Annotated in this window: 72 protein-coding genes and 2 pseudogenes (1 of these 74 cut by a window edge); 24 read left to right on the top strand and 50 right to left on the bottom strand. The window is 62.4% G+C overall.

The genetic code is table 11. The annotated features are described in order from the left end of the window. The first annotated feature begins 242 nt into the window (after positions 1-242). Both styD and P3T25_RS09190 read left to right on the top strand, forming a co-directional pair. Positions 243-1,723, top strand: a pseudogene (gene styD, locus P3T25_RS09195) (phenylacetaldehyde dehydrogenase StyD). A 147-nt stretch (positions 1,724-1,870) separates the two neighbouring features. Continuing rightward, entirely contained in the window at positions 1,871-2,806 is a 936-nt protein-coding gene (locus P3T25_RS09190) for a LysR substrate-binding domain-containing protein (protein ID WP_154559302.1), read from the top strand. Between the two features lie 11 nt (positions 2,807-2,817). On the opposite strand, the gene P3T25_RS09185 is transcribed toward P3T25_RS09190, so the two are convergent. The 4 genes from P3T25_RS09185 to aldA all read right to left on the bottom strand — a co-directional run bounded on the left by P3T25_RS09185 (position 2,818) and on the right by aldA (position 8,708). Continuing rightward, the gene (locus tag P3T25_RS09185; protein WP_429357937.1) at positions 2,818-4,479 is read right to left on the bottom strand and encodes a GMC family oxidoreductase; all 1,662 of its coding nucleotides are present in this window, start codon (positions 4,477-4,479) and stop codon (positions 2,818-2,820) included. Positions 4,480-4,583: 104 nt separating this feature from the next. Next, complete coding sequence (locus tag P3T25_RS09180; RefSeq protein ID WP_429357936.1) at positions 4,584-5,801, bottom strand: mandelate racemase/muconate lactonizing enzyme family protein; 1,218 nt, start codon at positions 5,799-5,801, stop codon at positions 4,584-4,586. After that, positions 5,802-7,124, bottom strand: a complete 1,323-nt coding sequence (locus P3T25_RS09175) for an MFS transporter (RefSeq protein ID WP_429357935.1) — start codon at positions 7,122-7,124, stop codon at positions 5,802-5,804. Between the two features lie 159 nt (positions 7,125-7,283). After that, positions 7,284-8,708: an aldehyde dehydrogenase gene (aldA, locus tag P3T25_RS09170; RefSeq protein WP_429357934.1), complete on the bottom strand. Its 1,425-nt coding sequence runs from the start codon at positions 8,706-8,708 to the stop codon at positions 7,284-7,286. A gap of 283 nt (positions 8,709-8,991) precedes the next feature. On the opposite strand from aldA, the gene P3T25_RS09165 reads away from it, so the two are divergent. Then, positions 8,992-10,149 (top strand): porin, encoded by a 1,158-nt coding sequence (locus P3T25_RS09165; protein ID WP_233468737.1) that lies wholly within the window; start codon positions 8,992-8,994, stop codon positions 10,147-10,149. Positions 10,150-10,275: 126 nt separating this feature from the next. Here P3T25_RS09165 and P3T25_RS09160 read toward each other — a convergent pair whose 3' ends face one another. The 8 genes from P3T25_RS09160 to P3T25_RS09125 all read right to left on the bottom strand — a co-directional run bounded on the left by P3T25_RS09160 (position 10,276) and on the right by P3T25_RS09125 (position 22,431). Beyond that, positions 10,276-10,593: an ArsR/SmtB family transcription factor gene (locus P3T25_RS09160; protein ID WP_429357933.1), complete on the bottom strand. Its 318-nt coding sequence runs from the start codon at positions 10,591-10,593 to the stop codon at positions 10,276-10,278. Positions 10,594-10,627: 34 nt separating this feature from the next. Beyond that, entirely contained in the window at positions 10,628-11,113 is a 486-nt protein-coding gene (locus P3T25_RS09155) for an SRPBCC family protein (protein WP_429357932.1), read from the bottom strand. Positions 11,114-11,240: 127 nt separating this feature from the next. Continuing rightward, positions 11,241-11,915, bottom strand: a complete 675-nt coding sequence (locus tag P3T25_RS09150; RefSeq protein ID WP_429357931.1) for a type IV pili methyl-accepting chemotaxis transducer N-terminal domain-containing protein — start codon at positions 11,913-11,915, stop codon at positions 11,241-11,243. Positions 11,916-12,015: 100 nt separating this feature from the next. After that, positions 12,016-13,383, bottom strand: coding sequence for an MFS transporter (locus tag P3T25_RS09145; protein ID WP_429357930.1), 1,368 nt, complete (start codon positions 13,381-13,383; stop codon positions 12,016-12,018). Positions 13,384-13,587: 204 nt separating this feature from the next. Next, a complete protein-coding gene (locus P3T25_RS09140; protein WP_429357929.1) occupies positions 13,588-17,790 on the bottom strand; it encodes a molybdopterin-dependent oxidoreductase in 4,203 nt (1,400 codons plus the stop codon). A 48-nt stretch (positions 17,791-17,838) separates the two neighbouring features. Next, positions 17,839-18,192, bottom strand: a complete 354-nt coding sequence (gene nirD, locus P3T25_RS09135; protein WP_171925687.1) for a nitrite reductase small subunit NirD — start codon at positions 18,190-18,192, stop codon at positions 17,839-17,841. Positions 18,193-18,227: 35 nt separating this feature from the next. After that, on the bottom strand, positions 18,228-20,768 hold the full coding sequence (nirB, locus tag P3T25_RS09130; RefSeq protein ID WP_154559291.1) for a nitrite reductase large subunit NirB: 2,541 nt from the start codon (positions 20,766-20,768) through the stop codon (positions 18,228-18,230). 787 nt (positions 20,769-21,555) lie between these two features. Continuing rightward, positions 21,556-22,431: an MOSC domain-containing protein gene (locus P3T25_RS09125; RefSeq protein WP_171925689.1), complete on the bottom strand. Its 876-nt coding sequence runs from the start codon at positions 22,429-22,431 to the stop codon at positions 21,556-21,558. 363 nt (positions 22,432-22,794) lie between these two features. Here P3T25_RS09125 and P3T25_RS09120 point away from each other — a divergent pair, with 363 nt between their 5' ends. Together P3T25_RS09120 and P3T25_RS09115 are read left to right on the top strand one after the other, a co-directional pair. Further along, the gene (locus P3T25_RS09120) at positions 22,795-23,199 is read left to right on the top strand and encodes a heme-binding protein (RefSeq protein WP_054037573.1); all 405 of its coding nucleotides are present in this window, start codon (positions 22,795-22,797) and stop codon (positions 23,197-23,199) included. A 102-nt stretch (positions 23,200-23,301) separates the two neighbouring features. Beyond that, positions 23,302-25,476: a malate synthase G gene (locus P3T25_RS09115; protein WP_429357928.1), complete on the top strand. Its 2,175-nt coding sequence runs from the start codon at positions 23,302-23,304 to the stop codon at positions 25,474-25,476. Positions 25,477-25,651: 175 nt separating this feature from the next. On the opposite strand, the gene galU is transcribed toward P3T25_RS09115, so the two are convergent. Together galU and P3T25_RS09105 are read right to left on the bottom strand one after the other, a co-directional pair. After that, complete coding sequence (galU, locus tag P3T25_RS09110) at positions 25,652-26,569, bottom strand: UTP--glucose-1-phosphate uridylyltransferase GalU (RefSeq protein ID WP_154559287.1); 918 nt, start codon at positions 26,567-26,569, stop codon at positions 25,652-25,654. A gap of 306 nt (positions 26,570-26,875) precedes the next feature. Beyond that, positions 26,876-27,019 carry a hypothetical protein gene (locus P3T25_RS09105; RefSeq protein WP_165923841.1) on the bottom strand — a complete coding sequence of 48 codons (144 nt, stop codon included), beginning with the start codon at positions 27,017-27,019 and terminating at the stop codon, positions 26,876-26,878. Positions 27,020-27,262: 243 nt separating this feature from the next. Here P3T25_RS09105 and P3T25_RS09100 point away from each other — a divergent pair, with 243 nt between their 5' ends. Next, entirely contained in the window at positions 27,263-28,465 is a 1,203-nt protein-coding gene (locus tag P3T25_RS09100; RefSeq protein ID WP_154559286.1) for an acyltransferase family protein, read from the top strand. A gap of 262 nt (positions 28,466-28,727) precedes the next feature. Here the strand turns inward: P3T25_RS09100 and P3T25_RS09095 are convergent, their stop codons facing one another. From P3T25_RS09095 to P3T25_RS09085, 3 genes are all read right to left on the bottom strand, one after another. Next, positions 28,728-31,175, bottom strand: coding sequence for a glycosyltransferase family 4 protein (locus P3T25_RS09095; protein ID WP_429357927.1), 2,448 nt, complete (start codon positions 31,173-31,175; stop codon positions 28,728-28,730). After that, positions 31,172-32,638 (bottom strand): flippase, encoded by a 1,467-nt coding sequence (locus P3T25_RS09090; RefSeq protein ID WP_429357926.1) that lies wholly within the window; start codon positions 32,636-32,638, stop codon positions 31,172-31,174. The genes P3T25_RS09095 and P3T25_RS09090 overlap by 4 nt, the downstream gene beginning before the upstream one ends. Positions 32,639-32,704: 66 nt before the next feature. Beyond that, positions 32,705-34,906 (bottom strand): hypothetical protein, encoded by a 2,202-nt coding sequence (locus tag P3T25_RS09085; RefSeq protein ID WP_429357925.1) that lies wholly within the window; start codon positions 34,904-34,906, stop codon positions 32,705-32,707. A 687-nt stretch (positions 34,907-35,593) separates the two neighbouring features. Between P3T25_RS09085 and P3T25_RS09080 the strand changes: the two genes are divergently transcribed. From P3T25_RS09080 to gmd, 3 genes are read left to right on the top strand one after another with little or no spacing between them, the layout of a single operon-like run. Further along, on the top strand, positions 35,594-36,682 hold the full coding sequence (locus P3T25_RS09080; protein ID WP_429357924.1) for an acyltransferase family protein: 1,089 nt from the start codon (positions 35,594-35,596) through the stop codon (positions 36,680-36,682). Then, on the top strand, positions 36,679-37,410 hold the full coding sequence (locus P3T25_RS09075; protein ID WP_429357923.1) for an SGNH/GDSL hydrolase family protein: 732 nt from the start codon (positions 36,679-36,681) through the stop codon (positions 37,408-37,410). The genes P3T25_RS09080 and P3T25_RS09075 overlap by 4 nt, the downstream gene beginning before the upstream one ends. A gap of 55 nt (positions 37,411-37,465) precedes the next feature. After that, positions 37,466-38,509, top strand: a complete 1,044-nt coding sequence (gene gmd, locus P3T25_RS09070) for a GDP-mannose 4,6-dehydratase (protein WP_154559280.1) — start codon at positions 37,466-37,468, stop codon at positions 38,507-38,509. A gap of 99 nt (positions 38,510-38,608) precedes the next feature. On the opposite strand, the gene P3T25_RS09065 is transcribed toward gmd, so the two are convergent. From P3T25_RS09065 to P3T25_RS09020, 10 genes are all read right to left on the bottom strand, one after another. Then, the gene (locus P3T25_RS09065) at positions 38,609-39,775 is read right to left on the bottom strand and encodes a glycosyltransferase family 4 protein (RefSeq protein WP_429357922.1); all 1,167 of its coding nucleotides are present in this window, start codon (positions 39,773-39,775) and stop codon (positions 38,609-38,611) included. Beyond that, positions 39,772-41,031 carry a glycosyltransferase family 4 protein gene (locus P3T25_RS09060; protein WP_154559278.1) on the bottom strand — a complete coding sequence of 420 codons (1,260 nt, stop codon included), beginning with the start codon at positions 41,029-41,031 and terminating at the stop codon, positions 39,772-39,774. The genes P3T25_RS09065 and P3T25_RS09060 overlap by 4 nt, the downstream gene beginning before the upstream one ends. Then, the gene (locus P3T25_RS09055; protein WP_154559277.1) at positions 41,028-42,488 is read right to left on the bottom strand and encodes a glucose-6-phosphate isomerase; all 1,461 of its coding nucleotides are present in this window, start codon (positions 42,486-42,488) and stop codon (positions 41,028-41,030) included. The genes P3T25_RS09060 and P3T25_RS09055 overlap by 4 nt, the downstream gene beginning before the upstream one ends. A 3-nt stretch (positions 42,489-42,491) precedes the next feature. Continuing rightward, positions 42,492-43,742 carry a glycosyltransferase family 4 protein gene (locus P3T25_RS09050; protein ID WP_429357921.1) on the bottom strand — a complete coding sequence of 417 codons (1,251 nt, stop codon included), beginning with the start codon at positions 43,740-43,742 and terminating at the stop codon, positions 42,492-42,494. A gap of 109 nt (positions 43,743-43,851) precedes the next feature. Further along, entirely contained in the window at positions 43,852-44,784 is a 933-nt protein-coding gene (locus P3T25_RS09045; protein WP_154559276.1) for a glycosyltransferase family 2 protein, read from the bottom strand. A gap of 61 nt (positions 44,785-44,845) precedes the next feature. Continuing rightward, positions 44,846-47,044, bottom strand: a complete 2,199-nt coding sequence (locus P3T25_RS09040) for a polysaccharide biosynthesis tyrosine autokinase (RefSeq protein ID WP_429357941.1) — start codon at positions 47,042-47,044, stop codon at positions 44,846-44,848. A 158-nt stretch (positions 47,045-47,202) separates the two neighbouring features. Then, positions 47,203-48,423 carry a polysaccharide biosynthesis/export family protein gene (locus P3T25_RS09035; protein WP_154559275.1) on the bottom strand — a complete coding sequence of 407 codons (1,221 nt, stop codon included), beginning with the start codon at positions 48,421-48,423 and terminating at the stop codon, positions 47,203-47,205. Further along, positions 48,417-48,872 carry a low molecular weight phosphotyrosine protein phosphatase gene (locus tag P3T25_RS09030; protein ID WP_154559274.1) on the bottom strand — a complete coding sequence of 152 codons (456 nt, stop codon included), beginning with the start codon at positions 48,870-48,872 and terminating at the stop codon, positions 48,417-48,419. Before P3T25_RS09030 ends, P3T25_RS09035 begins: the two co-directional genes overlap by 7 nt. A gap of 49 nt (positions 48,873-48,921) precedes the next feature. Beyond that, on the bottom strand, positions 48,922-50,367 hold the full coding sequence (locus P3T25_RS09025; protein ID WP_154559273.1) for a UDP-glucose dehydrogenase family protein: 1,446 nt from the start codon (positions 50,365-50,367) through the stop codon (positions 48,922-48,924). Positions 50,368-50,429: 62 nt separating this feature from the next. Further along, on the bottom strand, positions 50,430-51,827 hold the full coding sequence (locus tag P3T25_RS09020; protein ID WP_154559272.1) for an undecaprenyl-phosphate glucose phosphotransferase: 1,398 nt from the start codon (positions 51,825-51,827) through the stop codon (positions 50,430-50,432). A 212-nt stretch (positions 51,828-52,039) separates the two neighbouring features. On the opposite strand from P3T25_RS09020, the gene P3T25_RS09015 reads away from it, so the two are divergent. Next, positions 52,040-52,336, top strand: coding sequence for a hypothetical protein (locus P3T25_RS09015; RefSeq protein WP_266257889.1), 297 nt, complete (start codon positions 52,040-52,042; stop codon positions 52,334-52,336). A 138-nt stretch (positions 52,337-52,474) separates the two neighbouring features. Beyond that, positions 52,475-54,028 carry a mannose-1-phosphate guanylyltransferase/mannose-6-phosphate isomerase gene (locus P3T25_RS09010; RefSeq protein ID WP_154559270.1) on the top strand — a complete coding sequence of 518 codons (1,554 nt, stop codon included), beginning with the start codon at positions 52,475-52,477 and terminating at the stop codon, positions 54,026-54,028. Positions 54,029-54,107: 79 nt separating this feature from the next. Here the strand turns inward: P3T25_RS09010 and P3T25_RS09005 are convergent, their stop codons facing one another. Beyond that, positions 54,108-55,292 (bottom strand): transposase, encoded by a 1,185-nt coding sequence (locus P3T25_RS09005; RefSeq protein WP_171925699.1) that lies wholly within the window; start codon positions 55,290-55,292, stop codon positions 54,108-54,110. Between the two features lie 584 nt (positions 55,293-55,876). After that, positions 55,877-56,173, bottom strand: coding sequence for a YciI-like protein (locus tag P3T25_RS09000; protein WP_429357920.1), 297 nt, complete (start codon positions 56,171-56,173; stop codon positions 55,877-55,879). Positions 56,174-56,620: 447 nt separating this feature from the next. Between P3T25_RS09000 and P3T25_RS08995 the strand changes: the two genes are divergently transcribed. The 3 genes from P3T25_RS08995 (at position 56,621) to P3T25_RS08985 (ending at position 58,605) form a co-directional block, all read left to right on the top strand. Then, positions 56,621-56,917, top strand: a complete 297-nt coding sequence (locus P3T25_RS08995; RefSeq protein WP_115783158.1) for a PsiF family protein — start codon at positions 56,621-56,623, stop codon at positions 56,915-56,917. Between the two features lie 292 nt (positions 56,918-57,209). Next, positions 57,210-57,656 (top strand): hypothetical protein, encoded by a 447-nt coding sequence (locus tag P3T25_RS08990; protein WP_154559267.1) that lies wholly within the window; start codon positions 57,210-57,212, stop codon positions 57,654-57,656. 361 nt (positions 57,657-58,017) lie between these two features. Continuing rightward, positions 58,018-58,605 (top strand): BPSL1445 family SYLF domain-containing lipoprotein, encoded by a 588-nt coding sequence (locus P3T25_RS08985; protein WP_171925700.1) that lies wholly within the window; start codon positions 58,018-58,020, stop codon positions 58,603-58,605. Between the two features lie 139 nt (positions 58,606-58,744). Here the strand turns inward: P3T25_RS08985 and P3T25_RS08980 are convergent, their stop codons facing one another. From P3T25_RS08980 to mltG, 11 genes and pseudogenes are all read right to left on the bottom strand, one after another. Beyond that, positions 58,745-59,812 carry a glycosyltransferase family 4 protein gene (locus P3T25_RS08980; RefSeq protein WP_154559265.1) on the bottom strand — a complete coding sequence of 356 codons (1,068 nt, stop codon included), beginning with the start codon at positions 59,810-59,812 and terminating at the stop codon, positions 58,745-58,747. Between the two features lie 301 nt (positions 59,813-60,113). Then, on the bottom strand, positions 60,114-61,280 hold the full coding sequence (locus tag P3T25_RS08975; RefSeq protein ID WP_429357919.1) for an AAA family ATPase: 1,167 nt from the start codon (positions 61,278-61,280) through the stop codon (positions 60,114-60,116). Between the two features lie 67 nt (positions 61,281-61,347). Beyond that, positions 61,348-62,760 carry an alpha,alpha-trehalose-phosphate synthase (UDP-forming) gene (gene otsA / locus P3T25_RS08970; protein ID WP_171925702.1) on the bottom strand — a complete coding sequence of 471 codons (1,413 nt, stop codon included), beginning with the start codon at positions 62,758-62,760 and terminating at the stop codon, positions 61,348-61,350. Positions 62,761-62,953: 193 nt separating this feature from the next. Next, positions 62,954-63,145, bottom strand: a pseudogene (locus P3T25_RS08965) (mechanosensitive ion channel family protein); the annotation flags it as partial. A gap of 357 nt (positions 63,146-63,502) precedes the next feature. After that, positions 63,503-63,859, bottom strand: a complete 357-nt coding sequence (locus P3T25_RS08960; RefSeq protein ID WP_054042704.1) for a Rap1a/Tai family immunity protein — start codon at positions 63,857-63,859, stop codon at positions 63,503-63,505. 214 nt (positions 63,860-64,073) lie between these two features. Beyond that, positions 64,074-64,814 carry an ankyrin repeat domain-containing protein gene (locus tag P3T25_RS08955; RefSeq protein ID WP_429357918.1) on the bottom strand — a complete coding sequence of 247 codons (741 nt, stop codon included), beginning with the start codon at positions 64,812-64,814 and terminating at the stop codon, positions 64,074-64,076. Between the two features lie 52 nt (positions 64,815-64,866). Beyond that, complete coding sequence (locus tag P3T25_RS08950) at positions 64,867-65,658, bottom strand: TatD family hydrolase (protein WP_266238948.1); 792 nt, start codon at positions 65,656-65,658, stop codon at positions 64,867-64,869. A 46-nt stretch (positions 65,659-65,704) separates the two neighbouring features. Next, complete coding sequence (locus tag P3T25_RS08945; RefSeq protein WP_429357917.1) at positions 65,705-66,223, bottom strand: N-acetyltransferase family protein; 519 nt, start codon at positions 66,221-66,223, stop codon at positions 65,705-65,707. A 107-nt stretch (positions 66,224-66,330) separates the two neighbouring features. Beyond that, the gene (locus P3T25_RS08940) at positions 66,331-67,365 is read right to left on the bottom strand and encodes a DNA polymerase III subunit delta' (RefSeq protein WP_408273586.1); all 1,035 of its coding nucleotides are present in this window, start codon (positions 67,363-67,365) and stop codon (positions 66,331-66,333) included. Positions 67,366-67,459: 94 nt separating this feature from the next. Then, the gene (gene tmk, locus P3T25_RS08935) at positions 67,460-68,080 is read right to left on the bottom strand and encodes a dTMP kinase (protein WP_408304771.1); all 621 of its coding nucleotides are present in this window, start codon (positions 68,078-68,080) and stop codon (positions 67,460-67,462) included. Next, a complete protein-coding gene (mltG, locus tag P3T25_RS08930) occupies positions 68,080-69,090 on the bottom strand; it encodes an endolytic transglycosylase MltG (protein WP_429357916.1) in 1,011 nt (336 codons plus the stop codon). Before mltG ends, tmk begins: the two co-directional genes overlap by 1 nt. Positions 69,091-69,168: 78 nt before the next feature. On the opposite strand from mltG, the gene P3T25_RS08925 reads away from it, so the two are divergent. Genes P3T25_RS08925 through P3T25_RS08915 form a run of 3 tightly spaced genes read left to right on the top strand, consistent with a single transcriptional unit; the run spans position 69,169 to position 71,412 of the window. Further along, positions 69,169-70,266, top strand: coding sequence for a YgfZ/GcvT domain-containing protein (locus P3T25_RS08925; protein ID WP_429357915.1), 1,098 nt, complete (start codon positions 69,169-69,171; stop codon positions 70,264-70,266). 45 nt (positions 70,267-70,311) lie between these two features. Further along, positions 70,312-70,524 carry an AbrB/MazE/SpoVT family DNA-binding domain-containing protein gene (locus tag P3T25_RS08920; RefSeq protein WP_171925708.1) on the top strand — a complete coding sequence of 71 codons (213 nt, stop codon included), beginning with the start codon at positions 70,312-70,314 and terminating at the stop codon, positions 70,522-70,524. Between the two features lie 24 nt (positions 70,525-70,548). Next, positions 70,549-71,412 carry an NRDE family protein gene (locus P3T25_RS08915; RefSeq protein WP_171925709.1) on the top strand — a complete coding sequence of 288 codons (864 nt, stop codon included), beginning with the start codon at positions 70,549-70,551 and terminating at the stop codon, positions 71,410-71,412. A 102-nt stretch (positions 71,413-71,514) separates the two neighbouring features. On the opposite strand, the gene P3T25_RS08910 is transcribed toward P3T25_RS08915, so the two are convergent. From P3T25_RS08910 to P3T25_RS08885, 6 genes are all read right to left on the bottom strand, one after another. Next, complete coding sequence (locus P3T25_RS08910; RefSeq protein WP_171925710.1) at positions 71,515-72,474, bottom strand: alpha/beta hydrolase; 960 nt, start codon at positions 72,472-72,474, stop codon at positions 71,515-71,517. A gap of 60 nt (positions 72,475-72,534) precedes the next feature. Beyond that, a complete protein-coding gene (locus P3T25_RS08905; RefSeq protein WP_154559254.1) occupies positions 72,535-73,422 on the bottom strand; it encodes an SDR family oxidoreductase in 888 nt (295 codons plus the stop codon). Positions 73,423-73,540: 118 nt separating this feature from the next. Beyond that, the gene (locus tag P3T25_RS08900) at positions 73,541-74,539 is read right to left on the bottom strand and encodes an NADP-dependent oxidoreductase (protein ID WP_429357914.1); all 999 of its coding nucleotides are present in this window, start codon (positions 74,537-74,539) and stop codon (positions 73,541-73,543) included. A 114-nt stretch (positions 74,540-74,653) separates the two neighbouring features. Then, positions 74,654-75,139, bottom strand: a complete 486-nt coding sequence (locus P3T25_RS08895; protein WP_154559252.1) for a PaaI family thioesterase — start codon at positions 75,137-75,139, stop codon at positions 74,654-74,656. 8 nt (positions 75,140-75,147) lie between these two features. Beyond that, complete coding sequence (locus P3T25_RS08890; protein WP_171925713.1) at positions 75,148-75,450, bottom strand: Dabb family protein; 303 nt, start codon at positions 75,448-75,450, stop codon at positions 75,148-75,150. Positions 75,451-75,513: 63 nt separating this feature from the next. Beyond that, a complete protein-coding gene (locus tag P3T25_RS08885) occupies positions 75,514-77,043 on the bottom strand; it encodes a PLP-dependent aminotransferase family protein (RefSeq protein WP_429357913.1) in 1,530 nt (509 codons plus the stop codon). A gap of 178 nt (positions 77,044-77,221) precedes the next feature. Between P3T25_RS08885 and P3T25_RS08880 the strand changes: the two genes are divergently transcribed. Both P3T25_RS08880 and P3T25_RS08875 read left to right on the top strand, forming a co-directional pair. Next, entirely contained in the window at positions 77,222-77,599 is a 378-nt protein-coding gene (locus P3T25_RS08880; RefSeq protein ID WP_429357912.1) for a hypothetical protein, read from the top strand. A gap of 70 nt (positions 77,600-77,669) precedes the next feature. Further along, a complete protein-coding gene (locus tag P3T25_RS08875) occupies positions 77,670-78,188 on the top strand; it encodes an LEA type 2 family protein (protein ID WP_154559328.1) in 519 nt (172 codons plus the stop codon). A gap of 168 nt (positions 78,189-78,356) precedes the next feature. Here the strand turns inward: P3T25_RS08875 and P3T25_RS08870 are convergent, their stop codons facing one another. The 3 genes from P3T25_RS08870 to P3T25_RS08860 all read right to left on the bottom strand — a co-directional run bounded on the left by P3T25_RS08870 (position 78,357) and on the right by P3T25_RS08860 (position 83,690). Next, on the bottom strand, positions 78,357-79,535 hold the full coding sequence (locus tag P3T25_RS08870) for an acetyl-CoA C-acyltransferase (protein ID WP_429357911.1): 1,179 nt from the start codon (positions 79,533-79,535) through the stop codon (positions 78,357-78,359). A 242-nt stretch (positions 79,536-79,777) separates the two neighbouring features. Continuing rightward, positions 79,778-81,862 (bottom strand): 3-hydroxyacyl-CoA dehydrogenase NAD-binding domain-containing protein, encoded by a 2,085-nt coding sequence (locus tag P3T25_RS08865; RefSeq protein WP_429357910.1) that lies wholly within the window; start codon positions 81,860-81,862, stop codon positions 79,778-79,780. Between the two features lie 142 nt (positions 81,863-82,004). Further along, positions 82,005-83,690 (bottom strand): 3-(methylthio)propionyl-CoA ligase, encoded by a 1,686-nt coding sequence (locus P3T25_RS08860; protein WP_429357909.1) that lies wholly within the window; start codon positions 83,688-83,690, stop codon positions 82,005-82,007. Positions 83,691-83,955: 265 nt separating this feature from the next. Here P3T25_RS08860 and P3T25_RS08855 point away from each other — a divergent pair, with 265 nt between their 5' ends. The 5 genes from P3T25_RS08855 (at position 83,956) to P3T25_RS08835 (ending at position 87,875) form a co-directional block, all read left to right on the top strand. Then, a complete protein-coding gene (locus tag P3T25_RS08855; protein WP_429357908.1) occupies positions 83,956-85,512 on the top strand; it encodes a protein adenylyltransferase SelO in 1,557 nt (518 codons plus the stop codon). A 38-nt stretch (positions 85,513-85,550) separates the two neighbouring features. Beyond that, complete coding sequence (gene msrB / locus P3T25_RS08850) at positions 85,551-85,973, top strand: peptide-methionine (R)-S-oxide reductase MsrB (protein ID WP_054042679.1); 423 nt, start codon at positions 85,551-85,553, stop codon at positions 85,971-85,973. Between the two features lie 264 nt (positions 85,974-86,237). Continuing rightward, a complete protein-coding gene (locus P3T25_RS08845; RefSeq protein WP_154559244.1) occupies positions 86,238-86,768 on the top strand; it encodes a septation protein A in 531 nt (176 codons plus the stop codon). A 1-nt stretch (position 86,769) separates the two neighbouring features. Next, positions 86,770-87,084 carry a BolA family protein gene (locus P3T25_RS08840; protein WP_054042675.1) on the top strand — a complete coding sequence of 105 codons (315 nt, stop codon included), beginning with the start codon at positions 86,770-86,772 and terminating at the stop codon, positions 87,082-87,084. Positions 87,085-87,095: 11 nt separating this feature from the next. Next, on the top strand, positions 87,096-87,875 hold the full coding sequence (locus P3T25_RS08835) for a peptidylprolyl isomerase (RefSeq protein ID WP_429357907.1): 780 nt from the start codon (positions 87,096-87,098) through the stop codon (positions 87,873-87,875). Positions 87,876-87,945: 70 nt separating this feature from the next. Here the strand turns inward: P3T25_RS08835 and purL are convergent, their stop codons facing one another. Next, positions 87,946-89,269 carry the end of a phosphoribosylformylglycinamidine synthase gene (purL, locus tag P3T25_RS08830; RefSeq protein ID WP_429357906.1) on the bottom strand. Its footprint extends 2,756 nt past the window's final position, so the window shows 1,324 of its 4,080 coding nt (coding positions 2,757-4,080); the start codon falls outside the window, past its right edge; it ends in the stop codon at positions 87,946-87,948.

Genomic DNA, 89,269 nt, shown 5'->3' with positions numbered 1-89,269 from the left:
TTCTGTTCGTGCGTCAGGTCCTTGAAATCGGGCATCTTCGTCATGTCCTTCACTATGCACAGCCTGGTGGCAGTTTACAAGCGCTGAATAGTTACGCGGCATGCAAAGAAAAGTAGGTGCCGCCCCGCACAGGGGCAACGCTAATAGACCACTAGCAATTCAAGGAAAGGCCAAAGCCCCAGGCAAGCAAACAAAGCGACAACCGAATAGCACCACCACCATCGCCCCGTCGGAGACAAATGATGCCCGAACAGAAAACCCCAGCAAAGCTGCCAACCACAATGTTCATCAACGGCGAAAAAACCCCAAGCGCCGCAGGCAAAACCTTCCCCATCTACAACCCATCGACAGGCGAAGAACTAGCCCACCTCCCAGACGCATCAGAAACCGACATCGACCACGCGGTCAAAACCTCAAAAGCAGCCTTCGAGTCAGACACCTGGCGCAGAATGCCGCCAGCCGCTCGTGAACGTCTGATGCTAAAACTAGCCGACCTGGTAGAACAACACACTGACGAACTAGCCACATTAGAAACCCTAAACCAGGGAAAACTAATAGCCTTCTCCAAGATGCTGGAAGTCTCAGGCAGCGTCCAATGGCTCCGCTACATGGCCGGCTGGGCCACCAAAATCGAGGGCACCACCTTCGACGTGTCGATCCCCTTCCCACCCGGCACCCGCTACAACGCCTCAACAAAACGCGTCCCAGCAGGCGTAGTCGCCGCAATCGTGCCGTGGAATTTCCCGCTCCTGATGGCGGTCTGGAAGATCGCCCCAGCCCTCGCATGCGGTTGCACCGTCGTGCTGAAACCAGCGGAAGAAACGCCTTTAACAGCAATCCGCCTGGCCGAACTGGCCTATGAAGCCGGCTTCCCTCCGGGCGTATTCAACGTCGTCACAGGCCGCGGCGAAACCGCCGGCGCAGCGCTAGTCAAGCATCCGCTCGTGAACAAAGTCACCTTCACGGGATCAACAGAAGTGGGCCGCATCATCGGCCGCCAATGCGCAGGCGATCTGAAACGCGCATCGCTGGAACTGGGCGGCAAGAGCCCCGTGATCGTACTGGACGACTGCGACCCGAAGAAAGCGATCGAAGGCGCCGCCGGCGCGATTTTCTTCAACCACGGGCAGGTCTGTACCGCGGGTTCCCGCCTGTACGTTGCGCGCTCGATTTACGACGAAGTGGTGGAAGGTATCGCCGCCGTGGCCGATGGAATCGCATTAGGTTCCGGTTTCGATGCGGCTACGCAGATGGGCCCGATGGTTTCCGCACGGCACCGCGACAAGGTCATGGGAATGATCGCGCAAGGCCGCCAGGAAGGCGGCGAGATCCTGTCACGTGACGCGGCCGTTGATGCGGATGGCTTCTTTGTCCGCCCGCCGGTCATTGCCAATCGCGCATGCAAGCCGCTTTCCGTGGTCAGGGAGGAGGTTTTCGGACCGGTGCTGGTGGCGATGCCTTATGACGATATCGATGAGGTCCTGATTCAGGCCAACGCATCGGAATATGGTCTTGGCGCGAGTGTGTGGACGAATCAGCTCGACAAGGCGCTGCGGCTGGTTGACGGCATCGAAGCGGGGACCGTTTGGGTCAACACGCACAACATGGTCGATCCCGCCATGCCGTTCGGCGGGTTCAAGGCGTCGGGGATCGGACGTGAGCACGGCAAGGCCATTGTGGATGCTTATATACGGAAAGCAAGTCGGTCTGCATCGCGTATTGACCGGTCGCTGCACGTCTTGCGGCACGAACACATCGTCGCCGCAAGACGTGCAGACCTGTAACACCTCGAGGGCAACACAGTAAAATACCAGGCACCCGCGCCGCTGCGCGTCAGCCTACCCTTGGGTGCCCAATCTTGAAACGCAAAATGCCCGCGCTGAACGCGCTGAAAGCCTTCGAAGTCGCCGGCCGCACGGGCAGCTTCACGCGCGCAGCGGAACTGCTGAACGTGACGCAAAGCGCGGTCAGCCGGCAAGTCCGGCAACTGGAAGCCCAACTCGGCGAGACCTTGCTCCAGCGTCACCATCACCACCTCGAACTCTCGGCCGCCGGCCGCATTCTCCTGCAAGCACTGCAACAATCATTCGACCGGATCGAGCTCACGGTTCGCAGCTTGCAGGAGAAAACCCATCGCAACCGTCTGCGTATCAACGCGCCACCCACCTTCACGAGCCGCTGGCTGATGCCGCGTCTCGGACGTCTGCGCGACGCGCATCCGCATCTCGAACTCAGCCTGTCGACCCGCATCGACGACAATCTCGCCGAATCGGGCGTGCTCGACTGCGCCATCCGCTTCGGCAACGGCGAGTGGGAAGGCGTGGACAACCGCTTGCTGATGAACGAACGGCACATCGCCGTCTGCGCCCCCGCGTTGCTCGCGCGCGAGGCAGGCCGCGCGGCCATCGATCTGAATCAGTTCACGCTGCTGCACGTGCTCGCGAGCGCCGATCAGCGCTATCTGACCTGGCAGCATTGGTTGAAGGCCGCCGGCATCGAGAACGTCGACACCCGCGGCGGCTACGAATTCGATCTGCTCGATCACGCGATCCAGGCCGCTATCGACGGGCTCGGCGTGACCATCGCCGATCGTCACATGATCGGGCGCGAACTCGCGGAAGGCCAACTCGTACAGGTGCTGAACGTGCACGTCGACGGACATCAGTCGTATTGGCTCGTCACGCGTGCGGAACAGGACGAGCTGCCGCACGTCGCGCTGTTCCGCGACTGGCTGCAGCAGGAGATCTGGTTGACCGAGCGCGCGCTCGATTCGTCGGAGTCGGCGCAGTTGGGCGAAGCGGATTGAGCCGGGCGAAGTCAGGCGGCCGCAGCGAGCTCCGCCGCTTCGGGTTTAAAGGCAGCTTCGACGGCAGCGTCCATGAGGATCATCTCGGCGCCCTTCTCCGCGACCATCATCGTCGGCGCATTGATGTTGCCCGATGTGATGTTCGGGAAGATCGACGCATCGACCACGCGCAAGCCGGTAATGCCGTGCACCCGCAACCGCGCATCGACCACCGAGGTGCGCGGGTCGTCGCCCATCGCGCACGAGCCGCACAGGTGATAGATCGAACCCGATTGCTCGCGGAAATACTGCAGGAAGCCTTCGCGCGTATTCACCTGCGGTCCCGGCGAGATTTCCTCTACCGTGATCTCCTTCAACGCCGGCGAAGCCATCACTTTGCGCACCAGTTCGCAACCCTGGATCACTTCGTCGATGTCTTTCTCCGTGGTCAACGCGTTGATGCGGATTTTCGCGGCGTCTTCGGCACGGTTCGACGCGATCTCGATCGAACCACGGCTCGTCGGCCGGCACGGGTTGAATGCCAGCAGGAAGCCCGAATACGGCTCGGGTTCGAGATTCGCCTTGTTGCTCTTCGGAATCCGGTACGACAGCGGATTGAAGTACAACTGCAGATTCGGCTGCACTTCCTGATCGTTGCCCTTGAAGAACCCGCCCGACTGGTTCACGCTCATCGCGAGCGGCCCCTTGCGCGTCAGCAGATACTGCAGGCCGAGCTTGAGCTTGCCGAGCAACGGGCGCATTTCGTCATTCAACGTCTTCACGTTCGCGCGATAGTAGAAGCTCACGCACAGATGGTCCTGCAGATTCTGCCCCACAGCGGGCAGTTCCTTGACCATCACGATGCGATGCTTCGCCAGCAATGCGCTGTCGCCTACGCCTGAGAGTTGCAGCAGCTTGGGCGAATCGACCGCGCCCGCCGACAGGATCACCTCGCGGTTCGCCATGAACTGCCGCGTGGCACCATTCTGCGTCACGCTCACACCAATTGCCCGCTGGTTGCCGTCGAATAGCACGCGGCTCGCGAGCACGTCTCGCTCGACCGTCAGGTTCTTGCGCGTCAGCACCGGATGCAGATATTCGAAGCTGCTCGACGAACGCTGCCCGTTGCGCGTATTCACGTCGTAGATGCCCGCGCCTTCGAATCGTTCACCGTTGAAGTCGTCGCTGCGCTTGTAGCCGGCCTGGTCGCAGCCTTTCAGGAACACGTGGCAGATCGGATGAACTGCATCTTTCATCGGCGAGATACGGATCGGGCCGTCCGCGCCGTGATACTCCGTGTTGCCGAGCGGATGCGATTCGAGCTTGCGGAAATACGGCAGCACGTCGCGAAACGCCCAGCCCTGATTGCCCGCCGCAGCCCAGTCGTCGAAATCATGCGGCTGGCCGCGCACGTAGATCATCGCGTTGATCGAGCCGGAACCGCCCTGCACCTTGCCGCGCGGGCAATAGATCGGCCGGTTGTCGAGTTCCTTTTCGGGCTCGCTGTAGTACATCCAGTTATAGGTTTCGTTGTAGTACGTCTTGGTGAAACCCACCGGGATCTTGAACCAGAACGAGCTGTCCTTGCCGCCCGCTTCGAGCAGCAGCACCGAATATTGGCCCGACGCCGAAAGGCGATTGGCGAGAATGCAGCCCGCCGAACCCGCGCCGACGATGATGTAATCGTAGTTCATGCTCTATGTCGCCAAGCGGCGCCCAATCCATTGAATGCGTAAAACAGCTTGAAACCCGGCAGCCTGAAACCCACGGCTTGAAACCCGGCAGCTTCAGCCCGGCCTCAACCCTTGGCCGGCGCGAGATCCTTCACGTCGGCAGGTTGTGCTGCCATCTGCAGATGCAGACGCTCCCCGGTGTACGGCGTGTGCTGCCGAACGACGTCCATGTTCAACTCCACGCCCAAGCCCGGTTCCTGCGACGGAATGATGTAGCCGTCTTCCCATTGAATCGGCTTCTTCAATACGGCCGCATGGAAACCATCCCACGTGCCGATGCTTTCCTGAATCAGGAAGTTCGGCGTGCAGGCTGCGAGCTGAATGCTGGCGGCCGCGCCGATCGGACCGTTGTATAGATGTGGCGCGATCTGCGCGTAATACACCTCGGCGATCGCCGCGACTTTCTTCGCTTCGAGCAGGCCGCCCACACGCGCCACGTTCAGTTGCAGAATCGACGCCGCGCCCGCTTCGAGCAGCTTGAAGAATTCATACTTGGTGGTCAGGCGCTCGCCCGCCGCAATCGGAATGCTCGTGTGCTGCGCGACCTGCGCCATCGCGCCTTCCTGTCCCGGCGGCACCGGTTCTTCGAACCACAACGGATCGTATTTCTCGAAGCGCTTGGCGAGCCGGATTGCCGACGACGGCACCATCTGCCCATGCGTGCCGAACAGCAGATCGGCCTTGCTGCCGACGGCTTCACGCACGCGGCGGCAGAAGGTCTCGCAGCGGTCGAGCACTTCCATCGACAACTGGTGACCCGAATACGCCGTGTACGGACCTGCCGGATCGAACTTCACCGCGGTGAAACCACGCTTGACGTTTTCAACCGCACATTCGGCAGCGAGATCGGGATCGTCGTAGTCGTATTCGCCGCGGCTGTTCTTCGGATACAGATAGGTGTACGAGCGCAGACGCTGGTTCACCATGCCGCCGAGCAGTTCATACACCGGCTTGTTCGCCGCCTTGCCGATAATGTCCCAGCACGCCATTTCCAGCCCGCTCACCACGCCCATCATCGTGAGATCGGGGCGTTGCGTGAAGCCGCTCGAATACGCTTCGCGCCAGAGCCGTTCGATATGGTGCGGATCCTTATCGAGCAGATAGCGGCCGAATACATCGTCGATGATGTGGGTCATCGCTTTCGGATGGAACGTCGCCGAATAGATTTCGCCGACGCCTTCAATACCGCAATCGGTCTTGAGCTTGACGAAGATCCAGTACATGCCGCCCACGTGCGGCGGCGGTACGGCGACGATATGCGTTTCGAGCGAGACGACTTTCATTTACGCAACCCCTTTTTTGTTAAGCATGTTTCTCAGCGCCAGGCCGGCGAAGCCGCCGAGCGCCGCCATTCCTGCCACATAGCCGAAGTAAAGCTGGTAACCGAAGACGCCCGGGAAGTTCTGCGTCAGATAGCCGTTGATCAACGGCAGGAACACGTCGGGCGAATAACCGAGTACGGAGATCAGGCCGATGGCGAGGCCCATCGTTTCGACCGGGATATTGCAGCGATCCAGGAGCGACCAGTACAGCCCGCGAATCGCGTAAGTCAGGATACCGATGAACAACACGAGGAACACCAGCAGCACATGGCTCGAGATACGCGGCGCCGCCATCAGACCCAGCAGCGACAATGCAGCGAGGAAGAGCGCGATCACCAGCACTGAGACCTTCGAATAACGGTCGCCGAGAAAACCGCCGCCGATGCCGCCGATCGGACGCATCCACAGCTTGAGCGTAGTGATCGTGCCGGCCATCACCACCGTCAAGCCGATCTCGCCTTCATGCAGATACGCGGAGAAGCTGTAAGTAGCCCAGAACACCTGGTAACCGCAGAACACGATAGCCGCGACCAGCCACAACTCAGGAATCGACGCGAGCGTTTTCAGATCGACCAGCACGTTGCTGCGTTTCTTCGTGGCACGGTTGGCGGCGGCGTCTTTAGCGCCTTGCTTATCTTTAACAAGCGCAAGCACCACGCCAAGTGCGATGCACAGAAACGCGTACATGTAGACGACCAGCTTGAAACCAGCCGCAACCGGCTCACCCCTGGTCTGCGTGAACCACGCGAACAGCGTGATCGCGATGGTCGCGAGCATCGCTTCGATCAGGCCGCGTCCGCCGTCGAGCAAACCGAAGAAACGGCCCTGCTCGTGCGTGCCGGCGATCATCGTCACGCGTTTGATGACGGCGGCCCAGAAGGTCAATCCAGTCGTCAAACCCCAACCGCCGAAGATCAGCATCAACATCTGGAACGACGGTGCGGTCGAATACCACAGGCCGAGCACGCCGGTTGCGATCAGCGAGAAGCAGATCAGGAGGCGCGGCGCGATCCGGTCGGCGAGCCAGCCGCTCGGCAAGTAACTCAGCAGAAAGATCGTGCCGAGCGACGAATACAGATAGCCGAGTTGACTATCGGTGATGTGGAACACTTCGAGCATCGTCGGCTGATAGACCTGCCGCAGATACAGAATCGGGTAAATCGCGCCGGCCGCCAAGACCAGCAACATGAGCTGGATGTAGCGTTGAGCCTTGTTGGCTTGCAATGCGGTTTCCGCGGCGCTTGAGGCGAGCGCAGCGGTGGTTTGAACGGGCTGAGATGACACGTGAGCGCTCCTGGAAGACACAGCGCCGGTTCACCGGGCCGCCGGGTCTTCAAATATTTTTATAAGTGCAGCGGACTTGCTGCGTTTCTGCGGGTTTCAAGGCGACGCGTGCCGTCTACTCCGAATCGCACGGCACGCGCCGGTTTCAGCTTTTCAGCTTTAGTACTTCATGACTACGAGACGGGTCTGCGTGAATTCGAGCATGCCGTGCTTGCCGTCGTCGCCGCCGAGACCCGAGCGTTTCCAGCCCGCATGGAAACCTTGATACGGATCGGCCGGCGTACGGTTCACATACAACTCGCCTGCCTCGATGCCGTTGGCGACCTTCATCGCACTGCGGTAGTTCTCGGTATAGAGCACCGACGACAAACCAAACTGATGGTCGTTGGCCATTTCCAGCGCTTCGTCGAGCGTGCGGTATTTGACGACCGGCATGATCGGACCGAAGGTTTCTTCCTGGATGATTTCCATGTTCTGACGGCAGTTCGACAGCAACGTGGCCGGATAGAAGAAGCCCTTGCCTTGCGGCAGCCTGCCGCCGGTTTCGAGCGTGGCGCCCGCGGCGAGCGCGCGTTCGACCATGCCGTGAATCGACTGGCGCGACGCGTCGTTGACAAGCGGCCCCATCAGCGACGGCTGTTCGCTGCGATCGCCGCTTTCCACCGCGCTCATGTGCTTCTTCAGCAGCGCGACGAAACGGTCATGCACGGTTTCCTGCACGTAGACGCGTTCGATCGCCGTGCAAAGCTGCCCGCAGTGAGTGGTTTTGGATGCGACCAGATCGCGCGCGGCCTTCTCCAGATCGGCATCTGCCTCGATGATCGCGGGCGTCTTGCCGCCCAGTTCGAGCGACGGCTTGGCGATGTTCGTCTTGCAGTATTCGAGCACCTTGCGGCCCGCGCCGACGCTGCCGGTCAGCGTGATCATGCCGACCTTCGGATGCGTGCAAAGCGCTTCGGCGGTTGCGTGATTCATCGCGAGAATGTTCACGACGCCGGCCGGCAACCCTGCCTTCTCAACCGCTCTTGCGATCTCGAACGCCGATGTCGGCGTGTTGTTGCTCGGGCGCACCACCACGGTATTGCCGGCGATCAGCGCGGGCGCCACCTTGCGCATGAACGTATAGACCGGGTAATTGAATGGGATCAGACACGCGACCACGCCGATCGGCTCGCGATGCAGCACGAGGTTTTCGTCGGGCGTGTCGCTCGGAATCACCTCGCCTTCGATGCGGCGCGCCCATTCGGCGTGGTAGCGGGTGATCTGGCCGGCGTAGATCGCTTCGCTGGTGGCGTCGGCGACGCTCTTGCCCGACTCCAGCGCGAGCGCCGCGCCAATGGCAGGCGCGCATTCGGTGAGCGCGTCGGCGAGCTTGTGCAGATAGACCGCGCGCTCGGCCGAAGGCAGCTTGCGCCAGCCCTTCTGGGCGGCGGCTGCGGCGTCGACTGCGGCGATAGCCTCGGCTTCGGTGGCGCCCGTGACGTGGGCAATCACGGCTTCGGTGGCGGGGTTGGTGACGGCGATGAGCTCGTCGCTTGCCGCGTCGATAAAGCAGCCGTTAGCAAAATTCCGACCGAGTCGCATGTCGTCTCCTGAAAACCTGGTGCGGTGGTGCATTGCCTTCGGCTATCGCCTTCATGCCAAAGGTGCGTGAACGGAATTTTTCTCTCCGGCACGGCGCGCCACAAGCGAATAATTCGCGGGACAAACATTCGAAAAAATCACGTTTATCCAGGGATGTGCCTCATACGCGAATCCCATCCCGAATAGCAGAATCCGGGCTTTGCCAAAAGCAGCGGCCTTTGCAAGCGGTCGAACCCCGTTTCGAACCACTGGGGTCACTCATTACCAACGTCTGGAGTTCACAATGAAAAAGAATGTCATCGCCACCGCCGCCTTCACGGCACTCACCTCGCTGGCGGCCCCGTCCGCCTTCGCGCAAAGCAGCGTGACCCTGTACGGCGTGCTCGATGAAGGCATTGATTACACCAACAACGCCGGGCGCGGCGCGGTCTGGGAAATGGCGAGCGGCTATGCGCAAGGCAGCCGCTGGGGCATGAAGGGTTCGGAAGATCTGGGCGGCGGCATGAAGGCCGTGTTTCAACTGGAAAACGGCTTCGACGTAAGCTCGGGGCGGCTTAACCAGGGCGGCCGCATGTTCGGCCGCCAGGCCTATGTGGGCTTGAGCGACAACCGGTTCGGCACGGTCACGCTCGGGCGCCAGTACGACTCGGTGGTCGACTACCTCGCGCAAACCACCGCCAACGGCAACTGGGCCGGCTACCTGTTTGCGCATCCGTACGACAACGACAATACGGACAACTCGTTCCGTCTCGGCAACAGCGTGAAGTACGCGAGCCCGGAAATCGCGGGCTTCCAGTTCGGCGGCGTGTACAGCTTCAGCAACGACACGAACTTCGCGAACAACCGCGCCTATAGCTTCGGTGGCCAGTACGCGAACGGCGGCCTGCTGATTGCAGCCGCGTACCTGCAGGCGAACAATCCGGGCGCAGGCTCGACCGGCGCGATCACCGCGAACGACGCGAGCTTCATCGCCGGACGCATGCGGGTGTTCGGCGCCGGCATCAACTACACGTTCGGTTCGGCGACCGCCGGTTTTGCTTACACCAACTCCAACTATAAGGACCCGACCGGCAACGGCTATATCGGCATCCCGTTGGCGGCATCGGGTGTCAGCCTGAATACGCTGAAGTACCAGAACTTCGAAGTGAACGGCAAATACCAGTTCACGCCGGCCTTCTTTATCGGCGCGCAGTATGTGTACACGATGGAGAACTACGATGCGTCGACTGGCAACGTGAAGCCGAAGATTCACTCGGTCGGTGTGATGGCGGATTACAACCTGTCCAAACGCACGGACGTTTATGTGCAGGGTGAGTATCAGAAGGTCGCTGGCGACTCGACCAATTCGATTCTCGACAACGCGTTCATTCCGGGTGTGCAGGCGCCGTCGTCGACGGGGAATCAGGTGGCTGTGCGGCTCGCGCTGCGGCACAAGTTCTGAGGGTTAGGGGATTGCTGCGCTGGAGCCGCGCTGTGAGCGGCTCCAGGCCACAGGTGTTCAATTTTTGGCGATGTTCACGTTCCGTATACATTCTGATTTTCTGAACGCGGGCGACCGCCAACGGCATCAATCCCCCTCCACCGCCGCCTTCAACCTCAGCAACGCGTGATCCCACTGCTGCGAGATCGCTTCGAGCGCTCGCCGCGCTTCTTCGAGGTGCGCCGGCTCGAACGCCCACAAGCGTTCACGGCCCACCTTGACGTCGCGCACGAGGCCCGCATTGGCAAGCACCTGCAAATGCTGCGTGACCGACTGCCGCGTAATCTCCGTGCCGGCGGTCAACTGCGCGATCGACATCGCACTGCCCGCGCACAACACGGCGATCAGACGCAGTCGCGTTTCGTCGCCGAGCGCCGCAAAAATCTGCGCAGAACTTCGCAGCATAGCCGCCTTCACTCGCGCATTGCCCACAGGCGGCTTATCCCTTGGCTACATGCTTTTCGATGTTGATCAACTGCTCTTCCCACCCGCCGCTATTCATGCGGAACGCTTCCTCGCGACGTGCGGCGGGAATTTGATCGAAACCCGATTCGACCACCCGCAGCAACGTGCCCGAATCGACCTCGCTCAACTCGAATACGACCAGCGTGGTGGGCTCGGGCGAGTAGTCGACCGACACATCGACCGCGGCCGGATGCCAGCGAAACGACAGATGATGTTCCGGCTCGATGCGCTCAACCAGCGCGTCCATGACCAGATGCTCATAACCCGGATAGGTGATGTTGCCTTGCACGGATTGTCCGGCGACAAACTGTTTGCCGCTGAAATCTACGCAAAACCATTTGCCGAATTCCTCAGCGTTGGACACCGCGCGCCACACTCGCGAGCGCGGCGCCTTCAGCAGGATCTGTTTTTCGATGCGGTCAGTCGACGCGTTGTTGGGTGTGTCAGATGAGATTGTCATATATGCAGCCTCCTGACTGCATATTAGGCTCGCAACCGACGACATGCAAGTATCTGCCTGCATATTCTCAGGTGGCACCCTGCTTTTCCACTGAGGGACAGCCAAACAGGTCGCCACAGGCGTTTGCTTATCCCGCCGAAGTCTTCTGCACAAACGCGGTCACCACAGCCTCAAGTTCCTTGGTGATGGAAGTCATCACGCCCGCTATCACGGCGAACTCCCGGCCAGTCACATTCGAGCGGCTCGCCACGATCTGGCCGTTGAACGAGACAATATGTGCTTCCTTTGCGATCGCTTTGATCCGCTCGATGAGATCCTGCTGGCCCTTCTTCTGCGCCCGCGCAATGCGCCGGCTTTCCTGCTCGTAGACAGCGGTCACGGTGTGCAGATGCGTCAGCAACGGATCGACGGAACCGATCAACGCGTTCAGTGCTTCATTGGCGCGCGGCGAGCCGCGTTCGATCGCTTCCAACGCCACCGAGGCCAGCGCGATAAAGTCCGTGATCTTCTTCGCAACGTTCCCGCTGCCGTGAAAAGCTTCGCGCAACGCCGGCGAGAACAGTCCGGGCAAGCCGTCGCGGCCTTGCACCAGCGCCGTGTGGCTGTCTGAAAACGTACGCAAGGTCTCCCGCGCGATCACCATCGCACCGTCGAACTGTTGAAACGCCAACATCGACTGCAACGCGATGCGCTGCGACAGCATCCGTTGACGGCCCGCCATGTTGATCAACGAGCTCAATACCTCGCTGGAGACGTCCGCTTCGGACGGCGGTGCTTGAACCCGATCTTTCGTGATGCTCATGTCATCTGCTTATGATTCGATTGACCTCTTCTCGCCAGCCGGCATCCGCGCCGCATGACCGCCATCGGCAGACAAGCCTCGGCGCGGATGCCGAATTGCATTACTCCGTTGCGTGCGCGTGCATCACGTTGCTGTGCATCGACCACGCCATCCACGGACGGCGCAGCGCGACGATCGCGAGGAACGCGCAAGCCGCCAGCGTACCGAAGGTCGCGAAGCCCATCTGATAGCTGCCCGTGCTTTCCTTCGCGATGCCCATCACGACCGGCAGATAGAATCCACCGATGCCGCCCGCAGCGCCGACGATGCCCGACATCAAACCGGTGCGGCCGGCCCAGCGATGCGGCACCAACTGGAAGGTCGCGCCATTACCCAGACCGAAGGCCACATACAGGCACAGCAGCAGCACAATCCCGCCCAGCATCGACGGCATTGCGGCAGCAAAAACGAAGTCGCACAGAGAAATGACCGCGAGCAGGAAGGTCAGCGCGCGCACGCCCGACACCTTGTCGGCGATCAGGCCACCGAGCGGCCGCACGATCGCGCCGGTTGCGGCAAGCAGCGCCATGAACAGGCCCGCGTCGATCTTCGACAGCTGATACAGGTTGGTCAGCAGCAGCGAAACATACGACGACATGCCGACAAAACCTCCGAACGTGATGCTGTACACCAGCATGATCGCCCACGTATCACGCTCGGACAGTACCGAGCGATAGCGCTTGGGCAGCACCGCGATCGCCAGCAGCGCACCGATCACCGGCAACAGCAGCACACCGGTCTTGCCGGAGCCGAACACGCCCGCTTCGACCAGCAACACGAGCACGATCAAACCGACGAGCGTCACCGCGAAGCTGCCGAATGCGCGCAGCACACTGCCGGATTTGATACCGGAATCGTTGGCCCAGAAGTACAGCGTGATCGCGGCGATCGCCAGCAACGGCAGTGCGCCGGCGGTCGCCATTTGCCAGCCGTAGTGCGTCGCCAGTTGCGGGAACAGGAAGCCGTCGAGCACCGCGCCGATGTTGCCGGCTGCGGCCAGACCCAGCACCAGGCCCTGCACCTTCGGCGGATAGTTGCTGCCGGCCATCGGCAGCGCCACCGCGAAGCTCGCCCCACCCACGCCGAGGAACACGCCGAGCACCAGCAGCAAGGTGTACGACGGCACGAACGGCAACAAGGGCAGCACGATCGTCGGCACTGCCGACAGCAATACGCCCATCAGCGCGATGCGCTTGCCATGCGCGGATTGATAGAGATTACCGAGCGTCACGCGCAGGATCGCTGCCGACAGCACCGGCACGGCGACCAGCAAACCTTGCTGCGCGGGCGTCATTGCAACGCTCTTGCTGATGAACGGCGCGAGCGGCCCGTACAACACCCAAACGGTGAAGCCGGTGTCGAAATAGAGAAAACACGCCACTAGCGCGCGCCAGTCCCCAATCTTTAGGGAGCTCATCACGTTTTTCATTCGGCATCCTCAAATATACTGATTGTTTGCTAACCTGGTGCGCGGCGCTGGTACTTTGCGCTGAATCACTGCGCACCGGAATGGTCACGATGTTGAATACCGGTCTGAACATGCAACCTTCATGCCATCCGGACTCTGCTTCTGAAGCTTGACTGCGTACTCTTTGAAACTGTGATGCCGCGACCGTGCCGGCCGCTTCAAAAATCAATAAACGTCGCGTGCATAGCGCTTTTCTTGCGCTAAACGCCCCACATACTCGGCGGCTTTTTCTTCGCTCATGCCACCGTGCTGAACAACCACATGCCTGAGCGTCGCGTCGACGTCTCTGGCCATCCGGTTTGCGTCGCCGCAAACGTAGAAATGCGCACCTTCTTCGAGCCATGCCCACACTTGCGCACCCTGCTCGCGCATGCGGTCCTGCACATAGATCTTTTCCGTTTGATCGCGCGAGAAAGCGACGTCGAGCCGGGTCAGCACACCGCTGTCACGCATCGCTTCCAGTTCGTCGCGATAGTAGAAATCGGTGGCCGCATGTTGCTCGCCGAAGAACAGCCAATTGCGCCCCTTGTCACCGCGTGCACGCCGCTCGTGCAGAAAGCCGCGAAACGGTGCAACGCCGGTTCCCGGACCGACCATGATGATCGGTGTGTCAGAACTATGAGGAGGCCGAAAGTGTGCGGATTTCTGCACGAATACCGGCACATTCACGTCGCCGGCGCGATCGGCGAGGAACGTCGACGACACGCCCTTGCGATGGCGGCGGCCATTGCTATAGCGAACCGCGGCAACCGTCAGATGAACTTCGCCAGGATGTGCTTTCGGACTCGACGCAATCGAATACAAACGCGGCTGCAGGCGCTTGAGCATGCCGGTCAATTCGGTGGCCGTCAGGTCCACGGGAAATTCGTGGAGTACGTCGGCGAGTTGTTGGCCCCACAACCATTGTTTGAGATCGGATTTGCGTGCCGGCGTCAACAGATCGCGCAATGCGCCGTTGCTGCTTCGGGCAGCGATGAATGCCATTGAGTCAGGGCTGGGGCGAGCGATTTCGTAGTGCTTGCCGAGCGCGTCGGCGAGGCGCATGTCGCCCACACCGGACACATTGACCGCGGCGTCGGCGCTCAGGCCGCTCAGGCTGATCAATTCGTCTACCAGTTCAGGACAATTGCTCGGCCATACGCCCAGCGCATCGCCGGCTTCGTATTCGAGGCCCGAGTCGCCCGTGCTCAAGGAGAAGTAGCGCGTATCCTTGGCTGCGCCCTGCTTGTTCAGTTGCAGGTTCCTGACGAGCCGCGAGGCGGCCGGACGCGTTTTGGTCGGCACGGCGCCGGGCACCACGGCATTGATCATGCCGCCCGGCGGCACTGCGTGCAGCGCGGCATCTTCTTCCTTGATGCGCAGGATGATGCTTTCGAGCCACGCGTCGGCATTCTCCTGATACTCGCTGTCGCAGTCGACGCGATCCATCAGACGCACCGCGCCTTGCGCAGCGAGACGTTCATCCAGACGGCGGCCGTGACCGCAAAATTGATCGTAGTTGCGATCGCCCAGCGCGAGCACCGCGTAGCGCAGACCTTCGAGACGAGGCGCCGCGTCGCTGGCCAGTTGGGACCAGAAACCTTGCGCGTTATCGGGCGAATCGCCGTCGCCGAAGGTGCTCGACATCAGCAGCACGTATTGCGCTTTCGCGAGCGCCGACACCTGATAGTCCGCCATACACGACGTGCGGATTTCGAAGCCCGACTCCATCAGACGCGTGGCATAACGCTCGGTCAGCGATTCCGTGTTGCCGGTTTGCGAGGCCCACAGCAAGGTCACTTTGGGCCGCACGCGCAAGATGCGCACGCTGGACGCATGCGCCGCTTCAGAATGCGGTGCGGCAAGCGCACCTGCCGGCGCGGCCGCATGGGTTCCGCTGCGGCTATAGAGTCCGGCCAGCAAACCGTCCACATACAAGCGGTTCACCGGATCGAACGGCGCGCCTGCCGGAAGGACCGGCACGCTGTCGATGCCCTGTCGTTCAGCCGAACGCAGGCCACTGACGAAACCGGCAAGATACGCCCGCTCGGTTTCCGTGAACGAAGGCGCGGGTGTCTGCGGAAGCTGCAACAGGCTAGTCAATGCATTGATGCGGGGCATTTCCAGTTCCTCGGTGTTCGCCGATATAGCACTTGCTGTCGCCGGGTCGACTGCAGCGGCAGGCGCATCGATGAGCGTCTCGTCATCCGCATTCGAAACCGGCTCGATGACGTCGAGCGCAACCGGGCTCAGCGCGACCGCACAGAACTTGAGTTCGGGTTGCTGCGAGATCGGATCGATTGCATCGCTGGTGACGGCGTTGATGCACAGGTCGTCGCCGAAGACGTCGTTCCAGTGCATCGGCGCGAAGCAGTTGCCTGCTTGCACGCGCTCCGTGACGACCGCCGGCAATACAGCACGCCCACGGCGCGAACGGATCTCAACCGGATCTTTTGCCTTGATGCCAAGCGTGGCAGCGTCTTCGGGATGAATCTCGACGAACGGGCCCGGGTTCAGCTTGTTGAGCATCGCGACCTTGCCGGTCTTGGTCATGGTGTGCCATTGATGCTGCAAGCGGCCCGTGTTTAACACGATCGGAAATTCCCGATCGGGCAATTCGGCCGGGGCTGCAAAGGCGCGGGCAAAGAACACCGCTTTGCCGCTTGCGGTCGGGAACACGAGCCGCGGAAGGCTGCCGTCGGGCCGTTCCTTCAGCGTCTGGCTGACGCCGTCGTTGATGTAGCGAATGGGATTGCGGTCTGCTGCGCCGTCGGAAGCAAGCGGCCATTGCAGCGGTGTTTCCATCAGACGGCGATAGCTCGCGCCGCGCAGGTCGTAACCCGTTTTCGGATTCGATGCACGGGTGATCTCTGCGAACACTTCCTCGGCGCTCGCATAGGCAAACGCATCGGCGAAACCCATTTCACACGCGACACGCGCGATGATCTGCCAATCCGCCAACGCAGCGCCCGGCGGTTCGATGCCCTTTTGCATCAGCGTCAGGTTGCGCTCGGAGTTGATCATCACACCTTCAGCTTCGGCCCACAATGCGCCGGGCAACAGCACATCGGCGTAACGGTTGGTCTCGGTGTCGAGGAAGGCATCCTGTGAAATCACGAGCTCGGCCGCGCGCAAACCAGCGATCGCGTTCTGACGGTTCGCAACGCTCGCCACCGGATTCGTGCAGATGATCCAGCACGCCTTGATCTCGCCCGCAGCCATGCGAGTGAACATATCGATCGTGCCATTGCCCACTTCATTCTTCAGCGTACCCTTCGGAATGCCCCACAGATCTTCGATAAACACGCGGTCTTCTTCGACCAGCACCGAACGCTGCCCCGGCAAACCGGGCCCCATGTAGCCCATTTCTCGGCCGCCCATCGCATTGGGCTGGCCGGTCAACGAGAACGGTCCACTGCCACGGCGACAGATCTTGCCCGTCGCCAGATGCAGATTGCAGATCGCATTCGTGTGCCATGTGCCATGCGTGCTTTGATTCAGGCCCATGGTCCAACAACTGATCCACTCCGGCGCGGCGCCGATCATTTGCGCGGCCTGGCGGATGTTTTCTACAGAAAGGCCCGTAATCGCCGACACATTTTCCGGCGTGTAGTCCGCGAGGAAAGCGGGCATTCCGTCCCAGCCTTCGGTGAAGTCCGCAATAAAAGCCGCATCCGTGTGGCCGTTTTCATGCAGCAAATGCAGCAAGCCGTTCAGCAACGCCAGATCGGTGCCCGGCTTGATCTGCAGAAAGAGATCGGCCTTGTCCGCCGTCGTATTGCGGCGCGGATCGATCACAATCAGTTTCGCACCCGCCTTCACGCGATCCATCATCCGCAGGAACAGAATCGGGTGACAGTCGGCCATATTCGCGCCGATCACGAAGAACAGGTCGGCATGATCGATGTCTTCGTACGATCCCGGCGGGCCGTCCGCGCCGAGCGAAAGCTTGTAGCCGCTGCCCGCGCTCGCCATGCAAAGACGCGAATTCGATTCGATATTGTTGGTGCCGACAAAGCCCTTGGCGAGCTTGTTGACGAGGTACTGCGCCTCGATCGACATTTGCCCCGACACATAGAACGACAGTGCGTCCGGTCCATGTGCGTCGAGCAGGCCGCGCAAGCGTGCCGCCGTGGTGCTGATCGCCTGCGCCATCGGCAGCGGCGTCGGATCCTGGTCGCGTGCATGACGCACGAACGCGCCTTCCAGACGGCCCGACTTGCGCAACGCGACGTGCGCCGACTGGCCCTTCGTGCAGAGCCGTCCGAAATTGGCCGGATGCTCTTTATCGCCGGAGATCTTGACGACCTGCCCGTCCTCGACGTGCAGCACCATTCCGCAGCCAACGCCGCAGTAGGGGCACACGGTTTTTACGCTAGTGGAGGACATGGCAAGCGACGTCGTTCGAGAAGAGAAGGTTGACAAAAAATCAGTGACTCACACCGCGACCCACACCTGCCCGTTTTCCACCCGTGCGTTGAACGCGCTGACGGAATACGCCGGTGTTTCGAGGCACTCGCCGGTGCGCAGATCGAAGTGATGCTTGTAGATCGGCGAAGCGACGACGAGGCGCTCGCCGAGATTGCCGATCAGCCCACGCGAGAGCACAGCCGCCTGCGAGCCCGGATCGTAGTTTTCGATCGCATACACGACGGCGTCCGCGTCGCCGTTGCTCACATGAAACACCGCCACCTGTTCGCCGTTGACGAGCGCGCACACGCCCGTGTTGGGGACGATCTCGTCGAGCGGGCAAATCGGCGTCCAGGCAAGCGGAAGGCGGTCAAGGTTCATGGCGGAAGTCCTCGGTGAATAACGCGAAAAAAGAATCAAACGGTTTCGGCAACCACAGGAATCGAAGCGAGCTTCGATCGGCGCTCGACCACCGTCGCGGGCCGGATCTGACCGCGCTCCTCGACGAAGGCGACATTGCTGTCCGGCTCGCCGCTGTTGACGAAGTGACGGAAGCGCTTGCGCGTTTCAGGATCGGTGACGGCCTTCTTCCATTCGCATTCGTAGGTGTCGACCACGTGCTGCATTTCCGCTTCGAGTTCCGCGGCCACACCCAGGTGATCGTTCACGACCACATCGATCAGATAGTCGAGCCCGCCTTCGAGGTTGTCGCGCCATACGCTGGTGCGTTGCAGACGGTCCGCGGTGCGCACGTAGAACATCAGGAAGCGGTCGATGTAGCGCACCAGCGTTTCCTTATCGAGGTCCGAGGCAAGCAGTTCGGCATGGCGGGGCTTCATCCCGCCGTTGCCGCACACGTAGAGGTTCCAGCCCTTCTCGGTGGCGATGATGCCGACGTCCTTGCCCTGTGCCTCCGCGCATTCGCGAGTGCAGCCGGATACGCCGAACTTGATCTTGTGCGGTGTGCGCAGGCCTTTGTAGCGATTCTCGAGTTCAACCGCGAGGCCCACCGAATCGCCGACACCGTAACGGCACCACGTCGAGCCGACGCACGACTTAACGGTGCGCAGCGATTTGCCGTACGCATGGCCCGATTCGAAACCGGCCGCAATCAATTCTTCCCAGATGAACGGCAGTTGTTCGACGCGAGCACCGAACAGATCGACTCGCTGACCGCCGGTGATCTTGGTGTAGAGGCCGTACTTCTTCGCCACCTGGCCGACGGCGATCAATCCGTCCGGCGTCACTTCGCCGCCGGCCATACGCGGCACGACCGAATAGGTGCCGTCGCGCTGGATGTTGGCGAGGTAGTAATCGTTAGTGTCCTGCAGCGCCGCGTGCTCCTTCTTCAGCACGAATTCGTTCCAGCACGACGCAAGAATGCTTGCCACCGCCGGTTTGCAGATATCGCAGCCGAGGCCGTGGCCATGCTTCGACAGCAACTCGCCGAAGCTGCGCACGCCCTCCACGCGCACGAGGTGATACAACTCCTGGCGCGAATACGGGAAGTGCTCGCACACGTGGTTGTTGACCGCGAGGCCCTGCTTTTTCATCTCGGCCTTCATCACCTGCGTGACGAGCGGCACGCAGCCGCCGCACGACGTGCCGGCCTGGGTCGCGCACTTCAAGGCGCCGATGTCGGTCGCGCCCGCGCACACGGCGGCACAGAGGTCACCCTTCGAGACGTTGTTGCACGAACAGATTTGCGCGCCGGCGGGCAATGCCTCGACGCCGAGCGCCGGTTTCGCCTGACCGTCGGACGACGGCAGGATCAGGAATTCGGGCGACGCCGGCAACTCGATCCGGTTCAGCATCATCTGCAGCAGCGTGCCGTATTCGCTCGCATCGCCGACCATCACGCCGCCGAGCAGATACTTGCCGCATTCGGACACGACCAGCTTCTTGTAGACCTGCTTGCGTTCGTCGCTGAACTGATAGGCGCGGCTGCCTGGCGTGCTGCCATGCGCGTCGCCGATGCTCGCGACGTCCACGCCCATCAGCTTCAACTTGGTGCTCATGTCGGCACCGGCGAATTCCGCCGAGTCGCCGTGCAGTTGCTTCGCCACCGCGCGTGCCATCTCGTAGCCGGGCGCGACGAGGCCGAACAGCTTGCCCTCCCACAGCGCGCACTCGCCGATCGCGTAGATGTGCGAGTCGCTGGTGCGGCACGCGTTGTCGATCACGATGCCGCCGCGTTCGCCGAGCGCAAGGCCGCTTTGACGCGCGAGGTCGTCACGCGGACGAATGCCCGCAGAGAACACGATCATGTCGGTGTCGAGGTGACTGCCGTCCGCGAATTGCATGCGATGCGTGCCCGTCTCGCCATCGACAATCGCCGAGGTGTTCTTCTGCGTGTGCACCGTCACACCCAGCTCTTCGATCTTGGCGCGCAGCACGCGGCCGCCGCCTTCGTCGACTTGCACCGCCATCAGGCGCGGTGCGAACTCGACCACGTGCGTTTCGAGCCCCATGTCGCGCAACGCCTTCGCGCATTCGAGACCGAGCAGGCCGCCGCCGACCACCGTACCGGTCTTCGAACGGGCACCGCATTCCTGCATCGCTTCGAGGTCGTCAATGGTGCGGTAGACAAAGCAGTCCGCGCGTTCGCGGCCTTGCACGGGCGGCACGAATGGATAGGAACCCGTAGCGAACACCAGCTTGTCGTACGGCAAGGTTTCACCGGTCGATACCGTTACGGTGCGCGCGTCGCGATCGATCGCCACGGCTTTTGCATTGAGCTTCAGCAAGACGTTCTGGCGCTCGAAGAAACCCGGCTCGACGAGCGACAGATCGTCCGCCGTCTTACCCGCGAAGAATTCGGACAGGTGCACGCGGTCGTACGCCGGGCGTGATTCCTCGCACAGCACGGTGATGTCGAGCCCATGCGCCGCGTCTTGCGCCAGGCATTCGACCAGTTTGTGGCCGACCATCCCGTGACCGATAACGATGATTTTCATGACCGCGGCTTCCTCAATGTGCTGGGCTCGAATCGCTGCCGGCTGGCTGCTGCGCGAAGGCGATTCCGGAAATAAAAACGGCGTCCCGCGAACCCAGTCGATGACTGAGTTCGGGGGACGCCGTTGTCCTGACCTGTGCTGCGGCGAGTACTTTGTTGTTGCACTCGCGACGGATCCACGTTGATCCGCTGGCAAGGCTTAACGCAAAGGTTGTGCCAATTGAGTGAGATTCCCGCTGCAGCGCCGTGGAACGGGGCTTTGCGGCATATGACACGGGTCTGCTGTCAGCAGGATGTGGGGCACGTCTTGATGCAGCGAGGCACAGGGATGGTGCGACGCAGCACCGTACGCGTGCGGGCAGTGTTTCGCGGCACTTAGCGACACTCACCGCGCACGATCTGACCGATCGGTATGGAAATATACCTACACAGGTTGTAGATCCGCTCTGTGTGCCGGCCGTTATGGAGCGATGGTGGCGAAGCCCAACCCGATGTTCTTGCAGATCAGTCGCAGGATCGAGGACACGGCGTAGATGCGGCTGCCCGCTTCGCTATCCCGTGCGATTCGCGCTACCTCGTCCTCCCGAGCGGCAATTTGTTCGTAAGAAAGCCGTGCCAGATACCTTGCCGGAATGACCGAAGAAAACAGAATAGTGAGCTTCGATTCTGTCGGGACTTCAAATTGCTCAATACAGGCGCGAGTCGTTACGCTCCGGATTCAATCATCATTTCGTCAAGCCCGTGCCGATGCCGGTGATCCTCGCGGCGCTGACCGGGCGTGGCCGGCGTTAATCGCCAAAGCCCAATTCAGCGTCGACCGTTTGCCCGACGCGCAGCCACGCTCCGGCCCCGCGCGCGACGAGCGCGTTGTTGCCGAATGTCACCGCACCATCCCGCTGCGGATTCGCCCGGTAGACGCTCATCGTGTCGGTCGGCTCGTTCGGCCAATCGGGATCGGGCGCGCCCTTCGCCTGATCGATAGTCGGCATCGGACAGCGCGAGCATGGCTTGACCAGTTGCAGTTGCACGGCCTCCTCCTCTGCGCCGTCGACACTCAGACTCTCGACATAATCCTCTTCGTACGCATCGAGTCCCGTCAGCACGACGTTGGGGCGAAACCGGTCCATCGGAATCGACGGCGCGCCTTTACTGTTCAGGCGCACGTTCAGATCGTCGAGTGAGGCCTGGCCGATCACCAGCAGCGGAAAACCATCGGCGAAATACGTGGTGGCCCCGGGGACGCTAGCGGTGTAGTCCGGATCGACTTGCCGTTCGCGTTCGGGATCGAAGCGCAGAAGCCGCGACGGCACGCCGAGAAACGCTGAAAACCACGCTGCGCTCTCTTCTCCGGTGTCGAGTCCATAGGCCGCGTCGCCCCAGACCACGGTTTGCACCTTCTGCGGAGCGCTCAGCCCGGCGGCGTCGAGCGGCGTGCGCAGCTCGCTCATGCCCGGCGCGCGGATCACGAGTTCATGTTCGCCGAGCTCGACCCTGATCAGCGCCATGCGCGGATACGCGCGCTGTGTGAGCATTGCGCCGCTCGGGTCGGTGACCATCCAGCATCGATCGTATTCGAGGCCGGTGGCGAGCAGGCGTGCTTCGTTCAACGCAATGCCGGCGCAGGATTTGATCGGATAGACGAAAAGCTCGCTGATGGTAGGCATAGTGTGAGTGGTGTGGGAAACACGCGCTTTTTGTGTTGAACTCCGATTGTAAAGCGCCGGCGCGTGTTGCCGGATATCGGTTGCGCCGAACTTGAGCGGCGTATTGAGCTTCGTATTGAGCGGCCCGCCCCGGAACGCCTGCTGCGCAAGAGTTTGCGCCGCGCGAGCGCGAATCCGGCGGGATTCGACGCGCTGCCTGAAACCGGCCGGGCGATGCGGCCGTTTCTTCCGACAGCGCTTGGACGTAAAATCCACAATCGAACCGCTCGGGCAAAGACAGAGCCGGCGCCGGGCACACTCCGGCGCGTCACTGGATTCAACGTGTAGAAGCATCCCTACCATAAACGAAACAGGAAATTCATTATGCTGAGCAAACCCGTGTTGACCGTTGCCGAAACGACCCGAATCCTCGAAGCCGCTCGCGCGGAGGCCGAGAAGAACCAGTGGGCCGTTGCCATCGTGGTGGTCGACGACGGCGGCCATCAACTCGGCATGCTGCGTCTGGACGGCAGCGCGCCGGCCAGCGCGTACATCGCGACGGAAAAAGCCCGCACTTCGGCGATCGGCCGCCGCGAAACCAAGGTATATGAAGACATGATCAACAATGGCCGCACGGCATTCCTGAGCGCACCGCTGCAAGGCACGCTGGAAGGCGGCGTGCCGGTGATCGTCGACGGCCAGGTGGTCGGCGCGGTCGGCGTGTCGGGCGTCAAGTCGGATCAGGACGCACAAATCGCCAAGGCGGGTATTCAGGCAATCGCCGCTTAAGTCCGGAGCCATTCGGAATCCGTTCAAAGCGGCGGCAATAAAAACGAAGCACAACACGGACCGATGCCCCCTCATCGGTCCCATTCAAGGATGGAGCAGTCGATGACTCAGATGAAGACGCGCGGTGGACTGCAAGTCGCCGCCAACCTCGACCAGTTCGTCGAAACCGAAGCCCTGCCCGGCACCGGAATCGACAGCGCCGCATTCTGGTCAAGTTTCGACGCCCTCGTGCATGAGCTGGCGCCGAAAAACCGTGCGCTGCTGGCCGAGCGCGACCGCCTGCAAACCGAACTCGATACATGGAATCGCGCCAATCCGGGTCCGGTGCGCGATCTGCGCGCGTACCGTGCCTTCCTCGAAGGCATCGGCTACATCGTGCCGTCGCCGGCAAGCGTCAAAGCCACGACCGACCACGTGGACACCGAAATCGCCGAACAGGCCGGCCCGCAGCTCGTCGTGCCGCTGTCGAATCAGCGCTATGCGCTGAACGCGGCCAACGCACGCTGGGGCAGCCTGTACGACGCGCTGTACGGCACCGATGCGATCCCCGAGACCAACGGCGCAGAAAAGCAGAAGGCCTTCAACCCGGTGCGTGGCGCCGCGGTGATCGCTTATGCCCGCAAGTTTCTCGACCAGGCCGCCCCGCTCGCGAACGGCTCGCACGTCGACGCCACGCTGTATAGCGTCGAAGGCGGCAAGCTCGTCGTCACGCTGAAAAGCGGCAAGACCGAACTGAAAACGCCGGCGCAGTTCATCGGCTATCAGGGCGACGCGAGCGCACCGTCCGCCGTGCTGTTGAAGCACAACGGCCTGCACTTCGAAATCCAGATCGACGCGAACGATTCGATCGGCAAGACCGATTCGGCGCACGTGAAGGATGTGCTGGTCGAAGCCGCGGTCAGCACGATCATCGACTGCGAAGACTCCGTTGCAGCAGTGGATGCGGACGACAAGGTCCAGCTCTATCGCAACTGGCTCGGCCTGATGAACGGCACCCTGACGGAAGAAGTCACGAAGGGCGGCAAGACCTTCACGCGCAGTCTGAACACCGATCGCGTGTACACCGCCGCGAACGGCACGGCGCCGATCGTGCTGCATGGCCGCTCGCTGCTGTTTATCCGCAACGTCGGTCATTTGATGACGAATCCGGCCGTGCTGACGAAAGACGGCAAGGAGATTCCGGAAGGCATTCTCGATGGTGTCATCACCACGCTGTGCGCGCTGCACGACCGCAAGCACAAGCTGAATTCGCGCACCGGTTCGATCTATATCGTGAAGCCGAAAATGCACGGCCCGGCCGAAGTCGCGTTCGCGAGCGAACTGTTCGCGCGCGTCGAAGACCTGTTCAAGCTGCCGCGCAACACGATCAAGATGGGCATCATGGACGAGGAGCGCCGCACCAGCGTCAACCTGCTCGCCTGTATCGGCGAAGCGTCCGAGCGTGTCGCGTTCATCAACACGGGCTTCCTCGACCGCACCGGCGACGAAATGCACACGGCGATGGAAGCCGGCCCGATGATGCGCAAGGGCGACATGAAGTCGAGCGCATGGATTGCCGCGTACGAGCGTAGCAACGTGCTGGTCGGTTTGAGCGCGGGCCTGCGTGGCCGCTCGCAGATCGGCAAGGGCATGTGGGCCATGCCGGACCTGATGCACGCCATGCTCGAACAGAAGATCGCGCATCCAAAGGCCGGTGCGAACACCGCATGGGTGCCCTCGCCGACCGCCGCGACGCTGCATGCGCTGCACTATCACCAGGTCGACGTGCAGGCGGTTCAGCAGGAACTCGAACGCACGGACTACGCGAAGGTTCGCGACGAACTGCTCGACGGCCTGCTGACGATCCCGGTCGTCGCCGAAGCGAAGTGGAACGCGGACGAGATCCGCAGCGAAGTCGAGAACAACGTGCAAGGCATTCTCGGCTACGTGGTGCGCTGGGTCGATCAGGGCGTGGGCTGCTCGAAGGTGCCGGACATTCACAACGTCGGTCTGATGGAAGACCGCGCCACGCTGCGCATCTCCAGCCAGCACATTGCGAACTGGCTGCATCACGGTGTGGTCACGCGCGAGCTGGTCGAAGAGACCTTCAAGCGCATGGCGAAGGTGGTCGACGAGCAGAACGCGGGCGATCCGCACTACCAGCCGATGGCGCCGGGCTTCGACACGCTGGCGTTCAAGGCCGCGCAGGCACTGGTGTTCGAAGGACGTGAACAGCCGAGCGGCTACACGGAACCGTTGCTGCATAAGTTCCGGCTGGAAGTGAAGAAGGCGCAGTAAAGGCTTTTTTGGGCAGTGGCCCAGGCATAAGGCTCGATCTTTCGGGCCCGCCTGAGTCTTGAATCTCAGCCCCAAACCAGGCCGGATAGAAAGACGGGCGCCGCATCATGCGGCGCCCGTTTTAACTTGCGCGGTAGCGCTGCGCGTTGCTTCTGCGTGAAAACTCTCCTACACCTTAAGCTGCCTCAGCCGTGTACTGTGCCGGCACGCTGGCCTGCATATTCGCCTGCATATAGGTTTGCAAATACGCTTCGAATTCCGCCTTCACTTCCGGATGACGCAGCGCGAATTCCACCGTCGCCTTCAGATAGCCCAACTTGCTGCCGCAATCGAAGCGTGTGCCGAAGTAGCGGTACGCGAGCACCTGCTCTTCGGTCAGCAGCGATTGCACCGCGTCGGTCAATTGCAGCTCACCGCCCGCGCCCGGCTTGAGCGCACGGATATGCTTGAAGATGGTCGGCATCAACACGTAGCGGCCCACCACGCCGAGGTTCGACGGGGCCTTGTCCGGCGCCGGCTTTTCGACGATGCCTGACAGCTTGATCACATTGTCTTCCCACTCGCGGCCATCCACGACGCCGTACGAACGGCTGTCTTCGCGCGCAATGGTTTCGACGCCGATCACCGAGCTGTGATAGTGGTTGAAGGTGTCGACGAGCTGGCTCATCACCGGCTTCGAGCTGTGCAGCAAGTCGTCCGCCAGAATCACGGCGAACGGGCTGTCGCCCACCAGTTTCTCGGCGCACAGCACCGCATGACCCAGACCGAGGGCTTCGGCCTGACGCACATAGAAGCAGTCGACGTTAGCCGGCTTGATGCTGCGCACGAGGTCGAGCAGCTTCTGCTTGTTGCGTGCCTCGAGTTCCGCTTCGATCTCGTAGGACTTGTCGAAATGATCTTCGATAGCGCGCTTGCTGCGGCCCGTCACGAAGATCATCTCGGTGATGCCGGCGGCAATCGCTTCTTCAACCGCGTATTGAATCAGCGGCTTGTCGACGATCGGCAGCATTTCCTTGGGGCTTGCTTTGGTAGCCGGCAAAAAGCGTGTCCCGAGGCCCGCTACGGGAAACACGGCTTTGGTGACTTTCAGCATGGTTGGCATTCCCACATCGGTTAGAAATTAGTGTGTTCGCGGGCCTCGCGGCCACTCGATGTCGCCGAAAAGACTAACAAAAAAATTAATCCATTTCGTGCGTTAATTTTTCTCGATTCGAATAAATAATTCGATTGGCTTTCGATATTCCGGATCGTGACATGCATCAGGAAACAATTACGTACGGGCAGCGAATTATTTTCTGGAATTCCGAAAATTTTACTTATCCGGCGAAGCGGATCGCAGGTCACCTCGCGCGCGTCCGGGGGCGCATGGTGGATGCACGACGGCGCTCCCGGACACAGCTCATTCGTTCTCGTCGAGCTGGGGCAGCTTGCCCGGGTTCATCCGAAAACGGCGGATCGGTTCGTTGCGCAGCGCCTCCCGGTAGGCGGAGGCGGCGACAAGGATCAGCAGCACGGCAATGCCGGCGAGTAAATGCAGGTTCATGACTTCACCTCTGGTCAAGAGAATCCGTGCCTTAAATTAGCACAACAAAACCGGCAAATAATTCGATGTAGCAAGTACTTATACGGAATTACACTTCGTCACAAAATCGCCATTTAATTCGATTTCCCGCACAATTTTTTATCGATTTTTTACCTCCGTGGTGCACTAGCATGTGATGCACCGCGGGCGCGCACGGCGTGCCCGGGGAATAAGCTTTTTCTTCCTTCAGATTAAGGACCGCGCATGAGCGACTCAGCACTGGATGCCGCCGGCTCATCCCTGCCCCTTTCCCCGTCACGAAAGGCCGCCGCGCCGCGCGCGCAGAGCGAAGCGCGCGCCGAGAGCGCCGGCAAGGAACATGTAATCGACGCCATGCGGGGTTTCGCCGCGCTTCTGGTCGCCTATTTTCATTGCCGCCAGGTCGAATGGGTGGGCATGCAGACCTTTCACCAGAGCGTCGGCCATTCATTCAGTCTGAGTACGATCGCCGCTTACCTGACCTTCCCGATTGCGTGGGGTTCGGCCGGCGTGCCGATTTTCTTCGTGATCAGCGGCTACTGCATTCATCGCGGCGGCGCGCTACGTCTGGCAAAAAATCCCGACTACCGGCTCGACACCGGCAATTTCTGGATCCGCCGTTTTGCGCGCATTTATCCGGTATTGCTGGCGGCGCTCGTGCTGACTTTTGCGCTCGACTGGGCCAGCTTGCAGTTGCCGCCGGTCAACCACAAGATCCGCGAGATCGGCCTGCAGGCATTCCTCGTCAACCTGTTTTCGCTGCAAGGCGTGGCCGGCAAGACGTTTGGGTCGAACGGCGCGCTCTGGACGCTATCGCTCGAAGTGCAGTTCTACGCGATCTATCCGCTGCTGTTCGCGCTGCGCCGGCGTCTGGGCATGACTTCCGTGCTGGCGATCGTCGCGGTCATTAATGTGGTGTCCGCCTATGTGCTCGAACGCCACGACATGCAGTTCTTCACGTCCTATTGGTTTTCGTGGACGCTCGGCGCGTGGATCGCCGACGCGAAGGCCCGTAGCGCGCCGGATGCGCGTTCGTCGGTCTGGCTCTACGCACTCGCCGCGGCGTTCATTGCGCTCGGCTGCGCGGCGTTTCATTTCGGCCAGTACGGCGCGTTCCAGCTCTGGGCCGTCGGTTTCGCGTTCTACCTGTACAAGGCACTGGAACGCCGCAATGCCGATACGCCTGGCGTGCGCCTCCTGTCGCGCTTCGGCGATTTCAGCTTCTCGCTGTATCTGATCCATCTGCCCATCTTCGTGCTGCTGTCGTCGATCCTGTTCCGCTCGTCGCTGCAGATGTCGATCTGGCCGTCGTTCGGCTACATGCTGGTGGCCGTGCCGGTGGCCTACGTGTTCTACCGGCTGGTCGAACTGCCGGCGATGAAGTGGTCCGCGAGTTTCAAACCGAAGAATGTAGTGAAGCCAGCCTGAGAGCGATGCAGTAGAAAGATCGGAGAAACACAATGTTCACTTCAGAAACAGGTTTCTCCTTCGACAATGTGAGCAAGCCTTGCCGCCGGGATCATGTTGTACAACCCAGTTGCATAGGTGGTGTGTAGCTCGAAAAAAACGGAGCGGAAGTCCTCAGGACTTTCGCTCCGCTGCGCTAACGACAGAAACCGGCCGAGTCCCTGCCTACCCCCGCGTTAAATCACTTCGCACGTTCATCCGCTTAAGCGCCCGCGCAAGCCCCTCAACGCCCCGCCACGCGCTTCAGAATCCGTTCGACACCTTCCACATACGTTGCCGTCCCGAACCGGCTCAACGCCGTCTGATAGCCATTTCTGACCAGCCTGTTACGCAGGTCGTCGTTCGAGCGCAACTCGGCGAGCGTATCGGCGAGACCATGCGCGTCGCCGGGGGTGCATAGCACGCCGTTCTCGTAATCGTCGATGATCTCCAGCACGCCGCCCGCGCGTGCCGCCACCACCGGCCGCTGCGCCAGCATCCCCTCGACGATCACGCGACCGAACGGCTCCGGCGTAATCGACGTATGGACGACCGCATCGACCGCGCACATGCAAGCCGGAATGTCGTGCTGGAAGCCGAGGAAATGCACCCGGCCACCCAGGTTGTGCGCGGCGACGAACGCATGCAACTCGATCTCGTACGCGTCCTCGCCGAACAGCGGCGCACCCACCAGCACGGCATGCATCTGCGGATTGAGGACCATCGCTTCGAGCAACACGTGTTGGCCCTTCCAGCGCGCGAGGCGGCTGAACGAGCCGACCAGAAACGCATCCTGCGGCAGGTTCAGGCACTGGCGCAGCGTTGCTTGCGGGACCGTACGCAACGCGTCGAACGGCGCCGCGGAAATACCGTTGAACACCACGTCGATACGTTTTTTGTCGAAGTGCGTGAGTTCCGCGAAGGCGCGAGCGGAAGCCGCCGAATTGGCGATCACGTGTGTGAGGCCGAGGCGCGCGCACCACTTGATAATCGCCAGTTGCTTGCCGCCGAAATGTTCGGGACTCACGATATCGCGCAGATGCCAGACCACCGGCCGCCTGGCGAGCTTGCCGGCAATCGCGCCGATCACCATCGCGCGCTGCGTGTTCGCATAGATCACCTCGGCGTCGCGCGCACGTTTCGCGGTGGCACGCACGAGCGACATCAGGCCCTTGAGCGCCTGACCCTTCGGCAACGAACCGCCCTGCTTGCGCACATTGCGCAATGCGCCGGCATCCAGCACGTTGACGGTCACGCCGGCTTTGGCCAAAGCAGTGCGGAACGGACCGTCGTCGAACAGCACGACTTCGATGCGCGAGCGCAAAGCTTTAACGATTTCCAGCAGCGATAACTCGGCGCCGCCGAGCACGCCGCTCTGATCGACCGCGAGGATGCGCGGTGCGTTGGCACCCGGCTCTGCTTTATACGGAACGTACGGCGGCAGCGTCGCCGAGCGCAATGCCGGCACCGAAGCCCGCACGTGGGCGAAGAAACGTTCGCGGAAATTCGCGGCCGAGAACTGCTCGGCGTTCGCGCGGCAATCCACCGGCGAAAAACGCTTCACGTGGCCGTCGAAACGCTCGACCGCCGCAATGATCGACTCGACGTTCTGCTCGTCGAAGAACATGCCGGTGGGCCGCGACTCGGACAGATCGCGCACGGTTTCAAGCGCCCCGCCCTTGCCGTAGGCGATCACCGGCGTGCCGCAGGCCTGCGCTTCGACCACCGAAATACCGAAGTCTTCTTCCGCGGCGAACACGAAAGCTTTCGCGCGGCTCATCTTTTCCTTGAGCACCTTGAACGGCTGGTAGCCCATGATCTCGACATTCGGGCCGGCCTTTGCACGGATCTTCTGCATGTCGGGGCCGTCGCCAATCACCACCAGCTTGCGCTCCGGCATCTGCGCGAACGCTTCGACGATCAGATCGATCTTCTTGTACGGCACCATCCGCGAGGCGGTCAGATAGAAATCATCCTTGTCGGTGCATAGCGCAAACGCTTCGACATCGACGGGCGGAAAGATCACCTGCGCTTCGCGCTGATAAACCTTCCTGATCCGCCGCGCGATGAAATCGGAGTTTGCAACAAAGCCGTCCACCGAGTTCGACGTGCGGATATCCCAGTTGCGGATGTAGTGCAGAATCAGCCGCGCCATCGCGGACTTCGGCCCGGCGGTCAGCTTCGACTGCTGCAGGTACTGATGCTGCAGATCCCATGCGTAGCGAATCGGCGAATGCACGTAGCTGATATGCACCTGATCGGGGCCGGTCAGAACGCCCTTCGCGACCGCGTGACTGCTGGAAATCACCACGTCGTAGGCCGACACGTCGAGCTGCTCGATCGCGAGCGGCATCAAGGGCAGATACGTGCGGTATTTGGTCCGTGCAAGCGGCAGTTTCTGGATGAACGAGGTGGTGACCGGCTTGCCACGCAGAAAGCTGCGGTCGTCGAGAAAATCGACGAGGCTGAACAGGTCCGCGTCCGGAAAGCACGCGACAATCTGTTCGAGCACCTTCTCGGCGCCCGCATAGGTGACGAGCCAGTCGTGCACGATCGCGACACGCACCGTCTTGTCGCTACGCAACGCCGAGCGGCGCGACGGCGCCTGAACACCGGGAACGGTGGTGAGTTCAGCCAGTGCGCTGCGCGTCGCAGGTTGCAGCACGGCTTCTTCAAGGACTTCGTGGTTCATGCGCTTTTCCTCGGATTCAGTCGCAACAGCAGTGAACGCGCAAGATCGCGCAAAGCGGGTGTCATCGTGATCGACCAGGCGACGTTCGCGCCAACCATCAACAGGCCGGCGACGATCGCCAAGGCGAGACTCGGCAGGAAGCTGGCGAGCCACAGGCTGGCCAGCAGAAAAGCGAGGTGGGCGAGCATGTCGAGCGCGATCTGGCGGGCGCGAATCGCCGACAGGCGCAGCAGCACGGCGTAATCGAACAGCGCCCGGCCGGCCACGGCCATGGCCGCGCCGGTCAAACCGAAATGGGTAATGCCGAGCCACAACGCCCCTGCAAACAGAGGCAATTCAAACAGGCCGACGCGCGCGGCGGTGGCGGGGTTGACTTGCGACTGAATCAGAATCCGCGTGACGTTCGCCTGGCCGACGAGCCACACGGCAACGATCATGATCCGGCCCACCGGCGCGGCCACGGCGGCGATCTCATTGCCGACCCACAGATGCAGGAACGGTTCGAGCACCAGCATCGCGACCAACGCGACCGGCGTGAACACGCCGTTAAGGAATTCGAGCGATTGCTGCGTGATGGTGTCCGCATCCGCGCGGCCCACGGCTGAGAGGCGTGGAAACAACGTGCGCACCAGCGCGGTCGGCACGATATTCAGACGCGTCACGAGGTTCTGCGGCACCGTGTAGTAGGTGACGAAACGCGCGCCGAGACTCGTGCCGAGCATCACGCGGTCGAGCGATTCAGCGATCATGTTGGTGACGCTCGCAATCAGCATCCAGCCGCCAAAGTTGAAGAGTCCCTTCGCCACGCCGAGTTGCGGCGGCAGAACACTGCGGATGTCCAACACCTTCAGCGCGGAGCGGCCCAGCAGAATCGCTGCGAGAATCCGTGCGAACACCGCCGCGGCGAGTACGTTCTGCAAGGTCGCCCCCAGCCACAAAGCAGCGCCGAGCGGCAGCAACTGGAACAGAAAGGTACCGATCGTCTGATTGGTGTTGTAGACACCAAAGCGTTCCGCGCCGTTGATCGCACCGGCGAACACCCACGACACGTTGGCAATCGGAATCGCCACCGCGAGCCACGGCAGCGCCATATAGACCTCATGCTGCAACTCGGGCGACACCTTGGTGAAGTACGCGGTGTACAGAAACGCGCCGAAATAGATGATCAGCCCGCCGATCACGCCGGTCGCGAGATTGAGCCACGTCGCGCTCCAGAACACGCGCGCGCTCTCGCCCTTGTCGCCCGAGGCGCGCGCCTTCGAGATGTGATTCTGCGCGGCCATGCTCATGCCGAGATCGAGAATCCCGAAGTAGCCGATCAGGGTCCAAACGAGACTGATCACGCCGTAGCGCTCGACGCCGAGCAGCTTGATATACGACGGCACGGTCACGAGCGAGACGAAAGTCGGCAGCACCAACCCGAAGAAGTTGATCGCTACGTTCTTGAGAATGCCTTTGTCCATCGGATGCCTTGGGTTTGACTACATTTGCCTGGTATTGCGAAGAAAGCGGTCATGCCATGCGTTGTGTCATGGTTTCCAGCGATACATCATCACTTTCCCGCGCGCGTCTTCTTCGACGAACACGAGGTACTCGCCATTGCTGCGCTTCGCGGCGCTGATGCCGTTGGGCACATCGACCCAACCCGACGCGCTGCCCACTTCCGGGCCTGGACGGATCACGCCGATCTCCTTGCCGCTGTCCTTGTCCCACACGTGCACTGCGCCGACCGGCTCGACGCCGAATAGGTATTGCCCTTCAACGGTGAGGCCGATGATCGTGGCGATAGGCTTGGTTTGCGTCGTCCACGGCAGCGTGATCGAATAGCGCTGCACCGGATTGCCGCTCGACCATTTGTCGTAGCGCACCAGCACGCGGCCCACTTCTTTCCAGAAGCCGCGATCCACCGGCGTATCGGGCGTATAGCCGGTCACATACATCGTGTCGGTGTCGGGCTCGTAGATCGCGCGATGCAGTTCGGTGAACGGTTGCGGCACCGGGTACTGCGTCAGGTTCGAATACGAGTAGATCGGGTTGCCCTTCGCATCGAGTCCGCCGAAACGGAAGCGATAAATGCCCTTGTTATCGCGGGTGCGCCAGATGTCGCCTGCACTATCGACCCACCAGCCCCAGCCGCCCGCGAGCTTCGTGCCGCTCGTGTTGAGCGTGAATTCGTCCGTGTTGAACTTGCCGTCGCCGTTCACGTCGCGCCAGATCCAGTCGCCCCCCGGCGGCGCGTTCGGCACCTTGGAGACCGCGCGCTCACGCCCGGCGATGAAGCCCGAAGGAATCGCAGTCTCGCCGTCGTGCTGCGGATCGAAGCGATAGATCTTCAGGTGGTCCGCGTACATGTCGGTCAAGTACAGAAACGTGCGGCCCTTGAGCTTGCGAGCGATCGGCAAGCCGGGATATTGATCGGTGTGAAAGACCGGGTCGTCGGGATACTTGAAGCGGTTCGACAGAAAGCCCGCGTATTTCCAGTCCTGCCCCGCAGGCTTCGAGAGATCGAGTTCGAAGCGCTTGTTGCCGGTATAGACGCTGTCCGGACGCGACGGATCGATCCACGCGCCGTCGACGAACAACAAGCCTTGCACCTGCCAGTTCTGTTTGCCGTCCGGCGCGTAACTCTCGAGCGTGGCACCGAGGCCCGCGCCGATCGGTTCGTAGCGTGGTCCGATGCCGTTGGTCGACACATAGACGTTGCCGCGTGCATCCACGCCAACGCCGGTCAAACCGTTGAAGCGCTGCGGGCCTGGCTTGCCGGGCGTACCGCTGAAAATGCCACCGCGTTCACCGAGCGAGCCCGACTCCGCATAACGGCCGTTGCCCTTGCTGAAAAACAGCACCTGTTGGCGCGGACCGTTGTCCGCGATCAGAACGCGGCCCTGTGCATCCAAAGCGATATCGACCGCGACCGTATCGGCGGGCAACGTGAATGTTTCGTCGATGCGCTTGCCCGCGGCGGTGTAGTGCTCCACTTGCGGCGCCTTATCGTTGCGCGTGCCGCTCAACACCCAGAGCGTGCCGTCGGGGGCTAGCGCGATACGGCCCGGCTCGTGCACAGTCCAGGTTGTTTTCTGCTGCATCGATTCCGTGTCATACACTTCGATGCGATCGCGCGCGGTGTTCGCCGCGTATAGCGTGGTGTCGTTCGCCGCCATGCCGCCGATTTCGGCACTCGTGCCGGTCGGCACTTCGTTCATCATCAGAAAGCCCGCTGCGAGTTGCGCATGCGGGTCAGCGCTTTTCGCGGCCGGCTGGAACGGCGCGGCGCGCTTCGGATCGGCGATCTGCCGACGCGAAATGCCGAACCACTGTTTGCCCTTTTCCGGCCACACGCCCTGCTCGACCAGACGTCCTTTCTCGTTGCCGACTTCGATCGCCACGAAGGCGTACTTGCGATTCACCGCGATCGCGCTGCCGCCGCCGTTGCCCCAACCATGCGTGCCGCCCGCGAAGCCGAGCATCTTGCCGTTCTGGTAGACGCTCGCTTCGGCGCCGCTTTCGTCCCACGGCGCGTTCGTATAGACCTTGCCGTCGGGCGCGACCGCGATGGCGGTGATGTTGATCTGCGTCCACGTGCCATCGCCGAAACCGAAGGTGTTACCGATCCAGGAATTTTTCGCGTTCAACACGGTTTCCGCGGATGCCGTGAAGCTGACCGACGCCGCCGTCATTCCGGCCGCATAGGCAAACACAGCAATCCAGGTTTTGAACGTGAAACGGGCCAAAGTTATTCCTCCAATCAGGACCGTGCCGCGATCAGGCAACGGGCCCGCGCGGATGCAAAATCCAATGAGATGACGGCTGAGGCCGCTAGCAGCGACGCAAGAACACGAGACTGATTCCCGCAAGACACGACGTATAAGAAGGGGCTTAGTAATCAGGCTCATCACAGCGCCCACGGTCCAACGCGAACCCGATCGAATACGAGCAGTCGGCGCGTGACGCACGCGCCATCCCCGGCCACCCGTCCACACGGCTCACATTACGCGGAAAGAATGCCGCGACGAAAATCGAAAATAATTCAAAAATATTCGGCGCTTTAAGCATCGTGAAAGAAAATGATTTAAAAATCGATTAAATGAAAATGGACGTGAACGCCCGCGTCCCGCAGTGCCCTTGCGCCCCATCCTTACCGATGTAGCCTGATTCCGGCTGCACTTCTTACGGATTGCGACAGCCACAAGGCACAAGCATAAAAATCTATTGCGAATGGATAACGAAACACCCTGTTGCAATCTGATTCATTTATCTATTTCATTCCCGTTTTTTCATCAATTTATTTTCCCTAGAATCGAATGCACTTCCGTTGCGACGCGAAGCGAGCGCGCCCTTGCCCTCAAGCCCTGTTCCTGACTTGAGAAGACTTGCGCGTTCCTTCGCCCGGCCCATCCGCTTCACACCATGGACGGTTCATGACTGCTAGCGCACTGCCCTTAGCGCCTTCTCACTCTCGCCGCATCGTGCAGCTCGACGGTTTGCGCGCCATCGCTGTGCTCGCGGTATTCGCCCAGCACGCCTTGAAAGCGCCGCTGTGGATGGGCGTCGATCTGTTTTTTGTTTTGAGCGGTTTCCTGATTACCGGCATCCTGCTCGAACGAAAGGCGCGTCAGCAGTCGTATTTCGGCTATTTCTATGCACGCCGGGCGCGGCGCATCCTGCCGCCTTATCTGCTGCTGATGGCGGTGTCGTCGATTCTGTTCGGCTTCGGCTGGGCGCAGCACTGGCAGTGGTATGCGTTCTTCGCGACCAATATCGGCGACGCGCTCAATCAAAGCGGTCACGACAGCCTGAATGTGCTGTGGTCACTGGCGGTCGAAGAGCAGTTCTATATCTTCTGGCCGTTCGTGATCCTGCTGCTGCCCGAGCGCGTGCTCGGCTACGCGGCGGCCGCGTTGATCGTGCTGGTGCCGGTGCTGCGCGCGGTCGCCACGCCCTGGTTCGATTCGTTCTGGCCGATCTATTACCTGACGCCGTTCCGCATGGACCTGTTGGCGGCCGGCGCGTTGCTCGCCGTCGCCGTACGGCGCGATCGCAATGCACTCGAACCGTTCAAGGGTCTCGCCGTGCTCGGCTTTTTTGCCGCGCTCGCGGTGCTGGCGTGGCTGCATCTGCACTATCCGCGGTTCCGGGCGGCCAATACGCCGCTGTCGAACGCCGCGCTCTACAGCGTTTCGTTGGTGCTTTGTACTTCGGTCGTGGTCATCGCCCTGCAAAGCAAGGGCATCGTCAAGCGGCTGCTGTGCAACCCCGTGCTGGTCTATATCGGCACGATCAGCTACACGATCTATCTGATTCACCTGAGCGTGCTGTACACGCTGTGGCCGCTGCATCTGAACCGCTATCTGACCGCGGCGCTCGCACTCGCGATCACCCTCGCCTACGCCAGCATCACGTGGTTCGCGTTCGAAAAACGCTTGATCTTCGGCTCGGCGGGCATTGCCCATGCGTCCGCCGGCAGCGTGTCGGGGGGCGCATCGCAAGCGCCGCAAAGCCGCGCATGAGGCGCCGCGCGTGGTTCGCTGCGGGCGTGTCGGCCGCTGCGTCAGTGCTGGTTTCGCTGACACTGGATGCGCACGCCAGCGGACCGGCATCGCAGGTGCTGGTGGACGCCTACGGCGATTCGACCACGCTCGGCATTACGTGCAGCGAAGGCCACTGCGGACCGCAGGCGCAAAACGCCGTGTCGTATCTGCAGGACGAATTGCAGGCCAGGTACGGTCAACGGGTGCGCGTCACGAACTACGGCGCGGGCGGCACGATGGCCAGCCAACTGCGCGACGGCACCGGCAACCGCCGCGCCGGCCCGACCGCCGGCCTGCCGTGGCAGGAACGGCTCGCCGCTTCGTCCGCGCAGATCGTGTTGATCAACTACGGCATTAACGAAGTGATGCGGAACCAGACGCCCGAGCAGTTTTACGCGGCCGAAACGACGCTCGTGAAAACGGCCCGCGCGCTCGGCAAAGAGCCGGTTCTACAGACCTCGAACCCGATGCCCGACAACCGCCTGAACGCGCGGCTCGCCGCGATGGTCGCGATGACGCGACGGGTGGCCGCCGAACAGCAGGTGCCGCTCGTCGATCAGTTCGCGTACGTCAGCAATCTGCCGGACTGGAAGACGCTGATGTCCGACGGCGCGCATCCCAAGCCGGGTTTGTACCGGCTCAAGGCGGAACAGGATTTTCAGGTCGTCGATCCGCTGGTGCGGCGACTGCTGGACGGCACGCTTTGAAGCTCCTTTTTCAAGTGCACTTCTCTTTCTCTTTTACCAATATCGAAGGCAAGCTATGAGCCAACCACGCAAAGCGATCATCACCGGCGTATCCGGACAGGACGGCGCCTATCTGACCAAACTGCTGCTCGACAAGGGCTATCACGTGACCGGCACGTACCGGCGCACGAGTTCGGTCAATTTCTGGCGCATTCGTGAGCTCGGCGTGCTCGATCATCCGAATCTGCGTCTGGTCGAACACGACCTGACCGATCTGGGCTCGACGCTGCGCCTGCTCGAAGGCGCGCAGGCCGACGAGCTGTATAACCTCGCCGCGCAGAGCTTCGTCGGTGTCTCGTTCGACCAGCCAGTGACGACCGCCGAAGTGACCGGCATCGGCGCGTTGAATCTGCTCGAAGGCATCCGCATTCTGAATCCGAAGACCCGTTTTTATCAGGCGTCGACTTCGGAAATGTTCGGTCTCGTGCAGGCCGTGCCGCAACGCGAGGACACGCCTTTCTATCCGCGCAGCCCGTATGGTGTGGCCAAGCTGTTCGCGCACTGGTCGACCATCAACTATCGCGAGTCGTACAACCTGTTTGCGAGCAGCGGGATTCTGTTCAATCACGAATCGCCGCTACGTGGCCGTGAATTCGTCACCCGCAAGATCACGGACACCGTCGCGAAGATCAAGCTCGGCAAACAGGATGCGCTGGAGCTCGGCAACCTGAGCGCCAAGCGCGACTGGGGCTTCGCGCTCGAATACGTGGAAGGCATGTGGCGCATGCTGCAAGCGGACGAACCCGATACCTTCGTGCTCGCCACCGGCCGCACCGAGACGGTTCGCGACTTCGTGCGCATGGCGTTCGCCGCCGCGGGTTACCAGATCGAATGGTCGGGCAAGGAAGAGCGTGAGACCGGTATCGACGTGGCAACCGGCAAGACGCTGGTGCGCGTGAATCCGAAGTTCTATCGCCCGGCGGAAGTGGATCTGCTGATCGGTTGCGCGGACAAGGCGCACGAGAAGCTCGGCTGGAAGCCGGAAACCACGCTTGAACAGTTGTGCCACATGATGGTTCATGCGGACCTTGGCCGGAACGAGCATCACGAGACGTTCTGATTCTGTCCTGAGTGTCGGCTGCGCGGGCAGCCGTCACTCCATGAAAAAAGGCCTGATCGCAATGATTCAGGCCTTTTTTCTATTCCGTCACAAAGCCCTTCAGTGCACCCCACCCGCCGCGATCGCCTCGCTATACACCGACGCCACACGCTTCGCGATCACCGAATTATCGAAGTTCTCGCGCGCATAACGGCGGCAGGCATCGGCATCCGGCAACTTCAGTGAGCCGTTCAACGCGCCTGCCAAACCTTCCGCAATCGCCTTCGCACCGGTCTCCGGCAACACCAGATTCGGCGACAGACCCGCCACCGCTTCGGGCAAACCGCCCACCGGCGTCACCAGCACGGGCGTGCCGGAAGCCAGCGATTCAACGGTAATCAGCCCGAAGCCCTCCAGCGCCACTGTCGGCACCACACTGATATTCGCCGCACGGTACAACGCTGCCAGGTGCTGATCGGGCACGAAGCCCAGCAGCTTCACGTTGTCCTCGAGGCCCGCCTCGGTGATACGCGCCTGCAATTCGCCTTCGAGCCGCCCCTTGCCCGCGATCAGCAACAGCACGTCGGGCTCAGTGCGCTTGAGCAGCTTCACCGCATCGATCAGATCTTCGAGACCCATGCGGCGCACCAGACGCCGCACGGCCAGCACGATCGGCCGGTCCTGCGGCAGTTGCAGTTTCAGACGCGCCTCGGCCGGCGTGATCGGCAGATTGAACTGCTCGACGTCCACGCAACCCGGCACGACGCGCACGCGGTCCGGCGCGATGCGATAGCGTGAAGTCAGAATCTTGCCGAAGGCTTCCGACAAGACTATCAACCGCGACGAACGCGCATACACCGATTGCTCCAGATAACGCTTCGCGCGCTGGCCGAGCGAATCGGCGCCTTCGACGTGACTCTCATCGGCCCACGGTCCCTGAAAATGCGAGACCTGCGGAATGCCGCGCGTCACGTCGAGACCCGGAAACGTGTAGAGCGCGAAGTGCGACGAAATCACGTCGGGACGCGAGGTGCTGATCTCATAGCGCAGCGCGCGGCGTGCTGCCATCAACCGCAGCGGCAGCGATTGCGCGGCGGAACCGAAACCGTTGATCGCGCCACCGGTGTCCGCAGCCACTTTGGGTGAGCCGGCCACCACGCCGCGCACCGCGACGCCCGCGCCCGGCAATGCGCCGACCAGCGAGTAGTACATGCGGTCGAGGCCGCCCGCGCGTTCCGGAAACCAGTGCATCCCGATCTGCAGCGATTTGATTGATCTTGTGGTCATAGTTGTTGTCCCTGAGCGTTCTGAGCGTTGTGGTGGATTGTCTGCCCGGCCAGCGTGTTCAGCGTCAGCGCGTCGGTCTTGGCGACCACCGTGGCTTCCGCTTCGCTGCGTCGGCGGTCCTTCTGCTGCCCCGCCAGTTGCCGGTACAGCGCGATGTATTGCGCGGCCATCCGCGCCCAGCCGAAGCCGGTCGCAAGTTCGTTGGCGGCGACGCCCATCGCGCGGCGTGCATCGTCGTTGTCAGCAAGACGTGCGATAGCGCCCGCCAATGCCTTGGGATCGTCCGGATCGTCGAGCACGATGCCGCATTCCGGCGTGATGATTTCCGCACCGCCCGCCGTGCGCGCCGTGACCACCGGCAGACCCGCGGCCATCGCTTCGAGCAGCGACAGGCTCATCGCTTCATAGCGTGACGGGAACACGAACGCGTCGACCGAATGCATCAGCACCGGCATTTCCTTGACCAGCCCGAGAAAATGCACGCGATGCGCAATGCCGAGCGCCTTCGCTTCTTCCGGATACGGGCTGCCCGGCAGAAAACCGGCCACTGCGATCTGCACGTGTTCGGGCAGATGCTTGAGCGCTTGCAACACCGTGCCGAGGTTCTTGCGCGGCGTGCGCAAGTCGCCGACGAACAGCAGCAGGAACGCGTCCGCCGGCAAGCCGAACTTCGCGCGGTCGCCCGTGGCAGCCGCGAAACCTTGCGTATCGACGCCGTTGTAGATCACGTCGACCCGGTTATGAGGCGTCAGTCCGATCGCGCGAATTTCATCGGCGACCTTTTGCGACACCGCCGTAATCACCTTCGAGCGCCGGTAAGCCCAGCGTTCGAGCAACGCGTTGCAGCGCGTATAGACCGACTGATACGCGGACCACACGCCCTTTGTGAGCCCGAACGGGTAATACTTGCTGCCGAACCAGCCGCTATGCACGAAGTGCGAGGTGTTGACGTCGGCCGGCACCCACGTGATGAAGCCGTTCACGTGCAGCACGTCGAATTCGCGGCGATGTGCGCGCAGCCACATCGCACTTTTGAACGCGAACACCTGCTGGCGCAGCAGATTGGTGGGCCACCAGCGGCCGATCTTCATCGGCACCCAGCGGACGTTCGGATGCGCGAGCAAATCCGGCGCAACGTGCGACGCAACCAGCGTCACAGCGATGTTTTCCTCGAGGGCGGCGCGCGCAATCTCGTGGTTGACGCGCCCCTGGCCGTCGTTATGGCGCACGACGTGCGTGACAATGGCGACTCTCAATCAGTGCCTCCGTGGAAAAGTAGCGTGCGTCTGCGGTTCATCTTTTCGTAGTGCACCGCGGATAGGATCGAAAAAACACTCATGAAAAGCAGCAGCCCGCCGGTGCCGACCAGCGAATTGGTGAACACCAGCATCGCGAAGGTCGCAAGACTGAGACTCAGGCAGGCCGAAACGAATTTGTCGTTGCGCAGCTTGAACGACGCGAGCGCCGCGCGCACCACCAGCCACACGATGCCGGACATGTAGAGCAAGGTGCCGGGCCAGCCGAGCACGAACGGGATGTTCATCACGCCGCTGTCGAAGTTGCCGTACTGGCCGAGCTGACCGCCGTCGTTCGAGAGCTTGGTCGAGGTGCCGGTCGCGCCCATGCCTTCGCCGGAGACGTCGGTAAAGGCCGTCTTCGCGAAGGTCGCGTAGAACTCGTTACGCGCGGCGTAGCTCTGGTCGTCGCTCAGGTTGACGAGCGTGTTCAGGCGCGCCTGCATCCGCTCGGCCACCGGGCCGACCGTGAGCAGCGGCACGCAAAGACCGGCAAGCAGCACCGCACTCGCAACGATCCGCACGCGCACCTTGTTGTTCGCCTTGACCAGTTGGATCAGGAGCGCGATCACCCAGCCGCCCCACGTCGAGCGCACGAGGCTCAGCGCGAAAGCAAAGAAGCCCAGCGCCGCAGCAACCCAGCGCACGCGATGCGTCGCCGCCATCACGTAGACCATCGCGCCCATCATCGCGAACGCGAACGGTCCCGACGAGTTCATCGTGCTGAACACGCGCACGCCCATCGGCACAGGATCGCCCTGCGAATTCATCTGCGAGCCGAGCATCCACAGCGCGTCCCACGGCGGCATGATGAAGAACTGGATCAGGCCGTAGCCGCCCATCACCAGCATGCCCCAGATGAAGGTACTCACGATCGTGTCGCGATACTTCGGGTACTGACGCGTGTGCGCCATGATGTGAAAACCGATCAGAATCGGATAGAGCCAGTTCGCGAGGTCATACGTCGCGGCGAGCGGCCCGCTCGACATCACGCCGATCATGAACGCGTAGGCGAGCCCCATCAGAACCAGCAGCACCGGCAGGCCGCGCCGCTGCGAAAGCAGCTTGTAGTAGCGGAGCAAGGACAAGGCACTGATCATCGTCACCGCGAGCGGCGCGACCTGGATCAGGCTGGTGGGCGTGAACGAGCCTTTGGACCAGTCGGCGAGACGCCGCACCTCCGGACTCAGGAACCACAGCCACCACATGAAGCCGATGTAGCGCGCCGGGCTCTTGAAGTAGAGCCACAGGCCCGTCAGGATCGCGAGCACCGGGAATCCAAGCGTGAGCACCGTGCCCTGATGCGCGATGATCAACATCACTGTGATCAGCCACAGTAAGGCTTCCGGCAGCCACTCCTTGCGAGCGCCGGACAGTGCCCGCTCCGCGTTATCGCCGCCTCGCGCAATCGTCGACATCGTTTAGAGGCCTCCGCGTGATTCGCGCGGGCCAGGACGTTGGCCTTGCCCCTGGCTGCCCGCGCGAACTCGCGCCGGCTGGTTCACCGCGGCCGCGGTCGCCGGGGTACGCGGCGCCTTTGCCACGGCATCGGCGTCGGCCGCACCGGCCACAACACGTCCGCGCGACGCTGCGCACGCCCGCAGCATCTCCTGCGTAATTCTCACGTGCTGCATCGCATAGTTCTGCGTGGTCAGATCGCGCGACAGCAAACCGGCGGCGGCCGCCTGCGCCTGGCGCAATGCATCCGCGGGAGAGGCGGCGAGCTGGTCCACCGCCTCACGCAACGCCTGCGGGTTGAACGGCGGAATGTAAGCCGCCTCGCCCGCCGGAAAATAATCCTGCAACGCGCCGACGTTGGTGACCACCATCGGCTTGCCGACCGCCGCCGCTTCCAGCATCACCGTAATGCCCGAGGCATGCGAATTCGGCCGCAACGGCACGACGATCACGTCGGCCCAGTCGTAGAGTTCGTGCTGCTTCTTGATACCGGAGAACAGCGCGATCTCGACGTTCGGCGCGCGCAGCGAGGCGGGAATCCGTCGGCGTGTCGCGAGCTTCACCGCGTAGCGCGCATCGTTGCCGAAGGCCTTGATGAGCGTTTCCCAATCGCGGTCGCGATCGTTGCCGATCGCCGCGATGCGGATCGGCGTGTGCGGCGTCCATTCGGTCGGCGTCTTTACGGGAAAGTCCTGCGTGTTCAGGCCGTATAAGAGCGGCTTCGCGTCGCGATTGAAATAGCGCTGGCACAGTTCGGCGTTTTCGCTGGCGAGCGTAGTCAACTGGTCGGCGCGCGTCATCAGCTTGCGATACAGCCAGCGGCGCAGAATCCCATAGGAAGGCCATTTATCGAGCAGCCACACGCTTTGCGCCAACAGCAAGGGGCTGGCATCAGCGCCCGCCTTGCGGCCGCTCAGCAGCAGCATCAGGGCGGCGGACAGCCATTCCTGCTCGGTATGCGTCCAGATCACGTCCGAGCGCAGCATCTCGTCGCGGTTGCGCCACGTATGGATGAAGTCGAACCCGAGCGCCGCCTTCAGCGCGCGGCGCAGCAAACGCACGGGTTTGCTTTCGCGCGCGTCTTGCGAATAGGTCAGCCTGAACGCATCGGATTCGGCATGGTGATAACCGTACAGGCAGCCGATGTTATCGCCCGGCCGGTAAAAACGCGGGTCGGCGCCGTAAAACAGATGAACGTGAACTTTCGTACTCATGCAGACACTCCGCTCTGCCGGTGGAAAGGGGCATCGGCCTGCGCGAGCAGGCGCCAGTGCCGATGCACGAACGTGCAGGACGTTTGGGACACGTGAGCGCTCGCGGGCTTCACGCGGTCCGGGACAACGCGCGGCGCGCCTCATGTGCGCCGGTGCGCACCGCACGCCAGCGCGACAGCCTCAGGCTCGCCTGTTTCGAAACCAGAGCAAGCGCGGCGTGCGTGAGGCCGGGATAGACGCGCGTGCCCACCAGCGTCCACCACCACCACGCGGTTTCGCGGCGCAGCGGCGGCAACTGATCGCGCAGGATCAGGTGGAAGTTGAAGGCGGCATTACGCAGCGCCGCCATGGTTTGCGCGTCGCGCCGGTCGTCGTCGAAACGTTCGGCCGGGAAATGGTCGACAGCCACGCGCGGGTCGTACATCAGCTTCCAGCCGGCGTTCTTCACGGCGAGGCTGAAGGCCATATCGTTGTGAACCTGAGCGCCCGCGCCACGCAGGCGCTGATCGAAACGGATCGTGCGAATCGCGTCGCGCCGATAGCTCATGTTGGCGCCCTTCAGGATGTCGACTTCGCGCGCACCACCCACACCCAGGTGGTGATTGCCGATGATCTTGCCGTGCGCCGTGACCTTGCCGACCAGCGGCCGTTCGCCATCGAGCACGCGGCCTTTTTCATGCACCCAGTCGCGGCCACCCAGCGCACCAAGGCGCGCATCGCTTTCGAACGCGGCAGCAATACGTTGGACCCAGTCGACGTGCGGCGCGGCGTCGTCGTCGGTAATCGCGATCACGTCGCCCTTGGCCGCATCCAGTCCGCGATTCAGGGCCGCGACCTGGCCGGGCACCTCCACCAGCGCGACGGATAGCGGCAACGTGCCCGGCACGGCGGGATCACGCAGGCAAGCATGGGTCGCTTCGTCGTCGGCGCGTGCGACCACCACCACTTCGTCCGGCGCGCGCGACTGCCGCTGCAGCGCGGCGAGGCAGCGCGCGAGATCGGCCGGGCGGCGGTAAGTCGGAACCAGTACCGTCACTTTCATCGTGATGTCCTTTTCTATCGTGTTTGCGCTGGCATCAGCCCACTGGGCTCAGCCTCGTGGCTCAGGTGCTTAGATATTCCTCGACCGCTGCATAGCCACGGGCATAACCGCCTCGCGAACGCGCCGGCATCCCGTTGAAGATGCCGCCCTGCACGTGCACGCCGGCTGCGCGCAGGCGCTTCAATGCCTCCGCGATCTCGCCTTCGTTGTGCACGCCCGAGCGAATCACGAAGAAAGTCGAACCGGCATACGCGCCGATGATCGACGCATCGGTCACGGCCAGCACTGGCGGCGTGTCGATCAGGATCACGTCGTAGCGCTTGGCGAGGCCGTCCAGGTATTGCGGAAGACGCGGCGACATCAGCAGTTCCGACGGATTCGGCGGACGACGGCCGCACGAGATGAAGCTCAAGCCTTCGACGTTCGAGGCGCGGATCGCTTCTTCGAGCGAGATCTGCCCGCTCAGCAATTCCGACAGACCGTTTTCCTGCGCACCGCCCACGTAACGCTCGAGCACGCCGCGGCGCATATCGCCGTCGATCATCAGCACGCGTTTGCCCGAGTTCGCGAGCAGCACCGCCAGATTGACCGTCAGGAAGCTCTTGCCGACACCGGACATGGGACCTGTCAGCATGACGATGCGGTTCTTCGCGTCCAACATCGTGAACTGCATGGACGTGCGCAGGCTGCGCAGGCTTTCGATCGTGACGTCCTTCGGCCGCGCGTTCGCCAGTACCGAGCGCAGGCGTTCGCCGCCGCGCTGGAAGCCGCTTTCGAGCACAGCCTGTTCGGCGCTCAAAGGCACGAGGCCGTACACCGGCAGATGGAACGCGCGCTCGATATGGTCGGGGTCGTCGATGCCCTTGAACATATTGCGCCGCAGGAACACGAAACCGGTGCCGCAGATCAGGCCCAGAATCACTGCCGCCGAGAGAATCAGCACCTTCTTCGGCTTGACCGGCGCGCCCGGGCGCATCGCCTGGTCGACGATATGCACGTTGCCGCCGGTACCGGCTTTCTGCACCGACAACTCCTGCACGCGGTTGAGCAGCAGCACGTAGATGTCTTCCGCCACCTTGGCGTCACGTTGCAACTGCACGGCCTTCACTTCGGTTGCCGGCAGATCGCGGAAGCGGTCAGCGTATTTGGCGCGTTGCGCCTCCAGTTCGGCCATCTGCCGACGCGCGGCAACGAGCATCGGATGGTCGTCGCCGTAACGCTCGGTCAACTGCGCCATCTGCAGACGCAAACCGGCAATCTGCTGCTCGTACTGCACGCTGCCTTCGAGGTAGACCTTCGCTTCGTCGCTCGCATTGATCGAACCGGATTGACGCTGGTAAGCGGTCAACGCGGCTTCGGCGCGTTCGAGATCGGACTTCAGGCGCGGCTCTTCGCTCTTCAGGAAGTCGAGCATCTTGCTGGCGTCGACCTGTTTGTTCGACACGTGCTGACGGACATACGACTGCGCGAGCGCATTGGCCACCAGCGCGGCGTGCTCAGGGCTCTTGTCATCCAGCGAGATCTGGATCACGCCGGTCTGCTTGCCCTGCTCCTGCACGGTGATCGCCGACTGGAACGCGCTGATCGCGTCGAGGTCGTTAAAACGCGTCACGGTGAACTCTTCGCCCGGACGGGCCACCAGCTTGTTGACGAGGATCGTCACGCCGCCGCCCTGCTCCTGCTGGCCAACCTGGCCGCGCAGCAGCAGTGTGCCGTTCTTTGCATAGAGTTCGTAGTGCTGTTCGTCGAACACCTTCATCGTCAGCTTCTCGCCTTCGAGCGCCGACACCACGTCGAGCGAATCGATGTCGGCCTCTTCACCGCCCCAGGCGTATGAAGCCAGACCCAGCCACGGCGGCGCCGGCTGGCCCGGCGTCGCCATGTGCGCGGCAATGCTGCCAAGCAGCGGAATCGTCTTCGGCACGACGCTGAAGTTCAGCTTCAGTTGCTGGACCACCGGGCCGACTACGCCGCGGCTCTTGATGATTTCGATTTCGGCGTCGGTCGGCAGCGAAGTCGAGCCGGTCGTGATGGCCGCGCCCGTTTGCGTCTGCGTGAGCGCCTGCGAGGTGTTGTCGGACTGCTCGACCCGCACGTGCGCATCGGCCGAATAGATCGGCTTGGCGAGGAAACAGTACGCCGCGGCCAGCGCGACGATCACGCCGGCGATCGCGATCAGCCACCAGATGTCGTCGAGGATCACCTGCACCAGTTGCCCGAGGACGACGTCCTCTTCTTCGGTCTTGATCGGACCGGCCATGTGTGGAGAGATTTGGTTGCTCACAATTCGATCCCGTTTCGGTTGCTTCGGCGTGGGCTTCAGCGTGTGCTCTGGCATGTGCTTGCGCGTTTGCCTCGGCGTTTGCTTCGGTCCCGCGCCCTTTGAGAGCGGCGCGGGCCTGTCGACGGCTCAGACAGTTATCTCGTCAACTGCTTCAGGTAGAACAACGTCTGTACGCTCGGCAGGACTTGCTGCAACACACGGTTGAACGTGGTCGAAGCGGCGGTGCCCACATACACGACATCCATCGGCTGCAACTGGAACTGGGACGACAACATGATCGCGTCGGGCTGCGTCATGTCGAGGCGGTACACGTCCGGCGTGGTCGGATGCTCGCGCATGCCGCGCATCACGAAGATCTGGCGCGGATTGGCGTCCGTGTCGAGAATGCCGCCCGACTGGGTGAGCGCGTCGGCGATCGTCAGGCGGCCCTTCACCATCGGCAGCTGGATCGGCGTCTTCACTTCGCCCATCACGAAGATGCGGCTGTCGTTGTGATCCGGCACGTTGATCACGTCGCCGTTTTGCAGCATGACGTTCTGCGTGGTGTCGCCCTGGTCGAGCATGCGGTTGGCGTCGAGCACGTACAACTTGTTGTTGCGCGTGAGACGCACGCGCTGGATGTCGGCGTCGCTGTTGGTGCCGCCCGAGCGCGTGATCGCGTCGACCAGCGTGAGCGGCACGTCGCTGATGGCGAGCGGGCCCGGCGTCTTCACGTCGCCGGTCACCTGCACTTTCTGGCCGCGGTACGACAGCACGCGCACGTCGACCTGCGGATTGCGGATGTAGCGCACGAGGCCGGTGCTCAACTGATCGCGCACTTCACTCACGGTCTTGCCCGCGGCCTTGATGCGGCCGACGAACGGGAAAAAGATCGTGCCGTCGGGGGCAATGGTCTGGCCGTATGGATCGGCCTGGCCCGGCAGCGCGGCGGTATACGGCTGCTGCAAGGCGCCGCCGATCGACTGCGTGGTGTTGCCGCCCGCGGACAGCGTGCTGCCCTGCGGGGTGGTCAATTCCGGGTGGTCCCACACGGTGATGCCGAGAATGTCCTGCGGCGAGAGCCGGTACACGTACTGCGACGGATCGCTATAGTGCGAAGTCGGCAGCGCCTGTTGCGCGGCAGTGGCTTGCGCCTGAGCTTGCGCCGCAACCAGCGGGCCGTCGATCAGATGCACCGGATAGGTTTCGTTAGCTTGCTGACCCTGATGCTGGCCGTCGTCTTTCAGACGGGACGTGTCGAGGTAATTGCCAGGTGCGGTGGCGCAGGCCGACAGAAAGGACGTCAGCAAAAGCGTGGCGGCGAGTTTCGAATTGACGTTCGCGAATGTGTGTGCAGTGCGTTTTTTCATCAGCATATTTTCTTCAGCCATCCCATGACCAGGTGTTCGATGAGCACGAGACTCTCCCTATAGTCGGCTTCCTTGCCGCCGTGCGGATCGGCGACGTCGGAGTCGTCTTCCCACTTGCCGAGCGGATAGACCTTGCCGCGCGAAGCCGGATCGAGCGCTTCAACCGCGCTCACCTGCGCGCGCTCGCTGACGAGCACGAGATCGGCTGCGCGCACGAGCTCGCGGTCGAGGCGCCGCGAATAGTGGATGCCGGAGGCGACGCCCTGCTCGGCGAGCAGGCGCCGCATCACCGGGTCCATGGCGTGGCCGTTGGTGGCGCGGAGACCCGCCGAATGAAACGCGATCGGCGCTGAGGACGGCCGCGACGGCGCGCGCTGCCGGGCCTTGAACAGCATCTCGGCTGCGGGCGAACGGCACACGTTGGCGTGGCAGACGATCAGAACGTTGGCGAACATGGCGGGCTCCTTAGTGAGGCTTTGGCGGCGCGGCGGCTTATTGGCCAACTTACTGGCCGGCCTCGACCGTATCGGCCGCGTCTACCGTGACCGGCAGGCCGTTCGCGCCAACCTTCGCCGGCGCATTGCGCAGCGCGTGCTGACGGCCGATCGCGTGATACTCGATACCGAGTTCGAGCAGCGCGTCCGGCTCGTACAGATTGCGGCCGTCGAAAATCAGCGGCGTGGTGAGGCTCTCCTTGAGCGAACCGAAATCCGGACTCTTGAAGACCTTCCATTCGGTCAGGATCACCAGTGCGTCGGCGCCCTCGGCCGCTTCCATCTCTTCGTTCACGAACGACAGGCGCGCATGCTGTTGCGGCACGTCCTTCAGATCGAGTGCGAACACGCGCTTCGATTCGTCGATCGCGACCGGGTCGTAGGCCTTCACCCGCGCGCCACGGCGCAGCAGTTCGGCGATCAGCGGACGGCTCGGCGCCTCGCGCATGTCGTCGGTGTTCGGTTTGAACGCAAGGCCCCACACGCCGAAGGTGCGATCCGACAGGTCCTCGCCCAGACGATCGACGATTTTCTGCGCAAGGATTTTTTTCTGCGTGTCGTTGACGGCTTCCACCGCTTCGAGAATGCGCAGATTGGCCTTATGGTCGGCCGCCGTGCGAATCAGTGCCTGCACGTCTTTCGGGAAGCACGAACCGCCGTAGCCGCAACCGGCATACAGGAAGTCGTAGCCGATCCGCGGATCGGAGCCGATGCCGCGGCGCACCGCTTCGATATCCGCGCCGACGCGGTCGGCCAGATTCGCGAGTTCGTTCATGTACGAGATACGCGTGGCGAGCATTGCGTTGGCCGCGTACTTGGTGAACTCGGCCGAACGCACGTCCATGTACAGCGTGCGTTCGCGATTGCGGTTGAACGGCGCATAGAGACGCTTCATCAGCTCGCGCGCTTTTTCGCCGGGCACGTCTTCATCGCAGCCGAGCACGATGCGGTCGGGGCGCGTGAAGTCTTCCACGGCCGCGCCTTCTTTCAGGAACTCCGGATTCGACACCACGGAGAACATGTGGCTCGCGTTGCGCGCGGCCAGTTCCTCGGCGATCACGTCGCGCACGCGCGAAGCCGTACCGACCGGCACCGTCGATTTGTCGACGATCACCTTGAAGCCCGTCATATGGCGGCCGATATTGCGCGCGGCGGCGAGCACGTATTGCAGATCCGCGGAACCGTCTTCGTCGGAGGGCGTGCCCACCGCGATGAACTGGATGTCGCCGTGCGCGACCGCGGCCTCGATGTCGGTCGAGAACTTCAGGCGGCCTGCCTTGCGATTGCGCGCGATGATTTCCTGCAGACCCGGTTCATGGATCGGCACGCCGCCGTTGTTGAGCACGTCGATCTTGCGCTGATCGACGTCGAGACAGAACACGTCGTGGCCGATGTCGGCGAGACATGCGCCCGTCACGAGGCCTACGTAGCCACTACCGATGATCGTCAGGTTCATGTATTACACCTCGGAAAATGGAGTTGATTCAGGAGAACGGCCGCGCGTTGCGCGGCTGCGCCTCAATATGCGTTGCTGCCCACAAAACCCTTCCACAGCGTCAGCACGACGATCTTGATGTCGAGCCAGAAGGTCCAGTGCTGCATGTAGTACAGATCGAGCTTGACGCGGCCCATCATCTTTTCGATGCGATCGGTCTCGCCGCGATAGCCGTTGATCTGCGCCCACCCGGTGATGCCCGGTTTGATCCGGTAACGGTGCATGTAGCCCTTCACCAGATCCTTGTAGATATCGTCGTGTTCGAGCGCGTGCGGACGCGGACCCACGACCGACATCTCGCCGCGCAACACGTTGATGAATTGCGGCAATTCATCGAGGCTGGTGCGCCGCAGGAACGCGCCGACCGCGGTGATACGCGGATCGCGCCGGGTCGCCTGGGTGATCTTGCCGGCCTCTTCCTTGTGCATCTTCATCGAGCGAAACTTGTAGATCTCGAACTGGTTGCCGTCGATGCCCTTGCGCTTCTGGCGGAAGAACACCGGGCCTGGCGAGCTCACCTTCACCATCACCGCGATCACCAGCATCACCGGCGACAGCGCGGTCAATGCCGCCAGCGCGAACAGCCGGTCGAAGATGCGCTTGGGCAGCACGCGCAGATCGGTGATCGGCGAGGCGGCCAGGTTGATCGCCGGCACCCCGAGCAGATCCACCATCGGCTGATTGAAGAGCGTGAGGCTGCGAACGTCCGGAATGAAGCGGATGTTCACGAAGTCGTTCTTCAGGTCCATCACGAAGCGATGGATCGCCTTCTCCTTCGAGATCGGCAGTGCGAGCCACAGTTCGCGAATCGCACGCTGACGCACCAGTTGAAGCATCCGCGAGTAATCGCGCTCGACCGGCACGCCTTCGATCGCGTCGCTCGCATCCGGATCTTCATACGGGTTGATCGTGCCCTCCTCGTCGAACACCACGACGGGGCTAAAGCCCGCTTCCGGACGGCTGCGCATCTGTTCGATCAGGAAGCGCCCATACGGCGCGCCGCCGACGATCGCCACCGCGCGCTGATTGAAGCCTTCGCGGCGCAGTCCGCGCAGGATCGAATAGACGATCACCTTGGTGACGATCAGCAGCACGATCGTGGCGATCGCCCAGTAAAGGAGCCACAGACGCGACAGGCTGTCCGAACGGTGCAGGCTGAAGCTGATCAGGATGCCGGTGATCTCCACCATCACCCAGCCGCCCGCAACGCGGCACAGCAGGTCGTACAGCGGCTTGCCGCGCCACGACTGATAGATCCCCAGCGCAGGAAAGAACACCACCACGAGCAGGCAGTCGAACGCGAGCGACACACTTTGGACGTCGTCCAGCCACGCCAATTTCCCGCTGTGCACGGCCGTCGCGATAGCCGCGCCGAGCGCGACCATGGCGATGTCGATGATTCTCGATAGAACGCTCAGCATGCGCTGCCCCTCAGTTCGTCAGTCAAGTGCCATCCGTTGGTTGGTTGAATTCCCGTCACACTCATCACGTCCTGCCACCGGGAACGCAACGCCGGTATTCGCGCCTGCAGATCGATGCGCGGCGCGAAACTGATTGAACCGGTGTTAATTGCCCTGCCGCTTTCCGGATTAAAAAAATTCCTGAACGGACGATCCGGAAAACAGGTGTCGAAATGAGTGAATACCCTTGTACAGGTATAGATAAAGCGGTATTAAAATTCGGACTGCAAGACAGCAAAATATCTCAAAATGTATCGGTCAAATTTTCAGCATTTTTTCCGAATTTTGTGCGGCAATTGTTACCGAATTGGCGTTTGAGAGACCCGTTTATCGCCGTTCTGGAGGCGGATCTGAGCCAAGCTGTCCGTTTTCCTACGAAGCTTACGCCGCGCCTTTCGTCCCCATTCTGCGTCATTCCGCCGGATAAAAAAATGGTCCGCGATTTTTTTCGGGTAATTTTTCTTTTTTAAAAATTATTCGGACATTTTTCCTTCACGAAGCAGCTAATTTTATTAGACGTTTTATATAGTTTCCATTTAACGCGCTTTTATTGATTCTTTACTTCGTGATAAAACTCGACGCATTCACCCAGCCTCGAGGAGTCCATCATGACAGCTCCGGTTACGGCCACACCCGCCGACACCCGGTCCACGCAAGCTATGCACCTGAACGTCAAGCTCAAAGTTCATCCCGTGATTCTGGCGGGCGGCTCCGGTACACGGTTGTGGCCGATGTCGCGCGAGCAGCATCCGAAACAACTGATTGGCCTGCTCGGCGACGACTCGCTGCTGCAGTCGACCACGCGCCGGCTCGACGGGCTCGAAACGGGTCATCCGCTTGCGGAGCAACTCGTCGTGGTGGCCAACGAAGAACAGCGCTTCACCACGGCCGAGCAGTTGCGTACGAGCGGCAAGCCGACCCGGCTGATTCTCGAGCCCGCTGGGCGCGATACGGCGCCGGCGCTGACGGTGGCTGCCCTTTCGATCGCCGCGCAGGACGAGGACGGCATCATGGTCGTGATGCCCGCCGATCACGCGGTGACCGACAGCGCCGGTTTTCATGCAGCGGTGGCGGCCGGCGTGCAGCATGCGGCAGCCGGCCATATCGTGACGATGGGCATCGTACCGACGCGTGCGGAAACGGGTTATGGCTACATTCGCATTGGCGCGGCGCTTGGCACGCCTAATGACGCTCGCGCAACGGACACCGATGCGGCTGGCAAGGTCGGCGCGCACAAGCTGGATCGCTTCGTCGAAAAACCGCATCTGGAACTGGCGCAGCGGTATATCGAATCGCAGGAATACTGGTGGAACAGCGGCATTTTCATCATGCGCGCCTCGACCTGGCTGAAGGCGATCCGCCACTTCCAGCCGGCGATTTACGAAGCCTGCGACGCGGCCTTCGCAGGCGGCAAAGCGGACGGCGATTTCTTCCGTCTGCAACGCGACGCGTTCAGCGCCTCGCCGTCGAATTCGATCGACTACGCGGTCATGGAGCAACTGGGCAACGATCAGACCGCTGCATCCGGCGTGGTTGTGCCGCTGCAAGCGGGCTGGTCGGACGTGGGTTCGTGGGACGCGATCTGGGACATTTCGGAGAAAGACGCCGATCGGAACGTGGGGCGCGGCCACGTGATGTTCGAAGGGGCAAGCTCGACCTTCGCGCATTCGGAAGGACGCCTGATCGCCTGCGTCGGCACGCAGGATCTCGTGGTGGTCGAAACGGCGGATGCGATTCTGGTCGCGGACAAATCACGCGTGCAGGACGTCAAGAAGATCGTCGGACGGATTCGCAACGATGGCGGACTGGAAGCGACCAACCATCGCAAGGTGCATCGCCCGTGGGGCAACTACGATTCCGTCGACACCGGCGAGCGCTTCCAGGTCAAGCGCATCGTCGTGAAACCGGGTGCGCGACTCTCTCTGCAAATGCATCATCACCGCGCGGAACACTGGATCGTCGTGCGCGGCACCGCACTCGTCACGCGGGGTGAAGAGCGCTTTATCGTCTCCGAAAACGAATCGGCTTATATTCCGCTGGGCGTCACCCACCGTCTCGAGAACCCGGGCAAGATGCCGCTCGAAATGATCGAGGTGCAGTCGGGCTCGTATCTCGGCGAAGACGATATCGTGCGTTTCGACGACACGTATGGACGTCAATGATTCACAACGAATGAAGCGGGAACCTGCGGCTGTTGCTCCTGACGGCCGCGGGGTATTGCTGTACTGCTAACCGCCGCGCTCACCCCGCATGGGAGATGAGTTCTGGATACGACGGATAACGATCTGACGCACTGCTTTCGGTTGCGGGTGCGGCCGGTTCGCTGGGATAACGGCGCAGCGGTCCGCGGAATGCATTGAGCGGACCGTGCAAAGGCCCACCGTGATTCACAGCGACCGGCTCCGGCACATGACGCATGGCCGGCAACGGACGCGCCACTGCCGCAGCCGCCGCCGTGGCATTAACTGCAGGTGCGGCCTCGGCTGCAGCCTGCGTACGGCATTCACGGTCGATCCACTGCCGCGCCCATTCGAGCGCGTATTGCTCCGCCGCGTCGGCCTCGGCAAAGCGCGGACCGACGAGGCCGGAACGCTCGACGCGTTTGCCGTCCTTCATGATCTCCGCCCACGCGCGATACATGGCGTTGGGCACCTGCTCCGCCGCCACGTAGATCACATAGCCGCGCCGGTCGGCGACTTGCGTGCCGCGTGGCGCGAGGCTCATCGACAGCGAGCTGCGCTGCTGATCTTCAAGCTGTTGCGTGCGGCGTGCCGACGCGATAGCCGAATCCAGACCGTGCATTGCCGTGTCCACCGCCCGCGCTTCCTCCATGCCTTGCAGACCAGCGCGCATGGCAGGCCGTGCCGCGGGTGATGCAGGTGCAGGTGCCGAGGGGGCCGAACGCGTACGCGACACCGGCGGCGCGTTTGTCATACCCGTCGTCATTCCGGACAACTGGCGCGTGATATCGGCGAACGGATCCGCCGAACGCCAGTTGCTCGGGCTGCTCGATACGCCGGGCGCCTGCCACGATTCGGGGCTCTTCCACGACACACCGCGCAGACCTTCGTCGCGCACGCTGGGGGTTTCGGCTACAGGTACAGCCGGTTTGGCCGCGACAGGCGGCGCCGGTTGCGGGACGTACGCGAAGGTACGCCCGGTTTGCGACAACAGCCGAACCATCTCGAGGAGGGTGCCGTTCAACTGCCATTCTTCAAAACGGCGCCGGCATGTAGGACCCGACGGATAGCGGCCCGGCAATTTCGACCAGGGTTCGCCAGTTGTCAGAATCCACAGAACGGCATTCGCCACGATGCGCGGTTCGGCGCGGGGCCGACCGCGTCGGTTCAGACGGACGGCCGGCTCATCAGAGACAAGCGCTGCCAGCAGCGCCCATTCGTCATTGCTTAGCTCATCGAAAAACATTGGGTTTTCTCCACGCAGCCTGGCCGGGCCGCGGCTTTGGGCGGCCACGGATTCAATTTTCACGATCCGTGTGCAGCCCGCGGTTGCACAAATATGTTTTGTACGTTCTGTTTGGGGGTCAATGGCGCACTGGGTTAGTGCGGTTTGTCCCTATTGCGAAGCACAAAACGTGGTCTCACTCGTGCATGGGAGAATTTGTGCACGAAGCATACCATCACCAGGGTTTGCGTGAATATCGTTGAGACAAGTGTTACGGATGGAAACAATCTTGTCCTTTTTGCTGCGTCATTTTTCGTATTGCCGTAACAGAACCACCGTCGGTTCCGGCGCCGAAAGGCGTTATTGCACAGCACAATGGCGCGGCAACGACGGCGAATTGCATTTACGAAATCGGCATTTGAGTCACAACGCATTTCGATGCATTTTGAAGGTATTTCCGCCCGGCTGCGGAATGTCTCGGCGCAGCGTTTTGACAGCACCTGAGTGACATCGGGACGCGATTGTCGTCGAAGCGAACACAGCGCTTCTTCATGCTGTTCGCATTCCTCTCGACGCCGTGCGAGCGCGGCTGTTCGCGCTAGCTTCTAGCGCACGGGGTTCGCCGCGCCCTCACCCACCACGGTCATCCATGGGCGGACGCGCCAGCGCGTTACGAGCCCTGCGAGCACGTACGGATCGGCTCTGGCAAAGGCTTCGGCGGCTTCGGGAGAGTCGCCTTTGAAGAGCAGCACGGCAGTGTCCACAGGCTCGGTCAAGGCTCCGGCCAGTTGCAATTTACCGCGCTCCGCTGCCGCCCGGGCGAGAGCCAGATGGGCGTCGCGATACGCGCCACGCCTCTCGAGGTAGTCCGGCACGAGGTCATACATCAACAGGTAGTGCATGGCGAGCCTCCTTTGGCTTGCGTGACTGAGACGACGGGCGGCGCATCGGCGCAGGAATTCCAGTCAAGACTACCCCTATGATCTTCAACGGGATTTTCTGCCGATTTCCTATTCATTTGCACCTGCAGCAATGCAAATTGGATGTTTAGAATTTGATCGTCCATATGGAATGACGCCGGCCTAATTCATTTGCATACGCCTCGCCAATTAATCCGGATTGCATAACATATTTTTGCACTGCTGCGATTCGATCGTTTTATCCCCCCGGGGGCCGCCAACCCCGCTGCGTAGGGGAAAACCAGCGTGCTCGCCTGTCAACCGGAATGCCATTCCGTCCGTTCTGGCAGACAGCATTTGCCATAATCGACGTGCCGAGGGGTCCTGGACGCCGTTGACGCCCACGCGCATGAACGACCAAAAACGTTTTCACCACCGATGGAGTGTCACATGAAAATCCAATCCGCTATCGCTGCGCTGGTGCTGGGTACTGTCCTCGTTTCGCCGGTGTTCGCGCAGAACAGCCAGCAAACGAAAATGGCCGACTGCAACAAGCAGGCTGGCGACAAGAAAGGCGACGATCGCAAGGCCTTCATGAAGACCTGCCTGTCCGCCAAGCCGGCCGCCGCCGCGCCGATGAGCCAGCAGGACAAGATGAAGGCGTGTAACACGCAAGCCGCCGGCAAGAAAGGCGACGACCGTAAGGCCTTCATGAAGACCTGCCTGTCGTCCGCGCCGGCGAACTAAACACGAGGCAATCGGCGCGGCCCACGCGCCGCGCGTCTGGCCGCGTATTGCTCGAACAGGGCCGCGCCATTTTACGGCGCGGCCGCTGTCTTCCTTCTGTCCTGACTTCCACTCTCCGTCTCCGCTTATCTCCCGGCAGCCGCCCTCGCGCGACCTATCCCTTCGCAGTCCATCCGCGCGAACGCGCCGTTTTTCTTCTATGATGGCTGCGGAGACGGCCCACCCCCATACACAACATTAGACGGGCCGCCATCTTGTCGTTGGTGCTGCAGAGCATCGATCGGAGGCAAGGATGGTATCGAAGCATAAAAACCGCTGGTTAAGGCGGTGGCTTGTCGTCATCATATTCTGGGCCGTGCCCGTGGCGATCGTTGCAGTCAGCGAGATCCGGGAGGAAATGGCGTATAACGCCGTCGACCTCGACCGTGCGCTGACCACCTGGAATTTCACCGACGCACAACGCGCCGCCGGCGCGCCCGCGCGCTGCCGCGGCAAGCCCGACGAGGCGCAAGCCGCCGGCTGCCCGGCCGATGTGCTGGCGGCCAATGCACCGCGCCAGCAGGACGCCCGCAACGAATACAGCGTGCGCCGCTCCACGCTTATGGGTTACCTCTGGCATGCGTTCGTCGGCTACTGGATCGTCCCGGCCGTCACGCTGTTCCTGATTGGCGTATTGATCGGCATGATTCGCCGCGTGCTGCGGCGCCCGCCGGTCAAAAGTCCGGCAAACCATGGGTGAGGACGCGGATGCAGCATCGAGGCAACACTTTCAATTCGATTTCAATGCGAATCGTGAACGCGAAAAATCGGTAAAAACCGGTCCTCCATACGGTTTCGACCCGAGCGCCGATGAGCCGGTCCCTGCGCGGTTCGATCCGTCAGAAGCCCATTCGAAGGCGCTGTCCGAGCGTCTTTCAACGCCCTCCCGCCACCGGTCAGAATTACAGCAGCGCGCCTTGCGACGGGTCGCAAACCCCCGCCCCACAAGGCTTTTCGCCGAACCACGAAGTACGCCGTCTACGCTTGCGTGTGATATAACTTAAAGGCAACCCGGCAACACCATATGAGGTTGTGCCCAGGAACCATGATGGAGAAAAACGATGCAAAGACGAAACTTCATGCTGAAGACTACCGCTGCGCTCGCTTTCGGAGGCCTTGCACTCGCTGGTTGCACGACTAACAGCGGCAACCCCAGCACACCCTCCACTGATGCCTCCAAACGCCAGTCGATCGACGCCAGCGTCGACGGCACCATGTCGCGCCTGTTCACAACCGTGAAGGGTTCGCGCGAACTCGTCTCCAAGGCGCGCGGCGTACTGGTGTTCCCGTCGGTACTGCAAGCAGGCTTCATCGTTGGCGGCCAGTATGGCGAAGGTGCGCTGCGCGTAGGCGGCGGCACGGTCGGCTACTACAGCACGGTTTCCGGCTCGCTCGGTCTGCAGGCGGGCGCGCAATCGAAGGCCATCATCTTCCTGTTCATGACGCAGGATTCGCTCGACACATTCCGCAATGCCGATGGCTGGTCGGCGGGCGGCGACGCCTCCGTCGCATTGGTGAAGATGGGCGCCAACGGCGCGATCGACACGACCACGGCGACTGCCCCGGTCGAAGTATTCATTTTGACCAATGCCGGCCTGATGGCCGATGTCTCGCTGCAGGGCACCAAGGTAACGCGCCTGAAGATCTAGGCTCGCGGCCCCGCGCGATCCCGTGTGATCCCGCGTGATCCGGTTACCGGCCCCAGGCACAGCGGTAATAAAAAACGGCGATGCGTAGTGCACATCGCCGTTCTTTTTCATGCCGCCGTGTGGGCCGGTTTTACGCCGCTCAACTCCCCGACGTATCGATCACCTTGAAGCGCGAACGCTTCTGCGCGCGAATCACCGACTGATACGCATCCACATACTGTTGCGCCATCCGGTGCGACGTGAAGCGCTCTTCGAAGCGTTGCCGCACGCCCGCCCGCGGCATCTTGTGCAGGCGATTGACCGCCGCCACCGCGCCGATCTCGTCTTCGACAATGAAGCCTGTCACGCCGTCGTCGAGCACTTCCGGTACCGAGCCGCGGTTAAACGCAATCACCGGCGTGCCGCACGCCATCGCTTCGATCATCACGAGGCCGAACGGCTCCGGCCAGTCAATCGGGAAGAGCAGCGCATGCGCGCCGGATAGAAACTCCGCCTTCTGGTTATCCGCGATCTCGCCGATGAACTCGACATACGGCAAGTCCAGCAACGGCCGGATTTCGCGTTCGAAGTATTCGCGATCGGCAGCGTCCACTTTCGCGGCAATGCGAATCTGCATGCCGCAGCGTCCGGCAATCCGGATCGCGGTATCGACGCGCTTTTCCGGCGAGATACGGCCAAGAAACGCGAGGTACTTCTGCTCGACCGGTTGCGGCGTGTAGAGCTGCTCCGGCAGACCGTGATAGACGGTGGTGAGCCACTTGGCCTGCGGCAACGGATGGCGCTGCGAATTCGAAATCGAGATCACGGGCGCGGTGTTGAAGGTGTCGAACACCGGCTGTTGCTCGGGTAAATCGAGGCGGCCGTGCATCGTCGTGACGAAGGGTGTCTCCTGGCGCTTGAAGACCGAAAACGAGTAATAGTCGAGGTGAAAATGCAGCACGTCGAAGTTTTCGGCCTGGCGGCGCACCAGTTCCATCAACAGCATGTGGGGCGCGATGCGGTCGCGGATACCCGGGTCCAGACGCAGCGCACGCGGCCAGACGGGTTCGAGCTTTGCACTCGTGACGGAGTCGCCGCTCGCGAACAGCGTCACGTCATGGCCGAGATCGACCAGCGCCTCGGTGATGTAGGACACGACGCGCTCCGTGCCGCCGTATAGCTTCGGCGGCACCGATTCGGTCAAAGGGGCGATCTGCGCAATCTTCATATTTTGTCTCCGTGAACTGACGGCTCGCGCCGATGGCGGTGCACGTCAGCGGCGCTGTTTATGACAGCGCCGGTCCTTCTCCATCAATGCAGTGAACGCCGGGCGTCCGCCTGCACCATCCGCATCACACCATTATTCACCAGGGCGGAACAAAAAAACCCTTGGCCTTGCAATTCCTGTGCGCTGTTACATTCGACTTACATCCGATGGCGCGCCTATTATCCGCTCAGGTATGTAGCTTAGGTACGTAGCCTGGGTACCTCGCCTGCCGATTGCCCTCAACCAGATCACGTGGCCACGGTTATCGCGCCGGCCATTTCCACGGCGGCAGGTCGCGATCGTCCGCATCGGTGATGCGCGTGGCGCCAAAGTGCTTCTCGAGCACGATCGACTGGCTGCCGTCCTCTCGTTCGAGCGCCGCGATCAACCGCGCCGCGTGCGACACCACCAGCACCTGGGAATGCGCGGAAGCCCGCGCGATCAGGCGCGCCAGCGCCGGCAGCAGGTCCGGGTGCAAGCTCGTCTCCGGTTCGTTCAGCACCAGCAACGCCGGCGGACGCGGCGTGAGCAACGCGGCCACCAGCAACAGATATCGCAAGGTGCCGTCCGACAGCTCCGCGCCCTTCAGCGGCCGCAGCAGGCCGTGTTGCTGCATCGATACTTCGAAGCGGCCGTCCTGCGAGACGACGTCGAGGCGCGAACCGGGAAAGGCGTCGTCGATGGCGGCATCGAGCGCAACCGGGTCACCGATCTCGCGAATGGTTTGCAAGGCCGCGGCGAGGTCCGCACCGTCGTTCGAGAGCACCGGGGTATGCGTGCCAATCTGCGGCAGACGCACGGCGGCTTCTGCATCGGTGCGGAAGTGGTCGTAAAAGCGCCACGAACGAATCTGCTCGCGCACTGTGATCATCTCGGGAGCGGTCCGTGGGTCGGAGAACTCCGTCATCATGCTGTCGAAACTCGCGACGGGTTGAGGGATGGTTTGCCACTCGCCCTGCTCGTCACGCGTACGCAGCGCTGCGCCGTGCCGGTCGACCAGCAAGGCCGACGGCCGCAGCACCGGCCCGCTCCAGATGCACTCGCGTTTGATGGTGGGGTCGAGCGGGAAGCGGGTGGCCCTGTCGAGCGGCGGCAACCCGAGATCGATCGCATAACCGAACTCATCGCCGGAAAATCCAAGCCGCAGACTCACCGGCTCTTTCCGGCGCGTGCCCTCGACTGGCAATTCTCCGGCCAGTACCGCGCGCGAGAAACGTTCAGGCCCAGCCCACAACGTGGATTGCAAACCACCCTCACGCGCAAGCGATGTAATCACCCCGCCGCGCGCCGTCTCGGCCAGCAAACGCAACGAGCGATACACGCTCGATTTGCCGCTGCCATTCGCGCCTGTGATGACATTCAACTGCCCGAGCGGCACGATCAACTCGCGCAGCGACCGATACCCCGCGATGGCCAACGTCCTCAGCATGCGGACACCTTTCGATCAAACGCGCGCTGCCGGGCGCTCAGTAAAACCATTCTGTTCAAACGCACCATCATTTATGTCCACCGCCCTTGCCCGGCGTCTGCACGGGCACACTGCGCAAATCGTTCAGGAAGCTATCGCGCCACACGCCGAGATCGTTCTTGCGCAGCGCCGCCATATTGATCTCGTGACGCCGCTGGCGTGCATCGAGCGGCATTTGCAACGCGCGCTGCAAGGCCTCGCACATGCCGATCGCATCGTGCGGATTGACCAGCAGCGCGCCAGTCAACTCCGCCGCCGCACCGGCGAAAATCGACAGCACCAGCACGCCCGGATCGTCCGGATTCTGCGCGGCGACGTATTCCTTCGCGACCAGATTCATGCCGTCGTGCAACGGTGTGACAAAGCCGATCTGCGACTCACGAAACAGCGACATCAGTTTCCAGCGGTCGTACTGCTGATTCAGGTAGCGGATCGGCGTGTAATCGAGGCCCGAATAACGGCCGTTGATGCGCCCTGCTTCGTATTCGAGATCCTGGCGGATCTTCTGATAGGTGGCGACGTCCGAACGGGTCGGCGGCGCGATCTGCACGAGCGTCACGTTGCCGCGCCATTCGGGTGAGCGTTCCAGCAGTTGCTCGAAGGCGCGAAAACGTTCAACGAGTCCCTTCGAATAATCGAGCCGGTCGACGCTCATGATCAGCTTGCGGCCCTCCAGACTCTGCTTCAGGTCGAGCACGTGCTGGCGGCTTTCGTAGCGCTCGGCCTGTTCGGCGATTTCATCGGGGAACACGCCGATCCGATAGACGCCCGTGCGCAGCTTGCGGCCGAAGGCTTCCACATGGTTGCCTCCGCTCACGGTGCCGCGCGCGTGGCGCGTCACGTAGTCGTGGAAAGCGAGTTCATCGGTTGCGGTCTGGAAGCCCAGCAGGTCGTAGCACGACAGCGATTTCACCAACTCTTCGTGCGGCGGAATGTTGAGCAGAATCTGCGGCGCGGGAAACGGAATATGCAGGAAGAAGCCGATGCGGTTCGTGATGCCCTCGGAGCGCAGCGCTTCGGCGAACGGGATCAGATGGTAGTCGTGAATCCAGATCACATCGTCGGGTTCGAGCAGCTTGATCAGCTTGTGCGCAAGCCATGCGTTGACGCGGCGGTAGCCGGCATACTCGTCGCGCTCGTAGCGTGCAAGGTCGTTACGGTAGTGGAACACGGGCCAGAGCGTCGCGTTCGAGAAACCGCGGTAATACTGATCGTAATCCTTGCGCGTGAGGCCGACGGTCGCGAAGGTCACCGCGCCGTCCTGCTCCAGCGTCGGACCGGCGTTGGCGACGGTCTCGCTCACCACGTCGCCGCTCCAGCCGAACCATACGCCGCCCGCGTCCTTCAGCGCGCCGAACACGCCGACCGCGAGGCCGCCTGCCGACCCTTTGGTTTCCGTCGGCGTTGCGACGCGATTCGACACGACGATCAGTCGGCCCATGTTGGTAGTCCTCCTTTGTTCGCACGGCACGGCGTTCGCACTTCAGGGGCTGGTGACGCCTCGAGCGCTGCAACACTTCGATGACGTCAAGCGGCTGCAAAACGCGCGATGCCGCGCCAGGTTCGTGAGTCAGATGGACGATTCGACCGCCTGGGTGTCCGATCAGTTGCACTCATCTGCGCTGCATGCGGCGCTACACCTTTTCCTTCACCTGCTGCAACGGATCGCCCGCCTGATGACGACCGGCGCAGCTTGCCACGGGATCGGCCTCGGTGTGCGCGGCGGTGCTGCCGGCGGGCGTCTGCGTGCTGCGCGGCACCCAGTCGGGCGGTTCGCCCTTGCCGGTTTCGAGTTCGGCCGACACGTCGGCGCGCAACCGTGGCATCGCGTGGAGCGGGCACTACGCGGGCGAGGCCATTGGCCGAACAGGCGGCAAAATGCCGAGGGAGCGGGCATGAGCACGAAGGCCACGCCACGCTGATGACACTGACGCTGACGAGCGCTGAAACAGCGGCGCGCGCCGTCCAGATTTGAGGCTTCCGGCGCGGCATGCCTGTAGACATCTTAGGCGTTCGTCCGCCAGGACCGGGGATAGGTGCTTAAGCCGGCGGCCTGTGAAAGCGGGCGGCCGGGTTTAAGCCGGCCAGAAACACGCCTCAAGGCTCAAGCAGGCTGAAACGCCCGACGTGCCCGATTCGGGCACGCGGCGCAAACGTCAGCCGCGACTCACATCAAATTCAAATCAGCTACCGCTCTTGCAAGGAAATGCCTTGCCGAGCCCGAGCGAGATCGCCGTGCTGGCGTTATATCCCGCGACGATCGGATTCTCGGCGATGTACTTGCGTACCGCGTCGGTGAGTTGCGCCGAGCGCGCGTCCGGCGGCAGGCAGTAGTACTGGCCGACGCGCGGCCCGGTGGTGCCGCCGATCGCGTCGATCGTGTTGAAGATGCCGTCGGCGGCGCCTTCGATATACGCGGCACACGCACTACGCGATGCCACATCGGTTTTCGTGCACAGCTTGTTGAGGTCGCCTCCCGTAAACGCGGCTGCCGATAACGGTACGGCAAGCGCGCTGGCGAAAATCAAAGCCCGCAGCATGGTGTTCCTTTCCAGGGTCGTTTATCAGGCGGTCTAGCGCCGCATCGAACCGGCGCGCCTCGCAACGCGCCAAGTCGTCATTCTGCACTGTTTTGCGAAGCGGCAGGCATGCCAACGGGTGCTATCTTCAGGCAAATTTGTGGCCCAGGGAACCGACAGCCGGTGTCCGTGAAGCTGGCGCCCCGGTGGCCGGTTCTCCGGCTTTTCGCGCACTTCACTTCTGTTGCATCTGCTGCAGGCGCGCAGTGAGGCCTTCGACCACGTCCGGTTCCTTGTAGGTCTTCGCGAAATCCAGCGCAGTCAGGCCGATCTGGTTCTTCACCGTGAGGTCCGCGCCGTTATCGAGCAGGAGCTTCACCGTCGACACGTGACCGCCGCGCGCGGCCATCATCAGCGGCGTGGTGCCGTTCGGCGAGCCGGCGTCGACGTAGGCCGAATGGTCGAGCAGCACCTTGACGATATCGTCGTGGCCGTTCGCAGCCGCATAGTGCAGCGGCGCCCAGCCCTTCTTGTTGACTTCGGCGTCCTTCGCGATCAGCAGGTTGACGAAGTCGAGGTCGCCGCCCAGCGCGGCCATCATCATCGCGTTCTCGCCGGCTTTATCCTGGATCTCGATGTCGGTTTTCGGATTGGCAATCAGCGCCGCCCCCACCTTGTCCGACTTCTCGCGCGCGGCGATCACCAACAGCGGGATGCCCTGGTTGTCGACACTGTTCGGGTCCATGCCCTTGGCGAGCAGCTTGTTGACACCGTCGACGTCGTCGAATTTCACCGACTTGATGAGCGAGTCGATCGGCGCGGCCGGAACCGGCGAAGCGACCAGCGAAGTCAGCGCGGCGCAGGCAAACGTGGCGGCCAGCGCGAGGCGCGACACGCTGCGGCGTGCCGAACCGAGGGCAATTTGCGCCGCTGAAGTCTCTTGAATCGCCGCCGTCGAAGTCGAATAATTTGTCATGTTTTACTTTAGGAAACGTCCCTATCCATTTGATATTTATTGGCTTTACCGATCACACACCAGCCGGCGCGGGAATCTTGAAGAGCCGGAAGAAGTTTTGTGTCGTCGCGGCGGCCAGTGCCGTATCCGGCATCTCGCGCTGTTGCGCGATGAAGCGTCCGACATAACTTACGTACGCAGGTTCATTAGGCTTGCCGCGATACGGCACGGGCGCGAGGTACGGCGAGTCGGTTTCGATCAGCAAACGCTCGAGCGGCACGCGGCGCGCAACGTCCTGCACGTCGGTCGCGCTCTTGAAGGTGACGATGCCCGACAGCGATATGTAAAAATTCTGCGCCAACGCCTGCTCGGCGACCGCCCACGGTTCGGTGAAGCAATGCATCACGCCGCCCGGCTCGCTCGCGCGCTCCTCGGCCATGATGCGCAGCGTGTCTTCCGCCGACGACCGGGTGTGGATGATCAGCGGCTTCTTCGTGGCGTGCGCCGCGCGGATATGGGTGCGAAAGCGCTCGCGCTGCCATTCCATATCGGCGATCGTGCGGCCTTCCAGACGGTAGTAGTCGAGACCGGTCTCACCGATCGCGACCACCTTCGGATGTTCGGCCAACTCAATCAGTTCGGCGAGACTCGGCTCGCGCATGTCCTCGTGATCCGGATGCACTCCAACCGACGCATACACGTTCTCGTACTGGTTGGCGATCGCCAGCACGGACGGCAACGTCTCCAGATCGACCGATACGCACAGCGCATGCGTGACCGAATGGCTGCGCATGTTCTCGAGCACCTGCGGCAGGCGGTCGGCGAGTCCTTCGAAGTTGATATGGCAGTGCGAATCGACAAACATGATGATGTCCTGCTGATAAGTAGCTGGGTGTGAATCTGGTTATCGGTCAGGCCGCGGCCGGCTCGAGCCGCTTGCCGAGAATCACCAGATCGCGCTCCACGCCGTCCAGCACCGCGACCCGCGGCAGCGACCCCCACGTGTCGAAACCGAAGCTGCGAAACAGGCGCAGGCTCGCGTCATTGTGGCCAAAGATAAAGCCCAGCACGGTGTCGATGCCGAGCGTCGGCGCCACTGCCAGCGAGGCTGCCAGTAGTTGCTTGCCGAGACCCTTGCCACGCGCGCTTTCGTCCAGATAGATGCTGACTTCGGCGGTGCGCAGATAAGCCGGGCGGCCGTAGAAATCCGAGAAACTCAGCCACGCGATCACGCGGCCGGACTGCTGCGGATCTTCCACCACCCACAGCGGACGCTTGTGCGGCCCGTGCGCATGAAACCACGCCAGACGGCTTTCGACGCTCACCGGCTCGAGATCGGCGGTGACTTGCCGCGACGGCACGGTTGAGTTGTAGATGGCGACGATCGCGGGCAGATCGTCGAAGGTGGCATCGCGGTAGGAAAGGCTCATGGTGCTTTGACGTGAGATGGAAGGCGAATCGGCGGACGGATGCATGGATCAGCGTGGCGGGTTAAGGCACGCCAGCCTTGCACACACCGTCGGCCATCAAAGTTGATTTACGCAAACAGCTCGCGGTAGCCGATAAACAGTTCTTCGAACACCAGCCGCGCGTTCAGCGGATGGTTCTCGACAGCGCGCTGGCGCGTCACGGTGCGCATAAAGCGCGCGAACGCGCTGGCGTCAGCTTGCGACGCACACCGCGACAACGCCGTCGACGCCTGAGGGAAATAACGCGGCGCGCCGGCTGTGCGCTGTGCCAGCAAATCGTACATCCAGCGTTGCAGCCAGCCGAGCACGAGCGGTACCGGCAGCTTCTGCAGCGCCTCGCCGCAGGCGAAGGCGTCGCAATCAGCGCCGGCGGCCAGTTGCTTCAGGGTCCAGTCGCGCAGCGTGCGGTTCTCGTCGCTCGCCAGTGCGAGGGCCGTGAGCGGCGCGCCGCCGGCTTCGGCGAGCAGCGCGGGCGCTTCGGCGACGCCTTGCGCGGCGAGCCACTTCGTGGCGACTTCCGGCGCGGGCATCGTCATCGGCCATTGGCGGCAACGGCTGATGATGGTGGGCAGCAGGCGGTCGACGCGCGCCGACACCATCAAAAACACCACGCCGGCCGGCGGTTCTTCGAGCGTTTTCAGGAGCGCGTTGGCCGCGGCGATGTTCAGCCCCTCGGCCGGATACAGCACAACCACGCGCGCACCGCCACGATGCGACCCAACGCCGACGAAATCGAGCAAGCCACGAATCTGCTCGATCTTGATCTCCTTGCTGGGCGCGCGCGTCTTCTTGCCTTCGTCGCCGTCGGCCTTTTCGGCTTTTTCGTCCGCGGCGCTGGCGAGTCCGGCTTCGGCGGCCAGCGCTTCGGGCACGATGATCCGATAGTCAGGATGATTGCCCTGTGTGAACCAGTTGCAGGCGACGCAGGCGCCGCACGGCTCACCGTTGGCCTGCTGGGCTTCGCACAAAAGCCCCTGCGCGAGGTGCTGCGCGAAGCGCAGCTTGCCGATCCCCGCCTGGCCATGCAGCAGCAAGGCATGCGGCCAGTGTCCACGCAACTGCTGCAGGCGGTTCCAGTCATCGGCTTGCCACGGATAAATCATCGCTTCTCTTTTAAATCAATCGGTTGACGACGTTTCATGAGGCATCACGCGAACTTTGTCAACCGTCATAACTCAGGATTATATTCTTTTAAAATCAAAGAACTGCGATCAATTCTTCAAGTTTCTTCTGAATTCGCACGATGGTCTGCGAAGAGTCAATGATAGCGAACCGGTACGGCGCTTCTTCCGCGCGGCGCAGATATTCGGCACGGGTGCGGTTGAAAAATGCCTCCGACTCGCTTTCGAACCGATCCGGATCGCGCGCGGCGCTGCGCCGTTCGCTTGCGACCTCCGGCGTCAGATCGAACAGCACCGTCAGGTCCGGCTGAAAACCGCCCTGCACCCAGCGCTCCAGCGTTTCCAGCTTGTCGCGCGGCAGGCCGCGGCCGCCGCCCTGGTAGGCAAAGGTCGCGTCCGTGAAGCGGTCGGACAGCACCCAGTCGCCGCGCGCCAGCGCCGGCTCGATCACCTCGGCCAGATGCTGGCGGCGCAGCGCGAACATCAGCAATGCCTCGGTTTCGAGATCCATCTTCTGATGCAGGACGATTTCGCGGATCTGTTCGCCAAGCGGCGTGCCGCCCGGCTCGCGCGTCATCACGACCGAGCGACCGGTGCTCGCGACTTTCTCTTCGAGGCGTTCGCGAAACCAGCCCAGGTGGGTGGTCTTGCCGGCACCGTCGATGCCCTCAAACGTTATGAATTTGCCCCGCGCCATCATTGCCCTCGAATGTATTTGTCCACGGCCTTGTTGTGATCGCCGAGGGTGTCAGAAAAGATACTGCTGCCGTCGCCGCGCGAAACGAAATACAGCGCGGTGGACTGCGCCGGGTTCATCGCCGCCTGCAGCGATGCGACACCGGGCAGCGAGATGGGTGTTGGCGGAAGCCCCATCCGGGTGTAGGTATTGTAGGGAGTGTCGGTCTGCAGGTCTTTCTTCCTGATGCGGCCCGTGTAGCTGTCGCCCATGCCGTAGATCACGGTGGGGTCGGTTTGCAGCGGCATGCCCACGCGCAGACGGTTCGCGAACACGGCCGCCACCATCGGCCGGTCCGATTTCTTGCCGGTTTCCTTTTCGATGATCGACGCCATCGTCAGCGCATCGTACGGCGTCTTGTACGGCAGGTTCGGCGAACGCGCGGTCCACGCTTCGTCCAGACGCAACCGCATCAGCCGGTACGCGCGACGGTACACGTCCAGATCGCTGGTGTTCTTGTCGAACAGATAGGTGTCCGGGAAAAACAGCCCCTCGCCGTTGCCGAGCGACGCTTCCGGCGCGTTGATCGCGCTCATCAGATCGGTGTCGCTCATGCCGATCGTGTCGTGCTTGAGCGCCGGATTGGCGTCCAGCTCGGCGCGCATGCGCTTGAAGGTCCACCCTTCGATAATGGTCGCCACATATTCGTTGACGTCGCCGCGGGCGATTTTTTGCAGCACTTCGTACGGCGTGATGCCCGTCTTGAACTCGTAGTTGCCCGATTTCAGATCGCTTTGCAGACCGAGCAGCCGCGTCATGATGATGAACAGTTCAGGCTCGACCGGCACGCCGCCGCGGTTGAGCTGCAGCGTGACGCTGCGCAAGCTGCTGTGCGGCTTGACGGTGACATCGAGTTGCGCGGGGGTCAAATCGAGTGGGCTGGTGGCCCAGTGATATCCGCCTGCGATTGCGGCTGCGGCCAGCACAATGACGATTGAGCCGGCGACGAAACATTTCTTCAGAAGGGACATGCGAAACGTGGCTGGGTTGGACCTCATATAATACTTGTTTGCCTTAGCTAAAGTCAGAATTGACTGTTCCCGGAATCCATGAACACACCGCTCGCTACCGCTTCAGGCACGCCTTCAGTTGCGCCCGCAGTTGCTCACACGGGCACTGCCGCCACGGCACAGGCTTCCGCACCCGTCGGACTTCCTGTTTTGCCGCGCCCCGCTGCTGACGAATTCGACGCTGTCATCGGGCAAGGCGCCTACATGCCGCTGACGCAATTCGGCGTGATCGACGCAACCGGTGACGACGCGGCGAGCTTCCTGCACGGCCAATTGACCAACGACACCCAGCATCTCGACGCCGCCAATGCGCGCCTTGCGGGCTATTGCTCGGCCAAGGGCCGGCTGCTGGCGTCGTTCCTGACGTGGCGCACCGGCGAGACGATCCGTTTGCTGGTGTCGAAGGACGTGCAGGCCGCCGTGCAGAAACGACTGTCCATGTTCGTTCTGCGCGCCAAGGCCAAGCTGGTTGATGCGAGCGGCGAACTGGCGGTGGTGGGTCTGGCGGGCGACGTGCGCAAAGCGCTTTCCGGTGTGTTCGATGCGCTGCCCGACGGCGTGCACGTTCAGGTGGACAGCACGGCGGGATCGCTGATTCGCGTTCCGGACGCGCTCGGCCGCTTGCGCTATCTGTGGGTCGGCCCGAAGGCCGCGGTCGAGGCGCGCCTGCCCTTGCTCGACGAAAAGCTCAAGCGCGTGTCGCCGGCGGTATGGGATTGGCTCGACATTTGCGCGGGCGAGCCGCGCATCACGCAACCGGTGGTCGAGCAGTTCGTGCCGCAGATGGTCAACTTCGACGTGCTCGGCGCGGTCAATTTCCGCAAAGGCTGCTATCCGGGTCAGGAAGTGGTGGCGCGCAGCCAGTATCGCGGCACGATCAAGCGGCGCACCTCGCTCGCGAACGTGGCGGGCGAACTGGAGACGGTCAGGGCCGGAGCCGAACTTTTCCATTCGAACGATCCGGGCCAGCCGTGCGGGATGGTGGTGAATGCGGCGTCGGCGCCGGAGGGTGGTGTCGACGTGCTGGTGGAGATCAAGCTGGCGGCGCTCGAAGGCGGCACGGTGCATCTGGGCGCGGCGGAGGGTCCGGCGCTGACGTTCCTGGCGTTGCCGTATGGGTTGCCGACTGAGGTCTGATTCGGTCAAGTTCGACACGTGTCAGTTAAATCCATAGGAAGCGCCATGAAGGTTTTGAAATGGGGCGATAGCCTCGCTATCCGTTTGCCCGCCGACATGGTGCAGTCGCTGCAACTGCGCGAAGGCGACACTGTCGACGTGATCGCCGCTGACGCGCAGCCTCAAGGTGTGGGCGATTCCAAGCGGGATTCCTACCTCGCGTGCCTCCGTCAATTTCGCGGCAAACTTCCTGCAGACTTCAAATTCTGCCGCTCTTAAGCCCCCACCGGGAGACACCACCCGATGTGCCTGATCGTCTTCGACTGGCGACCCGATGCGGTCGACGGACCGCTTCTCACGCTCGCCGCGAATCGCGACGAGTTCTTCCGCCGCACCGCCGAGCCGATCAACTGGTGGCATGACGCGCCGACCGTGCTGGCCGGCCGCGATCTGGTGGGTGGCGGTACGTGGCTCGGGATGTCGCGCGATGGCCGCTTCGCCGCGCTGACCAATTACCGCGCGCCGCATGAAATGCGCGCCGATGCGCCGACCCGCGGCACGCTTGTGAGCGACTGGCTCACTGGCTCCGCAAAAGGCTCGGACAACGGGGCGCACGAAACGCCGCTCGACTATCTGCAACACGTCGCGCAAACCGGCGATATCTACAACGGCTTCAATCTGCTCGTCGGCGACTGGACGCGCCGCGAGCTCGGCTGGTACTGCAACCGGTCGAACACCGCACCCACACTGCTCGAGTCCGGCACGCACGGCATCTCGAACGCGGTGCTCGATACCGCCTGGCCGAAGCTGGTTAAAAAGCGCGCGGAACTGGGCGCCATGCTCACGCGCGACGCGATGCCGCCGCTCGAGCGCCTGATCGATCTGATGCGCGATCCGCGTCTCGCACGCGATGACGAATTGCCGTCCACCGGTATTCCGCTTGAACGGGAGCGGGCGTTGTCGGCTGCGTTTATCGAAACGCCGGAATACGGCACGCGCGGTACGACCGCGGTGCGCGTGGTGGCGCATGGCGAGGTGATCAGCGTAGCGGCCGCCGAACGCAGCGACGATAACGGCTCGCATCGGATCGTACGGCCCGGCGATTTCGAGCGAAGCTTCGCGTTCAATGTTGAACGCGAGATCGCCTCACGAACGTTTGGCGACTAGCCCGGCCATTCACTGCCTGACGATCACTTAATGACCGCCTCGCCATGGTGCAGTCGGGTGATCAATCGCACGATCTCCCAGACGGCCTATGCAGAGCGCAGACTACTCCACACCGAACGCCACCCGCAAAGCCGCGGCGGCATCCGCATGTGCCTCTGCGACGTCAGGCACGTAGCCACCCATCTTGAAGAACTCGTGAATCATGCCCGGGTAGCGTTTTAGCGCAACCCGGTTGCCCGCTGCGCGTAGTTTCTCCGCATACGCGTCGCCTTCGTCGCTTAAAGGATCGTATTCGGCGGTCGCGATCCATGCCGGTGCAAGGCCGCTGAAATCAGGCGCGCCGCGCGTCCCGTCGAGCGGCGCGAAACGCCAGTCGTCGCGGTCGCTTTTATCTCGCACGTATTGGTCGAAGAACCATTGAATCGTGTCGCCCGACAGCAGGAAGCCATCGGCGAGGCGCGAGTGCGAATCGGTTTGCTGATAGCCCGTGGCGCCCGGATAAATCAACAATTGCAGCACGAGCTTGATGCCCGCATCGCGTGCCAACACCGCGCACACCGTTGCCAGCGTGCCGCCCGCGCTATCGCCGCCCACCGCCAGCCGCTCCGCATCGATGCCGTACTCCGCGGCATGCGCGTGCAGCCAGGTCAACGCATCGAATGCGTCTTCAACGGCGGTGGGAAATTTGTACTCGGGTGCGAGCCGGTAATCGACCGACAGCACCGTGCAACGTCCGTCGCGCGCGAACATCCGGCACAACGCATCGTGCGTAGCGACGCTGCCGACCGTAAAGCCCCCGCCGTGGTAATACACCAACGCCGGCGCAGGCTCGGCCCAGCTCGGCTCGACAGGTTGATAAAGCCGCGCACGAATCGTCGCGCCGTCGCGTGTCGGCACGCGCAGGTCTTCTATCGCGAACATTGGCGCGCTCGCGATCTCCAGGATCGGCGCGCTTTTTTCGTAGGACGCGCGCGCCTGTTGCGGAGTCAACTCGTGAAGTTGCGGGCGTTTCGCGCGCGCGATCATGTCGAGCACCTGCTCGATTTTCGGGTTCAGCGGCATTGGGCGTCGAGTGGCGCGTGGGCGGCGAAGGTTAGTGGATCAAAAGTGGGGAAACAGCACCTAGCTCGCGTTCTTCACTTCGGGCTTCAGCGACATCGGATCAGTCGGATTGCGCAACTGCTCGATGTCCTCGTGACGCAGCTTCACCGTCGCCATGATGCCCGGATGCGTGACGATGTAGAAACGCCGCGCAGCGATCGCTTCGAACGTGATGTCGGCGACGTCGGCTGCGGTCAGCTTGCCCGATTGCACCGCGCGTTGCAGTTGCTTGCCGGCGGCGATCTGCGAGCGGGTCGGCCTGCTATCGTTGCGCAAATCCGCGGGCCGCGCGCGTTCCGCGTCGGCGATGCCGGTCGGCACGAAGGCCGGACACAACAATGAACAGCCGACTGCACCGCCCTCCGTATGCCCGGCTTGCGCCAACTGCAGGTCGTGATAAAGCGTCTCCGTCAACGACACGACGGCGTGCTTCGAGGCGTTGTAGATGCCCATCGCGGGCGGCGACAACAAGCCCGCCACCGACGCCGTGTTGACGATATGCGCGGGTTCGTTCTGCCGCAGCATGATCGGCGTGAAGGCGCGCACGCCGTGCGCGACGCCCATCACGTTGACGTTGAACACCCACGCCCAGTCGTTCGCCGTGCTTTCCCAGAGGAAGCCGCCCGAGCCCACGCCCGCATTGTTAAAGAGCAGATGGACTTTACCGAAGGCGTCGAGCGCCGCTTGCGCGAGCGCTTCGACCTGGGCGGCATCGGACACGTCGGTCGGCACGCCAATCGCCTCCGCACCGCCGGCGCGCAATGCGTCGACGGTTTGCGCGAGCGCCTCGGGATTCACGTCGGCGAGCACGAGCTTCATGCCGAGCGACGCGCCCTTCTCCGCGAACGCCCGGCCGAAACCGCTTGCCGCACCGGTGATCACCGCCACCTTGCCTTCGAATTCGAACATCCTTCCTCTCCTGAATTTAGCGGTCGGGGATTATCCGCTGGGAACCGTCTCAGCCGATATGTTTATCGGCCGAGTCTCACCGACATCTACCGCATGCGCGGCTCGACAGCTGCCGCGCTCAGATTAGCCTGACGAGTTGCTTGCCGAAGTTCTTGCCCTTCAGGAGACCGATAAACGCTTCAGGCGCGGCATCGAGCCCTTGCGCGATGGTCTCGCGATATTGCAGCTTCTTCTGCGCGACCAGCGTGCCGAGCTGCTTGAGCGCTTCGGGCCACACATCCATATGCTCGCTGACGATGAAGCCCTGCACCAGCAACCGCTGCGTGAGCATCAGCGACGGATGCTTGAGCGGCATCGGCTGGCCGTCGTAGCCCGCGATAAACCCGCACAACGCGATGCGGCCGAACGCGTTCATGCGCGCGAGCGTCACGTCGAGCACTTCGCCGCCGACGTTCTCGAAGTAACCGTCGACACCATTCGGCGTCACAGCTTTGAGCTCCTGATACAGATTGCCGGCCTTGTAGTCGACACAGGCGTCGAAGCCGAGGGTCTCGACCACATAGCGGCACTTGTCCGCGCCGCCCGCGATGCCGACCGCGCGCGCACCGGCCAGCTTGGCCAGTTGCCCGACCACGCTGCCCACGGCTCCGCTCGCCGCGCTAACCACCACCGTCTCGCCTGCTTTCGGCACGATAATTTTGTTCAGGCCGTACCAGGCCGTCACGCCGGGCATACCGACCGGGCCAAGATACGCCGACAGCGGCACATGCGTATCGTCGACTTTCTGCACGCCCGCACCATTCGAGGTGCCGTACTCCTGCCAGCCGAACATCGCAACAACCTTATCGCCGACTGCGAACTTCGGATTCTTCGACTCCACCACTTCGCCCACCGTGCCGCCGATCATCACTTCGTTCAGCGGCTGCGGCGCTGCGTACGACTTGCTGTCGTTCATCCGGCCGCGCATGTACGGGTCGAGCGACAGGAAGTGATTGCGCACGCGGAATTCGCCATCGGCAAGCGGCGCCAGCGGCGTTTCGACAAGCTTGAAGTTATCGGGCGTAACCGCGCCTTGCGGACGCGAAGCCAGCACGAGTTGACGGTTGATTTGGGGCATGACGATCGTCTCCATGAGTTACCGATGTGATCGGCGAATAGTTCGAACCAACAGCGTCTGCAAAAGAGGGGGCAGCGCGCGCGGCACTCGACACGCACGCTATTCATCCGGTGATTAACCGTCGCTTGGGCCGGGTTTCGCCGAAGGATCGCTGCGCAGACGCTGTTGCGTCACGTCGCGGCCCACGGCGAGGCGCCGCATATATTTGAACGTGCCGAGTGCTTTGGCGACGAAGTGGCCTTCGCTGTCGCGGATCTCGCCTTCGCAATAGGCCATGGTGGTCGAGCGGTGCAGCACGCGGCCGGTGGCGCGCAATTCGCCGCGACCCGGTTGCATGAAGTTGACCTTCATCTCGACGGTGACCACGCCGACGCCGTCGCCGGCCAGACTGCGCGCGGCCATCGCAAGCGCGACGTCGGCGAGCGTCATGGTCACGCCGCCATGCGCGACATCCCACGTATTCATGTGATCGGGTTGCAGCGGCAACACGACCTCGCTGGCGCCATCCGCCGCCGAGACGAGTTGCGCGCCGAGCCGGTCGACGAACGGGCTTTCGGGCAGCGTCGCGCTGCTCGCTTTAGATGAGGATGAGTCGGTCATTGCGGATTTCAGATTTCGTAGTCGACACATTCACGCGATTCGCGCACCGCACCGACGAAGCCTTTCAGCGCCTGGTGCGTCGGATGGACCTGGTAGGCGTCGAGCGCGGCTTTGTCGGTGAAGTCCGACACCAGCACGATGTCGTAGGTCGATTCGAGGCCCGGTGCCGCGATGCCGACTTCGAGCTTGAGCATGCCCGGAACAATGTCGCGGCAGCCTTCGAGTTTTTCCTTCAGCTTCAGGACGTTTTCGGCACGCGAGGCACCTTCTGCAGTTTCCTTGAGCTTCCACATCACAATATGACGGATCACGGGATCACCTTCTTCGATTCAGTTCGTTGGGCCGGGACTTAGCACAGCAGGAAATCATAACCGCTACGGCGTTCGCGCATGCGCTACCCTCCGCGCCGCCAGACGCCCTAACCTGCGCACCGCGTCATCGGCCTGATCGAGATCCGTACTCGGGCAACTCAGGCGAATGAAATGATCGAAGCGCCCTGCGTTCGAAAACACCGTGCCCGGCATCACGCGAATACCTTCGTCCAAAGCCGCATCGAAAAAAGCAGCCGATGACACGTCACGCGGCAGCTCGATCCAGAAAAACATGCCTCCGCCCGGCGGCGTGAAGCGCGTGCCCTCGGGAAACGATGCGGCGATAGCAGCGGCCATCCGTTCGCGCTGAATCCGCAGACGGTCGCGCAAACGCCGCAGATGCCGTTCATACGCATTCGTTTCCAGAAATTCGGCGAGCACGACTTGCGACAACTGCTCGTTATGGCGCGACTGCGCGAACTTCAGCATGCCGATGCGCGGATGCCAGCGTCCGCCGTTGATCCAGCCGACCCGCATGCCCGGAGCGAGCGTTTTGTTGAACGACGTGCAATGGATCACCGTGCCGTCGGTATCCCAGGCCTTCAACGATCTGGGCGGCTGCCCGGTGTCGGCGAGTTCGCGGTAGGGATCGTCTTCGATCAGCGGAATGCCCGCTCGCGCGCAAAGTTCGACGAGCCGTGCTTTGTGCGCATCGGGCATCACGCTGCCGAGCGGGTTCTGCAGATTCGGCACGACCACGACCGCCTTGATGTCGGGATGCGTTTGCAGCGCGAACGCCAACGCTTCGATGGCAATACCGGTAGTCGGACTGGCCGGAATTTCGAGCGCGCGCAGGCCTAGGCTTTCCAGCACCTGCAGCAAGCCGAAGAAGCACGGCGATTCCACCGCGACCGTGTCGCCCGGCTGCGTGACCGCGCGCAAGGCCAGGTTCACCGCCTCGATGCCGCCGTGGGTCATGATCACGTCGTCCGCGCCGATCTGGATGCCGGCGTCGAGCGCACGGCGCGCAATGATGGCGCGCAGTTCGGGATCGCCCTGATCGGGTCCGGCCGCGGTCAGCAAGGTCGGCCGTCGGCGCAAGGCGCGCAGCGCGGCCTTCTGCAAAGCGTCGGTGGGATAAAGATCGGGCGATGCGGTCGCGCCGCCGAGGTTCAGCGCGTCGGGATAGCGCTGGAATTTCGACACGATCGCCGAAATCGCCGAATGGATGCCGACGAACTGCGCGGCGCCGGGCACGACCGCAAGGTCGGGCTCGGTTGCCTCGGGCAGCGCTGCGGTTTGACGGGCGCGCACGAAATAACCGGCACGTGGCCGGGCGTCGATCAGCGCGGCGCGTTCCAGTGTTCGATAGCTCTCGGTCGCGGTTGCGAGGCTCACGCCGTGCCGCTGCATGAAGGCGCGCATCGACGGCATGCGATCGCCGGGACGCAGCGCACCGTTATCGATCGCGCGGCGGTATTGGTCGGCCAGTTGGCGGTAGAGGGGGCGGCCATCCGTGGGCCGGCCCACGGATGGCGGCGCGTCCGTGCACGTCGCCGCTTGTGCGTCGGGTATCGAGGTAGAAGTGCTCATGAGCCGATGGTGCGGATAGTTAGGGCGTAGGGACAGATACACATCCGCGAGATTCCAACCGATACAGCATGTTTAAACCCCGCCTTGTACCGGTTCACATTGTCCATTATTGCGTCTGTTTTCACTCGGACGGACTCAATAAGCTGTGTGGCATGAAAACGGTTTAAGGGAATCGGTCATGCCCATCACTCAACCTCGCACGGGTTTGCCTCACGATGCCGCCACCTCGCGCGTTGCCGCCGGTCAGATGGCCGTGCACGATTTGCGCGCACGAACCTCGATCGTGGCCGTCGAAGGCAATCTGCGACTCGACTTCCGCGATCATTCGCTGGCGTGGCTGGGAGACGCCGTTCCAGTCACGTCGATCACGCTGCATGAAGGCGAACGCTATATCACGCCACAGCGCGGCGTCGTGTCGATCAGCACAGCGCATGCGAAATCCGCCGCGTTCGTCGTCGAGCCACGGCGCGCTGAAAACGAGCGGCACCGCTTCATCAGTCAAGCCGTGCGCAAGCTGACGAACCTCGTCAAAACGCAGCTGCAGCGCGTCACCTGAAACGTCTCTGCTGCCGCGGAACACCCCGCTACAATGCATGACCCAACCCGCTTCCTTCGAGGTGCCGGTCATGTTCTTCTTTCGCGTACTGCTGTCCCGCCGTCACGCCCGTCTGGCCGCGATCCTCGCCGTCATCACGCTGACGCTCAACGGCTGCGCCGGTCTGTTCGGCGGCGACCCTTTGCGCGTGAGCGTGGCCGGCATCGAACCGGTCGACGGTCAGGGCCTGGAGATGCGCTTCAATGTCAAACTGCGCGTACAGAATCCCAATGAATCCGCTGTCAACTTCGACGGCGTGTCGCTTGCTCTCGAACTGAACGGCAAGCCGTTCGCCAGCGGTGTCAGCGATCAGAGCGGCACCGTGCCGCGCTTCGGCGAAACGGTCGTCAATGTACCGCTGACGGTGCCCGCCTTCGCCGCGGTTCGCCAGGCGTTCGCCTTCGCAGGCGCCGTGCAAGCGGACTCCGCGCAGTCGGGACAGATTCCGTACATCCTGCGCGGCAAGCTCGCCGGTGGCCTGACAGGCACGACACGCTTCGTCGATCAAGGTACGTTAAGCCTGCCGACGCTCGGTACTGCTTTGCCCTGATGCGGCTCGGTCCGTGCCGCCAGTCGATGCCGGTGATTCTTGCCCGCGGCCGAGGCGAGCCAAACCCACCCGGATAAAAAAACGGGTGCCGTGGATTCAATGCCTGCACGTCACATCGCACCGAACCACACGACACCCGCTTTTAATCAAGCCCGCTCTCGCGCCTGATCAAACCACTTCGAACAGGCCCGCCGCCCCCTGGCCGCCGCCGATGCACATCGTCACGACGACCAGCTTCGCACCGCGCCGCTTGCCTTCGATCAGCGCATGGCCGGTCAAACGCGCGCCCGACACACCATACGGGTGACCCACCGCAATCGCGCCACCGTTCACGTTCAGGCGGTCGTGCGGAATACCGAGCTTGTCGGCGCAATACAGCACCTGCACCGCGAACGCTTCGTTCAGCTCCCACAGGTCGATGTCTTCGACTTTCAGGCCTGCCTGCTTGAGCAGCTTCGGCACCGCGAACACCGGGCCGATACCCATCTCGTCCGGCTCGCAACCGGCCACCGCAAAGCCGCGGAAAATGCCGAGCGGTTGCAGCCCTTCGCGCTCAGCGACCTTCGCGTTCATCACGACGCAAGCCGACGCGCCGTCCGAGAACTGGCTCGCATTGCCCGCGGTGATCACGCCGCCCGGCATCGCGGTACGAATCTTCGACACGCCTTCGAGCGTCGTGTCGGCACGAATGCCTTCGTCGGCGCTGACCGTGACTTCCTTCGTGAAGAGACGCCCGCTCGCTTTGTCGGCGACACCGGTCAGCACCGTCAGCGGCACGATCTCGTCCTTGAACTTGCCGGCTTCGAGTGCAGCCGCGGCACGCTGTTGCGAGCGCACGCCGTATTCGTCCTGACGTTCCTTCGAGATCGAGTAGCGCTTCGCGACGTTCTCGGCGGTCTGCAACATCGACCAGTAGATTTCCGGCTTGTTCTTGCTGAGCCAGCCTTCGGTCAGCATGTGGTGGTTCATCTCGTTCTGCACGCACGAGATCGATTCCACGCCACCCGCGACGAACACATCGCCCTCACCGGCGATCACGCGTTGCGCGGCCAGTGCGATGGTTTGCAAACCCGACGAACAGAAACGGTTCACCGTCATGCCCGGCACGCTAACCGGCAAACCGGCGCGCAGTGCGATCTGGCGCGCGATGTTCATGCCCGTCGCGCCCTCCGGATTCGCGCAGCCCATGATCACGTCTTCGATGCGCGCCGGGTCCAGCTTCGCGCGCTCGACAGCGGCCTGTGTCGCATGGCCGCCTAGCGTCGCGCCGTGCGTCATGTTGAAACCACCGCGCCATGATTTGGCGAGGCCCGTACGGGCGGTCGATACGATTACGGCGTCAGTCATATGTCTCTCCTATGTCGACCCGAGTTAGCGCTTCAGCGCTTACTCGGGTCCCATGCAAAGCGGTCGACCCGAGTTGGCGCTTTAGCTGTCGACCCGAGTTGGCGCTTTAGCGCTTACTCGGGTCCCATGCAAAGCTCTTACTCGGGTCCCATGCAAGTTGGCTGGTGATGGTGGGCGCGCTGGCGGATCGCTCAGTCGCCCCACTTCATTCATTTCACTCATTTCGCCTGAGCGGCGGCGCTTCAGCCGTTGAACCCACGGCCCTTGGCCGCGAGCTCCGCGATGCTCGGCGCCAATTGCCAGGCGTCGCCATTCGGGCGCGATGCATAGCGGCGAATCGCGCGCTCGACGTTGTAGAGGCCGACCGTATCCGCGTACAGCATCGGACCGCCGCGATAGAGCGGGAAGCCGTAGCCGGTCAGATAAACCATGTCGATATCCGACGCCTTCGACGCAATGCCTTCCTCAAGAATCTTCGCGCCTTCGTTGACGAGCGCGAACACGAGACGCTCGACGATTTCTTCGTCGCTGATCTTGCGGCGCTCGGCGTTGGCTTCCTTCGAGAAGGCCGAGATCATCTCGTCGACCACTTTCGACGGATACGCAGTGCGGTCACCCGCCTTGTAGTCGTACCAGCCGCCACCGGTCTTCTGCCCGAAACGCCCCGTCTCGCACAGACGATCGGCGATCTTCGAGTAGTGCATATCAGGATGTTCCTGATAGCGGCGTTTGCGGATCGCCCAGCCGATGTCGTTACCCGCGAGGTCGCTCATACGGAACGGGCCCATCGCGAAGCCGAACTTCTCGATAGCCTTGTCCACTTGCGCGGGCAGCGCACCTTCTTCGAGCATGAAGAGCGCCTGGCGGATGTACTGCTCGATCATCCGATTGCCAATGAAACCGTCGCACACGCCCGAGACCACCGCGGTCTTCTTGATCTTCTTCGCAAGCTTCATGACGGTGGCGAGCACGTCTTTCGACGTGTCCTTGCCGCGCACCACTTCGAGCAGCTTCATGACGTTGGCCGGGCTGAAGAAGTGCATGCCGACCACGTCCTGTGGACGCAACGTGTACGCGGCGATCTTGTCGACATCCAGCGTCGACGTGTTCGAGGCCAGGATCGCACCGGGCTTCGCCACCTCGTCGAGACGCTTGAACACCTGCTCCTTGACGCCGAGTTCCTCGAACACCGCTTCGACGATCAGGTCAGCGTTTTTCAGGTCGTCGTACGAGAGCGTCGGCGTGATCAAGGCCATACGCTGTTCCAGCGCCTCGGGCTTCAGCTTGCCTTTCTTGACGGTGGCTTCGTAGTTCTTGCGGATCGTGGCGATGCCGCGGTCAAGCGCTTCCTGCTTCGTTTCCAGCAGCGTGACCGGAATGCCCGCGTTGATGAAGTTCATCGCGATGCCGCCACCCATCGTGCCGGCGCCGATCACGGCCACCTGCTTGATGTCGCGCGCCGGCGTGTCTGGCGGCACATCGGGAATCTTGCTCGCGGCGCGTTCGCCGAAGAACGCATGACGCAGCGCGTGGCTTTCCGGCGTCTGCACGAGCGCGATAAAGCATTCGCGTTCGAATGCAAGGCCCTTGTCGAAACCGCTCTGCACGCCCGCTTCCACGGCGTCGATGCACTTCAGCGGCGCCGGGAAATTCTTCGCCATCGCCGCGACCGTATTGCGTGTGAACTGGATGAAACCGGCGGCATTCGGATGCTCGATCTTGCGGTCGCGCACCTTCGGATGCGGGGCCGTTTTCGCGCCGACCTTGCGGGCGAACGCGAGCGCGGCTTCAGCCAGATCGCCTTCCACGACTTCGTCGAACAGGCCTGAGTCGGCGAGCTTCTCCGACATCACCGGCGCGCCGGAGACAATCATGTTGAGCGCGGCTTCAAGGCCGATTGCGCGCGGCAGACGCTGCGTGCCGCCCGCGCCCGGCAGGATGCCGAGCTTCACTTCCGGCAGCGCGATCTGCGCGCCGGGTGCGGCGATGCGGTAGTGCGCGCCGAGCGCCAGTTCCAGCCCGCCGCCCATCGCGACGCTATGAATCGCGGCGATAACCGGCTTGGCGCTGCCCTCGACGGTCTTGATAACCGTATGGAGGGTCGGCTCCTGGGTCGCCTTCGGCGTGTTGAATTCGGTGATGTCGGCGCCGCCCGAAAAGGCTTTGCCGGCGCCCGTCAGCACGATCGCCTTGATGGCCGGATCGTTCTGCGCGCGCTCGATCCCTTCGACGATACCGGCTCGAGTCGATAGGCCGAGACCGTTTACGGGGGGATTGTTCAGCGTGATGACGGCCACGCCGTCATGAGTTGTGTAGTCCACTGCCATCTGCCTGCCTCCGTGCGATGAGGCGGCGCATGGCGCGCCGCCTGTCCGGTTGATCGAGTCGGCTCATTGTCCGACTTTAGCTCCGATTTCCCCGGGGTCAGCAGGCAGAATACACAAAAAAGCACGCTCGTTCAATTTATCGTTAGACGGGGTTTCCCCTGGCAAGCGGAGTCAGGGGGCAATCCTTCTCGTCTTCGAGCGCGGACGGCAGGATGTGGTCGCGGAAAATGTCGCGCAGTTTGAGCTTCTGCAGCTTGCCGGTGGCCGTATGCGGGAGTTCGTCGACGAAGACGACGTCGTCGGGAATCCACCATCTGGCCACCTTGCTGTCGTAGAACGCGAGCAGTTCCTCGCGCGTCACGTCGAAACCCGCCCGTTTGACGATCACCAGCAATGGCCGTTCGGTCCATTTCGGATGCGCGCAGGCGATGCACGCGGCTTCGGCCACCGCCGGGTGCGCGATCGCGACGTTCTCGATGTCGATCGAGCTGATCCACTCGCCGCCCGACTTAATCACGTCTTTCGAGCGATCCGTGATGTGCAGGAAGCTGTCGCGGTCGATGGTGGCAACGTCGCCAGTCGGGAACCAGCCGTCCACCAGCGGCGAATCGTCCTTGCGGAAATAGCGGTCGATCACCCACGGGCCACGCACGTGCAGATCGCCGAACGCCACACCGTCCCACGGCAGATCGCGCCCGTCTTCGCCGACGATCTTCATATCGACGCCGTACAGCACATGACCCTGCTTTTCGAGCAATTTGCGCTGCTCTGCCAGGGGTCGCTGACTCTGTTCCCACGTCAGTTTCGACAAGGTGCCAAGCGGCGACATTTCCGTCATGCCCCATGCATGGATCACCTGTATGCCGTATTCGTCCTCGAAAGCTCGCAGCATGGCTGGCGGACAGGCCGAGCCGCCAATCACCGTGCGATTCAGCGAAGAAAAACGCACCTTGGCTTCGCGCAGATAGTTGAGCAAGCCGAGCCACACGGTCGGCACGCCGGCCGAATACGTGACGCGTTCGTTTTCCATCAATTCATACAGCGATTTGCCGTCGAGATCCTTGCCGGGAAAGACCAGCTTCGCCCCCGTCAGCGGCGCGGAATGCGGAATGCCCCAGGCGTTCACATGGAACATCGGCACGACCGGCAGCACGGAGTCGCGCGCGGACAGACTCATCGCGTCGGGCAGCGCCGCACCGAATGCGTGCAGCACGGTCGAGCGATGCGAATACAGCGCGCCTTTCGGATTGCCGGTGGTGCCGGACGTATAGCAAAGATAGGACGCCTGCCGTTCGTCGATGGCCGGCCAGTCGTAATTGCCGTCCTGCGCTTCCACCAAGGTTTCGTAGCTCTGCACCGGCGTTTGCATCGCCGGCAGATGCGCTTCATCGGCCAGTGCGATCCAGCCGCGCACTTTGGGGCACTGCGGCGCGAGCGCATCGACGAGCGGTGCGAACGTGGTGTCGAACAGCACGTAGGCGTCGTCGGCGTGATTGATGATGTAGGCGATCTGATCGGGGAAGAGGCGCGGATTGATCGTGTGGCACACGGCGCCGAAGCCCGTCGTGCCGTAATACGCTTCCAGATGCCGGTAGCCGTTCCAGGCCAGTGTGGCCACCCGCTCGCCGGGTTTGACGCCGAGCGCGATCAGCGCCTGCGCCAGCTGCTTCGCGCGCTTTTCGCAGTCGCGGTAGGTGTAGCGATGCACGTCGCCTTCGATGCGCCGCGACACGATCTCGGTGTCGCCGAAATGCCGCGCGGCATGCGCGAGCAACGAGGACACGGTGAGCGGCACGTCCATCATCTGGCCAAGCAGCGGCGTCGTCATAAAGAGAGGTCTCCTCGCCTTGTTTGCGTCGTTGGGGTTGTAGCTCGGGGGCCGCGCGCACTCCGCTGCGTCGCGCGCGACGCTTCGGTGGGTCCGCAAGGGACGCTCCGGCCGCTCGCCTTGCGTGCTCTGAAACGGCGCGCAAGCGCTCCGGCAGGAGACGTCCGGCATGCAGGCGCATGTCTGGCCAAACCTCGGACTGAGAGCCGGCCAGCACCGCCGCGGGCGCGGACTTACAATATCGGTTAATCCAGAGGCGCTCAACATGTCGTTTTCCCCAAGCATTGCAGGGTTATCCGGGCCTTTAGCGGCTCTTTCCGACGCACTGATCACCTCGCCCGAAAGCGCATTTGCGCGGCTCGGCAGCGTGTTTCTGACGCGGCTGCCGGCGGCGGCGCTGAGTGCGCCGTACGTGGCCGGGTTCTCCGCAGAGACCGCCGCGTTGCTCGGTTTAGAGCCCGGGCTCCAGAATGATCCGGGCTTCGCCGAACTGTTCTCGGGCAACGCCACGCGCGAATGGCCTTCCGAAGCGCTGCCGTATGCGTCGGTGTATTCAGGGCATCAGTTCGGCGTGTGGGCGGGCCAGCTCGGCGACGGCCGCGCGCTCGGTCTTGGCGAGGTCGAACACAATGGCCAGCGCTTCGAACTGCAGCTCAAAGGCGCGGGCCGCACGCCCTATTCGCGCATGGGCGACGGCCGCGCCGTGCTGCGTTCGTCGATCCGCGAATATCTGTGCTCGGAAGCCATGCATCACCTCGGCATTCCGACCACGCGCGCGTTGTGCGTGATCGGTTCCGACCAGCCGGTGCGCCGCGAGGAAGTCGAGACCGCGGCGGTCGTCACGCGCGTCGCGCCGAGCTTCGTGCGCTTTGGGCACTTCGAACATTTCTATTCGAACGATCGCGTCGATGCACTGCGCGCGCTCGCCGATCATGTGATCGAGCGCTTCTATCCGCATTGCCGCGAAGCCGACGATCCGTATCTTGCGCTGCTGAACGAAGCCGTGAATTCGACCGCCGATCTGATGGTCGAATGGCAAGCCGTGGGCTTCTGCCACGGCGTGATGAATACCGACAACATGTCGATCCTCGGTCTCACGATCGACTACGGCCCGTTCGGTTTCATGGACGGCTTCGACGCCGGCTACATCTGCAATCACTCGGACTCGCAAGGCCGCTACGCGTACAAGATGCAGCCGCAGATTGCGTACTGGAACCTGTTTTGCCTCGCACAAGGGCTGCTGCCGCTGTTGGGCGTCCAGCATGAAGAAAGCGTGCGTGGCGAGAAGGCGATCGAAGACGCGCAGCGCGTGCTCGGCGGCTTCAAGGAGCGGTTCGCGCCGGCGCTGGAAAAACGCATGCGCGCCAAGCTCGGCCTCGAAAGCGAGCGCGATGGTGACGACACGTTGATCAACCGTCTGTTCGAAGTGATGCACGCCAACCGTGCGGATTTCACGCTCACGTTCCGCAATCTGGCGCGGATTTCGAAGCACGATGCGAGCGGCGACGCGCCGGTGCGCGACCTGTTCCTCGACCGCGCCGCATTCGACGCGTGGGTGAACGACTACCGCGCGCGACTGTCCGAAGAAACACGCGACGACGCCGCGCGCGCTATTGCAATGAACCGTCTGAACCCCAAATTCGTACTTCGTAATCATCTGGCAGAAACAGCGATCCGCCGAGCGAAAGAGAAGGACTTCTCCGAGGTGGAACGTTTGGCAGCCGTCCTGCGCCGTCCGTTCGACGAGCAACCGGAAAACGAAGCGTATGCGGGGCTGCCGCCGGATTGGGCCAGCTCGCTGGAAGTGAGTTGCTCTTCGTGACGAGCCCCCAGAACAATCTTGAGACAGGAACCCCGACCATGAACAAGCCCGACGACCTGAACACCGCCGCCCCCGCCGTGCAGAAAGACGACGCCGAGTGGCGCAATCAGCTCTCCGACATTGAATACCAGGTGACGCGCCACGCGGCCACCGAACGCCCCTTCACCGGCCGCTATCACGACCACTGGGACCGCGGCATCTATGACTGCGTCTGCTGCGGCACGCCGCTGTTCGAATCGGACACCAAGTTCGACGCCGGCTGCGGCTGGCCGAGCTACTTCAAGCCGATCAACGGCGAAGTGATCGCCGAGAAAACCGACCGCACGCACGGCATGCTGCGCATCGAAGTGCAGTGCAAGAACTGCGGCGCACATCTGGGCCACGTGTTCGAAGACGGACCGGCGCCGACCGGTCTGCGTTACTGCATCAATTCGGCTGCGTTACAATTCGAGCCCAAGTAACGCAGTGCGGAGTCCGGCGCCCGTTGAATGATGCGTGGCCGGCGTCTGTCATCAGGCGCGCGCCGGCCGCGACACCCTTCATCCGGCTTGCAAACCGGTCAACCCGGCGGTTGACCCGGCGCGGCAATCATGCTTCGAATGGCGCAACGCGCCGTTCCCGGCTGCCGCGGCGGGTTTTAAGCAGCATCCCTGCCACCGGGCGCCCCGCGCCGCGTCCCCAATTCTCCGACTCTCCAACCCACTCTCCGAATTCCCGACCAGATAATGAAATTCCTGTTCGATCTGTTCCCGATCATCCTGTTCTTCGTCGCCTTCAAGATCTGGGGCATTTTCACGGCGACGGCAGTGGCGATCGTCGCCACGCTGGTGCAGATCGCGTGGGTGGCATTCCGCCACCGCAAGGTCGATCCGATGCTGTGGGTGAGCCTCGGCGTCGTCACCGTCTTCGGCGGCGCGACGCTCGTGCTGCACAACGACACGTTCATCAAATGGAAGCCAACCGTGCTGTACTGGGCGTTTTCGGTCGCGCTGATCATCTCGCAACTGGCCTTCAACAAGAACCTGATCGAAGCGATGATGGGCAAGCAGATCACGCTGCCGCACGCGATCTGGGGCAAGCTGAACATCGTCTGGGCGATTTTCTTCGTGCTGCTGGGGCTGGTGAACCTGTTCGTCGCGTACAACTACACGACCGACCAGTGGGTCAATTTCAAGCTGTTCGGCGCCACCGGGTGCCTGGTGGTATTCATCGTCGGACAGAGTTTGTGGCTGTCGAAGTATATGAAGGAAGAATGACATGACGAGCGATGTGTTCATGCACGCCACGACCGCCGAGCGCGCCGCGCTGATCGAGGCGCGCCTCACCGCGGCGCTCGCGCCGGTCGCCTCGATCCGGATCACGGATGACAGCGCGCAGCACGCGGGCCACGCGGGCGCGTCCGCCGGCGGTCATTTTTCTGTCACGATCGTGGCTGCCGCATTCGCCGGGAAAGCCCGCGTGGCGCGGCATCGCATGGTGTATGATGCGCTGGCCGATGCCATGCAGCGCGGCATTCACGCCCTTGCAATCACGGCGTATACGCCCGAAGAATTTGCTTTGTTGCCCCGCTAGGAAACCTTTCGATGACCTTGAAGAAAACCCGCCTTTGGGTATTGCTGGCTGCATTTGCGGCCGCACCTGCATTCGCACAGAACATCGCCGTCGTGAACGGCACGCCGATTCCGAAAGCACGCGCCGACGCGTTGATCGATCAACTGGTTCATCAAGGCCAGCAAAACACGCCTCAACTGCAAATGGCCGTGCGCGAAGAGCTGGTGAACCGCGAGATCCTGATGCAGGAAGCGCTGCGCCGCGGCCTGCCGAATCGTCCGGACATCAAGGCGCAAATCTCCGTCGCGCAACAAACCGTCGTGCTGCGCGCGCTGATCGAAGACTTCGTGAAGAACAACACGCCGACCGACGCCGAAGTCACCGCGCGTTACAACGCGCTGATCAAGGACGCGGGCGGCAAGGAATATCACCTGCACCACATCCTGGTCGACAACGAACAGCAAGCCAAGGATCTGATCGCCAAGATCAAGGCCGGCGCAAGCTTCGAAGACCTTGCCAAGCAATTCTCGAAGGACCCGGGATCGGGCAAGAACGGCGGCGATCTGGACTGGTCGGATCCGAAGGCCTACGTGCCTGAATTCGCGGACGCGGCCACGCATCTGCAGAAAGGCCAGATGACGGACACGCCGGTGCATACGCAATTCGGCTGGCACGTCATCCGTGTCGACGACGTGCGCAACATCGCGCCGCCGCCGCTCGAGCAAGTGCGTCCGCAGATCGTGCAGCAAATCCAGCAGGAAAAGCTGCAGGCGTTCGAAGAAGGCCTGCGTAAGAACGCGAAGATTCAGTAAGCAGTTTTTGCGCTGCTGCTTCGGAATAAAAAAACCGCCCTCGGGCGGTTTTTTTGTTTCTGCGTGCGCTTCAACCCAACCAGCGGCGTGCGTTCTGGAACACGCGCAGCCACGGGCTCGCGTCCGTGCTGCCCTCACCCCAACCTTCCGGATGCCAGCTCATCTGCACCGCGCGATGCACGCGCTCGGTGTGCGGCATCAGCACGCTGAAGCGGCCATCAGGCGTCGTAACCGACGTGATGCCATTTGGCGAACCGTTCGGGTTGAACGGATACTGCTCCGTTGCCTGCCCACGGTGATCGACGTAACGCATCGCCACAGCCACCTTCGACGCATCGCCTTGCTGCGAGAAGTCCGCATAACCTTCGCCGTGCGCAATCGCCACCGGAATGCGCGAGCCTTCCATGCCGGCGAAGAAGATCGACGGCGAAGCCTGCACTTCGACCAGCGAGAAGCGCGCTTCGAATTTCTCCGACTTGTTGCGCGTGAACTTCGGCCATGCTTCGGCGCCCGGAATCATCGACGCGAGGCTGCTCATCATCTGGCAGCCGTTGCAGATGCCCAGTGCGAACGTGTCTTCGCGGCCGAAGAACGCGGCGAACATATCAGCCAGTTGCGAGTTGAAACGGATCGCCTTCGCCCAGCCTTCACCGGCGCCCAGCGTATCGCCGTATGAGAAGCCGCCGCACGCCACCGCACCGGCGAAATCCGCCAGGTTGGCGCGGCCGGCCAGCAGGTCGCTCATGTGCACGTCGTGCGCGTCGAAGCCGGCGCGGTCGAATGCATAAGCCGTTTCGAGGTGCGAGTTCACGCCCTGCTCACGCAGGATCGCGACACGCGGGCGGCCGCCCTTGCCGATGAACGGTGCGGCGACATCTTCCGAAGGATCGAACGTGAGAACCGGCGAGATGCCCGGATCGGCCGCATCGGAAAGCGCGTCGTACTCAGCATCGGCACAAGCCGGGTTGTCGCGCAGACGCGAAATACGCCAGCTCACTTCGCTCCACGCGCGATGCAATTCGGTACGCGGTGCGTCGTAGATCTTCTTCGCGTCGCGATAGATTTCGATCGTATCGCGCTCGTTGGTCTTGCCGATCACGTGCGAGCATGCCGACAGACCGTGTTCGCGCAATGCGCCCAGCACCGCGTCGCGATCCGCTGCGCGCACCTGAATGACGGCGCCAAGTTCTTCGGTGAAGAGCGCGCGGATCGTGCGGTCTTCACGACGGCCACTGGTCTGCTTCGCCCAGTCTTTCGCGTCGCCGAAATCGGATTCGTGGTTCGGATCGAGTATCAGCATGTCGACGTTCAGCGACACGCCGACGTGACCCGCAAACGCCATTTCGCAAACCGTCGCCCACAGGCCGCCGTCCGAGCGGTCGTGGTACGCGAGC

It is taken from the genome of Paraburkholderia sp. GAS32 (genome assembly GCF_050434225.1).
Classification (GTDB): Bacteria; Pseudomonadota; Gammaproteobacteria; order Burkholderiales; family Burkholderiaceae; genus Paraburkholderia; species Paraburkholderia madseniana.
This window is presented reverse-complemented; position numbering and strand designations above follow the sequence as displayed.

Bases quoted from the DNA above. Each gene is read 5' to 3' on its own strand.
- P3T25_RS09190 (WP_154559302.1), top strand. From the start codon at position 1,871: ATGCCCGCGCTGAACGCGCTGAAAGCCTTCGAAGTCGCCGGCCGCACG.
- P3T25_RS09185 (WP_429357937.1), bottom strand. From the start codon at position 4,479: ATGAACTACGATTACATCATCGTCGGCGCGGGTTCGGCGGGCTGCATT.
- P3T25_RS09180 (WP_429357936.1), bottom strand. From the start codon at position 5,801: ATGAAAGTCGTCTCGCTCGAAACGCATATCGTCGCCGTACCGCCGCCG.
- aldA (WP_429357934.1), bottom strand. From the start codon at position 8,708: ATGCGACTCGGTCGGAATTTTGCTAACGGCTGCTTTATCGACGCGGCA.
- P3T25_RS09165 (WP_233468737.1), top strand. From the start codon at position 8,992: ATGAAAAAGAATGTCATCGCCACCGCCGCCTTCACGGCACTCACCTCG.
- P3T25_RS09160 (WP_429357933.1), bottom strand. From the start codon at position 10,593: ATGCTGCGAAGTTCTGCGCAGATTTTTGCGGCGCTCGGCGACGAAACG.
- P3T25_RS09155 (WP_429357932.1), bottom strand. From the start codon at position 11,113: ATGACAATCTCATCTGACACACCCAACAACGCGTCGACTGACCGCATC.
- P3T25_RS09150 (WP_429357931.1), bottom strand. From the start codon at position 11,915: ATGAGCATCACGAAAGATCGGGTTCAAGCACCGCCGTCCGAAGCGGAC.
- P3T25_RS09145 (WP_429357930.1), bottom strand. From the start codon at position 13,383: ATGAAAAACGTGATGAGCTCCCTAAAGATTGGGGACTGGCGCGCGCTA.
- P3T25_RS09140 (WP_429357929.1), bottom strand. From the start codon at position 17,790: ATGTCCTCCACTAGCGTAAAAACCGTGTGCCCCTACTGCGGCGTTGGC.
- nirD (WP_171925687.1), bottom strand. From the start codon at position 18,192: ATGAACCTTGACCGCCTTCCGCTTGCCTGGACGCCGATTTGCCCGCTC.
- nirB (WP_154559291.1), bottom strand. From the start codon at position 20,768: ATGAAAATCATCGTTATCGGTCACGGGATGGTCGGCCACAAACTGGTC.
- P3T25_RS09125 (WP_171925689.1), bottom strand. From the start codon at position 22,431: ATGCCTACCATCAGCGAGCTTTTCGTCTATCCGATCAAATCCTGCGCC.
- P3T25_RS09120 (WP_054037573.1), top strand. From the start codon at position 22,795: ATGCTGAGCAAACCCGTGTTGACCGTTGCCGAAACGACCCGAATCCTC.
- P3T25_RS09115 (WP_429357928.1), top strand. From the start codon at position 23,302: ATGACTCAGATGAAGACGCGCGGTGGACTGCAAGTCGCCGCCAACCTC.
- galU (WP_154559287.1), bottom strand. From the start codon at position 26,569: ATGCTGAAAGTCACCAAAGCCGTGTTTCCCGTAGCGGGCCTCGGGACA.
- P3T25_RS09105 (WP_165923841.1), bottom strand. From the start codon at position 27,019: ATGAACCTGCATTTACTCGCCGGCATTGCCGTGCTGCTGATCCTTGTC.
- P3T25_RS09100 (WP_154559286.1), top strand. From the start codon at position 27,263: ATGAGCGACTCAGCACTGGATGCCGCCGGCTCATCCCTGCCCCTTTCC.
- P3T25_RS09095 (WP_429357927.1), bottom strand. From the start codon at position 31,175: ATGAACCACGAAGTCCTTGAAGAAGCCGTGCTGCAACCTGCGACGCGC.
- P3T25_RS09090 (WP_429357926.1), bottom strand. From the start codon at position 32,638: ATGGACAAAGGCATTCTCAAGAACGTAGCGATCAACTTCTTCGGGTTG.
- P3T25_RS09080 (WP_429357924.1), top strand. From the start codon at position 35,594: ATGACTGCTAGCGCACTGCCCTTAGCGCCTTCTCACTCTCGCCGCATC.
- P3T25_RS09075 (WP_429357923.1), top strand. From the start codon at position 36,679: ATGAGGCGCCGCGCGTGGTTCGCTGCGGGCGTGTCGGCCGCTGCGTCA.
- gmd (WP_154559280.1), top strand. From the start codon at position 37,466: ATGAGCCAACCACGCAAAGCGATCATCACCGGCGTATCCGGACAGGAC.
- P3T25_RS09065 (WP_429357922.1), bottom strand. From the start codon at position 39,775: ATGACCACAAGATCAATCAAATCGCTGCAGATCGGGATGCACTGGTTT.
- P3T25_RS09055 (WP_154559277.1), bottom strand. From the start codon at position 42,488: ATGTCGACGATTGCGCGAGGCGGCGATAACGCGGAGCGGGCACTGTCC.
- P3T25_RS09050 (WP_429357921.1), bottom strand. From the start codon at position 43,742: ATGAGTACGAAAGTTCACGTTCATCTGTTTTACGGCGCCGACCCGCGT.
- P3T25_RS09045 (WP_154559276.1), bottom strand. From the start codon at position 44,784: ATGAAAGTGACGGTACTGGTTCCGACTTACCGCCGCCCGGCCGATCTC.
- P3T25_RS09040 (WP_429357941.1), bottom strand. From the start codon at position 47,044: ATGGCCGGTCCGATCAAGACCGAAGAAGAGGACGTCGTCCTCGGGCAA.
- P3T25_RS09035 (WP_154559275.1), bottom strand. From the start codon at position 48,423: ATGCTGATGAAAAAACGCACTGCACACACATTCGCGAACGTCAATTCG.
- P3T25_RS09030 (WP_154559274.1), bottom strand. From the start codon at position 48,872: ATGTTCGCCAACGTTCTGATCGTCTGCCACGCCAACGTGTGCCGTTCG.
- P3T25_RS09025 (WP_154559273.1), bottom strand. From the start codon at position 50,367: ATGAACCTGACGATCATCGGTAGTGGCTACGTAGGCCTCGTGACGGGC.
- P3T25_RS09020 (WP_154559272.1), bottom strand. From the start codon at position 51,827: ATGCTGAGCGTTCTATCGAGAATCATCGACATCGCCATGGTCGCGCTC.
- P3T25_RS09015 (WP_266257889.1), top strand. From the start codon at position 52,040: ATGAGTGAATACCCTTGTACAGGTATAGATAAAGCGGTATTAAAATTC.
- P3T25_RS09010 (WP_154559270.1), top strand. From the start codon at position 52,475: ATGACAGCTCCGGTTACGGCCACACCCGCCGACACCCGGTCCACGCAA.
- P3T25_RS09005 (WP_171925699.1), bottom strand. From the start codon at position 55,292: ATGTTTTTCGATGAGCTAAGCAATGACGAATGGGCGCTGCTGGCAGCG.
- P3T25_RS09000 (WP_429357920.1), bottom strand. From the start codon at position 56,173: ATGCACTACCTGTTGATGTATGACCTCGTGCCGGACTACCTCGAGAGG.
- P3T25_RS08995 (WP_115783158.1), top strand. From the start codon at position 56,621: ATGAAAATCCAATCCGCTATCGCTGCGCTGGTGCTGGGTACTGTCCTC.
- P3T25_RS08990 (WP_154559267.1), top strand. From the start codon at position 57,210: ATGGTATCGAAGCATAAAAACCGCTGGTTAAGGCGGTGGCTTGTCGTC.
- P3T25_RS08985 (WP_171925700.1), top strand. From the start codon at position 58,018: ATGCAAAGACGAAACTTCATGCTGAAGACTACCGCTGCGCTCGCTTTC.
- P3T25_RS08980 (WP_154559265.1), bottom strand. From the start codon at position 59,812: ATGAAGATTGCGCAGATCGCCCCTTTGACCGAATCGGTGCCGCCGAAG.
- P3T25_RS08975 (WP_429357919.1), bottom strand. From the start codon at position 61,280: ATGCTGAGGACGTTGGCCATCGCGGGGTATCGGTCGCTGCGCGAGTTG.
- otsA (WP_171925702.1), bottom strand. From the start codon at position 62,760: ATGGGCCGACTGATCGTCGTGTCGAATCGCGTCGCAACGCCGACGGAA.
- P3T25_RS08960 (WP_054042704.1), bottom strand. From the start codon at position 63,859: ATGCTGCGGGCTTTGATTTTCGCCAGCGCGCTTGCCGTACCGTTATCG.
- P3T25_RS08955 (WP_429357918.1), bottom strand. From the start codon at position 64,814: ATGACAAATTATTCGACTTCGACGGCGGCGATTCAAGAGACTTCAGCG.
- P3T25_RS08950 (WP_266238948.1), bottom strand. From the start codon at position 65,658: ATGTTTGTCGATTCGCACTGCCATATCAACTTCGAAGGACTCGCCGAC.
- P3T25_RS08945 (WP_429357917.1), bottom strand. From the start codon at position 66,223: ATGAGCCTTTCCTACCGCGATGCCACCTTCGACGATCTGCCCGCGATC.
- P3T25_RS08940 (WP_408273586.1), bottom strand. From the start codon at position 67,365: ATGATTTATCCGTGGCAAGCCGATGACTGGAACCGCCTGCAGCAGTTG.
- tmk (WP_408304771.1), bottom strand. From the start codon at position 68,080: ATGGCGCGGGGCAAATTCATAACGTTTGAGGGCATCGACGGTGCCGGC.
- mltG (WP_429357916.1), bottom strand. From the start codon at position 69,090: ATGTCCCTTCTGAAGAAATGTTTCGTCGCCGGCTCAATCGTCATTGTG.
- P3T25_RS08925 (WP_429357915.1), top strand. From the start codon at position 69,169: ATGAACACACCGCTCGCTACCGCTTCAGGCACGCCTTCAGTTGCGCCC.
- P3T25_RS08920 (WP_171925708.1), top strand. From the start codon at position 70,312: ATGAAGGTTTTGAAATGGGGCGATAGCCTCGCTATCCGTTTGCCCGCC.
- P3T25_RS08915 (WP_171925709.1), top strand. From the start codon at position 70,549: ATGTGCCTGATCGTCTTCGACTGGCGACCCGATGCGGTCGACGGACCG.
- P3T25_RS08910 (WP_171925710.1), bottom strand. From the start codon at position 72,474: ATGCCGCTGAACCCGAAAATCGAGCAGGTGCTCGACATGATCGCGCGC.
- P3T25_RS08905 (WP_154559254.1), bottom strand. From the start codon at position 73,422: ATGTTCGAATTCGAAGGCAAGGTGGCGGTGATCACCGGTGCGGCAAGC.
- P3T25_RS08900 (WP_429357914.1), bottom strand. From the start codon at position 74,539: ATGCCCCAAATCAACCGTCAACTCGTGCTGGCTTCGCGTCCGCAAGGC.
- P3T25_RS08895 (WP_154559252.1), bottom strand. From the start codon at position 75,139: ATGACCGACTCATCCTCATCTAAAGCGAGCAGCGCGACGCTGCCCGAA.
- P3T25_RS08885 (WP_429357913.1), bottom strand. From the start codon at position 77,043: ATGAGCACTTCTACCTCGATACCCGACGCACAAGCGGCGACGTGCACG.
- P3T25_RS08880 (WP_429357912.1), top strand. From the start codon at position 77,222: ATGCCCATCACTCAACCTCGCACGGGTTTGCCTCACGATGCCGCCACC.
- P3T25_RS08875 (WP_154559328.1), top strand. From the start codon at position 77,670: ATGTTCTTCTTTCGCGTACTGCTGTCCCGCCGTCACGCCCGTCTGGCC.
- P3T25_RS08870 (WP_429357911.1), bottom strand. From the start codon at position 79,535: ATGACTGACGCCGTAATCGTATCGACCGCCCGTACGGGCCTCGCCAAA.
- P3T25_RS08865 (WP_429357910.1), bottom strand. From the start codon at position 81,862: ATGGCAGTGGACTACACAACTCATGACGGCGTGGCCGTCATCACGCTG.
- P3T25_RS08860 (WP_429357909.1), bottom strand. From the start codon at position 83,690: ATGACGACGCCGCTGCTTGGCCAGATGATGGACGTGCCGCTCACCGTG.
- P3T25_RS08855 (WP_429357908.1), top strand. From the start codon at position 83,956: ATGTCGTTTTCCCCAAGCATTGCAGGGTTATCCGGGCCTTTAGCGGCT.
- msrB (WP_054042679.1), top strand. From the start codon at position 85,551: ATGAACAAGCCCGACGACCTGAACACCGCCGCCCCCGCCGTGCAGAAA.
- P3T25_RS08845 (WP_154559244.1), top strand. From the start codon at position 86,238: ATGAAATTCCTGTTCGATCTGTTCCCGATCATCCTGTTCTTCGTCGCC.
- P3T25_RS08840 (WP_054042675.1), top strand. From the start codon at position 86,770: ATGACGAGCGATGTGTTCATGCACGCCACGACCGCCGAGCGCGCCGCG.
- P3T25_RS08835 (WP_429357907.1), top strand. From the start codon at position 87,096: ATGACCTTGAAGAAAACCCGCCTTTGGGTATTGCTGGCTGCATTTGCG.